The following is a 115,343-nucleotide window of genomic DNA, read 5'->3' as shown; positions in this document are numbered from 1 at the left end:
CGCTGCCCGCCTCTCGCATTGGGAACCGCGAAGCCCTGCGACAGTTGACTCCAGAGGGCTCGGGAACGCTCCGCCCGCTCGTGCGCGACCTCGCTCCGGCGCGCTTCGAGTTCTCGCAGCTCGGCCTTTCGTCCTCGAGGCTCCTGGGCGAGGCGTGCGCACTGCTCCGTCAGCTCCGCGTGCCTCCGTCCCAGTTCGGCCAGCTCCGCCTCACCCTCGGGCCAGAACGCGGCGCGCGCCATGGGGTCGAACACGGGCGGGACGAAGCCCTCCACGTCCCAGGAGCCGCCCAGCATCCCGGAGAACGCGCACAGGTACCCCAGCCGTCCTTCCGGCCCCGCGACGACCAGCACTCCGAACATCTTGCCGCCACCGGGCCGCCACAGCTCTTCCCACCGCGCATGCTCGCGCCGCAGTCGCTGTTGCAACGCCTCCGCGGCAAGACAGGCCAGTCGCACCGGAGGGCCTGACTCGAACGGACTGGGGAGGCGCGCCGGCACGTCGCCAGGCAGCGGCGGTGCGTCGAAGGACAGCAGGGTCTGGGAGAAACGCGCCTCGCTCACGGTGATACCCGCGTCGGCATCTATCAGGTCCAGGCACCCGCGTGCGGAAAGCGGGAAAACGTGTGGCGCGGCAGGAGGCCACGGACGCCAGTGGGAACTGGTGGACACACGACGTGCGGGGCGCACGCCGTGTTCGACAGCCCGCAGGACTGCGTCTATGTCCCTCCCACATGGTGCCCGCTCCGCGAGAGGTGCTGCTGTTCACCCTGGAAGGTCAGCGCTACGGCCTCCCCATGGAGGACGTGCGAGAGCTGATTCGCGCCGTGCGCCTGACGCCGCTGCCCCGCGCACCCGATGTCGTCGAAGGCCTGCTCAACCTGCATGGCCAGTTGCTCCCCGTGCTGGACCTGCGCCGGCGCTTCCGTCACCCGGCACGTCCCCTCTCGGCGCTCGACCACCTCATCATCGCCCAGGCGGGCCCGCGTCAGGTCGCGCTGCGCGTGGACCGCGCCGAGGGCCTGCGCGTGCTCGCTCCAGGCGAATGGGATGAGACGCCCCGCGAGCTGCCCGGCGTGGGCTACGTGGCCGGCGCCGCCAAGCTGGAAGACGGACTGGTCCTGGTCCATGACCTGCGCGGCTTTCTCTCCGAGGCCGAGGCGCTGGAGCTGGACACGGCGCTCGCCACCTCGACGGAGCGTCCGTGAGGCAAGGGCCGTGGAGCCACGAGGGCTACCCCGCCGTGCTCGCGCTCGTCGAGGAGCGCGCCGGCCTGGCCCCGCCGAGCTGCCCCGCCTCCGCCGAGGAAGGCATCTCTCGCGCCATGGCTCGCGCCGGCGTGAGTGACTTCGACGAGTATCGCGCGCGCATCACCTCCGACTCCGCCGCGATGGATGACCTCCTCACCGAGCTCACCATCGGCGAGACGTACTTCTTCCGCACCCCCGAGCACTTCGAGTTCCTGCGCCGCATGGTCCTGCCCGCGCTCCGGGAACGCCATGGCCCGGACTACACCGTGAAGATGTGGAGCGCGGCCTGCTCGTCCGGCGAGGAGCCCTATTCGATGGCGGCCCTGCTGATGAGCGAAGGCTGGGGCGAACACATGGCGGTGTATGCCACCGATGTGTCTCGCGCCTCGCTCGCGCGGGCTCGACGCGGGCACTATGGCGCGTGGTCCATGCGGGGCCCGTGGGCCGAACGGATGCGGGTCCACCTTCGCCCCGAGGGCCGGCAGTACGTCCTGTCGCCCGAGGTGAAGCAACGCGTGCGGTTCAGCTACCTGAACCTCGCGCTCGATACGTGGCCGTCGCCGGATTCGGGCATCTGGAAGCTGGACGTCGTCTTCTGTCGCAACGTCCTCATCTACTTCAACGGCTCCACCATCGAGGCCGTGGCCCGCCGACTCCACGCTTCACTGGGTGAAGGCGGTGTCCTCTTCACCGGACCTTCGGACCCGCCGCTCGGGGGGCTCGCTCCGCTGGAGCCCGTCCTCACCGAGTGGGGCGTGTTCTACCGACGGCTCCCACCTGGCACCACCGTGGCCGTCCCCGATGCGTCGCCGTTCGGGGACCGAGGGCGGATGACGGTGCCGCCTTCCGGCGGAGGGCACCCCGCGCATTCGGGTGAGGGCGGCGTGGGTACCGCACCCGGAGGAAGTGCGCGCACCGAGACAGGGGCTTCCGGCAGCACCACACGCTTCCCGGGCGGTGGAGCCGCGAGCCCCTCTGGAGGCCGCGCGGGCGCCTCTGGCTTCGCTCCCGGCTCGGGCCCTTCGGGTGCGACGACAGGCTTCGGCGGCCCTGGCTTCGCTCCCGGCTCGGGCGCGGCGACAGGCTTCGGCGGCCCGGGCTTCGCTCCCGGCTCGGGCGCGGCGACAGGCACCGGCGGCCCGGGCTTCGCTCCCGGCTCGGGCGCGACGACAGGCACCGGCGGCCCGGGCACGTCGGGCACGACTCCCGGACGAGGCACGGGCTCCACGAGCGCCGGCACGGCGGGCGCGGCTTACGGAAGCAACGTCGGTGTGTCTGGCTTTGCACCAGGCGCGGGCACACCGGGTGCGTCGCCTGGAAGCAGTGTCGGTACACCGGGCGCGGCAGCTCGCGGCACGGGCGCGCTTCAGGGAACTGGGAGTCCCTCGCCTCGCGCTCCGAGCCCCTCCGAACTCTCCGCTGCCCGCCGCGCGCTGGAGCGCGGGGACTGGCGCGAGGCCGCGCTTCGCATGGGCGCACTGGATTCAGACCCGGACACGGCCACCGCCGCCGTGCGCGCCATCGCCAACCTCGACGCCCAGGCCGCCGTCTATGCCAGCGCCGAGGCCGCCTCCCGCCATCCCCTCGTCCCCGACCTGCGCTACCTCGAAGCCCTGCTTCTCCTCGGCCAGGGACGTCTGCCCGACGCCGAGCGCTCCGTCCGTCAGGCCCTGTACCTGGAGCCCACCCTCGCCGTGGCGTGGCTCGTCCTCGGACGCGTGCTGCGCCGACTCGGTGACACCCCTGGCGCGCTCAAGGCCCTGCGCGAAGCAGAGGCCCTCTGTGAAGCCCTTCCTCCCGATGCCCCCCTGCCACTCGCGGAGGGAGAACACGCCCGGGACCTCGCACGCGCCGCGCGCGATGAACGCATCCGCTTGGAGAACCCCCTGACTGAAGGCAAGGCACCCTGATGGCTGGCCCTCACGGCATCGACTGGGATTCCGTCCGCGCCCGGCTCGCGAACCTCGTGGCCTCTCGCGAAGCGGAAGGCGCCCTCAGCCCCGAGGCGGAGGCCGCGCTCCTCGACGAGCGCGCTCGCGTCTTGAGCCGCCCTCCCACGCCCGAGGTCGCTCCCGGCACCCTGCGCGAGATGGTGCGCTTTCGCGCCGCCAGCCAGACCTACGCCCTGGAGTCACGCTTCGTGCTGGAGGTCGTCCGCGCCGCGGAGGTGGTGCCCCTGCCCGGCTCGCCTCCCACGCTGCGCGGGCTCACCCTGCTCCATGGCGAGGTCCTCCCCGTGGTGGAGCTCGCCCCTCTCTTCGGCCGCGCTCCGGCGGAGAGCTCGGGCCCCCTGCTGGTGTTGGGGACGAACCGGGCCGAGCTGGGCGTGCGCACCGAGGAAGTCCACGAAGTCACCCAGGTTTCGAGCCAGGACCTGTTGCCCGCCCCCGTCACCCTCGCGGATTCCGCCGGGGGACTGGTGTTCGCGGCCGACAGGGACGGAACACTCTTGCTAGAGGGCGAGGCACTGCTGGGTGACAGTCGCCTCGTGTTCGATTTGTCCGACGAAGGAGTCGTATGAACATCGGGAACCGCATCGCGCTCGGCTTCGGACTGTCCTTGATGGTGTTGCTCATCCTGGCGGTCGTCGCCTTCCAGGGCGCACGCCAGCTCACGGACACCACCGAGGGGCTGCTCAAGGCCCATGAGAACTTCCGTCTGGTCCGCGAGGTGCGCGCCCTGCTCATCGACGCGGAGACTGGCCAGCGCGGCTTCCTGCTCACGGGTGAGGACCCGTACCTGGAGCCCTACCAGTCGGCCCTCTCCTCGCTCCAGCAGGACATGAACATGCTGCGCGACGCGATGGCCCCGTTCCCCGACCAGCGCAACCGCATGGTGCGCCTGGAGCCGCTCGTGACGGGCCGCCTGGCCCTGCTCGAGGAGGGCATCCGCCAGCGCCGTGAAAAGGGTCTGGAGGCCTCGCTCCCCATCATCCGGGGCAACCGGGGCAAGCAGCTCATGGACCAGATTCGCTCCGTCATCAACGAGATGCTCGCGGAGGAGCAGGAGCGCTGGACCGAGCACTCAGATGCCGCCCGGGACACCGCGCGGCAAATCATGTGGGTGCTCGCCATCTGCACCGTGCTGGGAATCATCCTCGTCTCCGCGGGCAGCTATCTCGTCACGCGCAGCATCACCGTCCCGCTGCGCAGGCTCATGATTGGCACGGAGCAGCTCGGCCGCGGCGAGCTCACCCACCGCATCGACCTGAAGGGCCGAGACGAGATGGCGGAGCTGGCGCGCGCCTTCAACGAGATGGCCGAGCGGCGCCAGCAGTCGGAGGCACAAATCGCCAAGCAGTCCGAGCAGCGCGAGCACACGCTGCGGACCGTGGCGGAGTTCGTCAACCAGCTCGCGGGCGCCAGCTCCGAAATCCTCGCCAGCACCACGGAGCAGGTGGCCAGCGCGCAGGAGCAGGGCAGCGCGGTGACGGAGACGGTGAGCACCATCGAGGAAATCACCAAGACGTCCGAGGAGGCCGCTGGCCGCGCTCGCAACGTCAGCGACTCCGCGCGCCACGCCGAGGAAGTGGGACGCACCGGACGGCGCACCGTGGAAGAGGCCGTCGCCTCCATGGGCACCGTGCGCGAGCAGGTGGAGTCCATCGCCTCGCGCATCCTCGCCCTCGCCGAGCAGGCCCAGGCCATTGGCGACATCATCACCACCGTCAATGACATCTCCGAGCAGACGCACATGCTCGCGCTCAACGCCTCCATCGAGGCCAGCCGCGCCGGAGAGAATGGCCGGGGCTTCGCCGTGGTCGCCGCCGAGGTGAAGGCGCTGGCGGACCAGTCCAAGAAGGCCACCGGTCAGGTGCGCCAGATTCTGGGACAGATTCAGAAGGCCACCCACGGCGCGGTGATGACCACCGAGGAAGGCACCAAGAGCGTGGCGGCGACCACGCGCATCGTCGCCGAGGCGGGCTCCACCATCCAGTCGCTGTCGGACCTGCTGGCCCAGGCGTCGCTCACCGCCGCGCAAATCGCCGCGTCCGCCAACCAGCAGGCCACCGGAATCGCCCAGATTCGCCAGGCGATGCATGACGTCAACCAGGCCACGCAGCAGGGCCTGATGTCCTCCCGCCAGACGGAGCGGGCCATGCAGGACATCAACGGCATGGGCCAGAAGCTCAAGAACCTGCTCGAAGAGTACGGGCGCTGATGGACCGCGACAGGCTCGCCCAGGCACTGCTGGCCACGTTCCTCGAGGAGCTCGAGGGGCATGTGGCCTCGCTCAACCGGGACCTGCTCGCGCTGGAGCGGGAGCAGGGGACGCCGCGCGCGGCGGAGCGGGTGGCCGCGCTCCTGCGCACGCTGCACAGCGTGAAGGGCGCAGCGCGCGCGGCCAGTGCCCTGCTCGTGGAGACGGCGTGTCACCGGCTGGAGGAAGTGCTGGAGCCGCTGCGCGACGGGCGCACCGCGTCGCCAGAGTTGTATGAGCTGTGCTTCGCCGCCGTGGATGCGCTGGACGACGCGGGAAGGCGGCTCGCCTCGAAGCAGGAGCTGGCCGGCTCGCCGCTCGACACGTTGTTGCCGGACCTGGAGCGCGCGGCCAACGGCGACGTGTCGGCGCCCCACGCGACGGGCACGACGCCCCATGCACCGGGGGCGACACGACCTCCCGGCGCCACCGACGAGTCTTCCCGTGCACCGGGCGCATCCGCCGCGCGTTCCCGTGCGCCGGGCTCCGCCGCCGAGCCTTCGCGCGCGGCGGGCGCAGCCCCCGAGTCTTCCCGGATGCCCGGCGCCTCCGCCGAGTCTTCTCGGATGCCCGGCTCCTCCGCCGAGTCTTCTCGGATGCCCGGCTCCTCCGCCGAATCCTCCGCGCCCGAATCCCCGCCCACAAGCCCCGTGCTCGAAGCGACGTTGCCGGTGCGCGTATCGGCGCAGAAGCTGGACGCGCTGCTCTCTCGCAGCGGCGAGCTGCGGGTGGCTTCGCTGCGGCTGGAAGGACGAACGGAGACGCTGGAGGGCGTGCGCGAGGAGCTGGCGCGCATGCGCGAGGCGGTGCAGGGCACGGAGGCCGAGTCCTCGCTGCGCCGGGCCGAGAAGGAGCTGGCGCGCGTGACCCGCGAGCTGGCGGCGGACCAGCGGACCCTGAGCGGCGTGGCCACGGGCATGGACGACGAGGTCCGCCGCGCGCGCACCCTGCCCTTCCTGGAAGGCTGCGAGGGATTGGAGCGCGCCGCGCGCGACGTGGCCCGCTCCGAAGGCAAGAAGGCGCGACTGGAGGTCCACGGCGGCGCGCTCGAACTGGACCGCTCCCTGCTCCAATCCCTGCGCGAGCCCATGCTCCATCTGGTGCGCAACGCCGTGGCTCATGGCCTGGAGTCACCCGAGGAGCGCCGCCGCGCGCACAAGCCCGAGGAAGGCCGCGTCACCCTGTCCGCGCGCCTGCGCGGCAGCCGCGTGGAAGTGACGGTGGAGGACGACGGACGCGGACTGAATCTGGAAGCGCTGCGAGCACGCGCCGTGGCCCAGGGCATCGAGGCCCCCGAGGACGACGAGGACGCCGCGCGCCTCGCGTTCCACTCCGGACTGTCCACCTCCACGCGCGTGACGGAGGTCGCGGGCCGAGGCGTGGGACTGGACGTGGTGCGCACGCAGGTGGAGGCGATGCGCGGCACGGTGGAGGTGAGCACCCTGCCGGGCCAGGGCGCGCGCTTCGCGCTCGATGTGCCCCTCACGCTGAGCACCTTGCGCGTCCTGCTGGTGTCCGCGGGAGGACAGATTCTCGCGCTGGCCAGCGAGGGCGTCGCGCGGCTGGTGCGGCTGTCCCCCGACGAAGTGCGCGACGTGGAGGGCCGTCCGACGTGGGTGGCGGAAGACGCGCTGGTGCCCCTGGCCTCGCTGGCGGACGTGCTGGGACTGCCCCCGGGGCCGCCGCGTCAGCGCCGGGGAGCGGTGGTGCTGGCGGCCGGCACCGCGCGCGCCGCGCTGGTGGTGGATGAGGTCCTGGCCGAACAGGAGGCCCTCGTCCGGGCGCTCGGGCCGCGCGTGCGGCGCGCTCGCCACGTGTCCGCGGCGGCGGTGCTGCCAGACGGACGGCTGTCGCTCCTGCTCAACCCCGTGTCCCTCGTGCGGGCCGCGGGGGGCCGTCCTTCCACGGCGCTGTTCCCCGCCCCGGTGACCCAGCGGACGCGGCGGCGCATCGTCCTGGCGGACGACTCGCCCACCACCCGCGCGCTGGAGCAGAGCATCCTGGAGGGCGCTGGCTACGACGTGGTGCCCTGTGTCGACGGCGCCGAGGCCTGGGAGCGGCTCCAGGCGGGCGGCGCGGAGGCCCTGGTGCTGGACGTGGAGATGCCTCGGATGGACGGCATCGCCCTCACCGAGGCCGTGCGTGCCTCCCCGCGCTTCGCGAGGCTGCCGGTCATCCTCGTCACCGCCAGGGGACGGCCCGAGGACAAGGCCCGCGGGCTGCAAGCCGGGGCCAGTGCCTATCTTGTGAAAAGCGCCTTCGACCCGACGAGCCTGCTGGAGACCTTGAGACGACTTCTATGAGGACAGAACCGTTGCGCATCGTGGTGGCCGAGGACTCTCCCACCGCCCGTCGACTGCTCGTGGAAATCCTCCGCGCCGACCCGGGGCTGAGCGTGGTGGGCGAAGCCAAGGACGGCGTGGAGGCGATGGAACTCACCCAGCGTCTGCGGCCCAACCTGGTGACGATGGACATCCAGATGCCGCGCATGGATGGCCTGGAGGCCACCCGTCGCATCATGACGGAGGTGCCCACGCCCGTCGTCGTCGTCTCCACGCTGGTAGAGCGCGACATCCAGACGTCCATGGCCGCGTTGAGGGCCGGAGCGCTCGCGGTGCTCCAGAAGCCCCTGGGCCCCGAGTCCCCCGACTTCGACGCGGACAGCCGCCGCCTGCGCGACACCCTCAAGGCCATGGCCGAGGTGAAGGTCGTCCGCCGCTGGCCGGACCGGGGCACCGCGCAGACCGCACCCGCCCCCAGGCCCGCGCCTCGCGCGAAGTCGCTCCGGGCGTCGGTGGTCGCCCTGGCCGCGTCCACGGGTGGCCCCGCCGCCTTGTTCCGGCTCCTGTCGGAATTGCCCGCGGACTTCCCCGCGCCCCTGCTGGTGGTGCAGCACATCGCCATCGGCTTCGGCCAGGGTCTGGCGTCCTGGCTGGCCACGGCGGGCCCGCTGCCGGTGCGAGTGGCGGAAGAGGGAGAGCTGCTTCTGCCCGGGCACGTCTACCTGGCGCCGGACGACCGGCACCTGGGCGTCCAGGATGGCCGGGCCCAGGTGTCCAAGGCCGCTCCCGTCAACGGCTTCCGTCCCTCCGCGACGTGGCTGTTCCGCTCCGTCGCGCGCGCGCACGGCCCCGAGGCCCTGGCGGTCATCCTCACCGGCATGGGCCAGGATGGCCTGGAGGGGACCCGAGAGCTGCGCGAAGCCGGAGGCCGTGTGCTGGCCCAGGACGAGGAGTCCTCGGTCGTCTTCGGCATGCCCGGCGTCGTGGTGAGCGCGGGGCTGGCGGACGAGGTCGTCTCCCTGGCCGCCCTGCCTTCCCGCTTGTTGCTCGCTGTCCGGGCGGACACGCAGCCAGGGTGAGCCACAATATCCGCTACTGAATCCTTGCTGGGCGCCTGCCTGGCCCGGAATGGCCTCCGGGTCCTGGGGTGTCAATATCCCGTCAGCCCTTCCGCGTTCCGATGAGCCCTGCCCTGCCTTCCTTCGTCTCCGCCTTCACCGCGCTCCCCGACCCGGCCTACGTCCTCGATGCCACGGGTCGCATCCTGGCGTGCAGCGCCTCGGGAGCGCGGGCGTTCGGACGAGGGACCGATGGGCTGGAAGGCCGTCAGTGGACCGAGCTCGGCGTGCCCGTGGAGGACGCCGCGCGACTGGAGGTGGCGCGAGTCCAGGCGTCGACTCGCGGCGACGCCGTCACGGTGGAGCTGCCCTGGCCGGTGGACACGGGCCTGCGCCGCCACGCGCTGGTGCTCACGCCCCTTGCGTCCGAGGAGGGCACAAGCACCGTGCTGGTGACGGCGAGGCCGCTCACGGAAGCCGAGGCCGTGTACTCACGCGCCCTGGAGCTGGAGCAGGCGGCGCGCGCGGAGGTCGAGCAGGCCGAGCGACGCCGCTCGTTCCTCTACCAGGCGATGACGACACTGTTCACCCATCCGCCCGACCCCCACGGCATGTACACGCTGCTGGCGCACCTGGCGGTGCCGGACCTGGCGGACTGGTGTCTGGTGGATGCGCTGGAGCAGGGCCCGTGGGTGTCCCGCGTGGCGGCGGCCTGCCTGGACCCGACGCAGCAGGAGCGCGCGAGCACACTGCCCCAGCGCATTGAGAAGCGCGACGACGCCCCGGTGGGTCTCTTGCGCGTGCTGTACACCGGGGAGCCGGAGCTGGTGCCCGCGGTGACGGATTCGCTCCTGCGCGCGGCGGCGGCGGAGCCGGCGCACCCGGCCCTGCTGCGCACGCTCCAGGCGCGCTCGTACATGATCATCCCGCTGCGCGCGCGCGGGAACACGCTGGGCGCGGTGACCTTCATCTCCTCGGGTTCGGGGCGGCGGTACGGCCCGGATGACCTGGCGCTGGCGGAGGACCTGTGCCTGCGCGCCAGCCTCGCCATCGACAACGCGCGGCTGGTGGGTGAATCGCGCAGGGCCGCCCGGGCGCGCGAGGACCTGCTGGCCGTGGTGTCGCACGACTTGAAGAACCCGCTGGGCGTGGTGCAATTGGGCGCGGCGCTGCTCTTGCGCGGGCCGGGCGCGCGGCCGGGCGGAGAGAGCGTGACGAAGCAGGCCACGCGCATCCAGGACGCGACGGACCGGATGTCGCGCCTCATCTCCGACCTGCTGGACTGGGGCCGGCTGGAGGCGGGCGGGCTGCCGCTGGAGCTGGGAGAGCACTCGGTGGCGGGGCTCGTCGCGGAGGCGATGGAGTCCATCCGTCCCCTGGCGGAGGCCAAGGGACTGCACCTGCACCCCCGGCCTCCTCCCGAGGACGTGCGCACCCGGTGCGACAGGACGCGGGTGCTCCAGGTGATGGGCAACCTCCTGGGCAACGCGGTGAAGTTCACCCCGGCGGGCGGCGACCTGGAGGTGGGGGCGTCCGTGCGCAACGGCGAGGTGTGCTTCCACGTCCGCGACACGGGCGCGGGCATCGACGCGGAGGCGCTGCCCCACATCTTCGACCGGTACTGGCAGGCGCGCGACGCGGCCAGCCGGGGCACGGGGCTGGGGCTCGCCATCGCCAAGGGACTGGTCGAGGCCCACGGCGGGAGCATCCACGCGCGGAGCACTCCGGGCGAGGGCAGCACGTTCTCCTTCACGCTGCCATTGGCCCACGTGTCCACCGCGCCCCACTCCGTCCGCCCTCGCCCTCGCGCGGACGCCTGAGTTTCGCCGGGGACGGGTAGAGTCCTCCCCGGATGCTCACCACGGAGCCGCTTCCCACCGCCCTGCTGCTCGCCGTCTGCGGCGCCCTGCTCGCGCTCAGCGTGCTGTTCAGCCGCGCGTCCGGCCGCTTCGGCATCCCCGTGGCGCTGTTGTTCCTGGGCGTGGGCATGGCGGCCGGCTCCGACGGGCCCGGCGGCATCGACTTCGACAACTACGGCTTCGCCTTCCGCCTGGGGACGGTGGCGCTGGTCCTCATCCTCTTCGACGGTGGCCTCAACACTCCCTTGGCGGCCATCCACTCCGCGTTGCGCCCGGCGGCGGTGCTGGCGACGGTGGGCGTGGTGGCCACGGCCGCGTTGATGGGCGCGGCGGCGCACTTCCTCTTCGACTTCCCGTGGACGCAGGCGCTGCTGCTGGGCGCCATCGTCTCCTCCACGGACGCGGCGGCCGTCTTCTCCGTGCTGCGCGGCAGCGGGCTGCACCTGAAGCGGCGGGTGGGCACCACGCTGGAGCTGGAGTCGGGCCTCAACGACCCGATGGCCGTCATCCTCACCACCGGCCTGACGCACACCCTGGCGAGCGGGAAGCCTCCGGGGTGGGAGCTGGCGGTGGAGGCGGTGGTGCAGATGGTGGTGGGCGCCGGCCTGGGCCTGGCCATGGGCTGGGGCGCGCGGCTCCTGCTCAAGCGGCTGCGCCTGCGCGTGGCGGGGCTCTATCCGGTGATGACGCTGGCCCTGGCGCTGTTGTCCTTCGGCCTGCCCACGCTCCTGCACGGCAGCGGTTTCCTGGCCGTGTACATCGTGGGCATCGCGCTGGGCAACGAGACCATCCGCTACCGCACCGGCCTGTTGCGCGTGCATGACGCGCTGGCGTGGCTGTCCCAGGTGTTGATGTTCCTGGTGCTCGGGTTGCTGGTGTATCCGCGAAACCTCATCAGCGTGGCCGGGGTGGGCCTGGGCCTGGGCCTCATCCTCGCCTTCGTGGCGAGGCCGCTGGCGGCGCTGCTGTGCCTGTTGCCCTTCCGGTTTCCCCTGGGGGAAATCATCTACACGGGCTGGGTGGGGCTGCGCGGCGCGGTGCCCATCATCCTGGCCACCTTCCCGGTGCTGTCCGGCACGGAGGGCTCGCGAGACATCTTCAACATCGTGTTCTTCATCGTGGTGGTGAACGGGCTGGTGCCCGGCGCCACGGTGCCGTGGGTGACACGCAAGCTGGGGCTCGCGGCCAACGTGCCCGAGCCGCCCCAGGCCGTGCTCGAAATCGCTTCCACGCAGTTGCTCAAGGGCGAGGTCAGCTCGTTCTACATCCACCAGGCCTCCGCCGTGGCCGGCGAGCGACTGGCGGACCTGCCCTTTCCTCCGGGCTCCTCCGCGATGCTGCTGGTGCGAGGCCAGGAGCTCGTCGCCCCCAAGGGCGACACCGTGTTCCAGCAAGGGGACCACGTGTATGTCATCAGCCACACCGAGGACCTGGCCCTGCTGCGGCTGCTCTTCGGCCAGCAGGAGGACGAGTAGCCACGGCCGTCGTTTCCATTGCCCGGGTCTGGACCGGCCGCTAGCTTGGGCGGGCGATGCGGGTCTCGACAGTCCTTGAGCGTGAGTCGATTCAAGTCATGGACTTCCGGTGCGACGCCGGCCCCGACGACGCGCCCTTCGCAGAGGTGCACCGCGCCTTCTCCGTGGCCTACGTGCGCAAGGGCACCTTCTGCTACCGCACGCGCGGTGAGTCCTTCGAGCTGGTCGCGGGCTCGCTGCTGATAGGTCACCCCGGGGATGAGTACATGTGCTCGCACGAGCACCTCCGCGGCGATGAGTGCCTGTCCTTCAAGCTGGCCCCGGCGCTGCTGGAGTCGATGGGGCTTTCGCCCGATGGCTGGCGCAGCGGCGGGGTTCCGCCCCTGCCGGAGCTGATGGTGCTGGGGGAGCTGGCCCAGGCCACCGCCGAGGGGACGAGCGACGTGGGGATGGACGAGGTGGGCCTGGTGTTCGCGGCCCGCTTCGCCGAGGTCGTCACGGGGCGGACCGACAAGGCGCCCTCGGCGCGACCCGTGGACCGGCGGCGCGTGGTGGAGTCGGCGCTGTGGCTGGATGCGCACTCGGGCGAGGATATCGACCTGGAGGGCGCGGCGAAGGAGGCGGGGCTCAGCCCGTTCCACTTCCTGCGACTCTTCTCGAAAGTCGTCGGCGTGACGCCGCACCAGTACCTGCTGCGCTCCCGCCTGCGCCACGCGGCGCGGCTGCTCGCGGACGACTCGCGCTCCATCACCGACGTGGCCTTCGACGTCGGCTTCGGCGACCTCTCCAACTTCGTGCGCACCTTCCACCGCGCCGCCGGAGTGTCCCCCGGACGCTTCCGTCAGGCGGCCCGGGGCGAGCGCAATTTCCTCCAAGAGCGACTCGCCCCTCGCCCCGTACGGTGACGGCCTCTCTCACACAGAGGTCATCGTGTTCGACCACATCGGCTTGAAGGTGAAGGACCTGGACGCCAGCGTGCGCTTCTACACCGCCGCGCTCGCGCCCCTGGGATTTGGACTGTGCTCGCGAGACGACTCGGGCGCGGGCTTTGGCCCTCCGGGTGAGCCCGCGCTGTGGCTCTACCCCACCCAGGGCGCGACGGGGCCGGGCACCCACCTGGCGTTCCGCGCCTCGCAGCACGCCGCCGTGGACCGCTTCCACGCGAGCGGGCTGGAGGCCGGCGGTCAAGACCATGGGAAGCCCGGCGTGCGCGCCGACTACAGCCCCACGTACTACGCCGCGTTCCTGAAGGACCCCGACGGCAACAACGTCGAGGCCGTCTGTCTGAAGTGACTTCGGGCGAGGCGCTCCCGGCGTGTGGCCCACCGGGAGCGTTTCGGCGCGGTGCTACTGCCGCATCATCTCGTGCTGGAAGCGGGCCTCGGCCTTCTTCGTCGGGTCCGCGTGGTCCGGGTGGAAGTCCGGCTTGAGGTCGAAGTCCACGCGCAGGACGCGGCCGGTGAAGCGCGAGTTGGACGGGTACTCGGGGCTCACCGCCGTGCCCTTGTCCCAGCCCACGTCGAACGTCTCATCCATCGAGTAGCCCACCGGCACCGTCCTGGGAATCTGGGCTTCCGCCACCTTCTTCCCGTCGACGAAGAGCCGCCCCGTGCCACCCGCGCCGAAGGGCTCCGGTCCGGTCTTCTCGAACTCGTAGCGGAGCACGTGCTTGCCGGGCTTCAGCGCTTCCTTGCCACGCAGATACGTCAGCTCGGGCCCGGGGAAGTTGTAGCAGAACACCGGCACGCCCTCCTTGAGGTACAGCGAGAAGCCCGCGGAGCTTCCGCCGAGCGCGACGACGGGGCCTCGGGCGTCACCCGCGGGCACCTCCACCTGGGCCGTCATCTCCCAGGAGCGGTTCTTCGTGTCCGGCCCGGCGAACTCCTGGATGCGCACGGCGCCCTCGTAATACGTCAGGCGCTCGCGCTCCGCGTAGAGCCCCGCGCGGCCCAGCGCGCGCATCTGGAAGCGGTCATCCAGTGGCAACACCTGGTAGCGCCCCGCCTCCGCCCACCACAGGCCCACCAGCTCGATGAGCTTCTTCACCATCGGGTCGCTCAGGTTCGCGCGGTCCCTGCCCTTCATCAGGTCGTTCGACTCGGTGGGGTCCTCCACGACGTTGTAGAGTTCCCAGTGGTCCTCGTCGAAGCTCCACCGCGCCTTGTTCTCCCACGGCTTGCGCCCGTGGTACGTCACGACCTTCCAGCCGTCGTGGTACAGGCCCCGGTTGCCGAGCATCTCGAAGTACTGGGTGATGTGATTGGTCGGCGCCTTCGCGTCGCTGAACGAGTAGTTCATCGGGTAGCCCTCGACGGGCTCCTGCTGCACGGAGTTGATGAAGCGCGGGGCCTCCACGCCAATCGCTTCCAGAATCGTCGGGACGATGTCGATGCAGTGGTGGTACTGCGTGCGCAGCTCGCCCCTGGCTTCGATTCCGCGCGGCCAGTGGACGATGAGCGGGTTTCGCACCCCGCCGAAGTGCGTGTACTGCTTGCAGAGCTGGAAGGGCGTGTTGCCCGCCATGGCCCAGCCCACCGGGTAGTGGTTGTACGAGCCGGGCTGGCCGAACTGGTCGATGCGCGCCAGGTTCTGCGCCACGGTCTCCTCGGCGTTGTTCGCCACGGACTGCTCGTTGAACAGGCCCGTCAGCGTGCCCTCACCCGAGGAGCCGTTGTCTCCGATGAAGACGAACACCAGCGTGTTGTCGAGCTGCCCCGTGCGCTCCAGGAACTCCATCAGCCGACCGAGCTGCGCGTCGGCGTGTTCGATGAAACCCGCGTACAGCTCCGCCATGCGCGCGAAGAGGCGCTTCTCGTCGGCGGAGAGCGAGTCCCACTTCTGCACGCCCTCCAGCATGGGCGCGAGCTTCGCGTGCTCGGGGATGATGCCCAGCTTCTTCTGCTGGGCCAGCACCTTCTCGCGGTAGGCGTCCCAGCCCAGGTCGAACTGGCCCTTGTACTTGTCCGCCCACTCAGGCGCGACGTGGTGGGGCGCGTGCGCGCACCCCAGCGCGAGCCACGTCAGCCAGGGCTTCGCCGGGTCCGCCGAGTGGTGCTGCGAAATCCAGCTCATGGCCCGGTCCACCAGGTCCGCGGACAGGTGGTAGCCCTCTTCGGGCGTGGCCGGCGGGTCGACGGCCTCGCGGTCCAGGAAGAGCTTGGGCTCCCATTGGTCGCAGTCGCCTCCGAGGAAGCCATAGAAGCGGTCGAAGCCGAAGACGGAGCCCGTGGGCCAGCGGTCATAGGGCCCGGCGATGGTCGTCTCCTCCGAGGGCGTGTTGTGCCACTTACCAATGCAGTAGCTGGTGTAGCCGTGTTGATGGAGCATGGCGGGTACTCCCGCCTTGTCCTGCGGCTGACGGCCGTTGTAGCCGGGGAAGCCCGTGGCCAGTTCGGTGATGTTGGCCATGCCCACGGAGTGGTGGTTGCGGCCCGTCACGAGACAGGAGCGCGTGGGCGAGCACAGCGCGGTGGTGGTGAAGTGCGTGTAGCGCAGGCCCTGCTGTGCCAGCTTCATCAGCGTGGGCGTGCGAATCATGCCGCCGAAGGGTTCACACCAGCCGAAGCCAACGTCGTCCAGGATGACGTAGAGGATGTTGGGCGCGTCCTTCGGCGCCTTCGGTGGCATCGGGAAGGCCGGCTCTGATTCCTCGTACGTGCGACCAATCCGGCCAGGGAAGCGCTCTCCCTCCCGGTAGGTCTTCATCGTGTCCGCTTTCACACCCCCGCCACCGTTGCCACCCTGATTCTTGCGCTTGTCCTTGCTCATACGGGCCTCCCGGGCACCGCCTGAAGGTGAAGGGCCGCGTGAACGACGGCATCGGCCTGGCGGCTCGGGCGGACGAGGGACCGGGCGGAGGGTGTGTCAGGTCCCCGGAGGGTGACGCGGTGCTCCTGGAGCTAGCGGCTTGGAGTCCTCTTCCTTCGCGCGCCCGTCGTCGGGGCGGACGCGGCGGCGCGCAGGATGCGGCGGAAGGTGGGGCATTCCAGGTGGCTCGGCGCGGGGCAGACAGCGGCGTGCCGAAGACCGTCGCGCATGATGCCGAGCTCGCGAATCGTCCTGTCGAGTTCCTCCGCCTTGGCCACGAGCAGGGGTCGGTCGATGCGCAGCCGCCCGTCCGGCGCGAACATGTGCGCGATGTCATCGAGCGAGAAGCCGGCGGCGCGCCCCAGTGAAATCAGCGCCAGTCGCTCCAGGACATCGGGAGCGAACAGCCGGCGCAGGCCCCGCCTGCCGGTGGAGGCAAGCAGCCCCTTCCCTTCATAGAACCGCAGCGTCGAGGCGGGAACGCCGGACCGCCGCGCCACCTCCGTGATGTCCAGGTCTCTCACCTGCTTGACCTCAAGTCGACTTGAAGTGGCACAGTCGAGCTTACGCTGCCTGAAGGCAAGTCGGAGGAGACATCCATGACCGCGACGAACCCCCTTGGAGACGAGCAGACGAAACTCTGGAACGGCACCGCCGGGCACGCCTGGGTCGACATGCAGGAGCTGATCGACTCCATGTACAAGCCGCTCGAGGACATGCTCGTCGCCGCGGTGTCCCCGGACTCTGGAGGCCGGGTGCTCGACATCGGCTGTGGCACGGGCGGCACCACGCTCGCCGTCGCTCGGCGGTTGGGGGCACAAGGTCGCTGTCTCGGCATCGACATCTCGGACCCGATGCTCGCCACCGCGAGGGCGCGGGCGGAGCGGGAAGGCACGCCTGCGCGGTTCGTCCACGCCAACGCGCAGAGCCATGTGTTCGAGCCCGCGAGCTTCGACCAGCTCATCTCTCGCTTCGGCGTCATGTTCTTCGACGACCCGGTCCGGGCCTTCACGAACCTGAGAAGTGCCGCGAGGGACGGCGCGGAGCTCCGGTTCATCGCCTGGCGGAGTGCGGCGGAGAATCCGTTCATGACCACCTCCGAGCGCACGGCGGCACCGCTCCTGCCGAACCTCCCTGCCCGTCGGCCGGGTGGGCCGGGACAGTTCGCCTTCGCGGACCCGCGCCGGGTCCAATCCATCCTGGAGGAGAGCGGCTGGGCCGGGGTCGAACTCCGGCCCATCGACGTCGAGTGCGCCTTTCCCGAGAAGGAGCTGGTCCGTTACCTGTCCCGGCTCGGGCCCGTCGGAATGTTCCTCCAGGAGGCGGACGAGCGGACTCGCACCAAGGTTGTCGATGCGGTCCGCGTCGCCTTCGAGCCCTTCGTGCACGGCACGGAGGTCCGCTTCACCGCCGCCTGCTGGTGGATATGCGCTCGGGCGCCATCCGCGTCAGTCGGCTAGCAGCATCAACAATGCCGCCTGGGCTTTCGGTGGCAGGTCGACAGCGGCCCGCCCCTGGGAACACCTGGGCGAGCCGCTTCAATCAAACGCACATCATCATCCAGACACATCGAATCCCATTCCGGGCTGGAAGGATAGCCAGCATCACACGCATTCCCTGACAAACAAAAGGGCTCCCACCCCATGTCATTCCTGACTCGACTATTCCCAGACACAGAGGTCAGCCATAATCCCCTCCATCCCCTGGAGGCCCACAATGTCATACCCTGCAATGCCCCGCCGGAGCCTTGTCGCTGTCCTCGCAGCAAGCCTGTCGCTGACGGCCTGTGGCGGTATGCCCGAGGGCGAGCCGAGCGCGGGTGAGCCCATCCCCGAGGATGTGGGCACTGCAAGCAAGGCACTGGTCGTCCCTGTGGCGACATTGATCTGTACCCGTCCCGTGGGTGGGAGCCTGGGTTGTGTCGCTTCGGCATCGGGCGGCGTCGCGCCCTACACCTTCTACTGGGGACAACAGACGTACCGCTACGACACCAACAAGGTCTACACCTCGCTCTTCAACCCCGGAACCACGCTGCGCGGCTATGGCTGCTACGCTCCCACCGAGACATTCCCCGGGGACACCTCCATCAAACCCAAGGTGTATGTGGTCGACTCCACGGGAGCCCAGTCAAGCACCGTCGTTCACCCAGACTGGGTCCCCTGCAGTTGAGCTGCTCGCTGACCGCACCCGGTAGCAGCTCATCCAGGGCCTGGATGGCTGCGTGTATTTCGTGGATTCCTCGCATGGACTCCTCATACGCAACGAGCGACAAGCAGACCGTGAGCATCGGCGCAGGGGATTGTCCTAGAGTCATGTCGCCTTGAGCCCCCGAAGTGTGCGGGGGCTCTTCCTTGGGGAGGCATCGATGACTGGGATGAAGCAAGGTCTCCGCACCGCGGGACTGATGGGCCTCCTGGCCCTGGCCGGCTGTGACTCGGACCCGAAGGCGGAGCCGTGGGACGGGCTGTACACGCCGCTGAAGGAGCAGGGAGACATCATCGCGGACACCGGTCCGTTCGCGACCTGCACGGTGCGAAAGGACATCTCCGCCCCCTGCGGCTCACCCGAGGTCTTCGACCTCTCCTCGTGCAATCGAGCGTCCCTGGACACACTCGAGCGAGAGGGCGCCGTCTACCGTGGCGTGGTCCGCGTCGAATACATGCAGCCCCAAAGGGAGATGGCCACCGCGGCCGTGGGCCTCCGACTGAGCCCCGATGGGCGACAGGTGGAGTTCCTCAACGGGATAGCCTCCAGTTCATCCCAGCTCGGCGACGGGCAGTTCTCCGCGTCGATGGGCTACACCAACACGGCCTCTGGTGTGTACTTCGAACAGTTCGCATTGGGCTGCGAGGCGGTGTCTCCCCGGGAGTTCGTGGGCTGCTACAGCTATTGCGCGGATGGCTCCACCTATGTGCATGGAACCTTCCGCGCCGAGCGGATGAGCTGGGCTCGCGGCGAGGCGGAGTCCTCGGGCGGATTGAAGCTGCGCTCCGAGTCCTACGTGGAGCTGGGACAGTCCGTGGACGTCTTTGTCGCGAAGGACCATGCCTACGTGGTGTCCATCCAGCGCCGGGGAGAGCCGGGCGGGCTGACGGTCTTCGACGTGAAGGACCGGCGACGGCCCGTCTTCAAGACGTCCATCAGCCTGCCGGGCGACAACTATTGGAACGGCGTGTGGTCAAAGGGCGACGCGCTCTATGTCGCCAGCGCCAGCTCCGGCCTCATCGTCTTCGACATCTCGAATCCAGCCAGTCCCGTCTTCCTCCAGAGCTACCCGGGCGGAGGGCCCCTCGACATCCACACGGTGCTGGTCGATGGAGACCGGCTCTATGCGATGTCCACCGGACGGAACGCCGAGGTGCTGCTCTTTGATGTGACCACCCCCACCGAGCCACGACTCCTGCACCGCGAGAGCCTGGGCGGCATCGGGACCGGCATCTATGGCGTGCCACACGACGCCTTCGCGTACGGAGACCGCCTCTATGTGAGTCACATGAGCGGCGGCTACCAGATTCTCGACGTGCGCAACCCGGAGAACTTCGAGCACCTGGGCGAGTACACCTACTACGGCGCGGTGAGCCATCACAGCGCGGTGGGCACCCTGGGCGGACACACGGTGGCGTTCGAGGGCGGCGAGCGACAGGGCGCCCACCTGCGTGTGCTGAAGGTGGATGACCCGACGAACATCGAGCTCATCGGAGAGTTCAAGCTGCGCGACGTCGCCTCCATCCACAACATGCTGCTGGTGGGCACGCGCCTGTACATCGCCTGGTACCATGAGGGCCTGCGCGTGCTGGATGTCTCCAATCCCACGAAGCCCCGGCAGGTGGCTCACTTCAACACCTACAGGGAGTCAGACCCCAAGCGCGAGGACGGCCAGTACGAGGGCGCGCTCGGCATTCGCGTGCCAGGAGATGGGCACGTGTACGTGGTGGATGACGCACGAGGGTTGCTCATCTTCGACGAGCCCTGAGCGACGCACCCGCCCGGGGCCGCCGTTGAGGGCCCCGGTTCGAGGCGCGGAGGCCCGGTCGGTTCGACGGCGCGTTGGCGTACCAGCGCCAGGTGGATGGGGACACGACCTGAACAGGATTCGCCCGACACGGCTCACAGTGGCACGGTAGCGCCGAGCAGTTCGAGCACCGCGGCGCCTTCGGGCGTATCGGCGACGAGCGGCGCCGTCAACTGGCCAAGGTCGCGCGCCGCGCGAGCGAGCTCGACGACGTGCTCGTTCGTCTCGCCGGCAATCCACCATTCCGACGAATCCTCATCAGCGACAATCCAGAGCCAACCCCCTTCCGCCAGGCTGAAGTCGTGGAGCGTGGCTTTCGTCGCGTACACGCGTGAATAGGAAGAGAATCGCTCCTTGAGCGCCGCATGCGCTTCGGCGCTGAATGGCCCCTGCGACGCTCGCAACCAGCGACCATTCCTGAAGGGTTGCACCGGGCACGCCGCTTCGGAGCGCGCGAGGTCGGCGTTCTTTCCCCAGAACGAATACGGCACCATGTCCTGGTGGAGGTACCCGTCCAAGAACGCATCAAAGAGCCACGACGAGAAGGAACGCGGGGGTGACCAACCGCGGTCGCGGTGATGTTCGTGGACAGGCGGGTCGCGCGAACCATCCAGTTCGAAGAACACGCGCCACTGGCGCATGACATCGGTTTGGAAATAGACCAGCGGCCCGTGGAGAGCGCTCGGAGGCGTGGGGACATCGAGCTCGTCGCCTGTCGCGCGCTCGACGGCGGTCAGCACGGACGTCAGCGTCTCGAGCGTGCCATCGCGGTATTCGGCCCACAGGTCCGGAAGCGGCACCTCCCATTCCTCGTCGGTCACGCGTCCGACGATGACGGCTCCTGGCTCGGGGGCATTCCACACCCTGCGTTGGTATTCATTGGGCGCCATCGGAATGGTCGCAAGGCGGGTGAAGAACTCGCGCACGACGGCGGGAAGCGAGCGGCCGGACCGCGCCTCCCAAGCCTCGACTTCACGGAGTCGCTCGGGACAGGTCGACGGCTCCACCACGAGAAGCAGATAGAGAGGCTGGAGCGATGAAAGCATGAGCCCGACACTCTAACGAGAGGGCGCCGGGTCAGCGAGGGAGCAGGCGATGCTCGCCTGGCCCGAGGAGGGTCGCCCGGGGCCGCCGTGGACGGCCCCGGTTGGAGGCATGGAGGCCCCGGTCAGTTCGACGGCGCGTTGGCGTACCAGCGCACGTAGTCCACCTCGAGCACCTGGGGGAACACGGTGTTCGTCGGGTCTCCGCCCAAATCCCCCAGCGCCAGGTTGAGCAGCAGGTGGTTGGGCTGGTCGAACACCCACGTCCCCGTGGTGCCACGCGGGAAGGTGAAGCGCTTGATTCGGTCCGCGTACCACTCCACGCGGTTGGCATTCCAGAAGATGCCGAAGGTGCGCCACGCGTCACCCACGCGCGCGGGCGCGTAGTCCACCTGTCCCGGAGGTCCCCAACCGTAGGCGATGCCGGGCGCGTGAATGGTGCCGTGAGCCAGCGTGGGCAGCGGCCCCTCGCCCTCGAAGATGTCGAACTCTCCGTTGGCGGGCCACTCCCCCGTGGAGCCCATCATCCACGCCGCGGGCCAGGTGCCCAGCCCCGTGGGCGCCTTGAGCCGCACCTCGACGTAGCCATACTGGCGCTCCATGCGGCCCTTCGAGTGGATTCGCGCGGACGTGTAGTCGCGCGTCACGCCGTCCGCGCCGGTATACGTCTCTCGCCGCGCGATGATTTTCAGGTGGCCACTTCCGTCGTGCTGCACGTTCTGGGGACGCGCCGTGTACTGCTGAATCGTCCGACCGTTGTCCCACATGCCGCCCGTGACGGGCTCCCACACCTGCGGATTCGGCAGGGTGCCCGCGAGTCCGTCGAACTCGTCACTCCAGAGCAGCTGGCTCGGCTCCCCCGGCGTCGGCGGCGGGACGACCGCCAGCGTCAGCGCGTCCACCAGGAAGGCATTGCCCGCCGTGGCATTGGACTGAAGGACATACACATCCAGCGTGTTGCCCGTCTGCTGCACCGTCGTCTCCACCGTCAGTTGCTGGAAGGCCGTCGTCAGGCTGACCTCCGGAGACTCCGCGTACCCCACCGAGGTCCCCGCGCCATTGCGCTCCCGGACGGCCAGCACCACGGGCTTGCCCACAGTCCCGGCGTTGCTCGCCGCGATGAAGACCTGTGCCCGGTAGACGGTTCCCACCGTCGTGGAGGCCACCGCGTCCGGAGCGTCATCCAGCGAATAGGCGTCCCCCGCCGACCGCGTGACGCGCACCACGTACGCACCATCCGGTGCCGACGCGTGGCTCACCCGGGCCAGCGTCCCCTGCCACGTCGACCAGCCGGTGAGGTTCGTCTCAAATGAAGGGTTGGACAGGATGTTGCCCGCGGGCAGGGCAAGGTCCTCCGCGTTGGCCAGGCCCGCCGACGTGAAGAGGGCGGCGGTGCAGAACAAACTCATCCAGGTTCGACCCGTTGTCGTGACGCGCTGACGCATGAATACCTCGGGGTGGAGGGAAACAGGAGCCCCGTCGCATATCCCCGAAAGACAAACCTCGCAGATGTTCCTATGTCATTGCGGATTTTCCACTCGCGATTTGAATTCCATGCGCCACTGAGTTCCGGCGCGTGTCTGGATTCAAATAGGCAAGGCACCCACTGGCCACGTCGGGCTCCGCCCGGCCCTTGTTCCGGCCGGGCGGAGGACTTCGGTCAGATTTTCTGGTCCGCCAGCGCGTGGGAGCGCTCGCGCTCAATCGCACTGCCGATGCCGATGGTGACGAGCCCCACCGACAAGGCGACCGCGACTCCCGCGGGCCCGCCGAAGGCGCCCACCGCCGCCGCCGTGCCGAAGTAGCCCGCCACGGCGCCACCGGCCTGCACCGCGCCGAGCGCCACCTGGTACTTGTCGTCGTTGGCGATTCCCTCGGCCACCTGGATTCCGCCGCTCACGACACCCACCGCCGCGCTGAGCCGGCCCGACCACTCCGCCAGCTTGATGGGATTGACGCGTCCGCCCAGCTCTCCCGAGGGGGAGATGGTCGTGCCCGTGCCCTTGGCCGCGAAGCGCAGCAGCTCCGCGCCCTCCACCACTCCGCTCGCCCCGTCGATGATGCCCAGGCCGCTCTTGACGAGGTCGAGCTTGTTCTGTTCGTCCAGGGCCTTCTTGAAGTCCCCCACCCCGGACACGACGTCCTTCGCGCCGGAAATCACCTGGAAGCCACCCACGGCACCCACCCCGAGGCGCTGGTCCTTGTCGAGGTCCAGGGTGAGCTCCTGGTTGAACTCCTCCACGGGATTCAAGCTGAAGAACTTCGGGTTGTTCGCCGGGTCGGGCTTGCCCTGCTTCGTCGCCGCGGTGGTGTTGGCCTCCTGCGCCAGCCGCGCCAGCCCGTAGTCCACCGTGTCTCCCGCGACATCCCAGCCCGCGCTCTCCGGGGCCTCCGGCGCGTCCTCCAGCGTCTGGGCATGGAGCGCCGAGAGCTTGGAGAAGTCATTGAGCTGCTGCTGCAACCCGTTCACCGCATAGGCTCCCAGCGCGGCCTGCGCGGGCGGCAGGCTGGCCTTGAGCTGCTGGGGGTCGGCGATGGGCTTGCCATTGACGGTCAGCTTCTCGGGCGGGATGGACGCCTCCGCGGAGCCCTCCGGGCCGGTGAGCTTCGACTCCGCTCGCACCACCTGCGGGCCCTTGGGCGTCTGCGCCGTCGTCAGCGCCTGCTCGTAGGTGCGCTTGGGCTTGTCGCCGCCCTCCTCCAGGCCACTGGTGCGCTCGGTGACTTCCACCTCGCCCTTCGCGTTGCGCGACTCGGTGCGCTGGAAGTCCTTCACCCGGCGGACACCCGTGGGGTCCGTCTGGTCCGAGTGGCTGGCGGTGATGAGGCCCTTGTCGTTGTACGTCGTGGTGCTGGTGCCCTTGATGTCCACCAGCTCCTTTTCATCCTTGTCCGAGGGCTTGGGCACACGTCCCTCGGTCGTCTCGGTGACGGTGTTTCCCTCCAGTTTCTTGCGCGTGACGAGCGTGACGTTGGGCTGTCCCTCGAAGAAGGTCTGCGTGTTCAGCTCGCCGTCGCCGCTCTTCTCCAGCACGTAGCTGGTGGGCGCGGCGTCGTCGGCGCCTCGGGCATCCTTCTCCACCTTGGCCAATTCCTCCGCGCCGGCCGGGCGGTCGCCCTTCACCGGCGAGTCGACGGCCTTCGTCTCCGTCTTCGTCAGCCGCAGCTCGTTTCCCTGCGAGTACGACGTCCCCTCCACGACCATCGCCTTCACGGGCTTGCCCTTCTCGTCCTTGGCTCCCGGAGGAGGAATGACGGTGGTGGTGGTGTGGACCGTGTCGGTGGTGGAGAAGTTCTTGAACTCGTCGAACTTGCCGTTGACGTGGTCCGTCTTGTCCGAGCCCCCGTACTCCTTCTTCGTCTCCGTCAGCGTCCCGTCCGGAGTGCGCTGGGTGGTGGTCTGCTTCGCGTTGCTGCCGCCCTCGAACTTCGTGGCGGAGTAGGACGAGCCCTTCACCTTGCCCGCGGCCAGGTCCTCGAGCGACGGCGCGGGCGTGGAGGCGTCCTGCTTCCAGCGCGTATCGGTGGACGTGCTCGGCCCCTCCGGGCCCCCGCTTTCGAAGACGGTGCGGCGCGCGTCGCCCTTCTTGTCCACCTGGGTCGAGTCCACCTTGACGTTGTCGCCCTGGAACGACACCTCCAGGCGCTCGGTCACCTTGCCCGCCTTGTCCTTGCGCACGAGGACGGCGTGGTCCTTCGTCGCGCCGGGCTCGACGGTGAAGGGTTCCTTGGACTTGGGGTTCTTCGCGACGTCGTTCAGCGTCTGCCGAGCGGTGGTCCGCGTCTCCTGGTCCAGCGTCTTCTGGCGCGCGTTGAGGCCGTCGCGCTCCTCGGAGACGGAGTTGAGGTCCACCTCCGCCTGGAGCTTCTGGTCCAGCTTGCTCGGCATGGACTGGGCCTTGATGGCGGGGTCGACGTTGGAGAGGGCATCGGCGTCCTTGTAGCGCTTCGCCGCGCGCAGCTGGCTCACCATCTCTCCGCCCAGCTTCGCCACCGCCGGGTCCTTGGCGTTCTCCTTCAAGGAGCGGCCGGGCTCCCCCACGCCGTCCAGCGACGTGGACTTCGAGGCCGAGAGGAGCTGACCCGCCAGCTCCTTGCGCGCCTCCGGTCCCACCATGTCGGCGCCCTGGGCCAGCGACTTCATGAGCTCCGGCGTCTTCGAGTGGTGCACCGAGCGGTCATTCACCTGCGCGTCGACGAACGCGTCACGCTGCGGCTTGGACTCCTTCCAGAGCGCGGCGCGGTAGGCGGGGTCGGGGTTGAGCGCCAGTTGCTTGCGCAGCTCCTCCGCGCCCGCGACGGCCTCCTCGTTCTTGTGCGGGGAGTTCTTCACGACGTTGTCCACGTGCTTGACATCGGCGCGCGCCGCCTCTTCCGGCGTCACCGGCGCGGAGGTGCCGAACAGCTTCGCCTGGTCCTTCTTGCTGAGACTTCCGGCGTCGAAGGTGTCGATGACTTCGTTCGCCTTGGGGAAGGGCTCGGGCTGGCCGGCCTGCTTCGCGCTGACGTTGGCGGTCTTCTGCGCCTGGAGGGCCGTGTCCGAGGCGGTGACGGCGTGCTGCTTGGAGTCGCGCGCGGTGGTGTCGGCCTGGGTCAGCTTCTCCTCCGTGCCCTTGAAGGTCTTTGCTGCCTTGTCCACGCGGCCCTGGTCGGCGTCGACCTGCTTCTTCGCCTTCTTCACGGACTCGGCGTGGGCAGGGGTGCGGCCGGCGGGTGAGTCTCCGTGGTCCAGGAGGCGCTGGTAGTTGGTGTTGGAGGTGTCGAGCGCCTTCTGCGCTTCTCCCTTCTCCTTGGTGGACTTGTCATGGGCGGTCTTCGCCTGCTTCGCCTTCGCGGCGTCGGCCTGTGCCTTGACGGACTTGTTCTTCGCGTCGGTGCGCAGCGTCGTCGCGGTCTTCTTGTCGTTGGTGGCCTTCTCGACCTTGGGGTCCGGAGGCGGCTTGGGCGGCGGCGGCGGCGGAAGAGGGGGTGCTTCTCTGCGAGATATGCGCGGCGGGGGCATCGGCGGCTCCGGGGGTGTGGGGGACTGCGTGGCTGCCTGCTGCCACTGGATTACGCATCCGGCACACAGTCGGTTACATACGACCCACCTGCCCGGTGTCGGGGGTCCCCGCTGACTGGCGAGCCCAGGGGCTGTGATTGCCCGGCATGGGCGTCCGTGCGAGGAAGCGGGGCATGTCCTTCCTGCATCAGGCGCTGGTGTTCCTCGGCGCCGCGGTGGTGTCCGTTCCGCTGTTCAAGCGGCTCGGTCTGGGCTCGGTGCTCGGCTACCTGGTGGCCGGCGCCGTCATCGGCCCCTCCGGCGCGCAGCTCATCGGCGACGTGAAGAACGTGCTCCACTTCTCCGAGCTGGGCGTCGTGCTCCTCCTGTTCGTCATCGGCCTGGAGCTGCAGCCCTCACGCCTGTGGAACCTGCGCCACTCCGTGTTCGGCATGGGCGGCGCCCAGGTGCTCATCACCGGCTCCCTGCTCGCCGCCGCGTGCTTCCTCTTCGGACTGCCCCCCGCCGCCGCCATCATCGCCGGCTTCGGCCTCTCCCTCTCCTCCACCGCCTTCGCGCTCCAACTGCTCGCCGAACGCAACCAGCTCACCACCGGCTACGGGCGGCTCGCCTTCGGCATCCTCCTGTTCCAGGACCTGGCCGTCATTCCCCTCCTGGCCCTGCTGCCCCTGCTCGGCCACACCGACGCCACCTCCGCCGAGCCCGGCTGGCACACCGGCCTCAAGGTCGTCGCCGTCCTCGTCGGCGTCGTGCTCTCCGGCCGCTTCCTGCTGCGCCCCCTCTTCCGCGCCGTCGCGTCGTTCCACAGCCAGGAGCTCTTCACCGCCACCGCGCTGCTCGTCGTCGTCGGCACCGCCGCCCTCCTCAACGCCGTGGGCCTCTCCATGGCGCTGGGCGCCTTCCTCGCCGGCGTGCTCCTGTCCGAGTCCGAGTACCGCCACGAGCTCGAGGCCGACATCGAGCCCTTCAAGGGCCTGTTGCTCGGCCTGTTCTTCATCGCCGTGGGCATGAGCGTGAACCTGGGCCTCATCACCGAGCGCCCCGGCCTCATCACCGGTCTCGTCGTAGGCCTCGTCGCCATCAAGGGCGCCGTGCTCTACGGACTGGGACGCTTCAACCTCAAGGAGAACGAGCCGGCCCTCAGCCTGGGCGTGGTCATCTCCCAGGGCGGTGAGTTCGCCTTCGTCCTCTTCGCCCTCGCCGTGTCCTTCCACGTCATGTCCACGGAGCTGGCGGACCTGCTCGTCGTCGTCGTGGGCTTGTCCATGGCCACCACGCCGCTGCTCTACGCCGCCTACGAGCGCTGGGGCCGTCCCCGCTTCCAGAAGAAGACCCAGGCCCGCGAGTACGACGTGGCGCCCGAGGAGGACCACCCCGTCATCATCGCCGGCTTCGGCCGCGTGGGTCAGGTCGTCGGCCGCCTGCTGCGCGCCAAGCGCATCACCTTCACCGCCATTGACGCCAGCCCCGAGCACATCGACTTCATGAAGCGCTTCGGCAGCCAGGTCTTCTACGGCGATGCCTCCCGGCTGGACCTGCTGCGCGCCGCCCGCGCCGACAAGGCCCGCGTCTTCGTGCTCGCCATCGACGACGTCGAGGCCTCCATGCGCACCGCCAAGACAGTGAAGGAGCACTTCCCCCACCTCACCATCTTCGCCCGCGCCCGCAACCGCGTGCATGCGTACCGGCTGCTCGATTTGGGCATCGAGCACGTGATGCGCGAGACGTTCGCCGGCAGCGTGGAGATGGGCGGCGACATCCTCCAGACGATGGGCCTCACCTTCTCAGAGAGCCACCGCGTCATGGAGCGCCTGAGAGACCACGACGAGAAGCTCCTGCGCGAGACGGCCCTCTTCCACCGCGACGAGCAGAAGCTCGTGGAGGCCGCCGCGCGCGCTCGCAAGGAGCTGGAGAGCCTCTTCGAGCAGGACGACGCCGAGGCGAAGAAGTCCGCGTGAGCGCCAGACCCCGGGCAGGCCGACCTCCCGGGTCTTCAAGACTCAAGCTAAAACAGCACATCCCAGGTCGGCTCGATTTTCCAGGCTATCTGAACCCGCATTCACCCGGGGCGCATTCATCCGTTCGAGTTGCAGCGAAGCCGCACGAGACGCCCGTTCCGAGCCCCCTCCATGCCCTGGAAGGCGCCGAGCGAGGGGGGGACCCCCACCGGCTGCTCGCGGGAGACGGCGAGCGGAGTATGGTTCTCCCCGGATGCGCCCCCGCCTCACCGCAACCCTCATCCTCGCCCCCTTCCGTGCATCGGCCCACGCGGAAGCTCGAGGCGCCTTCGCGCCAGTGGCGCCCTTCGTCCCCATCCGGGCGAGAGGCGACGCGCCGCGACGGCTTCGTGTACCGGGCGTTCCCCCCTGGGCACCGGAGAACGCGCCGGACAGGCCCCCCACCGGCTGACGGCCCACCCCGCTCCGCTCATCCCCTGGACCCTGGCCCCCCCCCGCGAAACCCGACGACGCATGCCCCCCACCCCCGCCAAGAAGCGCCAGCGTCCCCCGGCCCCGCCCGCGAAATCCGAGGCGTCCGGCGTACCGCTCCATGCGCTCCTGGAGGGCCTGCCGGACGCCTTCTTCACGCTCGACGCGGCCTGGCGCTTCACCTACGTCAGCCCGCGCATGGCGGAGCTGCTGGACGGCGTCGCCGGGCCCGGAGACGACGTGCGCCGCGCGTGCCCCGGCCTCTTGAAGCTGCGCGACCACCTGCGCTTCGAGCAGCCCGCCACCCAGCAGGCCGCCACGCGCTTCGAGCACGAGTGGCCGGACCGGGAGCTGTGCTTCGACGTGCGCGCGCGCGCGGTGCCCGGGGGCCTGCTGGTGCACTGCCGCGACATCACCGGAGAGCACCGGGTGCGCGAGGAGCTGCGGCGCGCCAGCGAGGTGTTCCGCGCCATCCACGAGGGCACGACGGACGCCGTCTACACGAAGGATTTGGAGGGCCGCTACCAGCTCATCAACAACGCGGGCGCGCGCGCGGTGGGCTACGAAATCTCGCAGATGGTGGGCCGCACGGACCACGAGCTGTTCGCGCCCGAAGTGGCGCGCGTCAACGCCGCCAACGACAGGGAGGTGCTCGCCTTCGGCCGCACCGTCACCTACGAGGACGGGCAGCCGGGCGTCGAGGGCCCTCGCGTGTGGCTGTCCACCAAGGGCGTGCTGCGCGACGCGGACGGCAAGGTGGTGGGGCTGTTCGGCATCAGCCGCGACATCACCCAGCGCAAGTGGGCGGAAGAGGAGGCGCGCCGGCACTCCGAGTTCCAGGAGCAGCTGATGGGCATCGTCAGCCACGACATCCGCAGCCCGCTGGGCGCCATCATGAACTGGTCGCGCGTCATGGCGGAGTCCGGCACGGCCGAGGACGCCCGGCGCACCAGCCAGCGCATCGCCACCGCGGCGGTGCGCATTGAACGGCTCACCCGCCTGCTCCTGGACTTCACGCGCACGCGGCTGATGGGTGGCGTGGCGATTGAGCCCCGGCCGGTGGACCTCAAGGACCTGGTGGAGCGCGTGGCCCACGAGTTCCGCGTGGCCTATCCCGAGCGCGTCATCGAGGTGGAGCACAAGGGCAACACGCAGGGCATGTGGGACCCGGACCGGCTGGGCCAGGTGGCCTCGAATCTCCTGGAGAACGCGCTCAAGTTCGGCCCCGCGGACACCCCCGTGAAGCTGGTGGCGCGCGTGGCGCGGGCCAACAAGCTGGTGCTGGAGGTCCACAACGGCGGGCGCCCCATCCCCGCGCACCTGTTGCCCCACCTCTTCGAGCCCTTCCGCAGCGGCCCGCAGACGACGCGCACGCTGAAGATGAGCTACGGCCTGGGCCTCTACATCGTCCGGGAAATCGTCCAGGCGCACGGCGGCGGCATCGAGGTCAGCTCCACCGAGGAAGAGGGCACGACGTTCATGGTGACGCTGCCCCGCCGCTCGCTGCCCGCGCGGCCTCCCGGTCAAATCCCCCCGCGCGTGCCCCGCTCCGAGCCCAAGTAGCGATTCAAGAGCGCCGCCAGCTCCGAGCCCGCGAAGGGCTTGGTGAGGTAGTCGGTGCAGCCGCTCTCGAAGCCCGCCTGCACGCAGTCCGGCTCCATGCGCGTGCTGCACAGGATGATGGGCGTGTGGCGGGTGGGCTCGCGCCCGCGCAGCGCCCGGCACGTCTCCAGGCCGTCCAGGTTCGGCATCAGGATGTCGAGCACGACGAGGTCCGGCGCCTCGTCCCGCACGCGCTCCAGCGCCTCCAGCCCGTCGCGGGCGATGAGCGTTTCGAAGCCACGCTCCACCATCATCATCTGGTGCAGCATCAGCACCGTGTGCGAGTCATCGACGAGGAGGACCTTCTTGCGTCGCATGGCGAAGCGCCTCCCGGGCCCGCGCCTTCAGGGCGAGGCCGTGGCCTGACAGAGCTGGCGCAGGTGCATCAAGCGCGGCGGGCCCATGCCCATGAACCGCACACCCATGCCATGGGGACAACACAGCCCGTCGCGCGGCGCGAAGGGGTTGGCCCACGCCACCACGCCGTGGGATTCCAGCCGCTCGCCCGTGGTGGGCAGGTGGATGCGCAACGTCACCGCCGCCCCAGGCCGCGCCGGCACCAGCGTGCGCACGAAGAGGCCACCCGGGCTCAGCGCGAAGGACACGCCCGACGTCCAGGCCAGCCCCTGGGGCCCTCCCTCGCCGAACTCCACCGGGCAGCAGAAGGGCACCCGCTCCTCCACCCGCAGCGACGCGCCCTCGCGCCCCAGCATCGCGTGGATGCGCGGCAGCAGCGTCGCCGCGCGCCCGCTCTCCGCGGGCGTCACCGTCAGCGAGGGCACGCCCTCCAGCAACGCGCGAGCGGCCGTGCCCGAGCGCGCCCACACCCCGCCCCGAGCCCCATCACCGACGGCGATGAGCAGGTGGGGGGCGGAGCCGTGCTCCTCCACCCGCGCTGCGGCGCCCTCCACCGTGGCGCTGTACAGCAGGTGGTGGCCACTGACTTCCAGGAGCGAGCCCAGCCCCGCCCACGTGCGCGCGCCTCCCGCGCCTCCGGCGAGCAGCACCACGCGCGGGCTGTAGCGTTCGCTCGTGACAGGCAGGGGACGGGCGCCCAGAAGCGTGGCCAGCCGCGCGCGCACCGCCGCCTCGCCCACCGGCGCCAGCAGGCAGTCCTCCACGCCCTCCGCGTCCGCGGCCTCCAGCACCTCGGCGGGCGTCTCCGGCTCCGCCACCAGCACCACCGGCGCACCGGACGCACCCACGCGGGACTTGAGGCCGCCCAGTCCTCCGGGGCCGCGCTCGCTCACCTGGCGCCAGTGCACCAGCACCAACCGGGGCCGCGCTCGCGACAGCTCCAGGCTCACCGCGCCAGGCGCCGAGGCCTGCACCGGCTCACAGCCCAGTGCCCGGGCCGCGCGCGACAGTGCCAGCCACGCCTCCCCGGCCACGCCGACCCACAGCACCCTGGGCGAGGGCGGCGCCTCGAGGGTCGTTGGACGGACTGGGCCTGGGGCCATCCTCATGTGGTGCCTCCATGTCCGCATCCCCCCCAGCCCGCCCGTACCTCTGACCGCGAGATACGAGAATCAGCCACATGGCGAATACTCCCCCTGGTCAGATTCCAGGGAGAGATGGGAAATACAGGACAGAGACACCCACACGAGGCCCGCGTGTGCGGGTGCGTCAGACGCGAGCGACGTTGACGCCCGAGTCGACGGCCTGCAGCTCGTCGCCGAAGGACACGTCGACGGTGCCGCCCGCGGGCGGGTCATACGGGGCGCGGCCCACCTGCTTGGTGCCAAAGCGGGGGAAGATGGGCGCCAGCACGTAGGAGCGGAAGCACCAGCCGAAGAAGCTGACGGGCTTGAGCTCCGGGTCGATGTCCGCCGCGATTTTGGCGTGCGCCTCCGGCAGGAGGCTCCAGTGCAGGCCCGGCGTCTCGTGGTGGACGGCGTGCAGGCCGTTGTTGAAGAGGAAGAAGTTGATGAGGCGGCCGGTGAAGCTGCGGCTGTGGTCGTGCTCGCTCCAGGGGTCCGAGTGGACGTGCTGGATGTAGTTGAAGAACATGATGGTCCACAGCGAGAAGAAGGCCGGAATCAGGAACGCGAAGGCCCAGATGCGCAGGCCGCCCGCCACGCCGTGCATATAAATGGCCAGCGCGACGAGCGCCGCGTGCGTGCCGCCCCAGACGATGTACTGGAGGACGATTTGCCGGAACAGGGCGCGGTTGCGCGTGCGCGCCTTCTCGATGAAGGCCTTCGTCGGCTCCTGCTGCCAGTACGTGGAGACGAAGGGGAACAGGAAGGCGACGAGGAAGTTGTGCTTCTTCGAGTAGCGCCAGGTGATGGTGGCGTCGCCCGCCTTGTTCACGAACTTGTGGTGGTTGAGGTTGTGCGTCGGAATCCACACGAAGGTGGGGTAGCCGTAGAACAACGACAGCCACATGCCCATCGCCTCATTCATCTTCCGGTTGCGGAAGGTGGGGCTGTGGTTGTGGTTGTGGGCGATGACGCCCGCGGACAGCGCCAGGTAGCACGCGAGCGGGCACAGATAGGGGATGAGCGCGGGGGCCGCGTACATCGAGAGGGCCACCACGGGCATCGCCAGGCACCAGAGGAGGGTGCGGATGTCGGCGCTGTAACGGAGCATGGCCGGCAGTCTGCCTTACGCGTCCGTGCAGAACCAAAACTATCGCTCCACCTCCAGGGCAAGGCTGCCTGCTTCCTCACCATGTAGGGGTGCGGGCGACGGACACCCCACCCGTTTTTTCCCGAAGTCAGCGGAGCTGAGTGAGCAGCAACGCCACCATTCCCTCCAGGGGCGCACTGGCGGTGGCGAGGCCCGCTTCGTCCACGGCGCGAGGCATGCCGTAGACGACACAGGAGGACTCGGACTCGGTGAGGATGGAGCCGCCCGCCGCGCGGATGGCGCGCGCGCCCTCCCGTCCGTCGTCGCCCATGCCGGTGAGCACCAGCCCCACCGTGTCACGGCCCCACGTGCGGGCCGCGCTCTCGAAGAGGACATCCACGGAGGGGTGATGCGGCATCTGCACCGGGTGCCGGTCCACGCGGCCCACGGTGAGCGCGCCGTGCCGCTCGATTTTGAGGTGCTGGCCCGCACGCGCGAGCACGACGCGGCCGGGGCGCATCTCCATCCCGTCCTCCGCCTCGCGCACCTCCAGCGCGCACAGCGAGTCCAGCCGGCGGGCAACCGCCTCCGTGTAGCCCGGGGGGATGTGCAGCGCGAGCGCCATGGGCGCGGGGAAGTCCGCCGGCAGCGCCGACAAGAGCCGCGTGAGGGCCTGGGGACCGCCGGTGGACGTGCCCACCACCACCAGGTTGCGCGCCGGCCCGAACACCTCCGCCGGAGAAGTCGAAGTGGCCGCGGCTGGAGCCACCCCGCGCGGCGGGTGCGGCACCGCGCGAGCGGCGATGCGCACCTTCTCCACCAGCTCCGCTCCCAGCTCGTAGAGCCGGTCCGTGGCGAGCGCGGAGGGCTTGTGCACCAGCTCCACCGCGCCGGCCTGGAGGGCGGACACCGCCAGCTCGCTCTCCTCACCCGCGCTGCTGACCACGACGACGCGGGGAGCGGCCGGCATGGAGTCCAGGGCGCGCAGCACGCCGAGCCCGTCCAGCCCCGGCATGACCAGGTCCAGCGTGAGGACGTCGGGCTTGAGCTCCGCCACCTTCTCCAGCGCGTCCAGGCCGTCGCGCGCGGTGTCCACCACTTCGATGCCCTGCGCGTTGGAGAGCACCTGGCGCAGCACCTTGCGCGCGAAGGCCGAGTCGTCCACCACCAGGACGCGAACAGGAGTCACGGCCGTCATGCGCCCGCCTTGCCATAGAAGAATACGCCGCGCCGCTCCTCACAGGAGAGCGCGGTGCCGAAGCGCAGCAACGATTCGGAGGTGCCCACCACCAGCTGGCCTCCGGGCTTCAGCGCCTGGGTGAGCGACGCCACCACGCGGCGCGCCGTCTCATCCTGGAAGTAGATGAGGACATTGCGGCAGAGGATGGCGTCGAACTGGCCCAGCTTCGCCACCGCCCCCTCGTCCACCAGGTTGATGCGGCGCCACTCCACCGCGTCCACCAGCTCCTGCTTCGGCCGGGCCCGTCCGTCCACCTGCTCCAGCCAGCGCCCCTCCACCCCGGGCGGCAGCGCGCGCATGGAGCGCAGGTTGTGCTCGCCGGTGCGAGCGCGCTCCAGCGCCCGGGCGCTCAAGTCACTGGCCAGCAGCTCCACGCCGGAGAGCACACCCCGGTCCGCCAGCATCATCGCCAGCGTCAAGGGCTCCTCGCCGGTGGAGCAGGCCGCGCACCACACGCGGGGCTTCTGGCCGGCGCGCACCCTGGGCAGGAGCACGTCCTCCACCAGCACCGACAGCGGCTGCGCCTCCCGGAAGAAGTACGTCTCGTGCACGAGCAGCGAGTCCACGAGGGAATCCAGCGCGGCCGAGCCCGCCGGGTCGTACCGGAGGAAGTAGTAGTAGTCGAGCAGCGAGTCGAAGCCCGCTTCCTGCGCCCGGTCCGACACCTTGTCGGACAACAGCTCGCGGTCCTCCGCCGCATAGTGCAACCCCGCGCGCTGCTCGATGAGCGCGGTGAGGATGGCGAAGACCTGGGGGGACATCGGCAGGGAAGGCATGACGTCCTTGTCACTTCCCCAGGGCCACGAGGCAGGCCCGCCGGACTTCAGGGTCCTCGTCGCGCAGGGAGGCGCGCTCCAGCGCGTCGCGTGCCTCCAAGGTTCCCAGCGCGCCCACGGCGGGCACGACGGCGCGGCGGGCCGCGGCGCTGGAGGTCTCCAACGCCTGCACCAGCGCGGCGCGTGCGTCCGCCCGGCGCATGCGCGCCAGGGCCGCGACCAGCAGGGGCGCGGTCACCTCGTCCGCCACGTCCAGCGCCGCGAGCAGGCCGGGAAGCCGCCCCTCCATGGGCAGCGCCAGCGCGCTCACCACCCGCTCGCGCACCGTCAGGTCCCCCAGGAGCGACACCAGGGCCTGGGTGGCGGGAACACCCGGGCGCGTGGCGAGGAAGCCCACCGCCGCGCTGCGCACGCTGTCGTCCCTGTCACTGGCCGCGTGCAACAGCGCGGGCAGCGTCTCCGGGGCTTCGTACTCAGCCACGGCGGACAGCGCGACCAGGCGCGTGGCGGCATCCTCCGACGAGGAGGCCTCCAGCAGCACCGGCAGCGCGTCCTGACGCCGCGCCACGCCCAGCCCCAGCAGCGCCGCGCGCCGGACGTCCGCGTCGGTGCTGGCCGCGGCGCGGCGCAGCGCCGTCATCGCGCTCTCCGTGTGCATGTGCGCCAGCGCGTCCACCACCGCCACGCGCACCTGCCCCGCGTCGTCGTCCGCCAGCGCGACAATCGCATCCGCGGCGGCTTCCTCGTTCAGCTTCCCCAGGGACTGGCACGCGTAGTAGCGCACCCATGCGTCCCTGTCGTTGAGGCCGCCGAGCAGCGTGGAGGTGATGCGGGCCTCCTTCTCCGTCTGCCCCAGCGCGCGCATGGCCGCGGCGCGCGTGCGCTCCGATTCGTGGGTGGCCGCCGTCAGCAGCGCGTCCACCGCGCGCGGGTCCTCGATGAAGGGCAGACCGAAGATGGCCGCGTCGCGCAGCCGCTCGTCCGAGTCGCGCATCGCGGACAGCAGCACCTCCAGCCCTCGGGGATAGCCGAAGTAGGAGATGATGCGCAGCGCCGCGCGGCGCAGGCGGGGGTCCGCGGAGCGCGCCGCGTGGAGCGCCAGCGTCTCCGTCTGCTCGCTGCCCAGCGACTGGATGGCGCCCGTGGCGGCCTGCACCACGCGCGCGTCGTCATCCATCAGGCGCTGGAAGAGCACGGGCACCGCGGACGTGTCACCGATGCGCGACAGGGTGTCCGCCGCCAGCGCGCGCACGGACGCCTCCCGGTCCTCCAGACACGCCATCACCTCCGGCACCGCCGACGCGCGGCGGCCCACCAGGGGCAGCAGCACCCTGCGCCGGGCGCTGTCTCCGTCCTGGAGCGCCTGCAGAATCTGCTCGTCCGCGTCCGCCCCCAGCTCCGCCAGGGCGCTCGCCGCCGAGCGCGCCACCGACGGGTCCGGTCCATCCAACAGCCGCAGCAGTCCCGCCGCGGCGTCCTGCCCTCCCACCCAACCCAACAGGCGCGCCAGCGCGGCCCGCTCCGCGGAGTCCGCGCTGGTGATGGCCTGCGCCAGCCTGCGGCCCAGCATGGACAGGTCCGGACCGGGACCGGAGCGCAGCGCGGCCTGCACCGCGCGCGCGCCGCCAAAGCGCTGCACCTGCGCCTCGTGGATGTCCACCAGCGCCACCGCCGCCACGCGCACCAGCGCGTCGTTGCCCCGGCGCAGCAGGCTCACCAGCGCGGGCACCGCCGCGTCCTGGCCGGTGCGGCCCAGCGCGCGCGCCGACTCCAGCGCGTAGAAGGGGTCCGCCAGGAGCCCCAGGAGCGCGGGCACCACCGACGGGTCCCCACACCGGCCCAGCACGTCGATGGCGGGGAAGATGCGGAAGAAGTTGCCGCTGCCCAGCGCCGCCAGCAGCGCGTCCACCGCCGCGCCGCCGCCAATGCGGCCCAGCGCCTCGATGGCCGCCACCGCGACGTTGTCGTCCGGATGCACGGTGAGCCGCGCCAGGAGCGGCACCGAGCGCCGACTGCGCCGCCGCCCCAGCACCTGCGCGGCGTCACAGACGATGGGCGCGGACGGGCTGTCCGTCAGACCCTCCAGGGACTCCTCCACCGCGCCCGTGGACGCCACCAGCGCCTCCACCGCGGCCGCCAGGCGCGCCTCGTTGTCGCGGCGGTGGCGCAGCACGTCGCACAGCGGAGACACCGCCGGGGTGCCCAGCCGCGCGAGCGCCGCCACGACGGCGCGGCGCACCGCCCAGCTCGACGTGTCCAGTCCGGCCACCAGCCTCTCCAGGCTGCCGGCGCCCCCGCGGGCCAGCTGCTCCACCTCCTCCACCCGCGCCCTGTCCTCCGCGGACAGGAAGAGGGGGGAGCCCGTCACGGAAGTCGATTCCGTCATGTCTGTCGCTCCCTGGAGCGCGAGCCCCCCGCCTCGGGAGCCTGCGGGGTGCTACCACTCCCCAGCACGCTGCCCAGGCGCTCCAGGCTCTCCACCTGCTCGGCTTGGAGTCGCGACAGGTGCGTCAGTCGTCCCGCCACCTCACGCACTTCTCCCGCGGTGGCCGACGACGCGCGGACCTGCTGCGCGGTGGTGGTGGTGATTTCCCGCGCCCTCACCCGCATCTCCTCCACGCCCTTCACCAGGCCCTCCATCACCTGCGTGGCATCGCCGCTGGCGCGCGCCACCGCGGCGGTGCCCGTGGCCTGCCGCTGCGCGGAAGCAGCGAGCCCCGTCAGCACCTCCGACTGCTCGTCCAGCGCGCGCGCCGTGCCCTTCGCCACCCGCCGCACCTCGTCCGCGCCCTTCACCAGCGCGACGAGCGCCTGGGCCTGCTCGTCGGTGGCGCGCGTCACGGACGACGCCAGCTTCGCCACCTGGCGGCTGGCCGTCTCGCCCTGCTTGAGCGCGCGCGCCTGCTCCGCCATGCCGCGCGCGGACTGGGCCACTTCCTTGCGCGTATCCTCCATGGCGCGCGTCACCTCCGCCGCCGCCTTGGCCTGCTCGGCCAGCCCCGCCAGGGTGCGCTGGGTGGTGCTCGCCAGGTCCTGGGCCACCTGCGCCATCCCCGTCACCTCCTTGCTCTGCGTGCCCACGACGGCGCTGACGCCCTGCACCAGCTGGCGCATCTGCGCGGCGCCCTTGGACAGGTCCGCCGCCGCGGCCGCCTGCTCCTGCACCGCGCGGGACACCTTCTGGGCGACTTCCGCCAGCTGCCCGTTGGAGCGCACCACGTCGCGCAGCGCGCGGGCCTGGTCCGCGGTGGCCTGCGTCGTCTGCCGGGCCATGCGCCGCATCTCCGTGCCGCCCTGCGCCAGCGCCTGGGCCGCCTGGGCCTGCTCCGACGCGGACGCGGCGATGACGCGGCCCTGCTCGCTCATCTTCGTGGTGCCCTGCGCCAGCGACTGCACCGCCTGCACCTGCTCGGTCGTGGCGCGGCTCACCTCGCGCACGTTCTGCCCCACGTCATCCACGCCCTTCAGGATGGTGGACAGGGCTCGCTCCGCGTCCGACGCCAGCGCCGCGCCCTCGTCCGCCGCGCGCATGCCCTCCGCGCTCGCGCTCGTCGCCTCGCGCGCCGTCGTCTGGAGGCCGCGGACAATCTTCGCCACGTCCGAGCTGGCCGCCGCCGCGCGGTCCGCCAGGGCGCGAATCTCCTCCGCCACCACCGCGAAACCACGCCCGTGCTCACCGGCGCGCGCCGCCTCGATGCTGGCGTTGAGGGACAGGAGATTCGTCCGGTCGGCGATGAGGTTGATGGTCTGGACGATGTCGCCAATCTCCTCGGCGCGCTTGCCCATCTCCTTCATGACGCCCGAGGACTCGACGATGGACTGACGGATGCGGCTGAAGCCGGCGATGGAGCGCACCACGGTGGCGCCGCCCTCGCGGGCGATGGTGCCCACCCGGTCCGAGGTGGCGCGCGCCTCCTCGCTCATCTGCGCCACCCGCCGCGTGGACACCTCCAGCTGCGCGGACGCGCTGGCGCTCGAGGACGCCAGGCCGTTGATGGACTCGGAGGCCTTGGCCACCGACTGGGCGGAGCGCGCCAGCTGTTCAATCGTCGCCGCGTTGGCATCCACCACGGCGGAGTTCTTCTCCGCGGTGGCGGCCACCTCCTCCACGCTGGCGGCCACCTCCTCCACGGTGGAGGCGGTGGAGGCCGCGTGCGTCTCCAGCACGCGCGCGCTCTCCGCCACGCCGCGCACGCTGCGCGCCAGCTCCTCCGCGGTGGACGCCGTCTCCTCCACGCCGGAGGACATGGTGGTGGCGTCCCGGGACAAGTCACTCAGGGACTTGCCCAGCCCCACCACCGCGCCCGTCACCAGCGTCACCCGCTCGCCCACGCCCTGGGCGTCGGTGGCCAGCCGGGCGATGCCCTTGGCCATCTCCTCAATCGTCGCGCCCACCTCCTCCGTGGAGGCCGCGCCCGACTGGTTGCGCGTCACCAGGTCCGCGACGGTGGAGTTCATCTCCGTCATGGACGCCAGCAACTCCTCGCTGGAGGCGGCCAGGTCCTCCGCGTTGGAGTTGACCGTCTTCACCGAGCGCGTCACCTGCTCCAGCGTGGCGGCGGTGGTGTCCGCCTCCGCGGCCAGGTGGGCTGCGTCCTTGCGCACCCCCGCCACCGACGCGCTGACCTCCTGCACGGAGCCGGCGGTGGCCTCCGCTTCCTGCTGCAGCGCGCGGGCGGAGTCGCTCACCGTGCGCTGGGAGCGCGCCAGCGTCTGCGTCGCGACGCTCGTCGCCTCGACATGGGCGGCCACCGACTCGATGGAGGCGCGCACCTGCTCGGAGGCCGCGGCCTGCTCGTTGCCGCTGGCGGCCAGCCTCGATGCGAGCGCCTCCACGTCCTGCAGGAGGGCCACGCCCTCCCGGACTCCGCGCGACAAGCGCTCGGTGAGCCCGCGCGCGTCATCCTGCCCCTGGGGGCCGTTACCGTTTTCCGTCGCCATCTGGCGTCTCCTCCCCGATGACCCGGGGGAAATCGATGAGCATCACCAGCCTCGGCCCCACCTGGGCCACGGCCTTCACGAACCCTCGCGAGCCTTCCACCACCAGCGGAGGCGGCGGCTGGAACTTCGCGGGGTCCAGCTTCAGCACCTCGCGCGCGCTGTCCACCAGCAGCCCCACCGTCCGCGTCCCCAACTGCCCCACCACCACCCGCGTGTCGAGCGAGCGCTCCAGGGCCGGAAGCCCGAAGCGCATGCGCGCGTCCACCACGGGGATGACGCGCCCGCGCACCTGCACCAGCCCCGCGACATGCGCCGGCGCTCCGGGCACGGGCGTGGCCCCGGAGAAGGACTCCATCTGGAGGACGTCCGACGCCGGCAACACGTACTCGGCGCCATCCACCTTGAACACCACATGCAGCACGCTCATGTCGCGCGCTCCTCTCGTCCCCCGGACCCCGGGCGGCGCGCCGCTCCCAGCGCATTCAGGTCCAGCACCAACGTGGGCTGGCCATCTCCCAGGTCCGTGGCTCCCGCCACCCCGGGCACCCGCACCAGCGGGTCCTCTAGCGGGCGCAGCACGATTTCCTGCTGACCGAGCAGCCGGTCCACACCGAACGCCACCAGCTCTCCGCGCTGTCGCACCACCAGCCCCCGAGGGGGCGTGACATCCACGGCCTGGGTGGACACGGAGCCCAACAGCCGTGCCAGGGACACCAGCGTCACCGCCTGGCCCCGCCGCTCCACCAATGCCACGCCGTGGGCGCCCGCGGGCCGCACCACCCGCGCGGCCTCCACCTCGATGAGCTCCTCCACGGAGCCCACCGCCACCGCGTAGCGCAGCCCCGCGCACTCGAAGATGATGGCGTCCAGCAGCGTAATCGTCAGGGGCACGCGCAGGTGGAAGGTGGTGCCCTCCCCCACGCGCGTCTCCAGACGCAGCTCGCCACCAAGTTGGTCCACGACGATGCGGCGGACGATGTCCATGCCCATGCCGCGTCCGCTGGTGGAGGTGACCTCCTCGCGGGTGGAGAAGCCGGGCCGACACAAGAGTTCCAGCAGGTCATCCGGACCGCGGGGAACCGGGACGCCCGCGCGCCGGGCCACGCCTTCCGCGTCCACACCCCGCCCGTCGTCGGCCACGGTGATGTCCACCCAGCCGCTGGAGTTCGCATGGCAGCCCAGGCGCACGCGGCCCTCCGGGGGCTTCCCCGCGGCGCGGCGCTCCTCGGGAGACTCCAGCGCGTGGTCCACCGCGTTGCGCACCAGGTGCACGAGCGCGGGCAACATGCGGTCCGCCACCGCCTTGTCCAGCTCCGCGTCGCCCACCTCCAGCTCCAGCCGCACCGCCTTGCCCGTGGTGCGACGCAGGCCGCGCACCAGGAGCGGCAGCCGCTCCAGCACGTCCCCCACGCGCACCATGCGCAGGCGGAGGATGGCCGCGCGCATGTCTCGCAGCTGCCGTCCGTTCTCCTGGAGGATGGCGCGCAGCTCCCGCGTCGGAGCCCCGACGGCCGTCAGGTCCACCACCGCGCGCTGCAGCCGCGAGCGGTTGACGACGAGCGCCGCCAGTCGCTCCAGCGCCTCGTCCAGCCGCGACACCTCCACCCTCAAGGTACCGCTGGACCGGCGCCCCTCCTCGGGCTCCTCCTCCAGCTCCGGCTCCCGCTCCGGCACGGACGGCCCGTCCACGGCCGAGGGCGCGGGCGCGGTGGACAGCGCGCGCACCTGGGCGGGCTCTCCTCCCGCCGCCTCCTTCAGCACGGCGTCCGAGGCATCGGTGCTGAGCAGCAACACGAACGTGAGCGAGCCGCCGCCCGGCGCCGGCCCCGCCACGGGGACGACCTTGACGAGTTCCCCCAGCGCCGCCAGTCGCTCGCGCACGCTGTTGATGGTGATGCCCCGCGCGGCGCGCTCGGCACCGGGGATGAAGTCCACGCGGACCGGGCGCCGATGGCCCGCGCCCGAGGTGAGCTGCTCGCGCTCGGTGGGCGTCAGCCGGGGGGCGAGCGCCAGGGTCTCATCGAGCAGCAATGCCGAGGGCCGGGCGGTACTGGCCACCACGGGGGAGGAGACTCCCAGCGCCTCCAGTCGCTCCAGCAGGCCCGGAGGAACGGGCGAGGCGTCCTTGCCCGCGGCGAGCTGGCGCATGCGCTGCTCCACCGCGCGCAGGCCCTCCATGAGCGGCTCCACGCTGGACTCGGGGAGCCGCCCGCCCGCCTGGTCCGCCTGACGCAGGGAGGTCTCCATCCAGTGGGAGATGGAGACGATGGGCTCCACGTCCACCATGGCGGACAGGCCCTTGATGGTGTGCAGCGCGCGGAACAGCTCCCGCACGGACTTCGGATGGGCGGCGCCACGCCGCGCGCTGGCCTCCACCGCCATCAGCTGGCGGTGGGCCGAGTCGAGCAGCTCCTCCACCTCCGCCAGATAGGCCGGCAGGAAGTCCGCGAGGTCGACGGAGGCCGTCAAGCCGGCTTCTCTTCCAACAGCCCCCGCGCCTCCGCGAGGATGGCATCGGGAGTGAAGGGCTTGGTCATGAAGCGGTTGGCGCCCGCGGACAGGGCCCGGGCGCGCGACGCCTCGTCCCCACGCGTCGTCACGATGATGATGGGCAGCGTGCGCAGCCGATCCTGCCCCCGCACGAACTCCACCACCTCGATGCCGCCGATATCCGGCATGTTCAAATCCAACACCAGCAGGTCATACGGGCTCAGCGACAGGCGCTCGATGGCCTCCAGCCCGCTGGACGCGTGGGTGAAGTTCAGGCCCGGGTAGGGCCTGAGACAGGCCACCACCATGTCCCGCATCACCTTGCTGTCATCGACGACGAGCACCTCTGACATGAATTCCCCTGGCGACGAGCGCCGAACCTAGAGCGATTCCCCGGCCTGCGAAGAGAACGTCGAGCCCCCCTCCCCGCCACCTTCCACTGGAGGACAATCGTACGTTGGGACAGGGACCAGCAGTGGGAGGGCCCGGACGCTCCCCCGTGCTGACCGTGCGAGTGTCCCACACCTGCTCGCCCGCCCGGCCTCCGAATCCCAAGGCCCGGTCATCCCGCCAACCGTGTCCGCCAGGCTCCCTGAAGCGCTTCCCGGGCTTTCCCGCGCACGCTTCTCCCTCGGGGAATCCCGGGCGGCAACCGCCAAATTGAGCCCTCTGTCGCTTGCGCGCCTTGAGCCGCGAGCGATATGAGGCCGGGCACTTTTCTGACTCTGCAAATCAATCTCAACAACTCAGGAGTCCCCATGAAGTCCCGTGCCTGTGTCCTGGCGCTCGTGACCCTCTGGCTCGCCGCGTGCGGGTCCGACGTGGAGTCCACGCCCGGCGTCCCCGTCTCTCCGTTCATGCAGGTGATGTCTCACGCGTCGGGCGACACCCTGAGTGAGCCCGTGGTGCGGCTGACCGGCACGGTGAATGTGCCGGGCAAGCTGGCCGGCCTGACGGCTCGGGTGAACGACGGCGAGGCACGCGCCGTGGAATACACGGAGAAGACGTCCACGGCGGGCGTCTTCGCGGTGGAGCTCACGCTGCCCGAGGGCGACAACGAGGTGCGGCTGGAGGCGGTGGACCAGAGCGGCGGCACCAGCGCGCGGGTGCTGAGCCTGCGCTACGCCCAGGCGCCCCAGGTGCAGGTGTTGTCCCCCGAGGAGGGGCTGGCCATCACCGTGCGCCGCGTGCGCGTGGACGCGGTCGCCACGGACAACGTGGCCGTGACGGCGCTCTCGTACACGCTCAACGACGGCGAGGAGCAGACGCTGGCGCTGCCCACCACGGCCGAGGGCGCGGTCTCCTTCGAGGTGACGCCCCGCCCGGGTGCCAACCAGGTGGTGGTGCGCGCGCGCGACGCGAAGGGCAACACGGGTGAGAAGACGGTGACCTTCCGCTTCGGCGGGTTGTCCACCGCGGGCGGCCTGCACAGCGGCACGCTGCGCAACGGGCGCGTCTACGTCTGGGGCCGCAACAACCGAGGCCAGCTGGGCCTGGGCGTGGACGTGACGGCGAACCAGACGCAGCCCCAGGCGGTGCCGGGCATCGAGAACGCGGCCTCCGTGGCCTTCAACCAGAACTTCTCCATGGCGCTCGACTCGGCCGGCGCGGTGTGGACCTGGGGTGAGAACGCGGACGGCCAGCTGGGCCTGGGCCAGCCGGGCACGCCCGACGTCGCGCCTCGCTACACGGCGACGAAGGTGCCCGGCCTGACGGGCGCGGTGGCGGTGGCCCCTGGCTTCCGTCACGCGCTGGTGCTGATGGAGGACGGCACGGTGCGCGCCTTCGGCAACAACGCGGACGGCCAGTTGGGCGACGGCACGACGACGGCGCGGGACTACCCGGTGACGGTGCTGGGCCTGACGGACGTGGTGAAGCTGGTGGCCGGCTCCATGCACTCGGTGGCGCTCAAGCGCGACGGCACCGTGTGGACCTGGGGTCGCAACACCTACGGCAACCTGGGCACGGGCACGGCCGGCACGCAGGGCCGTCCCACGGCGGAAGTCGTGCCGGGCCTGGCGGACGTGGTGGACCTGGCCAACGGGCGCGACCACATCCTCGCGGTGCACGCGGATGGCACCGTGTCCTCGTGGGGCCTGGGCGTCAGCGGGCAGCTGGGCAACGGGACGTCCGGAGCGAACACGCAGAGCGCCACGCCGGGCAAGGTGCCGGGCGCGACGGACGTGAGTGCCGTCTTCGCCAACGGCAACTACAGCTTCGCGCGGCGCGCGGACGGCTCGCTGCTCGCGTGGGGCCAGAATGGCAACGGCCAGCTCGGGGTGGGCGACGATGAGGACCGCGCCGTGCCCACCGAGTCGTCTCCCGAGGTGAAGCCCCTGTCCGCCATGGGCATGGGCGCCACCCACGTCATCGCCGTGCGCGGCGACGGCTCCGTCTACGCGTGGGGCTGGAACTTCAACGGCTCGCTCGGCCCCGACGCCGTCATCGACCGCTGGTCCTACACCGACCCCGTTCCGGTGACGCTGCCGTGAAACACGCCGCGGGCCTGGGCCTCCTGTTGACGCTCCTCGGCCTCGTCGCCTGCGACGGGTCCGGGGAGGCGCGCCCCGTCAGTCCGACTCCCGAGGAGCCGAATCCCGAGGAGCCGAATCCAGAGGAACCGAATCCCGAGGAGCCCCTTCCGCGCTTCGACGTGGTGGAGGTGGGCGAGGACCGGCCCGGCGGCGAGACGAGCGTGGCGGTGGCGGGCGCCGCCGCCTTCACGAAGCCCGCGGCGAACCTGGTGCTGGCGCGCCGCTCCGAGTTCTTCGTGGGCGAGTCCGTCTTCGAGGCGAACTGGGTGGGCGCGCCCGGCTCGCAGCCCGAGCGCGACGGCCTGGGCCCGCTCTTCCACTCCGTCTCCTGCATCGCCTGCCACCTGGGCAACGGGCGCGGCCGTCCTCCCGAGGGGAACGAAGTCGCCGACACGCTGCTGGTGCGCCTGTCGGTGCCCGGCGTCGGCGCGCACGGAGGCCCGCTGCCCGAGCCCACCTATGGCGACCAGCTCCAACCCCGGAGCGTCGGCGCGGTGCCCGCCGAGGGGCAGGTGCGCGTGAAGTGGACGGACGTCCCTGGCACCTTCGCGGACGCGGAGCCCTACACGCTCCAGGCACCGGCGCTGGAGCTGACGGAGCTGGCGTACGGGCCGCTGGCGCCCGACACGCGCACGTCCGCGCGGGTGGCGCAGCCCATGGTGGGCCTGGGCCTGCTCGCGGCGGTGAGCGACGAGACGCTGCTTGCGTGGGCGGACCCGGACGACGCGAATGGCGACGGCATCTCCGGGCGGCCCAACCGCGTGTGGAGCGAGCGCCAGGGCCGCGAGGTGGTGGGCCGCTTCGGATGGAAGGCGAACCAGCCGGACATCGAGCACCAGAACGCGGCGGCGCTGCTGGGCGACCTGGGCCTCACCACCACCCTCTTCACCGAGGAGAGCTGCACGGCGGCGCAGGCCGTGTGTCGGGCGGCGCCCCACGGCGGCGTGCCCGAGGTGAGCGAGCGGCAGCTGGAAGCGCTCGACTTCTATTCGCACACCGTGGCGGTGCCGACGCGCACGGGCGTGGACTTAGCCGACGTGCTGCGCGGCAAGGCCGTCTTCCACCGCGTGGGCTGCGCGAAGTGCCACCGGCCGTCCGTCACCACCGGCACGCTCGCGGGCTACCCGGAGCTGTCCGGCCAGCTCATCTGGCCATACTCGGACCTGCTGCTGCATGACCTGGGGGACGCGCTGGCCGACGGGCGCGAGGACTTCCTCGCCTCGGGCCGCGAGTGGCGCACCGCGCCCCTGTGGGGCCTGGGCCGCGCGCGGGAGGTGAGCGGACACTCGCGGCTGCTGCATGACGGACGCGCGCGCACGCCCCTGGAGGCCATCCTCTGGCACGGCGGCGAGGCCGCGTCCGCGCGCGAGGCCGTGCGCGCGCTGTCGAAGGGGGAGCGCGACGCGCTCGTGGCCTTCCTCGACTCGCTCTGAGTCAGGCGCGGGCGGTGGGGGGGCCGTCCAGGGGCAGGCGGACGCGGAACGTGGAGCCCTCGCCGGGCGTGCTGTCCACGGACACCTCGCCGCCATGCGCCTCGACGATGCGGCGCAGCCGGTACAGCCCCAGCCCCAGGCCGCCGTAGTGGCGCACCGGCACCGCGCGCTCGAAGCGGCGGAACAGGCCCTCCACCCGCTCCGGGGCGATGCCGATGCCGTGGTCCTTCACCCACAGCGTCGCGGTGGAGTCCTCGTGCGCGAGCGCCACCTCCACCGGCTTGCCAGGGCCGAACTTCATCGCGTTGGACAACAGGTGCGCCACCACCTGTCTCAGCCGCGTGCCGTCCCAGCGGCCCCGCGTGGGTGACATGGGCCCGAGCACCAGCTCACAGCCCGCGCGCGCCGCGGCCGACTCCGAGCGCGCCACCACGTCACGCACCAGCGAGGACAGGTCCACGACGTCCAGGTGGAGGTGGGGCGGGCCGCCCTGGAACTGGGACACGTCCAGGAGCGACTCCACCAGGTCCGACATCCGCTGCACCTGCCGGTCCGCGGCCTCCAGCGCCCGCTCCAGCCGGGGCACGGCCTGGGCCACGCCCAGCACCCGCAGCGCCCCTTGCGCGCCCTGCACCCGCAGGCGCAGCGCGGCCAGCGGGGTGCGCAGCTCATGCGCCGCCACGCTGAGGAAGTCGTCGCGCGCGCGCACCGCCTCGCGCGCCTCGCGGTACAGCCGCAGCTGCTCCGTCACGTCGCCGATGATGCCCGACATCCGCACCGGCTGCCCCTGGCCGTCGAGCGACGCGCGCCCCCGACTCACGCAGGAGCGATAGCCCCCTGTCGCATGCCGCAGCCGGAAGGCCACGTCGTAGGGCACGCCCCGCTCCAGGTGCTCGGTCAGCGCGGCCAGCACGGCCGCCCGGTCCTCCGGGTGCAGGAGCTCCACGAAGGCCTCATACGTGCCGGCGAACGACTCCGGCGTCAGCCCCAGCATCTCCAACAGGCGCGGGCTCCAGTAGAGCGAGCCACGGCGCAGGTCCCAGTCCCAGATGCCGTCATAGGAGCCGTTCACCACCCGCCGGAAGCGCTCCTCGCTCTCGCGCGCGCCCCGCTCCGCATGCTCCAGCAGCCCCACCCGCCGCTCCAATTGCCGCACCACCCGGTACAGGTGGTCCTCGGTGGACAGCTCCCCGGTGGGCACCAGCGGCGCGGGGCCTCCCGCCTCCAGCGCGCGCAGCAGCGTCCCCACCAGCTCGTCCCCATCCTGCGCGCGCCGCACGAAGCCGTTGGCCCCCACGTTTTGCGCCATGCGCAAATCCAGCTCGTCCGGCGCCAGCGCGTGCGTGAGGATGACCGGCACGCGCCCAAGCCTCGGGTCCTGCCGTAGCGCCAGGCACAGCTTGTAGCCATCCATGCGCGGCATCAGCGCGTCCGCGAGCACCACGTCCGGCCGCCGCCGCCGCGCCACGTCCAGCGCCTGCGGGCCGTCCGACGCGGACACCACCTGGAAGCGCAGGGGCACCAGGAACAGCTGGAGCAGCTTGCGCGACACCGGGTCGTCATCCGCCACCAGCACCAGCGGCCGGGGCGCCTGTGCCTCCAGCCCCGGCAAGGCCTGCCGCACGCCCTCCACCAGCCCCGACAGGCTCAGCGGGCGCCACAAGAAGCCCGTCAGCGGCAGCGAGTGACGGCGCACCACCTCCTCTTCCGCGGGGAAGGCCAGCACGTACAGCCCCACCGCCGTCGTCTCCAGCGCCCGGCGCAACGCCGCCAGTCCCTCCTGTCCGGCCGCCAACAGCCCCGCGGCGGCCACCACCAGCAACACCGGCTGGGCCTGGAGCAGCGAGGCGGCGGCCCCCACGTCCGCCAGGGCAACGACCTGCCACCCCTGGCTCTCCAGCGCGAGCACCTGGAGCTCCCGGGCGACGCTGGCTTCTTCGATGAGCAGCAGGCTGGGCTTCGTCACGGCGAGGGGGACCCGGAGACACGAGCTACAGGGCCTTCCAGAGCACCCTGCGGAGCGAAAGGCGCAAGTGTGGGCACTCATCGCAGTGAGTCAAGGTACCCGTGCCGGAGTGTTGGACAGGACAACACCCGCCTCTGCCCCCCAGGCAACCCGAGGCACCCTCCCTTCCCCGGCACCGCGCGGGAACTCCGCGACAAAAACATCGCAGGTGCTTTTACAACTCAGATACGAAAACCAGCCTGGAGCCCGTCCACCCGTATGCCCGCCCCACACGCCGGGCGAGCCCCCCACCGTGAGCCCGGGCAGGGCCACACGCGGCGCGAACCGGCTTCTTTCCGGCACCGCGTCACCGGTGACTCATGAGTTGCACCTGCACCCAGGACTCACTCGACTTCCTGTTTCTGATACCACCCCCTGGAGCCCTCCATGACGCGACGGGGCGACTGTCATGTCCACGACATCCGGAGCCCGCTCCCTCCGAGCGCGGTGGCCAGTTTGAACCTCACGGGGTCCACGAGCGTCCGAATCAGGAGCTCAGGAAGCCGGAAGGCGCGAACTCTCGTTCCGCACAAGGATTGCACCAGTATCCTGGACTCCTGGTGTTTGTTCTCATATCAGAGAGTCTGGGGGGACCCGGCGGGCGAGCCACTCCAGTCCTCGACATCGGACGTTGCGGTACGGGCGAGGTGAAAGTGTCCCGCAGATCGGTTATGCGAAAAGATATCATGGGAGCCAAACGAATCGCCGTGCAGCCGAAGCTCGCTGATTTCCAGGAGAGGATCCGCGCGTCGGGTCTTCGCAGCACCGCGCCCCGCGTGGCGGTGCTTCGCGAACTGGAGACCGCCACCGCGCCAATGAGCCACGCCGACCTGGTGGATGCACTGGGTGACGAGGGCTATGACCGGGTGACCATCTACCGCAACCTGACGGACCTCACCGAGGCCGGCCTGGTGGTGCGCGCGGACCTGGGAGACCACGTGTGGCGCTTCGAGCTGCGACGCTCGGGCGACGAGCACAGCGGCAACCACCCGCACTTCACCTGCACCGACTGCGGCACGGTGGCGTGTCTGCCGGAGGAGTCCATCCGCATCGCGTCCTCCAAGGGCGTGCCTCGCGCGGTGGCCCAGAAGAGCGTGGACGTGCAGCTGCGCGGCGTCTGCGACCGCTGCGCCTGAAGTCCGGCGCTTCCCAAGCGCCCGCTGACCCCAGGTGACGACCGCCCGGGCCCCTTTCGACGGGGCCCAGGCGGCTTGTGCGTGGCCGGACGCGGGCGTTCATGCGCCCGGCGCACGCGGGGTGCGACTACTGGATGACGTAGGCCACGGTGCCGCTGCAGCTGTTGCTGGAGTAGCAGCCGGCGCGCATCGTGTACGTGCCCGCCGTCGGGGCCGTATACGAGACGAAGGACAGCAGGCTGCACGAGTCGTCGTTGTTCGCCACGGACGTGCCCGCCGAGTTGACCAGGCGCAGGTAGGTGTCACCCGTGCCGGAGGCGCCCGTCAGCGTGCAGGTGCCGAACTGCAGCGTCTGGCCCGCGGCCAGCGTCACCGTCTTGTCCGTGGTGTTCTGCGTCGCGTTGTTGGTGTTGGTGGCGGTGAACGCGAACGTCGTGGTGGGCGGGGGGTTGGTGGTGCCACACAGCCGCAGGCTGCCGGCCACCAGACAGTACGCGCTCACCGCGGGGCGCACGTAGGTGATGTCCTCGCCACGGCAGCCCGTCTCCGTGCAGGTGTTGACGATGTCGCAGCTGCCGTTGGCGACGTAGTCCGTCTCGCCGCGCACGAGGATGCCCGCCACGGTGTAGCCGGTGTTCTCGTACACGCCGGAGCCGGAGTTGCCGCCGAACGTGTCCGTGGAGGCGACGAAGAAGTCCAGCGTGCTGGCGCGCGCGTTGCGCACGGAGCCGCCGTCGTCAATCTTGAAGGGGATGCCGCTGCCGGAGCCGATGACCGTCACCTTCGAGCCCACCGCCAGCGGGGCGTTGCCGGCGCGGATGGGCGCGGGGACGAAGCGCGGCGTGGCGGCGCGGTCCAGCTTGATGATGGCGTAGTCCAGGTTGAGCGGGCTCGACTCCTGCTTGCGCACCACGATGGACTGGCAGGAGAAGATGTCCGCCGACGTCACGGCCTTCATCCCCGTGGCCGACGTCCGGTAGAAGTTGAAGACGACGCGCGTGCTGCTGCACGCGGACGCGCTGGTGATGCAGTGGCCCGCCGTCAGCACCAGGTCATCGTCGATGAGCGTGCCCGAGCAGAACGCCGGCGTCAGGTCGTTCAGGAAGCGCTGGTCGGAGCACAGGCCATACGCCGACCCCAGCGTGGGCGCGTTGAACGTCACGTTGCCCGCGCTGTTCACGGTGAAGTCGGACGGGCTCATCAGCGCCACGGTGGACTGCTCGGCGCGCGCGCGCAGCGTCGCGTTCGTGTGCGCGTAGACATCCGTGCGGTTGTCGGTGCCGTAGACCACCGGCTGCCCCGTGGTCCCCGTCGCGGGAGGAGCCTCCTCCGGCTTCGTCGGCTCGGGCGCGGGCCCACACGCCGCGACGGACAGCGTGCACAGCAGCGAGGCCATCAACTTCCTGCCTGCTCCACTTCGACACATGGTTCGCATGCGGTCTGCTCCCTGGAATGGGCGCCCGCCGAGGGGACGGGCAGCCGGGCGCATCTTCAGTCCAACCCGCAAGACGAGCAAACCAACACAGCATCAACTTCCGTGTAATCCGAATTAACGCAACTCCATTGCAATGTTGGACCCGGAGCGTGGTCCCAGGGCGAGCGGGCGTCGGGTGGTGAGCACTCCCTAACCCGGTTCGCCGGCGAAGCGCTTCCGCCTGGACGGCGGCAACCCCATCGTTACGGTGGTGTGGGAGCGAGTCCGCCCCGGACCAGGGTCGGAGGACCGGTGCAACCGCTTCAGACACTGCTCGTCGTGGACGACGATTTGGATATCCGCGACGCGCTCCAGGACGCGTTCGAGCTGGAGGGCTACTCCGTGTTGCTCGCGGCGGACGGCCTGGAGGCGCTGGCGCAGCTGCGCCAGGAGGGCTCGCGTCCGCACCTCATCTTGCTCGACTTGATGATGCCCCGGATGGACGGCTTCGCCTTCCGCGAGGCGCTGCGCCATGACACGGCGCTGTCGGACATCCCCGTCGTCGTGGCGAGCGCGGACCTCCACCTGGAGGCCGCCGCGAAACAGCTCGATGTGGCGGGCTGCCTGCGCAAGCCGTTGGACCTGCACGAGCTGCTGTCCACGGTGAAGCGCCTGAGCCAGGCCGTCTGAGCGACGCCTTGCTTCGCCTGCTCGCTCCACGGGCGAAGCGACGTGGGGGTTTCCCGGACAGGTTGGCGAAGGGAGGCAGCCTCCCCACCCTTGCTCCCAGAAGTCATTCAACCGACCAAGGGAGAGGGAACCCCATGAAGAAGCTCATCACCACGTTCGCGCTGTGCCTGGGCTCCGCCGCGTTCGCGCAGAGCGAGCCCGCCGAGCAACCGTCGCAGAACCAGATTCCGAGCTCCGGCGCGCGCGTCCAGACGGGCGTGGACGCCTCCGACGTGGGGCGCGGCATCAACGGCGCCACGAAGGAGGCCTCGAAGGTGCCCGGCGTGGACAACACCTTCAAGAAGGCACACTCGCTGAACATCAAGGGCACGGTGAAGGAGTCGGACGACGACAGCGTGAAGCTGTCGCGCAAGGACCTGCCGGACGCCGAGCTGGATGTGAAGCCCCAGACGGTGGTGAAGCTGGACGGCAAGACGGTGCGGGCCGACCAGCTCCCCGAGGGCGCGGACGTCCACGCCCGCTTCCAGCTCTCCGGTGACAACGCCGTCGCCGTGGAGCTGCGCGCCACCAGCCCCAAGGGCGCCAAGGGCACGGGCGGCTCCGGCACCACCGACGCCGCGAAGAAGGCCGGCGACCAGGTGGAGCAGACGGGCGATGAGCTGAAGCAGGACGTGGACGACGCCGCCCACTGAAGCCCTGCTCGAAGTCACCCGGCCGACAGGCCTCCCAAGCCCGCTTCCCTCACGGGGGGCGGGCCTGGTCATTTCTGGCGACACGTCACGCCCGCGCCTTGCCCACGGTGGGCAGCGCACTTCCCTCTTTCCCATGTGGGCACGCGCGCAACACCCCGGTACGCCGCTTGCTCCACACCGGGGACGGGAGGAATCGGTGATTCGACGACTGTTGGGCGCGTGTGTCGGTGTGGCGATGGTGTTGGCGGCGGGAGCCTGCGACAGCTCGAAGGGGACGGGGTCGAAGGACGGCGGTGATGACATCCAGTCGCCCTCGGATGACGGGGGTGACGTCGGGACGGAGGACGCGGGTGACGGCGACGCGGGCACGGACGCCGGCGGCGACGACGCGGGCCCCGGTGACGCAGGCCCTGGCCCTGGCGACGGAGGCACGGACCCGGTTCCAGACGGCGGCACGCAGCCCACGACGCCCGAGGGCCCCTGGCCCACGGACGCGCTGACGAACTTCTCCGCGAAGTACGACATCCCCAAGGTCCGCTCGGTGGGCGTGGATGGTGCGCACAACGTCTGGCTGCTCAACGGCAACCAGATTGGCGTGCTGCGCGCGGGCACGGACCGGCCGCTGTGGACCAGCCAGCCCATTGGACAGGCGAGCCTCGGCCTGGGGTGGGAGGCGGACAAGCTCGCCATCGACTCCACCGTCATCTGCGGCGGCAAGGCCGGCGAGGCCTACGTCGGCTACCGGACGCACGACGAAATCGTGGGCGGCCAGAGAATCATCGGACGGGGTGAGGAGGGCTTCTCGGAGGAGCGCTACGTCGAGTTCCAGAAGGGCGATGTGGACGTCGTGCAGCTCAACGGCGAGGGCTCGGACATCGTGCTGCGCGAGCACCTCTATCGCTCCGCGGGCACCAGCCGCCCCAGCCGCAACGAGCCCCTCGGCATCCGCAACAGCAACGACTTCCATTACGACGAGGACCGCTCCGTCTACTCGTGCGTCCGGGTGATGAGCGGCACGTACGAAGGCGAGGTCTACCTCGGCACCAACCACGGCGTGACGCGCGTCCGCGGCTACGACTACAGCAGCCACCGGCACCCCGCGTGGTGGCAGACCATCCCGAATGAGGACCCCAGCAAACCTCCCAAGCAGTCCCAGCGCGCCGGCTACACCTACGGGCTTGGACTCTCGTCGGAGGGCCACCTGCTCATCGCCAACGACTGGAAGATTGGCATCCTCCCGCCCAACGCGGACCTCAAGTGGTGGGACCGGGAGAACCGTGACGGCGTGCCCGCCGACGCGGAGATTTCCGAGTACCTGCTCAACACCTTCGTGGACCCCGTCAATCCGGGCAACGACCAGTACCGCGACCAGGCGGCGCCCCAGAACAAGTGGCGCGCCATCCAGAAGACGAAGGACGGCCTGTACTACGTGGCGGGCCTGGGCAGCGGCCTGTGGCAGTTCCAGGCGAATCCCCAGCGACACGACCCGAAGAAGTACGCCGACACGGACTACGTCCGCATCGAGGGCGCGAACACCAACGACTACACGGCGCTGGCGGCCACCGCCGACGGCTCGCTCTTCGTCGGCACGGCGCACAACGGATTGTGGCGCCTGACGCCCGGCAAGCAGATGGAGAAGGTGGCGGGCGTCAGTGGAGGTGAGGTGCGGCAGCTCATCTATGACCCTCGCGTGACGCCAGCCGCGCTGTACGCCCTCGTGGACGGGCGGCTGTACGTGCTGCGCGGGTACTGACACGCAAGAGCCTCGCGGGCTCGAGCCGACACACGGCGGGCGCCTCCTTCCTGACCATCGGAGGGGGCGCCCGTCCTCGTTACTTCGCCCTGCCGCCCACCACCACGGCCTGGATGCCGACGGACGGCGCGCGCGGCTGCGTGGGCAGGCGGAGGATGAAGGTGGAGCCCTGGCCCTGGGCGGAGCGCACGGTGATGCTGCCTCCCATGGCCTCCACAATCTGCCGGGTGATGTAGAGGCCCAGGCCCAGGCCGCCGTAGTGGCGCTCGGAGACGGCGCGCTCGAACTTGCCGAACAGGCGGGCCATGCCGTCCTCGGAGATGCCGATGCCGTGGTCCTTCACGGCCAGCACCGCCACGGTGCCCTCTCCCACCAGCGAGATTTCCACCGGCCGCCCCGCGCCGTACTTGGCCGCGTTGGACAGGAGGTTCACCAGCACCTGCTCCACGCGCAGCGGGTCCCACTGGCCCGGCAGCGTCCCGGACACGTGCACCGCCAGCTCGCAGCCCGCGCGCGCGAACTCCTCGGAGAACGCGTCCACCATCTGCCGGACGACCTGGACCAGGTCCAGCTCGCGCGGCTCCAGGCTCAGCTTGCCCGCCGCCAGCCGCGACACGTCCAAGAGCGTGTTCACCAGGCTGCCCAGCCGCGACAGTTGTCGCTCCAGCACCTGACCGCGCGGCGCCAGCTCCTGCCCCAGCGCGGGCTGCGCGCCCGTCACCTGTCGCAAGAGCAACTGCAGGTGCAGCCGCATGCTGGTGAGCGGCGTGCGCAGCTCGTGCGCGGCCACGCTGAGGAACTCGTCGCGGGCGCGCACGGCCTCCTGCGTCTCGCGCAGGGCCTGCTCGCGCACCGCGCGCTCCCGGGCCGCGCCCGCGTCACGCTGGGCCTCCACACGGCGGCGCTCCGTCAGGTCCTCCACGTAGATGCACGCGGCGATGACCTCGCCGTCGCGGCGCACCGGGTGGTAGCTGGCGCGGAAGACGCGCGTGCGCTCCACGCCCATGCCGGGCTCGCGGTGGATGATTTCCACCCCGTCCAGGGGCTCGCCTGTCTCCAGCACACGGCGCACCCGGCGGGCGGTGTCCCCCAGGGACGAGTGGGGGTTCATCACCTCGTCCATGAGGCGACCGAGGTGGGCCTCGCGCGGCAGGCCGTTGAGGGAGGCGAGCGCCTCGCTCACCTCCACGAAGCGCAGCTCCCGGTCCACCACCGCCATGCCCAGGGGCATGGTGCTCATCAGCTCGGAGAGGGCGACGGGGCGTAAGCCTTCGGAAGAAGCCTCCCGCCGTTCAGGGGCGGATTCACCGGCTGGCATCATCACTTCCGGGCCCATGTCGGGGGCCGTCCCAAGCCGGGGGCTCATCGTCTCAGCGTGTGTACCAACCTCGTAGGACGCCGTCACCGCATGCCCCCCGACAGTGTGTCCAATGGTGGAAGAAAGGCCCGAGGCCCTCCCGGAATCTTCCCAGAATCATGAGGGTTTTCCCCTCACCCCGCTGCTGGTCGCAAGGAGGGCAGGCGTGCGCGGGACACCTGCTTCAACCCACCTCCCCCGGCTTCATAGAATGGGGCGCTCGCCGCCCACGGCCCGGAAAAGGAACCGCACCGCATGCGCTTGAGACGTCTGGCCCGTCGCCGCCCCTCGTCGTCCTCGTCCAGTGGATCTCACCTGGAGCCCCTGCAGGGGGGCCGCAACGAGGTGGTGGCCTGGAGCGGAGCGGATCCGCTGCGCCCGGAGCGACGCCTTCGGTGGAGGGACCACTTCACCCTCACGGAGAATCTGCTCCACCTGCCGCACCTGCCGGCGTGTCATGACGGCCTGCGCGTGGCGCAGCTCTCCGACGTCCACGTGGGACAGGCCACCTCCGAGGTGCGCATCCGCCGCGCGGTGGAGGCCGTCAACGCGGAGTCACCCGACCTGGTCTTCCTCACCGGCGACTACGTCACCCACAGCCCCAAGCCGCTGCCGCGCGTGCGCGACGTGCTCTCCGGGCTGAAGGGCCGCGTCTTCGTGGTGCTGGGCAACCATGACCACTGGGTGGACGCGCCCTACCTGCGCCAGTGCTTCGAGCACCTGGGCTACACGGTGCTCCAGAACGAGCACCGCGTCGTCCACCTGCGCGGCGCTCCGGTGACGGTGCTGGGCGTGGATGACGGGCGCACCGGACGCGACGACGTGGAGGCGACGTTCCGCGGCGCGCCGGAGTCCGGCACGCGGCTGGTGCTGGCGCACACTCCGCCCACGGTGGACAAGCTGCCCGCCCAGGGCAACCTGGTGCAGTTCTCCGGGCACACGCACGGCGGCCAGTTCATCGTCCAGGGCCTCACCGAGCGCCTGTTCCGCCGCGCGGGCCAGCCCTACATCCGCGGGCACTACCAGGTGAACGGCAACCAGCTCTACGTGAATCGGGGGTTGGGCTTCGGCTTCGGCGGCCCGTACCTGCGCCGGGGCAGCGAGCCGGAAGTGGCCTTCTTCACCCTGCGCGCCGCCGCGACGGCCATCGCCGCGGCGGGCTGAGCACCTTCGTGCCTCAGGGCCTCAGCGGCGTGCCAATCCGCCCGCCGCCGAGGAGCCCTTCCTTGCGGCCCCCACGACGCAGGCTGAAGGGGCCGGAGCCGAAGTACACGATGAAGAGCGCGCCTCCGGCCATGGAGAGGTTCTTCATGAAGTGGATGAGCTGGTCCTGCGCCTGCACCGGGTCCGCGATGAGCCAGAAGCGGTGGACCATGAAGGCCGCGCACACCAAGAAGATGGCGATGGCCGCGGCCCCCAGGCGAGCGAACACGCCCAGCAGCACCGACAGCCCTCCGAGCACCAGCGCGACGCCCGACAGCAACACGGCCTGGCGCGGCTCGGGGATGCCGGAGCTCTGCGCGTGCGCCGTGAGCGCATCGAGCTGGATGAAGTGATTCAAGCCGCTGGTGATGAAGATGGCGGAAAAGAGCAGCCGACCAAGCGGCGCGAGCACTCCCATGTAAGGCCTCCTGTTTCCCACCAACGCCGGGGCGTGGAAGTCATTCTCAACCTGCCCATGACTTCCCGCGAGGCAGCCATCGCCCGCTCCCCCGTTCGCTCCACGGGTGGCGCCGCGTGCCACCGGTCGCCCCGATGGACTGCGACAACACGCCACACGCGGCGGTGGCGGCCCCGGGCGTATCGTCCTCTCCGTCGTGAAAGCCTCCCTCGCCCTCCTCCTTTTCTGCGGCGCCGTGCTGGTGCCCGTGTCCTCCGCCTGGGCCTGCGCCACGTGTGCGTGTGGCGACCCGACGCTCACGTCGATGGGCACCGAGCAGCCGTTCTCCGGACGGCTCCGGCTGTCCACCACCCTGCGGGCCTGGGGCCATACGGTGGGACAGGACCGCGTGGACGCGCTGCGCCTGCGCGAGGCGCGCATGGACGTGGCGGTGGCCTACGCGCCGCTGCCCTGGCTGTTCCTGTCGGCCACGCTGCCCCTGCAGGCGCGCGAGGTGCGCTCGGTGAGCCTGGCGCGCGAGCGCGGCTGGGGCGTGGGCGACGTGGAGGTGAGCGCGAAGGCGTTCCTGTACCAGGACCGCGAGTTCTCCGCGGACCATCTCTTCAGCGTGCTCGCCGGGGTGAAGCTGCCCACCGCGCCCCGGCTGCGCGCGGCGGACGGCACGCTGCTGGATTTGGACACGCAGTTGGGGAGCGGCTCGGTGGACCCGCTGGCGGGCGTGGCCTACCAGCACTTCCGGGGCGACTGGTCCTTCCTCGTCAGCGCCACGGGCTTCCTGCCCACGCGCGGCATGTTGGGCTTCCGCGCGGGGCCTTCCCTTCGCACGACGCTGGCCGCGCAGTACCAGCCCGCGCCCCGGTGGGCGGTGCGGCTGGGGCTCGACAGCCGGGTGGAAGCGGCGGCGGAAATCGACGGCGAGAAGGAGGAGAACGGCGGTGGCGTCATCAGCTACGCGTCGCCCGATGTCCTCTTCAGTCCCAGCACGGATATCGTCGTGGCCGCGGGCGTGCGGGTTCCCTTCTTCAACCGGCTCCACGGACGCGTGGCGCCCACTCCCATCGCGATGATGTCCGTCGCGTATGACCTCTGAGCCATGCCTGTCGCCGTGAAGCGCTTCGCCCTGCCCTCCCTGTTGCTGTGTCTCGCCGGCTGTGGTGGCGGTGAGCGAATCGAGGGGATGGAGCTGACCCTGGGGCTCACCACCGCTCGGGCGCGAGGCGTCCCGGAGGCGGCGGGGGCTCGCACGCTCGTCACGGATGAGGGCGCGCGGGCCACGCTCTTCGGGGCGCTCGTCACGCTGGGCAGCGTGGAGTTGATTCCTTGCGAGGCGACGGGCTGGCGGCGGCTGTTGAACGAGCTGTCCCCGGTGGGGACGGCCTGGGCTCACTCGGTGTCGAACGCGCTGCGGCTGGGCACGCCGCACGTGGTGGCGCTGGGGGCGACGGATGGAGAGGTGGTGTCGCTCGGAGTGATGCGTCCGCCGCCGGGGCGCTACTGCCGGGCGAGGCTCACCTTCGAGCCGGCGGACTCGGACGCGGAGGGATTGTCGTCCGCGTCACAGGGCGCGGTGCCGGTGGACATGCTGGGGTTGAGCCTGCACGTCCGGGGCACGCTGGCGGATGGGGAGCGTGACTTCGAGGTGGAGACGCGGGGCCGCTCGTCGGTGGACGTGGTGCTGGACGGGCTGGAGTTGACGGAAGACGCGCCGAAGGCGGCGCGGGTCTTCACACTGGCGTGGGATTCGTGGCTGGATGGCGTGGGTCCGGGCGAGTCGCCTCGCAACGTGGACCTGCTGGGCAATGTGGCCCGCTCCGCCTCGCTCCAGTCCGCAGTCGTGCCATGACGCCTCCTGTCTCCACCGAGCTCGCTTCTCGCGCCCGCATCAACCTGGAGTGGCTGCTGCGGCTGCGCTGGGGGCTCTTGCTGGGGCAGGCGCTGGTCATCGCGCTGGCGGCGTATGGGCTGGAGCTGGCGCTGCCGGTGCCGGTGCTGGCGGGGCTCCTGGGGTTGGAGGCCGCCACGAACCTCGCGGTGCGAGCGTGGCTGGGCCGGGCCCGGGTGACGGAGGGCACCATCGGCAAGTTGATGCTGTGGGACACACTGGTGCTCACGGGGCTGCTGGCGCTGAGTGGTGGCACGCACAATCCCTTCACCACGCTGTACCTGGTGAACGTGGCGCTGGGGACGGTGCTGTTGCCCGCGCGGTGGATGTGGAGCCTGTTGGGCTTCACGCTGATGGCATTCGGTTCGCTGTTCCTGCTGCAGGACGTGGTGTTGGTGCCTGGGTTGTCGCGGCCGGACCACGCGGCGCTGATGCGGCTGCACATCAATGGAATGTGGGTGGCGTTCGCGGTGGCCGCGGGCTTCATCGTGTACTTCGTGCAGCGGGTGACGCGGGCGCTGGAGGAGCGCGAGCAGGAGCTGGCGCAGGCGCGCGCGCAGCATGCGAGGCGGGAGAAGGTGGCCTCGCTGGCGACGCTGGCGGCGGGCGCGGCGCATGAGTTGTCCACGCCGCTGTCGACCATCGCGGTGGTGTCGAAGGAAGTGGAGCGGGCGCTGACGGTGGCGGGCACGTCCGAGGCGGTGCGCGAGGATTTGCGGCTCATCCGGCAGCAGGTGGACCGCTGCCGCGACGTGCTGGTGCAGATGTCGGCGGACGCGGGGCAGACGACGGGAGAAGCCTTCCATCCGATGCCGCTGGGGCGGCTGGTGGAGGACTCGCTGTCGGAGCTGTCGGGCGTGGAGCGGGTGCGGGTGGAGCTGCCCGAGGAATTGAGCGCATGGCGGGTGCAGGGGCCTCCGCGAGCGCTGGCGCGGGTGGTGCGGGGGTTGGTGAAGAACGCGCTCCAGGCGTCGCCGCCTTCGAGGTCGGTGGAGCTGCGGGTGTTGGCGGGGCGAGGAGGCGCGCGGCTGGAGGTGCGCGATGGCGGGGCGGGGATGCCAGCGGAAATCCTGGCGCGGGCGGGCGAGCCTTTCTTCACGACGAAGGCGCCGGGTGAGGGCATGGGGTTGGGACTGTTTCTCGCGCGCACGCTGGCGGAGCAGCTCGGTGGTTCGCTGGAGCTGCGGTCCACGCCGGGACAGGGGACGGTGGCGAGCCTGGCGCTGCCTGTCGGCGCACCGCCCGCAACGGAGGTCGCGTCGTGAGCACGGTGGGCGGTGATGGGCATCATCCGAGCCTGTTGCTCGTGGATGACGACGCGACGCTGCGGGAGCGGCTGGCGCGGGCGTTTCGTGAGCGCGGGTGGGAAGTCACCACGGCGGGCGACTACGACCAGGCGCTGGCGGCGGCGCGGCGGGAGTCACCGGAGTACGCGGTGGTGGACCTGCGCATGCCGGGACGCAGTGGCTTGGAAGTGGTGAAGGACCTGCTGGCGGTGGATGCGTCCACGAAGGCCATCGTCCTCACGGGTTATGGGAGCATCTCGACGACGGTGGATGCGATTCGATTGGGGGCGGTGAACTACCTGCCCAAGCCGGCGGATGTGGATGACATCCTCGCGGCCTTCGCGCGAGCTTCGGGTGAGCCATCGCTGGCGGCGCCGGAGACATTTGAAGCGCCCTCGCTGGCGCGCGCGGAGTGGGAGCACATCCATCGCGTGCTCGCGGACTGCGCGGGAAATATCTCCGAGGCCTCGCGCAAGCTCGGCATCCACCGCCGCTCGCTCCAGCGAAAGCTCCAGAAGTACCCGCCGGCGCGGTAGTGACGCCTTTGCACACCGGCGCGGGCGGCTCCTCTTTCATGCCCGCTCGTCGGCAGAAGGCCGTTCGCTCGGCCTCCTGCATCGCACCTAGCCCCTCGTCGCCTTCCTCGCCTCTCAACGGACACCGTGATGAGGGGAGGCCCGAGTGGCCCGGGGATGCCTCACTCCACCTCGGCATCTAGCTTGGGTTGGCTGACCACCTCGTGGCCTTCCCTGGGGAGAAGCAGCTCAGGCCCTTCGCCCAAGGCCTTGGAAAGGATTTGGCATGTCGACCAGGCTTGTCTGGGGAATGCTCGGCGGAGTGGTGTTGGGGATTGCGTTCGGCAACTCGGGAATCGGCATTGCCATCTGCATCGCAGCAGGCGCCCTGGCCGCCGGAATCTGGCAGTACCTGGAGACACGCGGCAAGCGGGCCTGACCCGTGGATGACGCTGGTCGTGCCTCTACGAGAACTTGCCGACGACCTCTGGCGCCCAGAAAAGCACCGTCATTTGTTTTCCGGGTGAGGTTGCATAGGAGCCGGCGGAATCACCTCCGGGACGGCGAGTGATGATGGCATCGAAGGAGCAGTCGATGCCTCAGGGTGAGGAGAAGGAAGCGAGGCAGGTGGAGCAACCTCTTTGTCCGGAGTGGGCTCGGGAGGAGGCACAGACTTCTCAGGTGGCAACGAATCAGCGGGGGCATCGCCAGTCGGAGTCGGGGCCTTCTCGACCACAACGCCCTGTGACGTCACCGCATAGACTTCCCACCAATCGAGGACACGTCCGCTCGGACCGCCGCAACGGTGAAAGCGTTGGTCCACGACCACGAAGTACAAGCCCGGCGTCGTGCCCGCGAAGACGGAAACATCCAGGCCCTGCTCCGGGCTCGAGCATCCCGCGAACAGGTTGGGGAACGGGTTGGTTCTCACCACCTCGCGGATGGCGCCCGCCGCGGCGAGCGCGGCACCTGCCTCCATTGGCTCGACCACGGTTCTGGACGAGCTTTCGTCCGGCCACAGCACCTCGCCCTTCCAGGGCGCAGCCCGTGTGGCACATCCCTGCAGTACCGCGACACACCCCGCCAGCATCAAGGCCTTGATCATTTCCCCCACCTAGTCACGGAGTAGCTGCAAGTTCCCATCACGGCATTGAGGCGCCACGCTCCGGAAAGGAGGGCGCGCACTGCGCGGAGCGCAGATGCCCAGCGTGACCCATCGAGCACTGGTTTCGCTCCACTGCTGAACCTCACCCGTTGGGAAATAGCGCAGGTAGAAGCGCGTCCCATCCTGACGCTCCGCCACCAGCGCCGACGTCATCTCAATGGCTGTGTTCTTGAAGACCGCTGGAGCGGGGTTGCCGGGTATCAGCCGCACTTCCGCCATGGCCACGAAGGGCCTGAGCGCATCTGTCGGCCAGACGCTGAGGTCCTGCGACGAGGGCGCCGCGGCGCATGCATGGTTGTGGACGTAACCGACAACCCACACCTGCGGAGATGGGAAGTCGTCATCCTTCACCGCGAAGAATGGATTGCAGGCGTCGTGACTTCCTTGGACGGGCTCAGTCACCCGCCAAGACAGGGAGTCGCGACCGCCCGCTACATAGAGCGTCGCGCAGTACCCCGTGGACAAGCCCACGATGGGGCGCCGCGTTCCCGGGTCGCACGCTTTCGCGCCAGGGAGCTTCAACATCGCCTCCGCCACATCCTGCAAGAGGCTTATTGGGATGGAAGCGTCTCCTGTGGGCATCTCCACGGCGGGCACTTCCGACCATGGCCCTCGCGCAAGCTCCGCGTCCGGAGCGATGATGGCGGAGGGAGTGGAAGCAGCGCATCCGCTGAGAAGCAAGGAGAGCAGCCCAAGAGGCATGAAGGCATCAAAGGAGGCCATCGGCGCGCACTATAGCGGCGCTCCCACGGACGCACCGAGAATGCGCCAACACCTGTGCGATGGCGCTCATCCGCGCCGTCGCGCGCGAATGGGCCCTACGTACTCACTGCGCCCTCCCCGCCCGGACGACATGCCGGACGGGGAGCTGTCACCCGACCTCAGCGACCGTCGAAGTAGCAGAAGCCGTAGCCCCGGTCTCCACCGCCACCCGACAGCGGGTAGTAGATGTAGCCCAGCTCCTCGCCCGCTCCGCACTCGGAGCGCGCTCGCGCGTAGCGGTGGCACGTCGCCACCGCCGGGCCCGCCGCGCCATCCGCGTCGAAGCAGGTGCCACGCGCACCCTCCACACCACAGAACTCCGTGAAGGAAGAGGACGTGCACGCCTCGCCAATCAGCGCCGTATCGAACGCGAAGCCAATCGGCTCCAGCACCGACTGCTCGATGCACAGGCCATACACGCCACACACCGTGCCCGTGGGGCACCCCGGGGTCGGCGCCATGAAGTCACACGTCTTCAGGCACTGCGCGTTGTCGCTGAGCAGGTCCGTACACGCGAAGCCCTGCTCGCAGTCCGTCGTCGTCAACGCGTACTCGCTCTCCGCGGACGTCGCCGTGCAGGCCTCGCCCTGCGTCTTCGTCCCCAGCGCGCGCTGCAGCGTACCGTCCGTCGCCGCGTAGTCGTCCGCGACACACGCCGTGTCCGGCAGGTTCGACGTCAGCGAACCCTCGCGCGGATCACACCCGCCCGGACGCACCGTGTTCCACGTCGCGAAGCGAATCCACCGACACTCGCCACCCGACACCACGGACGAACCCGTGTACGGGCCCGAGGTGGGCGTCGCGAGCACCGACTCGCGCAGCACCACGTTCGACAGCGCCCCCACCGTCTGCTGCGGCGACACCTGCAGCGCGAGCAGCAGCGCCCCCGAATCGGCGACGAACAGCTTCTGCGCCGTCGTGCCCATGTCCTGGTAGCCGAAGACGCACTGCTCACACGTGAAGGTGTTCGCCCCGCCCTGCGACAAATCGTACAGCCCCGGCTGCGTGTTCATGTCCAGGCGGATGCGCACCTCGTCCCGCTGCGCGCCTCCGATGCTCGACAGGTCTCCACGGAACGTCGGCTGCCGCTCGTACTGCACCGGCGTCAGCTCGATGCCGTTGAACAGCTCACCCACGGTGACTTCCGTACAGCCCGCCGGCGGCGTCAGGAAGCGCGCCTCCTGCTCGGCGGCACGAATCTCCGCCTGCTCCGGCGCGGGCTCGTGCGCCTCCTGCCCACAGCCGATGAGCCCCGAGACAAGCACCGCACCCCACCATCCATTGATGGACTTCATTCCGTCGTTCTCCCGTTGCAGACGACCGCGCCAGGGCGGTCGACCAGGCGTGTCCCTGGTTCACGCTGAGTAGATGCAGCCGATTGACAGGTGGAATCCGATGTCACTCAAGCCGCACACTCGATGAACGAAAATCCCGGGGGAAAGTCGCGAGCGCACCCCTGTCATTTTCGCGTGTCAGGGGTGCGTGGAATGGTGGGCAGGAGCCGCTCACGCCGGAAGCGTGCCTTCGCCCGTGGAGAGGGTGTTCATGAAGTCCTTCACCTTCGTCACGTAGGTCGCGTCGCCGGTGCCCGCGGGAATCGCGTTCGCGTTGTTGCGGTCCACGCCGTTCGGCCCGGAGTTGTAGGCGCGCAGGGCCAGGTCCCAGCCCCCGAACTGCTCCTTCATATCCTTCATGTAGCAGGCGCCCGCGAGGATGTTGGTCTCCGGGTCGGAGAGGTTCTTCCCCTGCAGCTCGGGGTGCTTCGCCTGCAGCTCCTTGAAGGTGTTGGGGTTCACCTGCATCAGGCCGGTGTCCGTCAGGCCATTGCCGCCGTTGGTGGAAATGGCATCCAGGTTGCCACGCGACTCCTGCCAGATTTGCGCGGCCAGCATCTCGGCGGGCACGCCCGTCTTGGCCGCCGCGGACTCGATGGTGCTCCGCAGCTTCTCCAGGCCCGGAGGCAGGTTGCCACCCAGCTTCTTGCCGCCCTCGATGCTCGGCGCGGCACCGGGGCTCGCCGCCGCGCTGCAGCTCGCCGCCGCGCTGGGAGCCACCGGGCTGGGATTCAGGTCCAGGGGAGGCCGCCCCGAGGACGCCTGCGGAGAGAAGCCACTGTCACCGAAGCACGAACCCTGGGACGTGCCCTTGGAACCTTGGGGCGCCTGCACGCCGCCCTTCTCGGCGATCTGCGACATCACCTGCACGAGCGTGTTCATCACCGACAGGGTGCTCTCCAGCAGCTTGCCCAGATGCGCCTTTCCCCCATTGCCCAGGTCGAAGCCGTCCTGCTGGAGCGCGGCCAGGCCGGGAGCCAGCTTCACGCCCGAGCCCACCAACGGACTGAAGGAGGAGGACTCCACGCCGCCGCTGCGAAGAGGAGAGGCGCTGGGACGGGAGACAGGCGTGGCGGCGTTGTGCAGGGGAGCGATGCTCATGACGAGACCCTCGGGGGATGGGAGGCGGATTGATGCGACCCAGGACCCCATAGCAGCGCGTGTGCCAGCCCTCGCGACGAGGCGAGCGACAGACAACCCATGGATTTTCCAAAGAGGCGCGGGCCCGAGGATGACGCCAGCGCAGCGCCTCCTGATGACGGCTGTCATCAGCCGATGGTCCGCGTCATCAGGGACGAGCTCAGCCCATCACTCCGCCGCGACTCGAGCTCCGGTCGAGGGCGGCACGAGGATGTCCATCCACTCGCCATAGGCCTCCGCGGGCGCGCCGCTCCCCTGGAACTCGCGCACGGAGCTCAAGAACTTCCGCCAGTGGTCCCCCACGACGGCGTCCAGCCAGTTCTCCTGGCTGTAGGCCAGCAGGCTCCCGGCGGCCTGGATGGCCGGGGCGTCCGGCCTGACGGCGAGGATGACAGCGAGCGAGTGGCTCTCCGCGCCAGGCACGCGGCTCGGTGCGGACGCGTCCAGCCGCCAGCATGCCGCCGTGTCTCCGAGCGCCTCCGCCTTCACACACGTGCGGACCGCGTCGTGGAGAGAGGGCCGCGGGCCCGGCTTCCCATAGAACTCCACCGCGACCTCCGCCGCCCGCCGCGCCTTGGGCATCGGCAGCACGAGCCGCGCCTGGCGCAACGATTCGAGCTGGAGCGAACCCCGCTGCTCCGCGCACGCCTTCACCTGTGCGCCGGCCTCCGGCAACACCTTGAGCACGCGAAAGGCATCGGGACACGTCTCGTACAGGCTGAACTCCACGACGCACTCGAAGCGCGCGAAGCCCTGCTCCCGCTTCGGGAAGAGCGACAGGCCAAACTCCACCCGCCACGGCGAGTACCCCTCCGGGCACACGACGTCCGTCCCTCCATACGGCGTCACCATCAGCTCGTCGTGGAACGCCACCAGGTCCGCGCAGGCCCGCTGGCGCAGGGCGAGGAACGTCTCCTTCAGCCATGCCTTCTCGGCGGGGGTGTCGAGCCGGCCGCTCAGCAGGAACGCGTCATGCACGGTCTCATCCCACTGCCCCAGACAGTCCAGCGGCGGGCGCTTCTCCAGGAACCTGTCGAGGGGCCTGCTCTGGAACTCACGGGGGTCGGACATGCGGCTCCTCGCTCGGGCAGCGGGCTGGAGCCATCATGCAATGCATCACCCACCGCGCGCAGCAGGAGGCCTCAGGGGTACGTCACGCTGAAGGTCGCCGGCCCCTTCAGGAACGTCAGGCCTTCATCGGAGCGACAGCCATTGTCGATGTCCGTGCTCAGGAACGTGGTGGTCCGCACCGCCGTGGCGCCCTGGAACTTCCCGGACAGCACCTTCCCCGTCTGCGTGACGAGCGTCGTCGCGTCCTGCACGGAGACGTGCGACTGGCTCATCAGCACCGTGGACGTCTCCGTCGTGTTCCACGTCACCACCTGCCGTCCTGCTCCGGCTCTCGCCAGGTCCGCGCAGGAGATGCCTCGCACCAGGCTCGGTGCCTCCGAGCCCAGCGTCGCCGACGTCACCGCCGAGCCGAGCACCGTCACGCAGTTGCTCACCGTCGCCTGGAACGACACCGCGCTGTCCCGAGGCGACACCTTCACCCCCGTGCCGTACTTCGCCTCGCCGTGTCCGATGGGACAGGTGATGAGCACCTTCTCCGGAGGCCGCTCAATCGTCATGCCTCCGGACTCCTGTCCCTCCAGCGTCCCACGGCCCTGGCGTCCTCCTCCGTCCCCACAGGCCAGCGGCCCACAGAGCCCGACGAGCACGAGCCCCCTCACACCCCATGACGTCGCACGCATGAGCACCCTCCTGATTCGTCCAACGACTCACGTCATCGTGCGGATGAGCTCGAGCGTGGACGGCCCGCTCAGCCAGATGAGCCCGCCCGGCGACGCACAGCCCTTCTCGATGTCCGAGTTGAGATACGTCACCGTCCAGATGGCCGTGGCCTCCGCGAAGGCGCCCGACTCCACGGTGCCCGTCAGCGTGAAGACCGTCAGCGGCCCCTGCGCCAGCTCCCGCGACTGACTGAACACCAGCGTGGACGTCTCACCCGTGTTCCACGTCACCACCTGGCGCACCGTGCGCGGCGTCAGCAGGTCCGCGCACGAGTAGCCCGCGAGCAGGCTCGAGTCGAGCGGCAGGCGCGCGGACACCACCGAGGACGCGGGGATGGTCACACAGTTGCTCAACGTCGTGGCCCCCGCCACCGTCACGTCCTTCGTCACCTCGCTGAGCCCCGGCAGGTACGACGCCTGGGTGATGCCGACAGGACAGGTGACGACGACGGGCCCCGGGCTGTCGGAGCGCGGCGGGGCCACAGCCGCCCCCGGCTCCCGGGGCTCGTGCCCCTCCTCGCCATTCTCCGCCGACACATCAAAGGTCGAGGTGAGGGCGAGTGCGGAAAGAAGGACCACCACCGCCGCCGACAGACTTCTGCGCATTGCCGCTCCCGATAACGCTTCCGTTGCCGAGATAGGGAGCCGCCGCGCACACGCCCATCCGCAAAATACGACAAGGGACGCTGGGAGACGCTCACACCTCCCCGCGAGCACGGGGCGGTGTGCCGCACCTCGCACGGGAAATGTCGGACACCAACGTCCACGCCCGGCCTGTCGGAACGAACACAGCCGCGCGAGAGTGAGGCGTCGTGAGGCCATGAGCGCGCCACCACGACACCGACTCACGCGCCCAGCGGCTTCAGAGCAGCTTCGTCAGGGTGAGCGTCGTGAGGCCGGAGAGCGAGGTGAGCCCTTCGGGGGACGCGCAGCCATCCTCCAAGTCCAAGGTGACATAGCTGATGGTCCGGACCGCGGTCGCGTCGATGAACTTCCCGGAGAGCACGGTGCCCGTCAGCGTGAAGACGGACAGCGTGCCCTGCACGCCCACGCGAAGCTGGGTGAAGACCATCGTCGAGGACTCCCCCGTGTTCCATGTCACCGTCTGGGTGACCGTCCTGGGCAGCAGCAGGTCCCCGCACGAAAAACCCTGCACCACGCCCGACGTCAGGCTGCTGGTGCCCGATGTCACCGGGTCACCCAGCACCGTCACGCAGTTGCTGAAGGTCGCCTGACCCGACACCGTGACATTCTGGGGCGTGTTCTTCAGCCCCGGCGAGTAGAAGGCCTGACTCGTTCCCACCGGACAGGTGACGAGGACGAGGCCCAAATCCAGCGCCGCCTCCGAAGTCTCCGCCGAGGAGCCCTCATCTGGTGCCGCGAGCACGCGCTCTTCCACGCCACCACACCCGAGCATCAACAGGACACACGCCTTCAACAGACACGCCGCTCGTCGCATGAACGCCTCCGTGAATGAGGCGTCCAGCGTACCCAGCGAGTCCATGCGAGCCGGCCCCCTGCCCCTCGGGAACATGCGACCTTCCGCTACGCGACAGGCCGAGCGTTGGCCACGCGATGCTCCTCACCCCGCAATCACTCCCACGGGTTCGCGAACCGCGCGTCGCGCGTGAACTCCACATCCGTGAGGCTCTTGAGGAAGCGTCGCTCCACCCGCTACTCCTCGGCATCCGACGTAACGAGCGTCCGCAGCTCCGTCCCCTTCGTGACGAGTTCCCGAGCAATCCGGGCGAGTTCGCGCGTCAACGCGCCCCGACACCCGGCGATATCTCGGCAACCTCGCGTCGCGTCGTCCAGCAGTTCGAAGACCCGCGCATGGTAGGCCTCCGGGTGGGACCCTCGATGTCCCTTGATTCGAATCAGGTTCGCTGGGTCCTCCGGGCGCATCCCCCCCTTGCCGAAGAGTTCCTGGCAGCGCTGTGCCCACGGGCCGCCATCCGATTCAGCGGCCGTGCCCTTGCCGGCGCAGATGGGGTGCACCGCCCCTTCCGCGTCCCCCTGGATGCCACCCACCGTCCCCATGGGAGCCGCCCCAGGTCCCATCGCGACCGCGGCGACCGCCGTTGGCGCGAGCATCACTTTCAGCTCTCCTCCGGACGTGAGTGCAATCGACCGGACGTCTCCGGACAGGGCTCCCGCGAGCTGAAAGCCCGCTTCCGTCTGGGCGCGTATCGCGGCTTGAGCAAAACCCGGCATCTTCGGTCCCCGCGTCGTCATGGCATTCCTCCCGCCGAGCACTGACAGAGAGACCACCACCAGGACTCGGGCTCCGTTGTCGCCCAGCACATTGCCGAAGCGATGTCCGACGCGCTCCAGCTCCTCGAAGCTCGCCGCGTCCCGGGACTCTTCCACCAGCCGCGAGAAGCCCTGCCCGAGCTTCCAGACGGGTTCCGTCCCGAGATACGCAATCAACGAGGCTGCCCAGGCGAGCGAGATGGGCTTCGTCATGGGCTCGGGAGCCACCAACGTCTTCAGTGCCGTCCCGGACATCGTCGTCACCAGGCCCCGCAGGGCCGCGACATTCACCGTGTCGCGGAGGTCCTCCTCAATGTCATCCCAGGCGCCATCGAACGCGAAGTAGAGCGCGAGCATCCTGCGCTCCATCGGCCCCAGCGTGAGCCCACCGGTCATCATGCCCAGGCAGCCCATCGGGTCCTCCTGCCGATGACAGATGCGCTCATGGGCCGACGAGACGGCCCGCCCCAGTGCTCCGTCGCCGCCGCTCCCGTGGGACACGCTCGAGGAGCGACGATCCTCCTGGTCGACCTCCTTGAACACGGCGTCCAGGCGCAGGTCGGGCACGAGCCGCGCGACGGCACCCTTGAACTCCTCCTCGTCCATCTCGACAGGCTCTGTCTCGATGGGCGTGTATACGATTGATTTGCCTCCTCCCGTATCCAGACGGACGACACGGGTCGACGCGCAGCCGCTCGCCAGCAGCAGCGCAAGAACTCCCAATGCTCTCATGGATGGCTCCTGAAGACAGCCGCCAGCGCATCGACGAGCGATGCGCCTCATCTCCGCGGATGACACCCGAAGGCACCGGGGATGGACATCCCCCTCAGGAGGTATTGCGTCGAGGCACGGGCGTCATGACGCGCCGCCGCGCCTTCACGCCTCGCCGGGGTCCTCCCCCACGACAACCCCCACCATCTCTTCTTCACCGAGAACTTCGTTCTTGAGCGGGAAGCGGAGCATGGCCTCCATCTGCTGGAAGAGCGCTTCGCCCATCAGTTGTTCCTTGCGCCAGCGGGCGGCGGCCAGACGCAGGCTTGGCTTGTACTGACCGGCAAGGATCCACTGACGCATGGCCTCCAGGGTCGCAAGCCGTGCTTCATCGCTCCCCTTGCGCAGGGCGTCGACCGAGGAGAGGGCCCACTCCTCATTGATATTCAGCGCCGGCTTCTGCCTCTGTGCTCGAACATTCTCCGCCAGACTGGAGAAGAGCCGCCGCCCTTCTTCCGCCAACAGGCTCGCGCGCTGCCGACACCTGACAACCCGCTCTCCTTCCTGCACATCCGTTTTCTGGGAATGATTGAAGAGCAGGTCCAGTCCAGCGACATCGGCGATGCGCTCCATGCCCCCTTCATCCTGTTCGCGCCAGAAGGCCCAGTACCAACCCAACCGTGTGGCAACGACTCCCGGGAGGCGGGATTGCGTCGCCGCCCGGCGTCCAGGACGCAGGGCGCGGATTCGCGCATAGCGGGCGGGCTCCGTCTGCTGGATGGTCAGGATTCGTTCGGCATGGCGGCCGAGCGCATCCATCTCGTCCTGTGCTTCAGCCTTCTCCAGGGCCATTCCGGCATAGATGTCCAGGACACCGTCCACATCGGGCCGCTCCTCCAGTGGAAGGATGTGGCTGTCTTCACCAAAGACCTTCAAGAACTCCTGGATGCGCCGCCGGAGCACCTGCTCGAGCCCCAGGTTGGATTCGAGGGCCCGCTCCGGCAGGAAGCTGGAGATGTGAATCTCCTCGTTCAGGCTTCCCAGGCGGTCGATACGTCCCGCGCGCTGGATGAGCCGCACGGGATTCCAATGAAGGTCGTAGTTGATGAGAGTGTCGGCATCCTGGAGGTTGATGCCCTCACTGAGCACGTCCGTGGAGATGAGCAGGTCGATCTGCTCCCCCTTCGGCACCGCGGAGCCATCCCGCACGGGATTGGCCCGGGGCGCGAAACGCTGAGCAATCCGCCGGACGTTTCCGCTGCTCCCCGTCACCATCTCGACGACACCATGCCCCTGCTCGAGGTGCGCGTGGAGGAACTCCGCCGTGTCGGTGAACTGAGTGAAGATGAGCGTGCGGTGCTCGCCGGGAGGACGTGCCGCCAGATAGGCCCGAAGGCGCGCGAGCTTCGCATCCGCCGCAGAGGTCTGCTGATGCATGGCCCCCAGGAGTTCGTCCACCCGGTCCAGGTCCGCCGTCAGGGCGTTGCGCAGCCGGTCCACATGGAACATCCCCGAGGGCATCTGGTCGCCTCCCGGGGTCGACTCGCCTTCGTCCTCCACTTCCGCGACGACCAGCACGAAGCCCTCCTGGAGATTCGAGAGGGAACGCCGGAGCCGGGTCCGGAGTCGCTCCAGCGAGGCACGGAACGCGGCTTCACTGGACTCCAACCGCTTGAGCAACAGCACCTTGAACAAGCCTCGAAGGCTCTGTCCCGCCTGCCGGAAGCCGACCATGCGGGAATCGTCGCGGTGCATCTCCAGCACGTAGGCGGCCAGCCCGTAGAGCGGGTATTCCATGCTGCCCAGCACCTGGATGATTCGCTCGTACAGACCGGTGCCGTACGTGTCCTCGATGCGGTAGCGCAGACACTGCTCTGGTCCCGAGACTCGCTTCGGGAAACGGATGGGAACCCAGTCATATCCCCCAGCAGGCCGTTTCACCGGGAGCTTCGCGTCGCGGTAGTGGTTCTGGATGAAGCGGCGGGTGCGGCGCACCACGACGTGCTGGAGGACGTTGGTGAGGGACTCCTTTCCGGCCTCCACCGCCTTGAAGTAGTCCTCCAGGGATTCTCCTGGGAAGGGCAGCCGAGTGAAGTTCTCCGGAAAGAGCTTCAACTGCTGCATCACGTCCCGGGGGCTGTTGTTCTGGGGCGTCGCGGAGAGCAGCAACACCTGCCGTCGCGAAGGCACGTTGTTGGGATGCAGCCACTCCCAGATTCGCTCATAGCGGCGCGTCGCGGGGTTGCGGAAGTTGTGGGACTCGTCCACCACGAGCACCTGGCGCTGGCTGTACTTGGGAAGATCCTCCAGCTTTCCATGGGACAGCGTGCGGAGGTTCACTCCGAAATCGTCGGCGAGGGCCTGCCAGGTCGGACACACGGTGGGCGGTGCAATCACCAGCGCGTGGCGGTCCATCGTGTCCTGGAGATACCGCAACAGGGCCATGGCGATGTATGTCTTTCCCAGACCCACGACGTCCGCCAGGAAGACGCCTCCGAAGCGCCTCAGGATGCCCTTGGCCTGCTGATAGGCCGCCCGCTGGAACGTCGTCATCACGTCCAGCAGGGGATTGCTGTCGGTCAGGTCGGCGCCCTGGAGCATCTCCAGGAAGAACTCCGAGAGGACCTTGAGATACAGGTCCTCCGCCCCAATCATCCCTCCAGCCCAGGAGTTCTCCAGCAGCGCCTGGACATCCTTCGAGATGTCTTCCGACTCCGCCGCGCGCAACCGGAACCATTCCCGGGCCCGCTCATGCATCGCGCCCGTGAGCGTCAGCTCCAGCTCCGCGCCCGGAGGCCGAAGCAAGGTGCCCCGCGTGATGGGTCCCATGGGGACGAGGCTGCTCGTCGGACGGCTGATGAGCCGGCTGAAGAGGGGACCTGGTTGATGGTGGAGAACGCGAGCCTCGGCGGCGGAGAGCTTGCGAACCCACTCCCCGATTCTCGACTCCCATTCCGTCGTCTGGGGAAGTCCATCCAACTGTCCACCGAACGCCTCCAGGAGCGCCTGACGATGCGCATGCGTCGCCTTGGCGGGGAGGGCCGCATGCGGCTCCTTCGCGAGGGCCGCGTGTCCATGCGAAGGCTGTGCCAGCAGACCCGGCGCCGACAACAGGAGCTCCATGCGCGCCTCGGCCTGGAAGATCTCCAGGACGTCCGTGCGCAACTCCCCCGCCGAGACCAACGTCGCTCCGTCCATCGACCCCGTGCTCATGAGACCCGCCCTCGCTTCAGCCAGACATCCATTGATGTGGAGAGGAGCGACACCTCGGGGAGAAGCCCCGTGTTGTCGCCCAGCCAGGCCGCCATGGTGACCTCCAGAAGGGAAACCTCGTCCACGTCACCCACTGGCGGGATGGGAGGCGGCACGAACAACGGGGTCTCCACCAGGATCTCCTCGGGATGCGGCGACACCACTGGAGCAGCCCCTGGCGGAGGCACTGGGACCACCAGGGTCGGCTGCGTCTGGGGAAGCTCCGTCCCCATGGGGACCGCCCCGGCCTCCAGCCCCAGGGTCCTCAGAAGGACCGGACTCCAGACACCCTCCACGGGAAGTCCTGCATGCGCCACGAGGAAGCGGACGGGTGTCGTGGCCGCCTCCATGCCTGGCCATCGAGCCCAGGCGACGGACGCGAGCGGGGGCACGAAGCGGCGGCCTCCAGCGGCCCCCTTCTGGTCCGGCGGCGCCCAGGACCATCCCGAGGGGGCGCCCTCGCGAGGACGAGACTTCCACCAGCCCGCCAACGCACGCGCCAACAAGCGATGCGCGGTCCGCAGCCATGCACCCTCTCCCGGGAAGGCACGCCGCACCCGCTCCTCGACCCACACGCTGGCCCGTGCCCCATCCTCGACGAGCGGGGTGGGCCGCCTGGCTTCGAGGAGGCGGCAGAGGTCCAGGGGCCGTGACTCCCGCAGGACCAACGCCCCCATGAGCTCCCTCAGCGCCACGGTCCCCACGCTTCCAGGAGGCATCCTCTGCGCATCAGGCGATTCCCGCCCCGCGTCCACCTGTTCGGCGTCCGACGTGGAGAACGCCCCCACGAGGCCCATCAAGCGAGGCAGATGAAGCCGGAGCAGGCGCTCTCGCGCGGCGCGCTCCTCCCAGAACTCCGCCGAGAGAGGCTCGCACGCGGGCGATGGCAACGGTGGAAGGAAGAGGGCCTGCTCCGACGAGAAGATGCCGATGGTGCTCACCCCTGGCGAGGTCGGAGCCATCCGTAGCCCCACCACCTCGATGCCATCACGAGGTGACTCGTCCCACTCCTCGTCGTCGCTGTCGGGGTCTTCCTCAACCCGCGTCTCGGTACGAACCTCGGCGGGTGAAGCTCGTGACAGGAGCTCATGGACGTGGGGAAGCCGCTCGACCCCCCGTTCGATGAAGGCGCCGTCGAAGCCGGCCGCTACCGGGCTGCCCTCCATGCGAAAGAGCCCTGGGACCACGGAGCGCAGCCCCGGCGCTCTCGTCAGGGGCCAGAGGCGCGTGATGAGGCCCGCGAGGCTCGTGGGTTCGTCCCGATGCATTCCCTGGTCCATCGGGCCAAACAGGGCCGCGACGGCCTCGTGGAAGGAAGCCCGCGCCGTTTCAATCACGAGCCGGGCGCCTGAAGCGCGCAGGGCCACGAGCCTGTTCGATGCGAAACGCACCCGGTGGTACGCCTCCGTCAACGGAGACTTCACGAGCCCCGGTGCCCCAGGCGGCAGCCCCGTGGGATGAAAGGTATTGGGCAGGACCGCCAGGCTGGAGAGAAAGAACCGACCCACGAGGTCCGCGCTCCCCGTGGCCACGTCGTGCTCCAGGGTCTCCAGACCTCGCAGCAGGGCTTCGCGCTCGGCGGCGGACAGCCGCCCTTCCAGACGCTTTCGTCCGGCGGCACCTGGAGCCCCGTTTCGCAAGGCCTGACGCATGAGGATTCCCAGCACCACGGCGCCCACCCGGACCTGCTGCGCCTTCAACTCGGGAAGAGTCAGTCCCAGCAGACAGGCCGCGCTCTCCATCCTCCAAGGATGGAGTACCGGCTCACAGAGTCCCAAGGCCGGCAGGGCCCGCCGCTCCTGCGTCGGAGGGCGCAACACGACGGGCGTGCCACAGCCCCAGGAGCCGGGTTCGCACGGCTCGAAGGCGCGCCTGCGCCCGTGCGTCCGGCCACACCAGCAGGACCACCTGACGGGCGCGTCGTCTTCCTTGGCATAGCCCGTGGTCCATTGCCGCACGCGGGACATGGTCAAGGACTCCAGCTTCGCGGCCCGCCCCTTTCCCGGTTGGCGCGTCGACTTCGTCTTCATCCAGTCAGGCGGCGCGATGTCGGCGGCCTCCAGGACTTCCGCGAGGCGGGGAAGAAAAGGAGGGACATCACCCGCCCAGGCCCGTTCGACCTCCGCCAGCTTCGCCGAGTCCTCGGGACGAGCCGCCGTCCACCACAGACGCTCCATGGCGGACAACGCTGGCGCTTCAGCGCTCGCGGGAATGCCCTCTCCATCGCGGGCGCGAAACCGGAGCTGGAGGTCGGGTCCGACGAGCACGTCGCGCGTCGCGGGGAGCACGAAACAGGTGCCCACGTGGGCGGTGGCCCGCTCCAGCAGTTCGCCCGTCACCCCATCGAACCACACGTCCGAGGGAGAAATGGCCGCGAGGGTCGGGTCCTCGATGACCAGCTGCGCGGGCGCACCATCTTCCTGATACGGAGCATCCTCCCGCCTCAAGCCTTCCTGGAAGGGAAGCACCCGCCCATCTGGCAGGACCAGATGGCTCCAGGGAAAGGAAGGAGCCTCGGTGCCCACGACGAGCGTGATTCGCCACGCGAGCCCTTCGCCCGACTTGTCCCGCTCCAACTCCTCATGGATGTCGAGGACTTGTCCGTGGACACCGGGCGGAACGAACCAGCGCTCCACGGCCTTGGGAAGCTTCAGCGAGGGGAGCGGGAGGATGGTTTCCTCCTCCGCCTCATCCTTCGTGGGCTTCTTCGGCGTGAACGTGAAGACATTGGCGGCGAGGCTCCACATGTTCATTTCGTGGAGGCTCGTCGTCCTCGGTCGGGTACCCGCGAGCTGGGCCCAGAGCGACCGCTCCGCCTCCAGCCATGCATCTCCGGCCTTCACGCAGGCCCCCCGCGACAGCAGCACGCGGTGCGCGACGACACCTTCGCTTTGCATCAACCCGGGAATCCTGACGCTGAATTCGCGAGCGCGGACCACCTTGCTCTCGGGTGGCGGCGGAGCCTCCATCGTCCACCGGGCGCACAACCGGGGGCCGTGGACGGAGACCACGCGAAGTCCCTCGGAGAGTGGGCGTGCTTGAAGCGCGACCTGCGCGGCCGACCGCAGCCGGCCCGCTGGCAGAGAGGCGAAGTGGGAAAGTCCCCGCGCAATCCAGCCCCGCGTCCCCAGGCCTCCAGTGCCCCCAGCTCGCGGATTCACCTGAGGCAGCGACTCCATCGAGACTCCCAGCCGAACCACCCCCGTCGCGTTCCGGAGAGGCACCGAGAGGTCTCCCCCCGGAGTGAGACGAGCCACTTCGACCGGGACCCACGCCCCCGGACGCAGGTCCGCTGACACGTCGGGACAGGCCCACGCGGGTGCGGTGCCGGCGTCCGTCGCGACGGCGTGCCGCAGGATGGGGAGCAGTTCCTCCGGTGTCGTCATCCCCGGCGCGGGCTCCAGGACCGCCTTGAGGAAGACCTTGCTGACCAGGAGCAGTCGGTCGTCACGCCCGACGACACCGCGCAGGAGGGCCGGCAGGCTCCGAGGAAGCTCATGGGCGTCATCTTCATAGGATGCCAGCCGCATGCTGATGCCCATCAGCTTCCGGTACGTCGCGCTTTCGAGGAACGCACAGAGACTTCCGCCCGCCAGCGACCCGATGGCCACGGGGTCCCGGGAGGCCCTGAGTACGGAAGGCGCAAGCCCCTCTTCCTTCAGCAACTCCAGGGGTGACTCCAGTTCAGGTTCGGGCCCCTCCTCTTCCGGGGCCGCGCCCTGCTCCGGGATTGGCGACTCCTCCTCGACCTCTTCCTCGAACCCCTCGTCGAAGGACGGCTCCTGGACTCTCGCATCTCCAGCGCTCAGCAGTCCCTTGCCAAACACCCTGGGGACCCACCGATACCAGAGGCCATCCAGGAGCATCCGTCCCCGGTCATCCACCTCCGGCACTCCGACGGGAAGGGAAAGGGGCAGGGCCCTCCCGTCGTCAAAGACAAGCTCCAGCTTCAGGGTGAGCCGCCGAAACCAGCTCTTCCCACTCCGGCTCGCGACCTCCGGCGAAGTGGGGGCCTCGAGGTCATAGCCTCGGTAGCACAGCCTCGCCTGCTTGTGGGCCAGGGTGAAGGGAAGGGCCATGCGCAGCACCCGCTCCAATCCCCACCAGAGCCGGGGTTGCTGACCTGGCGCACCACGGTCTTCTTGCAGGAACGCGCGCCGCTCATGGTCCAGGAGCCGGTCCCAGGTAACACCTGGAGGCGTCGACAGCGAGGGCGCGAGGGCCACCGGGTTCCATTGGCGTGACACCTCCACGGGGTCCGGCCCCAACGCGGACTCCACGCGCCGCACCAGTTCCACCACCTCTTCCCCGCCTGTCAGCCGGAGCAAGCTCATGCGGCGCAGCCATATCAACAGGGTGTCACGCAGCTCGCCGCCCCTCGCATAGCCCACCATCTGACGCGTTCTGGGAACGAGGGTCCCTCCATCCTTCTCCTCCCGATAGGCGAACTGGCAGGCATTCCATCCGGGCGCGATGGCCACCACGAGTCCATAGGGATGTCTGCGAAAGATGGGCTGGAAGTTGGAGCCATGGGGGTAGGGAAAGACGAGCTCCGCCAGGGACACCATGAAGTCGCCATGGCGAGCGATGGTGCGGAGTCGACGGATGACCGCCGTGGAGTCCAGCCGCTGCGTCTCATCCACCACGTGGGCTTCGTATCGGAGATGCCCCACGAACAAGCGGCTCAACAGGGTGAGCGCCGCATCTGCCTCGTCACACCGGGCGAGTTCATCCAGCAGGGACAGGCACTCCCTCCCTCGTGGAATGGTGTCAATCCATGCCGAGCCGTTCTCCCAGGGGCTCCACCCCACCTCCTCGGGTTGTGCCGACGCATCCTGAGCAAGCGCAACAGCGGCGGGCAACGGCGCCACGGGAGTGACCACCGCGGCGGGAGGAAACGTTTGCAGCCGCCCCACCAGGGCCGCCACCAGCGCGATGTCCGGAGCACCAAGCCCCGCCCAACCTCGTTGGTCGAACTGTTGCCGTAAGGAGCGTGCTTCCTCGCGGAGAGACGACTGCTCCAGTGTCGAGAGCAGTTGCCGCACGACGGATGACGCGGACATGTCTTGTTCGTTCGACAATGAGCCCCCTTGAAGCCCCCGAGAACCGCTCCCTTCGCCTGGATTCGAGGTAGGCCCTTCAGGGTGCTCGCGTCTGGGCTTCGAACCGTCCCGCCAGCAAATCCGCCAGGCTCGCTCCGCAGTGACGTCGCGTCTCGGTGAGGAACCGCTGGATGGAGCGCTTGGAGACGGACCGGGGCCCACGCTCCAACGCGGCGGCGAGCGCCTCCACAGTCAGGTGCACCGGCCCCAGGCTCTGCTCCAGACTCGGCGCCTTGCCCAGCGCGCAGCCCAGATAGGACTCGGTGACCGCGGCCTCCAGGTCCGAGCCCGAGAAGAAGCGCTGGTCCACCAGGTTCCGCGCGAACAGTGGAGACAAGATGGCCTTCAGCTCCACGGCGCTGGGGACACGGTCCGCAGCCGCGGTCTCCGCTCGCGCCAGCCGACTCAGGTAGTGAGTGACAATCTCCACCGCCTCGTCCAGGTCCGGAGGAGGCACGGGGACGAAGCGTCCGAAACGGCCGCTCCGGATGACTGCTTCATCCAGAGCACCCAGGAAGTTCGTCGTGCCCACGATGATGCGTCGCAACCTGCCCGCCCGGTCCAACTGCACCAGCAGCTCGTTGACGTCCGCCTTCTCGTCACTGTGCATATCGCCCGAGCGACGGGAGCGCGCGACCGCGTCCAGCTCATCGAGCACGAGCATCCGCTTCTCCTGCTCCACCACCCAGTCGAACTGCTCGCGAATCATGCGCTGCCCCCAACCGACGTAGGGGCCACGCAGATCCGAAGGCGAGAGCAGCCGCACCTCCTGCTCCAGCTCACCCGCTATCGCACGAGCGAGCAGCGACTTGCCGCAGCCAGGGGGCCCGAAGAAGAGAATCCCCGAGGCCCGGGAGACATTTCGCAGCAGCGCCCCGCGCTGCTCCGGCCATACGATATCGCGGCGGATCCGCTCCTTGACGGAGGCATAGCCAGCCACGTCGTCCAGCAGCGGCAACGCGTCGTCGCGGCGCTCCGACTTCTCGACCGAAGATTCGCGCCGGGCCGCCTCCTCCGGGTCCTTTACCTCCGAGGCATTCTCCACCAGCGCACGCGCCTCGAGCGAGGCGAAGGCGGCTCCCGCGACGGGCACCAGCACCGAGCCTCCCTCGCCCAGGTGGTGGGCGATATCCGCCAGAAAGGGGCCAGCCCACAGCAGCGCCTCGCCAGGGACCACCAGGGAGAAAGGCTCGTCCGGCTTGCGACGGGAGAAGATCTTCCGGTGGTAGAAGGTCTCCATCGGGCCGCTGCCCACCAGCGTCTCTACCTCGAACGTCCCCTGCCCCTCCACATGCAGGTCCGTGCGAATCACCTCCTGCTCGTCACCTTCATCGTCCAGGACCTCGGTCCGGTGCTGCTCGAACTGGAGCGAGGCCTCGGGATTCCTCACCAGGAGCCACTGCGCCAGCCGGGCCTTGAGGGAGAGTGACGTGCTGCTTTCGTTGCTGCCCTTGAACCGGGAGAGCGGTGTCCGCGTGAGGAGGTCTCCCCACGAGTTCATCGCCTGGGCCGCCCCCTGAGCGCTGGCCTCGCGACTCCACAACACCAGCTTCAATGGAGACAGCTCCGACACGACCGCCTCTGTCGCCAGCGCGGGTTTGCCTCCCACCATCAACAACAACTGGGACACGGGCACCCCACCCCCAGCAATCGCCGTGGCATCGAACTCGAAGATGGGTCCCGGCCACGCGGCCAGCAGGCGCGACAAATCGACGGGGGCCTCCCTGTCTCGCTGGAGCGCGATGAGGTTGAGGGCATGGGGCGCGTCGCGCAGCCGGGGCCCATCCGAGTCCAGCAGCGAGGGCTTGAGATACTCATGCAGTAAGTGGGACGAACCTCGGACAACCGCGGGGGCCCCGTTCTCCCCACGCCCCGTCCAGACGAAGCGCTGCGCGGAGCGGTAGGCCCAGCCCATCACCCCTTCCCAGGTGGCCTGAAGCCAGTCCGCTGTCTCCCGACGCTCTGGAAGGTAGAGCAGCGCGAGGAGCGGCTCGGCACCGGTGAGCGCTCGCAGGAACGCCACCTCGCGGTCCTGCGACAAACCCAATGCACTGGGCCAGAAGGGCTGCGGCAGCGCGAAGCCTTGGGAGGGCTCCGAATCCGGGGTGTCGTCCTCTTCCGGCGAGGGGTCGATGAGGGCCTTCTTCAATGACAGAACGAAGGGCGCGTGGCGGTCCCAGCTTCCCGTGGTGGGATTGACATCCAGCCCTGCCCGCTCAAGCTGCCGCACCACGCTCCCCAACGAGGTGCGCTGCATCTTGACGTCTGTTGAATAGCCAAACACCCCGACCAGCTCGGACAAAGAGGACTGGCCCACCAGGCTCAGGGTGTTGCTGAACTTCGTCTGCCGCCGTCGAGCATCCGCCAGCCACAGGGCCAGCGGCTCCACGTCCGCGCGGGAGACCCGTTCCAGGGTATTACCCTTGAGGGGCAGCCGCACCGTGAGCATGGTGCCGCTGCGCCGCGTCACGATGCCAATGGGATTCCCCGTTTGCTGCGTGATGACCACGGTATCGCCAACCATGACCTTCATGACGCCCCTCCCAGGGTCGAGAGCATGGCACGAGGTGGACACTCTCGTCGCACACCCGCGCGAATGACACCCGAAGGCACCGGGGCCGGCCATCCCCCTCAGGAGGTATTGCGTCAAGGCACGGGCGCCAGGGGCGCACCGCCGCGCCTTCGCTTCATGTGCTCCTCCGGCCTCGCCGTACAGTGCGGCGTCGGGCTGGTAGGCTTTGGCACCGCACGGACCAGGGGAGCACATACGCCAGTGAGGACTACCAGCACGTTCTGGCGAGACACGGCATCGTCCGCGGCATCAGCCGATGCGGCAACTGCTACGACAACGCCGCCCTGGAGAGCGGGTTCAGCACGCTCAAGCCAGGGGTGGACAATGCGCGTTAACGCCTTGCTGGCCATGGCGCTGTTGGCCACGGGGTGCGCCTCGGTGACTCATGCTCCCGGGCGCGACAGAACGCTGAACCACGCGCCACATGCAGCCTCGTCCCCCGCGTGGGAAGGGGAGCCGAGCGACGACCGCACGCATGCCATCGCGGGACCCGAAGCAGGACAACGGCTGTGGCGGCATCGGGGACCACGCAGCGACGCAACCCGGGCTGGGCCTGGCACCGTGGCTGGAGCGACTGGAGGCGGAGCGCGGAGCGCCACACTGACTCGACAAGCAATCCTCGAGTCCATCGACGAGATGAAGGGCTCGCTGGGGAGGGTCGAGTCCGCGTTGTCCAGGATTTCGACACGTCGGCCCGGCTTCGATGGCCGGGGCATCAACGGCGAGGTGTTCATGCGCTTTCTCCGCCTTGGCTCCAAGCAGGTGACGTGGATTCACGGCACGCTCGGAAGCGCGACGGTGATGGCTGGGGCCGCGTCGGAACTGGAGAACCCGGAGATGGAGCTGGGCGTCCTGCGCATGACGGGGCCACGGCTCCAGGCCGCGATGTTCGGAACACTGCTGCTCGCCACCTGGGTTGATTTCCTCCAGCTCACCGACGCATTGCTCCGGGAGTGCTTCATCTGCAGCTTCGAGAAGCAGTTCGTGGACCTCAACCGCGTCCGGGGCCTGGTGGAGACCCCGTTGTCGGACCTCGCTTCCCAGGACCCGAACCGTGTCGAAGCCGCGGCACTCGCGATGCCCGAGCTGATGGGGGCATTGACCCGGGAGTTCAACGCGATTCATTCGGACGGACGGGCGGCCATGGAGGAAGGAGGCAAGGTTCTGGTGGCCGTGCGGGTGTTGGAGATGGTCACCCTGATTTCCTCGCTGAAGATGTCGCTGCCTCGACTGCCCCCGGCCGCGCCCGCGACGCTCGGCGTGGGCCTCGCGATGAGTTCAGGGGGCGTCATGGCGGGCTCACGCATCGTTGTCTCCGCCGAGTGGGTGGAGCTGATGCGAAGGCTCGTGCAGGCAGGCGTCATCTCCCTCCCCGCCGTCAGCGCGGCCGTCCGCATCCACGGGGGTCAGGTGATGATGGCTCAGGCCCATCAAGACCTGCCCGAGGGCGTTCGTGACGCGCTGGGAGCCAGTCCCGAGGTGAGGGGCATGCGGGTGACGGGCAAGGCAGGAGCGGGCATGTCCGACGCCCCGAAGCACCACGTCCTACCGAAAGAGCACCGGGAGTGGTTCGAGCAGCGCGGCTTCAAGGGCGACATGGACATCGACCAGTTCTGCGTCCGGCTGGAGCAGGCCCACCACGAGGCCATTCACGGCGGAGGCAACTGGACGCTGGGTCGCGTGTGGCCCGGTGAGTGGAACCGGATGATCATGAAGACGCTGCGCGACGCCGAGGCTAGAGCAGGCCGGATGTTGACGCGGAATCAGGTCCTGGACATCGTCGCGGAGCGTATGCAGTTCTACAAAGTCCCGATCGTGTTCACGAAGGGGAGGAGCCGATGACGGACGAACTTTCATGGCGGGGGAATTGGAAGGCCCGCTTGTATGAGCGCGTTCGTGAGCGCGGCTACGATTCACTCACGGCCTTTGCCGAGGCCCGTCCCACCGCATCGTGGGTGGCATTGGCCGAGGAGCTGGGTCCGGACGACGTTGCCGGAGTTCAGGTGTACGACGGATTGGTGGCCGAAGCGGTGCGAAGCAAGCAAGTGACCCGCCTGGTTCGTGGGCATCTCGTGCGCGAGCTATGGGGGAGCCTCCCTGATGGTTGGCCGGCAATGCTGGATGACGACAACCGCTTCAGGGTCGCCAAGGCACTCGGGCTCTGGTCCGGCATCGTCCCAGAGACGCATGAAGACCGCGTGCGATTGGCAGGTGATGCACTGCTCGCCAATCCACCTCCTGCTGGGTGGCGTCCACTCGGACCTGACGACGAGCTTCTCCGGAGGCTTCTCCCCGACGACGAAGCCTGACCGCTGGGCCGCTGGGCCGGAGCTTCCTATGGCTCCTCCCACGGGTTCGCGAACCGCGCGTCGCGCGTGAACTCCACATCCGTGAGGCTCTTGAGGAACGCCACCAGGTCCGCGCGCTCCGACTCCGTCAGCTCGAACGGCCGCACCAGCGGGTCCTTGTTCGGGTTCGCCCGTCCATCTCCCACGAACGGCCCCTCCGTCACGTTGCGCCCACCGGCCACATAGTGGTCGATGACCGCCTCCAGCGTGGCGATGCTGCCGTCATGCATGTACGGCGCCGTCAGCTCCACGTTGCGCAGCTGCGGCACGCGAAAGCGCCCCTGGTCCTCCGCCCGCTGGGTGAACTCGAACAGGCCCGGGTTGTCCAACGGGTACGCGCCCTTCCCGTCCACGTCGTACAACCCGTTGTTGAAGAACTGCATGTTCGGCAGCACCGAGTCCTTCGAGCGGAACGAGTTCGAGAGGTGCCTCCCGCTGTGACAGTGGTAGCACTCCGCGCGCTCGCCAAAGAACAGCTCCATGCCCCGCCGGGCCTCCGGCGTCAGCGCCTCCCGCTCCCCTTGCAGATAGCGGTCATACGGCGAGCCGCCCGACAAGAGCGTGCGCTGGAACGACGCCAGCGCCTTGACGATGGTCTCCCGGTCCACCGGCTCCGCCGCGTCGGGGAACGCCGCGCGGAACAGCTCCGGATACTTCACGTCGTCCCGCAGCCGCTGGAAGACCTCCTCCAGCCGGGGCGTCACGCCCAGCTCCGTGGGGAACTCGTTGAACAGCGGCACCAGCGCCTGGGTCTCCAGCGTCTCCAGCAGCGGGTTCGCCCAGGTGTACGTGGCCAGATAGGCCACGTTCGCCAGCCCCGGCGAGTTGCGCGCGACGTGGTCCCCCGTGGAGCCCCGGGGCGTCGGCTTCCCATCCGAGAACGCCCGCGCCTGCTCGTGGCAGCTCACGCACGCCATGGTGCCGTTGCCCGACAGCCGCTTGTCGTGGAACAGGTGGCGCCCCAGCTCCACCTTCGCGTCCGACATGGGGTTGTCCGCCGGAACGAAGGGCTCCGGGAAGCCCGCGGGCAGCTTCCACGCATAGGGCGTGGGAGGCGGCGCGCCTTCATCGCCCCCGCAGCCGACCAGCAACAACGCGCCCAGCGCGGCGCTCACCTTCCATGCGCGGAACATCTGGCACTCCTCGTTCACTCGCCGCGGGACAGGGCTTCAGCGGACCCGGAAGAACGTCGTCGGCAGCGCCTTGGGGCGGCCATCCGCGGTCAGGCCGAACTGCGAGAGGAACCCCGGGCACTCCGGGTCCGTCGCCCCCGACATGCACCCCGGCATCATGTCCGTCGTTCCATCCGGGACACGATTCACGTCCAGCTCCGAGTACAGCCCCGCCAGGTCCAGGACGACCTGATTGGCCTCCGGGTCGAAGCCCGCCAGGGTGATGGTCGCCTGGTTGTCCGCCGCACAGGTGAAGCCGTCCGGCACCGAGCCCCGACACCCCGAGGCCCCCATGTGGAAGTAGAAGCTCTCGTTCGCGCGGGAGCGGACGTCCAGGGCCACGAACTTGTAGCCCCCCTGCCAGCTCCACCACATGGGCGCCACGTTGAGCGGCGCGCGCTCGGCCTCCGCATCCAGGTGGTTCTTCTCCGGCGGCAGGCCCACCTTGAACTCCAGGCCCGTGTAGTCGTCATGCTCCGGCGCGGTGCCCACCACTTCGCGGCGCACCTCGGGGCTGCCCGTGGCGCACGTCCCGGTGCCATCCTCGAAGTCCAGGAGGGCAATCGCATCGCGCTGCCACGTCCCGTCCTGCGCGAGCTTCAGCGCGTGGCGCTCGCCATTGGCGCGCACCAACGTGACGTCCCGCAGGTACATCTTGAAGTCGAGCAGCTCGATGACGCCCCGCGACGTGCCGATATCCGGGTAGCTGCCGCCGCACGTCAGCGCCTCCTGTCGCACCTGGGGGCTGAAACGCACGGTGTAGGTCTTGTCGCTCTTCTCGTCATCACCGCAGCCCTGCAGGAGCAGGAGGGCGGGCACGAGGGCCCAGGACGCGAGCTTCCGGACGACGTTCATCGAATCGACCTCCACGGGGCGGATGCGAGGAGCGCACCGCGACGGACTGCAGGGGTACCAGCCCCGGGGAGCAAACGCCGTGTGGCATGTTGTCGCGGCGGGAATGCACACGCGCCCCAGGGTCCTTCGGGGCGGGAACGCCAACGACTCCCGAACATATCGCCGCCTGTCAACCGGTCGGCCCTGGTGACACCTCGCGGCGCGGGGAGCCGCGGGTCCAGGTCAGCCTGCTCGCACTACGGGCAGGCGCCGCAATCCGACGCGCAGTTGTTCGCGGCGGTCCCCGTGCCGCACTGCTCGGAAATCTGGCACACGCCGTCGCCGCACCGGTAGATGTCCTGGGGACGGATGCGCGTACTGATGGGGCGGTACGGCTTCCCGTTGTACGTGCAGCTCTTGTAGAACCCGCCGCGCAACGGGTCCGCCTGGCAGTGGTCCAGGCAGTTGCCCACGTGCGCAATCGCGGGCGCACACGCGGCGTCACCACTCCAGGACGACAGGCCGCAGGTGCGCACCGTGCTCTCGTCGTAGGACAGGTAGCTGGTGTCGTTCGCCGCGAAGAGGCCCTCATTGGCGAAGAGGTTGCCGAAGAAGCACGCCTCCGGCTTGCTGAACAACTGCAGCTCCTCCGGGGTGGAGGGAATCGCCACGTTCGATGCGCCCTTGCCCAGCACGGAGATGTTCACGTGCACGCCGAACTTGTTCGCATGCGCCGCCAGGCACGCGGACACCACCTGCTGCTCCGTCACCGACGCGGGCTGCGGCTGCGAGCCCGCCACGCTCCCCGTCCACGACGGCGCCAGCCCCAACGAGCCCGGCCACGAGTACGTCGTTCCGCCATGGGTGTACGACAGTGTTTGCGTGGGCGACAATGCACAGCGGGCGACATACTTCATCAGCATTTCCGCCTGGGCTGGATTGGCGCTGAACCATGTATTGAACACGCCATTGGTGCTCAGCCCGTTCGTGCTCAACCCGTTCGTCGACAAGCCATTGGTGCTCAACCCGTTCGTCGACAAGCCATTGGTGCTCAGCCCGTTCGTCGACAAGCCATTCGTCGAGACCAGCCCCTCTTCGTGGGTGCCTGTCGACTCGTTCGGCTCGCCATCACCCATCCCCGCGGGGCCACATCCGATAGTGACGCTCAAGAGCGCGGGCAACCCCCACGCCGTCAGTTCTCGAAGGAAGGAAGGACGGGACTCGAAACGGCTGAAGCACTGGCGCATGGGACTGTCTCCGCGTTGGGGGTGACCGCGCGGTTTCTCGCGGCCAAGACAACGGGTAGTGCTTCTCGCCAGGAGCGACAGGTGTACCCACGTGCAATTCTTCCGCTGGGGTCGTGCGTCAGACAGGGACATCGTGAAACGGCTGACGCTTCAGCCGTGTATCGACTCACGGTTGACGATGATTCACTGGCCGTGACACACCGCGAGACGTTCTTGAAACATCACCGCGCCGCGCGGCGGGCGTCGCGCGGCAGCGTCACGGTGAACGTCGTGCCGTCCAGCTCCGAGGAACGCACGTCCACGCTGCCACCATGCGCGTGGACAATCTCCCGGACGATGAACAGGCCGAGTCCCAGCCCACCCCGTCGTCGGCCCTTCTCGCGCGCGGCGCCGGCCTGACGGAACGGGTCGAACAGCGTGGCCAGCTGCGGCGCGGGAATGGGCGCGCCGGGGTTGTGGACCTCCACCACCTGGCGCGTCTCATAATCCAGACACCGCAGCAGCACGGGTGCGTCCTGGGCGCCGTGCTCCAGCGCATTACCCACCAGGTTGCTGAGCACCTGCGCCAGCCGGTCCGCGTCCCACAGCCCGTCACAGCGGCCGTCCACGTCGAAGGCGATGTAGCGGTCCGGATGGACCGCGGACAGCTCCTCCACCACCTGCTGACACACGGTGGAGAGATTCGCCGGCGCCACTTGCAGGGGGATGCCGCCGGACAGCCTCGCCCGCGTGAGGTCGAGGATGTCCGAAATCATGGTGCCCATCCGCTCCGCGGACGCCTCGATGCGCTGGGCCATCTGCTGCTGGGTGGAGCTGATGGGGGCGCGGCGCCGCAGGGCCCGGGCGGACAGGGTTATGGCGTTGAGGGGGTTGCGCAAATCGTGGCCCAGAATCCCGATGAAGCGCTCGCGGAACTCCGCCTCCTCCGCCAGCCGCTCCAACGCGTGCTTGCGCTCGGTGATGTCCATCATCGAGCCAATCATCCGCACCGGCCGGCCCGCCGCGTCACGCGACAGCACGCCCCGGTCCAACACATGGGCCCAGCTTCCGTCATGGCGCAGGAAGCGGTACTCCGCCTGCCACGCGGCCCGGGTGGACGCCACGAAGTCGCGCAGCCCGTCCGCCACCGCGTCGCGCTCGTCCGGGTGCAGCCGCTGCGTCCACCAGCCCAGCTCATGGTCCGCGGCGTCGCGTCCGTAGCCGAACAGCTCCTCCTGTCCGGCATCCCAGCGCACGCGCCCCGTCGCCAGGTCGCAGTCCCACAACACGTCATGCGTGGCGCGAGCGGCCAGCCGGTAGCGCTCCTCCGCCTCCCGCAGCGCGGCCTCCGCCTGCTCGCGCTCGGTGCAGTCCGCCACCACGCCCACCATGCGGTGCGGCCGCTCCGCCTCGTGGAAGCTCTGTCCCACCGCCTCGTACCAGTGCGTGGTGCCGTCCGCGTGCCGACAGCGGAACTTCAGCGTGTAGGCCCCATCCACCGCCAGCGCCTGTTCGATTCCCCGCGCGACGCGGTGCCGGTCCTCCACCACCACGCAGGACAGGAAGCTCGGCAGCGAGGTGCCCAGCGTTGCTGGCGCCTGGCCAAAAAACGCGTCCGCGTCCTGGGACCAGGTCACCACGCGCCGCGCCTCCGTCCACTCCCACGCCACCATGCGCGCCTTGGACAGGGCCAGCCGCAAGAGTTCCTCGCGGGCCTGCACGTCCCGGGTGTTCTCCAGCGCCCCCTCCGCGCGCCGCCGGGCCTCCCGCTCGCGCTCCAGCGCGTCGCGCAGCCCCGCCGCGTCCTCCGGTGACGGCTCCAACAGCCACAGCGCCAGGCCGTCCGCCTCCTTGACGCCCACCACCTGGAAGCACGCGTCCAGCCCGTCGCGAGACAGGCGCAACGTCGAGGACAGGGGCACGCCGGTGGCCCAGACCCGCACGCACGCCTCCAGCTCCACGCCGCGCAGGCCCTGCTGCACCCAGCGCGAGACACAGGAGGGCACGCCCCAGTCATGCACGAAGTGCTCGGCCGCCGCGTTGAGCGACGACCACTGGAAGTCGAGCACCTCGCCCGCCGGTCCCCGCAGCGCTTCCAAGCGCATGCACGGTGCGGGACTTCCGGCATGGAGCGACCGTGCCAGGGCATTCCCTGGCAACGACGACAGGCTCACCATCGACTTCCCCCCGGCGCCCAGCACCCCTCCAGTCCACGTGCGGAGACTGGGGCGCGGAACGCGCGTTGGTAGAGAGTGCCATGTCCGAGGTGTCGCGAACTTGTCCTCGGGTACAGCGATTGCCGCAGTGCTCACCCGTAAGCACTGTGCGGCGCGAGCCACGTCCTCTCGCGCCCCCGACGCCCCGACCGGCTCGCCCCCGCCCCTCCCGCATCCGGGAGCAAAGTGCACCGTGGGCGACACCCGCCACTGCCCCACGGGGCAGGAAGGCATCACACCCACCTCCTCAGTCCTGGAGCCGGGGCAGGCGCACGGTGAAGGTGGTGCCGTCCTCCTGCGAGGACACCACGTCCACGCTGCCACCGTGGCCGCGGATGATGTCCCGGACGATGTAGAGGCCCAGGCCGATGCTGCGGCTGGACTGGCCTTCCTTGAGCATGCCTCGCGTCATCGGCTCGAACAGGCGCGACATGAGCTCGGGCGGGATGGGGTCCCCACCGTTGTAGACACTCACCATCGCCTGGCCGGCCTCCGCGAACGTGCGCACCCGCACCGGCGCCTCCGGCGGGCTGTAGGCCAGCGCGTTGGAGAGCAGGTTGGTCAGCACCTGGGCGATGCGGTCCGGGTCCCATTCCCCCCGCACGTCCGGCGCCACGTCCACCTGCACGGGCCGGCCGGGGTGGGCGCCCTGCACCTCGTCCAGCACCTGCGTCACCACCTCCCGGAGGTCCGTGGGTGTTCGGTGCAGGGCGATGCCGCCGCCCAGCCGCGCCTTGGTGAAGTCCAACAGGTCGCGAATCATCCGCGCCGCGCGCTCGCTGGCCTGACCGATGCGCTGCACCGTGCGCCGCTGCATGTCGGACAGCTCGCCCTTCTTCTCCAGGAGACCCACCGACATGGAGATGGCCGCCAGGGGGTTGCGCAAGTCGTGCGACACGATTCCCACCAGCTGCTGCTCGAACTCCGAGCGCCGCCGCAGCTCCTCGTGCACGCGGCGCTCCTCGGTGATGAGGCGCACCTGCTCCAGCGCCTGCGCGCACGCGTGCGCCAGCGCGGAGAAGAAGGCCCGGTCCATCTCCGTGAACAGCCGCGCCCGCGCGAAGGACAGGCCAATGGCCCCCAGCGCCCGCCCCTTCACGAGCAGCGGCAGGGCGATGGCGGACTCGTGGATGCCGTACGCATTCAGGTGCGGATAGCGCCCCTGCCAGTCCTCCAATGAGCCCAGCCAGATGGGCCGCTGCTCGCGCACCGCCTCCGTGAGCGGCACCGGGTTGGACAGGGGGATGCGGCGCCACTTGGCCAGCACCTGCTCGGGGTAGCCCACCGCGTCCACGATTTCGAGCGCGTCCCCTTCGTCATTCAGGAGGTTCACCGCGCCCGCCTTCGCGCCCGCGGCCACCAACCCCTGCTCGAAGAGCGCGCGGCACACCTCCGCCACCGTGCTGGCCTCCGACAGCCGCGCGGTGAAGTCGCGCAGCCGGTCGATGTGGCCCGCCGCGCGGTGCGCCAGCTCGCGCGCCTCCGCTTCCTTCTGTCGCAACAGCTCCGCCTGCGCGCGCACCTGGTGCTGCGCGCGGAACAGCTCCACGAAGACGGTGACCTTCGAGCGAAGCACTTCCGGCGGGAAGGGCTTCTGCAGGAAGTCCACTGCGCCGGTGGAGTAGCCGGTGACGAGCTCCGAGTCATCGCGCCCGTACGCGGTGAGGAAGATGATGGGGACGTTGCGGGTGCGCTCCCGCTGCTTGATGAGGGAGGCCGTCTCGAAGCCGTTCATCCCCGCCATCCGCACGTCCAGCAGGATGACGGCGTAGTCCTCGCGCAGGAGGAAGCGCAGCGCCTGCTCTCCGGAGGACGCCTTCGCGAGCCGCACGCCCAGCGGCTCCAGGATGGCCTCCAGCGACACCAGGTTGGCGGGGTTGTCGTCGACCAGCAGCACGCCCGGAGCTTCAACGCCCACGAGGCCGGTGCTTTCGGGGGACGCGTCCGGCGACTGCGAGGCGCTCGAGCCCCCCTGAGCGCCCGCCGCGCCATGTGGGGGCGTTCCCCGCCACCGCAACCATTCCGCCATCGTCGCTATCCCTTCGTGGAACATGGAGTCTTCACCTGGATGTCGGGGCGGTCCACCGTCGAAGCCTGGGAGTGTCCATCCGACCCGAGGGCAGGCCGGCTCCCATCAACACTCCTCGGCCCGGAATCAAACCGTGCCAGCAGTCTGCTTGTCGGGGTCGCTCACGGGGAGAGACGGCAAGCGTGCGTTATCCATCACTCGCCAGGTTCAGTATCGCCCCTTCGCGCCCAGGATGGGCAGGACGATGGGCAGCCCCACGGCCTCCTTGGAGAGCGGTCGGCCGCCTCCTCCGTCGTACTCAAAGCTCACCGTCTCTTGACTGATGGTGACATTGAGCATGTCCAGGTAGGCCTCCAGGCTGAAGGTCTCGTACACCCACGACTTGGACAGGCGCACGTCGAAGCGGAAGAAGGGCGGCAGCCGGTCCACGGAGTCCCGGTCCACCTTCACCCACGACGGCCTGCCGGAGCTGTCCTGTCCCGCGCGGTGGGTCTGCGTGCCCAGCGTTCCGTACTCCGGACGGCCGGTGTTGAAGTGCAGCACGCCGCCCAGGGTGACGCTGTTGGAGAACTTGTAGCTGAGCACCAGGTTGAGCACGTGGGACTGGTCGAAGGCGAAGGGCAGGTCCGCGGACGCCTCGCCCAGCACGTTGCCCTCCACGTCGTACCGGTAGAAACGCGTGCGCCGGACACTGCGCTGCAGCGTGTACGAGAGCCAGCCGAACCAGTTGTCGCCCAGCGGATGGCGGACGAGCAGCTCCAGGCCATACGCGAGGCCGTGGCTCTTGAAGTCGGGGAAGTTGATGTCGTCGCGGTTCGGGATGCCCGGGTCCTGGTCCGGCGCGGGCAGCGGGTCCGGGTCATCCACCAGGCCCTCGTCGGAGAAGGGCGTCAGCTCGATGGTCCGCACCAGCGGGTTGACGTAGACGTCCATGCCCAGCTCCAGCCCCTGGAGCGCCTTCCACTCCGCGCCGAACGAGAACTGCGCGCCCTCCTGGAGCCCCAACAGCAGGCTGCCCACGTCCACCACGGGCAGGCTGATGAGTGAAGTGGGCGGCTGGTGGAACAGGCCCGCGGAGCCCTTGAGGACGAGCGAGTCGGTGAGCTGGTGGCGCAAGGTGAGGCGCGGCTCCAGCGCGGTGCGGTCGATGCCCGGGGACAGGTGGTAGTTGTCCACGCGCAGTCCCGGCACCACGGACCACTTGGGAGTGGGCTGCCACACCAGCTCCGCCCACGCGCCCAGGAAGGTGGCCAGCGCCACCGGGGCGAACTCGGCCGTCTCCTCGTCCGGGTTCAGCTCGTAGAAGTCGACGATGGCGCGCTTGTGGTCCACGTCGCCGCCCAGCCGCAGGGTGACTTTGGGGTCCAGCGGCGCGGTGTAGCCCAGGCGCGCGGACCAGGTGCCCTGGTCGATGAAGACGGACGTCGCGTCGCTCGGCGGGGTGCTGCTGGTGACGGCGAAGCGGTCCAGGCCCCACGTCGCGCCGATTTCGAACTCGCCGCCGGCCAGCGGGTGGCGGTGCCGCAGGTCCACGCGGTGGAAGATGATGGACTGCAGCGCGGTGTCTCCGAACTCGTCCTGCGACTCGGAGCCGAACGTGTCCGACGAGCCGAACGCGAACAGCCTCAGCTTGCCCTGCCCCACGTCCTGCTCCACGCGCAGCTGGTAGTCCCAGAAGTCGAGGATGACCTTCGGGTTGAGGCGGCCCGACTGGGGCGGGTCCTGGAGCTTGTTGGCCGCGAGCGCGATGAGCCACGGCGTATAGGAGTAGCGGCCCGCGAGGCTGACGTTGGTGCCGGTGGAGACGAACGGCGTCTCCAGGAAGAAGCCCGCGTTGATGAGGTCCGCGTAGGCGCTGCCGTGGACGCGGTCATCGCGCGGCCTGCTGAGCCGGCCTTCAATCGCCCCGCCCAGCAGCCGCCCGTAGCGGGGCGGTGGTGAGCCCGGGAAGAAGTCGATGGCGTCGATGAAGTCCGGGTGGATGACCGCGGGGCCGAGGAAGAGATGGAAGAGGATGGGGACGCGGATGCCATCCAGGAAGTAGCCGGTGGCCGCGGGCTGGCTGCCGCGCACCACGGGGTAGGCCACGCCGGACAACATGCTGCTCACGCCCGGCAGCAACATGATGACGCGGAACGGGTCGCCCATGGTGCCGGGCACTTCGCGCAGCTCCGCGTCGTGCAACGTGACGCGGCTGACCTCGGTGCGCTCGCGGTCTCCTCGCACCACCGTCTCGTAGGGATTGATGACGAGCGGCGCAAGCCCGTACACCACCTCCAGCGCCTCCTGCGTCCCGAGCTCCTCGCGGAAGAGGCCGGGCTTGTGGCCGGGCGCGGACACGCGGACGCGATGTCCTCCCGGGGGCCAGCGCGCCTCGAAGCGGCCCTGCGTGTCCGTCTGCACCGGCGCGTCCGGCACGCTGTCCGACACCAGCGTGGCGCCGACGACGGGGCGCCGGTTGCCCTTGGTGCGCACCAGTCCACGCAAGGTGACGGGGCCTTCGGGGCGCGCGTCCTCGGCGACGACGGGCGCCTCGAAGCGGTACTCGAAGGACAGGCGCACCGGTACCGGCTGTCCATCCACGGTGGCGGGCGAGAAGCGCAGGGACGGCGCGGCGTGCAGCGCGGCTTTGTCCAACAGCGGATGGACGCCCCGCACCAGCGTGGCGGATTCGACCTCCCCCGCGTCGTCGACCAGCAGCTCCAGTTGGACCACGCCCGAGACGCGCTCCGACGCGAGCTCGGGCGGATAGGGCGCGGGGGCGTCTAGCGTCAGCGCGGGGGGAATGAAGACGGGCTCGGCCACGCCTCCATCCGGCGTGACGACCTCCACCGCCCAGCCCGCGTCCGTGCGCGCGAGGCCGACTTCCGCCGCGGACACGCCCGCATCCGCGCTGCCTCCATCCGGCGGTGACGGAGCCTGGGCATGCGCGGGGAGCACCGGCACGAGCAGCGCCAGCAGCCACACCGCGATGAGCGCGCGCGAGCCGAGTCCTCCGCGTCGCCTTCCCCGAATCGTTTCCGTCACGTCTGTTCCCGAGGGCCCCTGGGCGCATGAGGCCAGGGACGGAGCAGGGTGACAAGCACCCCTCCCGCGAAGCCGTCACCCGCAGAGCAGAAGCAACTGCGAAACCTCCAAGTCCGTCGCGGGTTCGACGAAGCGCACCCGCCACGTCACGCACCCGACACGCGCCTTGTCTCCGAGGGAGGGAGGACATGGGCACGGGGGCTCACCAAGTTCCCCGCACTCCGGAGCCCCGCGTCATGAGTCTTTGTCTGTCCCTGTCCTGGTGCCGGCTGGCGTCCACCGCCCTGCCGCTGTCCGCGTTTCCGCCTCGCGACGCCCGCCTGCTCTCCCTGGCTCCGCCGGCCCGCTCGGTGGGGGACGCGGCGGCTGCGTGGACGTGGGCTGTCGTCGGGGGGCGTGCGGAATGATCGCCCCACCGTCCATCCATGTCGTGCGCGCGCGCCTGCTCCAACTGCTCTTCGGGTTGCTGCTGGTGTTGGTGGCGCTGAGCTTGATTCCCTCGACCCCGGCCACGCTCACCGCCGAGCAGACGGCGGGGCCCCACGAGGACGCGGCCGTGCTCCGGGAGCCCGCCCGGCTCGGGACGATGGGCCCCGAGCGGTGCCCACCCGACACCCTCTGTCTTCCAAGCCGCTGAAGCACGCGTGACGGACCGCCACGCGCTGTCCGCGCCGATGGTGCGATCTCCCCACCGCCCCCGCGCTCAGCGCTGGGGCAGGATGGCGGCGGCGACCTGGTTCACCAGCTTGAGCTGACCGCGCGACATGCGGCGCAGCGTGCGCAGGAGGCGGCGCATCTCCGGCAGGTGGTCCTTGTCCCGCGAGTCCTCCTCCCACAGCGCCGCGCCCACCGAGGCCGCCGTGACGAGCCCCAGGCCCACGTCCGCCGACAGGCGCAGCGCCAGACACAGGCGGAACAGCGTCGGCACGCTGGGCATCATCTTCCCGCGCTCCATCCGCCCATAGACCTCCGCGGCGATGCCGATGCGCTCGGCCACATCCGCCTGCGTCAGCCCCGCGCGCATCCGCGCCGACCGCGCCTCCTCGCCAACGCTCACCGCCAGGCGCCGCTCCAGCTGTTGACGCGATTGTCGGGCGCGGTCGCTCGGCCGCCCCTGGCGTGCCCGGGGTGACTTGCGGGTGGAGGCGGAACCTTCAGGGTGGGTCTTCACCGCATCAACCTTATGAGTACGGGCCGAGGCCCCGGCCTGCACAGGCACAGGCCGCCCTCGGACGCGTGTCCGACAGGGCTTATAACCCAGCAAGTCATCAGGCGAAATACCGATATGCCGGGTAGTCTCCCGGTCCTCCCCGATATCGCGTCCTACCCTCCGACACACCCCCTTCCCCATCCACCGCCGCCCCCCGAATCCCGCCGGGCCCCCTATGACAGGGCTCCCGCGTGAAACCCAGGAGGTCCAGGGCATGACATGGGACCTTCCACGCGCGGTGGGCCCCTCCTCCCAGGTCGTCCGCGCCCCGACTTCGCGGCTTGACACCTCCCATTCGTAAAGCTGAAAATCAAGACATAGCCTCAAAACTGTTCAGGAGCGGAAGCCTCGCGCGAGGCGGTGCAGGCGAGGCTCGACGTGGCCCGCAAGTTCCTCCAGAACAGCAGTGCTTGCTCGAAGACCGAGGACCCACCATGGCCGGGCACCCCACCGCCGATGAGCTGATGAAGCGTCTGTTGGCCACCCGCGAGGCTGGCGACGCCACCCCCGCGAGCCCCGAGCAGCTGCGCCTGCTGCGCGAGCTGACGCGGGATGCGCCCACCTTCGCGCCCGCGCTGCTGGAGCTGGCGCGACTGCTCCAGTTGGCGGAGGAGCCGGGCGTGGACCCCGAGGTCACCTTCACCGAGGTGCAGCGGCTCCTGGAGCAGTCCGTCTCCGTGTCGCGCCGCAACCCGGCCGCGCTGGTGGAGCTGGGCTACTTCCTGGACGTCATCCGGGGCCGCGAGGACGACGCGATGACGCTGTGGGAAGAGGGCTCGTCCCACGCCCTGAAGACGTTGGAGCAGGCGTGGGCGGGCATGCTGCGCGGCCTGGGCGACACGCGCACGAAGGAGTCCCTGGAGAAGGGGCTGCGGCTGGCGGAGCGCGCGGAGAAGGTCTTCCCTGACTCGCCGCGGCTGCTGGACGAGGTGGAGCTGGTGCGCGAGTACGCGCGCCAGGACGGGCTCATGAAGCCGGCCTCGGAGCCATGAAGCGGCGGATGGAAGACACACTACCCAGGAGGTGACTTCCCGCCGGAGGACGACCATACTCTCCGAGTGAGCCCGCGGGCCCATCGGGTCCGTTCGTCCGAGGAGAGTCGCCATGTCGCCCCCGTCGTCCGACGCCTCCGCCCAGCCGCACGTGCTGCTGCGCTCCGGTCGCGCCTCCTATGAGCTCGTCAAGTCGCTGGGCGCCGCGCACCACGGGGAGTTGCTCCTCGCGCGCCGCCGCTACGAGTCGGACTTCGGTGGCTACGCGGTCATCAAGCGCCCGCTGCGCGCCGAGGCCGCGCACCGGCTCTGGGAGGAAGGCCGGCTCACCGCGCTGCTGCACCATCCCAACGTCGTCAGCGTGCACGACCTCAAGGGCCCGGACGAGGCGCCCGTGCTCGTCTTCGAGCACACCCCCGGCCACCGGCTGGACTCGCTCATGGAGGCCTCCGGCCGCGCCCACCTGCCCTTCACGGAGGGCTTCTCCCTCTATGTCGCCGCCGAGGTCGCGGAGGCGCTGCACCACGCCCACACCCTCACCGACGAGCACGGCCGGGCGCTGCGCGTCGTCCACCGCGACGTCGGTCCCCACAACATCCTCATCACCGAGCACGGCGCGGTGAAGCTGCTCGACTTCGGCGCCGCGTCGTCCGTGCTCTCCGGCACTCCCGAGGGACAGGAGCATCCCACCAGCCTCGCCTACGCCGCCCCCGAGCACGTCGCGCGCCAGGCGTTGGATGGACGCGCGGACCTGTTCAGCCTGGGGCTGGTGCTGCTCCAACTGCTCACCGGACGACACCTCTTCGAGGGCGCGGACCGGTTCGAGGCGGAGCGCCGCCGTCGTCGCGAGCAGGCGCTGTCGTCGGACACGCCGACGCAGGAGCACGCGCTCGACTCGGCCATGCAGGAAGCCGTCAGCGTGGCCGCCGCGCGGGAGCTGCGCCGCCGCATCCGCGCCTACACGCGCGAGGACCTGGAGGACGCGCTGCGCGCGGTGCCCGTGGCCTTCCAGCCGCTCTTGCGAGGCACGCTGGCGCCCGAGCGCGAGGAGCGCTTCGGCACCGGCGCGGAGCTGGCGCGCACCCTGCGGCTGTACGCCCGCCGCGCCGGCCAGGTGTTCGGTCGCGCGGACGCGCTCGCGGAGGTGACGGGCCTGCGCTACGCCGCGCTGCGCGTGCAGGCCGGTGAGTCCCCCGAAGAGGTGCTGGAGGACAGGCTGCTGCCGGAGGAGGACCCCGCAAGCTGAACGCCGCCCACGTCCCATTCCGGAAGCGTGTGCTAGCGAACATCCCCGCAGTCGTGACGTGGACGTATCGACGCGGTGCGGCTGGCGACCCTGGCCCTTCGGTACGAGTCTGAGTCTCCATGTGCACGCCAAGCCTCGTCCTCCTGGTCGAAGACCACGCCGATAGCCGGGAGCTGCTGGAGGAGTTCCTGACGATGGAAGGCTTCGCCGTGGAGACGGCGGGCAACGGCCAGACGGCATGGGAGCGCCTGAGGCGACTCCCCCGCCCGGACGCGGTGCTGCTGGACTTGATGATGCCGGTGATGAGCGGGTGGGAGCTGATGCGCCATGTCCGTGAGGACGCCAGGCTGAGCGCCCTGCCCGTCGTCGTCGTGTCCGGCGCGGGCAACAGCCAGCCGCTCCCCGAGGGCGTCCAGGCCGCGGTGCCCAAGCCGGTGGACCTCTGGGAGCTGCGCGCGACGCTCGCCCGCGTGGTGAACGCGGGCTGACGGCGCCGGCACGTCAGGCCGGGAGCGGCACGCGCGGGAGCGTCACCTTGAAGACGGTGCCGTCCGCCTCGGTGGAAGCCACCTGGATGTGGCCGCCGTGGCCCTTCACCACCTGCTCGACGATGTAGAGGCCCAGGCCCAGGCCCCCGCTGATGCTGCTGCCGGGGTGACTGCTCGTGGCGCGACGGAACGGGTCGAACAGGTGGGGCAGCGCTTCGGCGGAGATAGGCTCGCCGGGGTTGTGGACCTCCAGCACCACCGTGTCGCCCAGGTCCGACAGCGTGAGGGTGATGGGCGCGTCCGGCGCGCTGTACTGGAGCGCGTTGCCACCCAGGTTGCTCACCACCTGGAGCAGCCGGTCGGCGTCCCACTGACCGTCATACCGGCCGGAGCCCCCCGCCACCCGCAGGGTGCGCTCCGGCCACGCGGCCTCCAGTTCCTCCACGCCCTGCCGCACCACCGCGCGCAAGTCTCCCGGCGTGCGCTGGATGGGGATGCCTCCGCCCAGCCGCCCGCGCGTGAAGTCGAGCAGCTCTGAAATCATCCGCGTCATCCGCGCGCTGGAGCGGGCGATGCGCGTGACGAAGCGGCGCTCGCGTTCCGCGAGCACCTCGCTGTGGAGCAGCTGCGTGGTGGACAGATGGATGGCGTTGAGGGGGTTGCGCAGGTCATGGCTGACGATGGCGATGAGGCGCTCGCCGAAGCGGGCCGCCTGGAGCTCGGCCTCCTGCGCGCGGCGGCGCTCGGTGACGTCCGCCAGCGTGGCGACCCCGGCGATGAGCTCTCCGTCCCTGTCGCGGATGGGCGCGCTGGAGACGAGCACGGTGAGCGTGTGGCCATCCTCGTGCTTCAGCATCGCCTCCTCGCCCTGCACCACCTCGCCGGTGCTCAGCGTGCGCGCCAGCGGCCACGCGTCCGGGGCATAGGGTGTCCCGTCCGGATGACAGGCGCCGTAGAGGGTGGCGAACGTGTCCACGTTGGACATGGGCTGGAAGGGGCGCCCGGTGAGCATGGCGACCTGCCGGTTGGCGAGCACCAGCCGGCCGCTGGCGGCGTCCGCGATGAAGACGCCCGCGGGCAATTGCTCCAGCACGGCGGCCAGCCGCGCGCGCTCCGATTCGATGGTGGACAGCAATCGCTGCCGGTCCGTCTCCACCGCGCGGCGTTGGGTGATGTCCAGCACGGTGGCCACGCGCCGCGACACCTTCCCCGTCTCGTCGCGAAAGGCCGTGACGTGGGAGAAGGCGGGGAAGCGGCTGCCGTCCTTGCGCACGTGGAGCGACTCGTACTCGTGCGAGGGCTTGGAGTTCGCGGCGGCGGCGTGGCGCGGGAGCATGCCCCGGGCCTCGGGAGCAATCGTCGCCTCCAGCGGCTGGCCGATGAGCTCCTCCGGCGAGGCTCCGTGCATGCGCGCGAAGGCGGGATTCACGTCGAGCAGGGTGTCGTCCTCGGCGGACACCACGACGACGCCGACCCCCAGGCGGAAGAAGACCTCCTCCCAACGCCGCAGGCCGGCCTCGCTCTCGCGCAGGCGCTTCAGGGAGGCCTCCGCCTCCGCGCGGGCCTCGCGCTCGCGGTCCCGGGCCTGGCCCTGGGCGAGCAGTCCGGTGGCGCGCGACGCCATGGCGCGAAACAGCAGCAGGTCCTCCTCGGACAACTCGGTGCTGACGCGGCTGCCCATGAGGGCCACGCCGATGAGCACGTCGTTCAAGACGAGCGGGACGCCGTACAGCGCGCGCACGTCGGAGGTGCGCACCACGGCGGAGTGGGCCCGCTCGTCGCAGCTTGCGTCGTGTACCAGCAAGGGCTCGCGCGTCGCGGCGATGGTGCCGACGAAGCCCTGCCCCATGGGCACGAGCCCCCCGATGTCCACGCCTTCGCCCACGCCGCTCTCCACGCGCAGGAAGTCCTCGCCGTCGCGCAGCAGGACGACGGCCACGTCCACGGCGGCCACCGTCTCGCACAGCACCTGGAGCAGCCGGGGCAGGAAGCCCGCCACGTCGGGGCTGCCCAGCGCCGCCGCGCTGATGCGGTCCAGGGCCTGGATGGTGCGCTCGCGGGCGCGCGTGTAGCGACTGACGGCGGCGGCGACGGCCTCGTCCATCGCCTCATGGAAGATGCGCTCCTCGTCGGGGCGGAGCGTGGCGTGGCCTCGCGCGGACCACAGGCGCAGCACGCAGCCGCGCAGGAGCCGGTACTCGGTGACGACCTGTCGCAGGTCGAAGCCCTCGCCCAGGCGCTCCAGGGCGTGGTGGTCGCTGATGGCGCTCAGCCCCGAGGCCAGCTCCGCCTGGGGCTTTCGCATCATCCTCGCGATGCCCTCCAGCAACCCGGGCAGGCCGTCGCGGAGCGCGGGGCGCGTCAGGGCCTGGGCCGCGGGGATGGAGCGCACCTCCACCTCCCAGGCCTCCAGGATGGTGTCGCGGTTTTGAATCAGGAAGTCAGCCAGGGGAATGGGCAAGGGCGTGTCGAAGAGGGTGTTCCGGGCCGGGCACGACGTGCCGTGGGTCTAGCCACTCCCCCGCCCTTCGACAACCGCTCGGAAGCGATGCGCCATCCAGGCCACACTTCCGCCCGGGTTCGCGGCGTCCTTCAGTGCGACGTCGGCGCCATCACGTCCGTGAGCCGCAGCAGGCGGTGCTCCTGCTCCAGCAGATAGTGGACGCGGAAGCCGGAGCCCAACACCACCAACCCCACCTCTTCGGGCAACAACGGCCCCTCGAGCGGGAGTCCCGCGGCCAGTTCGGCCAGCTCGCCTTGAAGCTTCTGTCTCACCGGGGCAGGACACCGGTCGAGCGTTCGCAACGCAGGAGGAGAGAGCTGGAGACGCAGAGCCATGGTCCTACTCAGGGTGACCACCCCGGGCGCGCGTATCAAGATGTGCCATGGGTCCATGACACTGGTTCGCTTCCAACTTCAGCGAATCTGGATTTCCGGCGCTGCGTCGCGCGTCACGCCTGGGTTGTCCTCCACCGAACGCGAAGCCTGGGGTCTGGCGGACAGGACAGGAGGGCCCGAGGTATCTGAAACAAGTCGCTCCTCCGACATCCTGTCTCAACCCCGACGTCAGGGGCCGATGCGGCTCACGCGGCGCCGACGTTGCGCACCGTGCCGTGCTCCAGGTCCAGCCACAGCATCCGGCCCCGTGTGTCGAACATGAGCAGCGCGGTGTTGGTGAGGCGGACCTGGGGAGTCGGTGACTCCTCGAAGGTGAAGTTGAGCCGCGCGCGCATGACTTCACTGACGTCGAGCAGGCGGACCTGCCAGGCCCCGTCGAAGAGCGTCAGCTCCGCGCGCCACGACTCGGAGAGGAAGCACTTCACGCGCTCCAGGGACTCACCGACCACGGACATCGGCGCGGCGAAGCGCGGTCCTTGAGGCTTCACCCACAGCCAGTCCGCCTCTCCAGGGCGAGGGTACTCGCGGTCGCTGAAGTGGACGGAGGCGCGCACCTCGCCATCGGCGGTGATGGCGCAGGAGCGCAGCACGGCGGAGACACCCTTGCCGAGGGCCACGAACGGCTCACGCGAGCGCAGGGTGGGGCCGTCTTGCAGCGCATAGACCCAGCACTCCGCGTCGGTGGTCACGAAGCACAGGTGTGTCTCGTCCGCGGCCAGCATGGCGACGGGGCCAGGCACCTTCGACACCCGCCACAGGGCACGCGGCTCGGCGGCCTGCGCGTCCAGCATCATCACCGTGAGCTCCGAGGCGACGAACCATGTCTCACCGTCATACGTCGGCGCCCACGCGTGCATGGCCACGTCGCACCACGCGGTGGCCCGCCGCCGCACCACGTCCACGCGGGACACATGGTGCAGCTCGCCCCGACGCGCGATGGCCAGCACGCGGTCCCCATGGATGGAGGCGACCAGGGAGAAGGCCGGCACATCGAAGTGCGCCAGCCTGCGGCCCTCCGCGCTCAGCAACACCGCGCCCGCCTCGCCCAACGCGAGCAACAGCCGGTCCGAGGGGAGCACCACCGCGTCATGGATGGCGAACGGCCCCGCGTCCCCGAGCGAGGCGGTCGCCTGCACCACGAAGCGGGTCCACGGGGACGGGACCTTGGGGGCCAGCGCGGGCAGGTCCGCGCGCAGCGCGCCGTCCGGCAGGTCCCTGAGCAAATGGGTGATGAAATCGGTGGGCAAGTGGGCCTGACCCAGGGCCCTGTCTCTCATGAGGGCGCGCACGGTGGGCACGAGCAAGGCCGAGCGGACTCCGGAGGGAGGCTCGCTCGCCAGCGTCCGGGCGAAGGCCAGCCGCTCCGCCGCGCCATTCAGGGAGTCGTCGTCCAGCAGCGCGAGCACGCGGGCACGCGCCGCGTCGAGTCCTCCCGGAAGCGAGCCCGCCCACAGCGCCAGGAGTCGCGCGCCGCCCACGCCGCCCACGTCCACGCCACGCTCCATCCACTCGCGCGCTTGCTCCCGAGCCGCCTGCACCGGCCAGATGGCCTCGACGGCCTGGACCCAGCTTCCCGCCTCGGCGCGAGACTGGCCCCACAGCAGACGCAGCTCATGTGCCTCCGCGAAATGCGTGCTCTCCAGGCGCAGCACCGCGTCCTCGAAGCAGCCGCTGCGCCGGGCGATGGCCTTCGCGCGCTGTGGGTCCTTCGCGAGAAACCACTGACGCACCACCAGACCGGGTGCCAGGGCACGCCCCTCGGCCAGCTCCGCCGCGAGCTTGAAGCAACGGTGCCGCTCCAGGAAGGCGACGGCTTCCTCGTGCGCGCCCAGCAACTCGGAGAGGATGAACGCGGCTTCCTCGATACGACCTTCGCGCTCGAAGCGCTGCAAGGCCGCGCGGTAACGCTGCCGGAGCGCCTCGTAGAGTTCTTCACCTCCGGCGAAAGTGGCGGCGGGGCCGCGCGGGCCTAGCTGGAGCTTGAGGTCCTCTCTCGGCCCCGGCAGACCGAGCGCCTCGCGGGTGTTTTCGTTCAGCTTCTGATTCAGCGGAATGGCATGGCGCAGCGCTTCGTGCAGGTCTCCGCCCTCGAACATCTCGAACAGGCGACGCAGATACTCCGCCTTGCGCCGGCCGAGCAGCTCGCCCAGCGGCGTATGTCGCAGCAGCCACTGGGACAGGCGCGCCAGGGAACCCGGGCCTGGAGGAGGCCCCGCGTTCCGAGGTGACGTCTGGCCACCACGAGCGCCACGTCCACCGCCCGCCGCCTTCTCCGTCGAGCGAGGCCGGAGCGCCGCCCACAGTCGGCCCAACAGGGAGGGCGTCCTCGGAGCCAGGGCCTCGCGCCGCGAGCCTGACGAGGAGGAGCCCTTGCCTTCACCCGAGGGCAGCGCGCCCGCCGTGGAGGGAGTGTTCCTCAGCCACGCCGCGAGGCGGCCGAGCCACCTGCTTCCTCCTCCACCCTCGCCCTCCGCTGTCTCCGCCTTCGATGCGGCCCCCCACAGGGAGCGCAGTCGCGACAGCACTCCAGCGCTTGCGACGGCGCCGTCACCGCTCGATCCCGATGACGCGGCACTCCGCCCCGTCCATGCGGAGCGCAGTCGCGACAGCAGTCCAGGACGCTCGGCCACGACGGCATCGGAAGGGGGCGCACGTCCCTCCATGCGCGCGAGCACCACCCGTGCTTCATCGGACGGCTCGGGAATGGAGCCACCGAAGGAGGCGCGTGTGACAGGCGCCACGGGCTCCACCGCGGCTGCCACGGGTGGAGGTGGCGCGCCCAGGCTCCGCGTGGGCAGCACCGTCCACGCGGACACGTCGAACCACGAGGACAGGTCCACGACCCGCGCGCTCGACAGCGGATGGACCCGGGCGACGCCCGCTCGCACGAGCACGAGCGAGTCACGCGGCGCACCCAACCGCGCCCACTCCGAGGCAGCCAGCGGCGCGGAGGTGAGCACACCGCCTTCGAGCGTGAGGGGCAGACCCGGGCTCGACGCCGTCGAGACCCGCGTCACCCGAGGAAGCCGCAGCAGATAACCCTCCGCCACGAACAGCACGGACGCGCCCGGCGCCCACATCGCCATCACCCGCCGCCGAGCCTCCTGCTCGCCGAGCAGCTCCGGGTCGAACCAGAACGCCGAGGCACTCACCGTGCCCCGGTGCACATGCTGACGCGGCGCCGTCCTCGCGTGGGCGAAGCGCCTCATATGCCCTCCGCCGTCGCGCGATAGCGCACGTGTCCGTCACGAAGGTCCAGCAACACCAGCTCCCCGGTCCGCGTGAGCCAGCCGAGCAGCGACGTGGTGTGGCTGAGCTCCGCGTGCACCACCGGAGCCGAGGCCTGAGCAAGCACGTGGTGGCCGGTCGCGCCGAACCACGACAAGGTGCGCTCATCCGGCCCCAGCACCACCAGCCCGGCCTGCCCTGGAGAGCCATGGCAGCATCCCACGCCGACCACGTGGAAGCCTTGAGGCACCGGGAGGTCCTGGACAGAACCCTCGAGAAACAGTCGCCACACTCTCGGCCCGTGACTCATCGCGAGCAACCCCGAGTCCCCAGGCACCTTGACTCCGACGGCGTGACCGAAGAAGGACTCACCCCCCCGGGCCTCCAGCACCGTGCTCGTCGACGCGTCCGGCCCCACGACATGGAGCGTCGTCCGCGAAGGCAAGGGCTGCCCCTCCGATGGCGCGATGTAGACAGGCTTGCAGACATTGGGCGGATACGGAGACACGGGATAGAGGCTGTGCAACCCCGTGCCCACGCGAACGCTGGGGCCACTGCGGACGTAGACGAGCTTGCCGTGGACCCGGGCCATCGCCGTCACCGAATTGTCCAGCGCCATCAACTCGACGCGATGCTCGGCCTTGACCAGGTAGACGAGGAAGAGCTCTCCGCTCCGCGTCAGCAGCAGGACCGACTCCCCATCGCGGTCCCTCCACGAGAACAGCCGGCCGGGGCCTCCGTGCGCGACGGGAAGCTCCGACGCGTGGCCCGGCGTCCACCGCTCGGACACCGGGCGCCGCTCACCCGCGTCGGCCCGGGGAGGCTGGGGCTTGAGCGTGCCATGGAGGACATAGCGGTCCGGCCGTTCCATCAACGCGAGCAGTCCGCCATTCGAGCGCCACCCTGCGGCGAGCATCAGATGACCGGGCTGAAGCCTCATGCGCCGAGGTCGGGGCGCGGTGGAGCTGGACGAGTCGGGAATCGCCATCGCGGACACGCCGCCGTCGGAGTGGAACATCACCAGCCGGAAGCCGTCCGCCGAGAAGTGGAACGAGCGGGCCTTCTGGCCTCCGGCCATCGACACGGGCTTCGCGACGCGACTCTGGAACGGGTCTCTCAGCAGACGAATGCTGTCGTCGGGAGGCGGCAGGTCCAGCACGACTGAACGCACCGGACGGGAAGCGGGACGCACGTCCACGGTGAGCTTGCGCACCTCGGGGGCCAGCACCTCCGTCACCTCGATGCGGGACATCGACTCCGCACCGGGCAGCCGTGCGAGGCGAGCACTCCCCACCAGCCACGTCTCTTCCGGCGCATCGCCCAGGGACAGGGCCTCATGCCATGCGGCGAGTCGCTCGGCGGCGGGTGGATCCACGTCGCGTGCGGAGAGCCAGGAGAGCAGCACGCTGGGAGTCACCTCGGAATAGGTGCCCCGCTCGGGCGGAGCCTGGAGCACGCCCCACGCGAAGGAGGCCCCGGCGGCCTGGGCACGGCGGGCCATGACGATGAGCAGCGCGAGGTGTGCGATGCGAGGGTTGCCAAGCTGGTCGGGCCCCGCGTCCAGCAACACGACGGTGCGGCGAGCGCCCTGCGGCTGACGGAAGGCGGGCTTGAGAAAGGACAGCTCCCCGAAGGCGGCGCGGCGCACCAGCTCGTCCGGAGCCTCCAGGGCCCACAGCCACTCACTGACGAGCAGCCGGTCGAACGAGCCCCGGCGGGTGATTCCGTCATAGCCCTGGGGCTCGCCACCGGCGGTCTCTCCGCGCGGGCGCAACGCCCCCATGGCCGCGGACAGCCGGGCCACGAACGGCCCCAGGTGCGTGGCCATTTCCTCGGGGAACAGCGCGAGCGACTCCGCCCACGGGCGCAGCACGGGAGGCAGTGAGCTCATGACGCCCCTTCCCTTCCCGCGCCGGCTTCCTCGCTCGCGAGCCAAGCGACGAGCGTGGGGCGATGCACCGGCCGAGCCGAGGCCACCGAGACGAGCTGAAACGAGCCAGGAAGCACGGCGAGCTGCGTGGCGGTGTCCCCCGCCAGCGCCAGCAACGCACGCTCCAGCAGCGAGGCCACCACGTCCGGCGCGAGCGCACAGGGCAACAGCAGTGACGGCGCGGCGCTGTCGCGGCCCAGGTACAGGGCGCCATCCACCCACGGCAGGGACTCCGCCGCGCCCAGCAGCACGAGGACGCCCTGCCCCGCGACACCGCGCCACGCCCCCAGCTTCGCGTCGTCCTCCCGAAGGGCCCGTCGCGCGAGCACGCGCGCCACCTCTCCCACGCCGATGACGGCGAGCGGCTCCAGCGCCTCCGCGCGCGGTCCCCAGCGCACCGGCAGGGCCCCCTGACTTTCACTGCTCATGACTCCACTCCACCGCCCTCTCGCACGTCTTGAAGACCCGTCCCCCGCGTCGTCGACGCGGACCGCGCCGCCAGTCGTCACATCTCCGGTCAGGAGAGCCCGGCGCCACGAGCCTCCAGCGACACCGGAGACACGAGCGCGAGCGCCTCCGTGAGCCCGGCGCGCAGGACCTTCAGGTCCTCGGTGAGGAACTCGGGAGCGAAGCTCGCGTCCATCTCCCTCGCCACGCCCTCCAGCTTGAGGTGCCACGCGGCGAAGGCCTCGGCGTCGGTGTCGCTGGGGCGCTCGGCGAGCAGCACCTGCCCCGCCTGGACGATTCGCTGAGCCCGAGCCCACGGCCCCGCGCTGGCCTCCAGCGCCGCCGCCGAGAGGGCAGGGTTCTCCGTCGCCGCGAGAAACTCCCTCAACACCTCCCGAGCGAGCGCCTGTCCTTCCTTCGTCGGCACCGCGTACACGAGCGGCCACAAGTCCGCGGTGCTCGGCACGGAGCGCCCCGCGAGCACGGCCGCCGCGGCCACCAGTCGCTGCACCTTCACCGCGCGCCGGTCCGACAGCGACAGCCCCGCCGCGCGCAGGGAGCGCAGCGCGTGGGCCAGATGCGGACGCACGGGGGCCAGGTCCGCCTCGCGCGCCGCCTGCGCGAGTACATCCAGCGCGGCCAGGGAGGCGCGGCGTCCCGTACCCTCGCCCCACAACGAGGCCCCGCCCGCGAGCAGGTCCTCCAGGCGCGGGTCCGGCACGGGCTCGACGAAGATGCGCGCCAGGAAGCGGTCCGCGAACGCGGCGAGCGACTCATCCTCGGGCAGCGCGTTGGCGGCGCCCACGCAGACGCGCAGGGGGCAGCGCATGCGCGTGTGGCCCCGGCGGAACGTGCGCTCGTTGAGCAGGCCCAGCAGCGTGTTCAGGATGGCGGTGGAGCCGAGGAAGACCTCGTCGAGGAAGGCGACATCCGCCTCCGGCAACATGCCCGTGGTCTCCGTCTCCACCAGACCCTCGCGCAGCTTGCGCAGGTCCACGGGGCCGAACAGTTCGGAGGGCTCGGTGAAGCGGCCCAGCAGGTACTCGAAGTAGGAGCCCCCCAGCGCGCGGGCGGTGCGGCGCACGGCCTCGCTCTTCGCGGTACCGGGGGGACCGATGACCAGCAGGTGCTCACCGGCGACGGCGGACAGCGCGATGAGCTCCACCATGGCCTCGCGCTCGACGAGCCCCTGTCCCGCGTCGGAGAGGGCGTCGCGGACGGCGGTGGCCGCGGCTTCAAAGGTGACGGACATGAACGAAAGCCTAACCGCCGGACTCCGCCGGCGCGAAGAGCACCCACCCCCTTGAAGGAATACCAGCGGACGTCCACCGGCCTCGCGGTACCGGGACGCCTGCTCGTCGACGGTGAAGGCCGGGGTGGGCGCGGGAGCGGGGCGTCCCTCCCGTGACGGAGGGCGGTTGGCTTCATGACACGGAGTCCCACTTCATGCTCCGGGCGCGAGTCGGACATAGACTGGCCTCCATGAAAAAGGTGTCGAAGTGGGTGGCGCTGGTGGGCGTGCTGGGCGTGGGCACCCAGGCGGTGGCGGACGGTTGGAATGGTCATGCCTCGCTGGGCGCGGGAATCTCCCTGGACCATTTGAGTGACTTCAGCGCGAAGGGACCCGCGCTGCATGCCTACCTGGGCGTGGAGTCCCCGCCGGGGCTGTCCCTGGGGCTGCTGGCCGAAGTCTCTGAGACGTGGGGCACGGAGCTGCGCGACGCGGCGAGGGACAACCGGCTGGAGCGCACGCAACTGGATTACAAGGCGGTGGGAATCGAGGCGCGGCTGCGCTTCTTCCGGGACAAGCCCATCACCCCCTGGGTGGGCGCGAGGCTGTCGAAGAGCTGGGGCAGCACCTTCACCCCGGACGCGATGGGCAACTTCCTGCGAGAGAACGTGGACACCACGAGCATGGCCTTCCGCCTGGGCGTGGATGGCTGGTTCAGCGAGCACTGGGGCATCTCCGCCGCCACGGCCTTCCAGTTCTGTGACGTGAAGCTCTCGCGGGACTCGGTGGACGAGTGCGCCAAGCTGATTCAGTCGGTGATTGTGGGCCCGGTGCTGCGCTTCTGAGGCACCGCCGGGCGAACTGTCCTGGTGCGCGGCCCGACTCGGCCGGTGTAGAAAACCAGGCGTGAGCGAGAGCTGGGAGCAGCGGGCAAGACGCGAGGCGCGGGAGATGGAAGCCGCCATCCGGAGCGCCCTCGCGCGAAGACAGTCGGACCTGGAGCTTCGCGCGGAGCTGGAGTCGCTGGCCCGGCGGCCCCGCTTCCAGAGCTTCCCCTGGCTGTGGGGACCGGCGCTGCATGTGAGGGACCGCGTCCTCTTCCGTCCGCTCATCCTCTCCTGGCTGGTGCCGGTCAACGTCACGGCGAGCGGGAAGTTGTTCGACCCGTGGAAGAGTGAGTACGCCGCCGCGCTGGAGACGTGGCTGTCGGACGCGGACCGCGCCGACGACGTGGCCGTGTTCCGCAAGCTGTACGGCTGGAAGCTTCAGGGCCTGGGAAAGTTGCAGGAGGCGGTGTGGCGCGAGGACGTCACGCGACGCTTCCGGGGCGCGAAGACGCGCGGCGCGCGGCACCTCGAGTTGAGCAAGGTGGAGCAACCTCTCCTCCGGCTGGATGAAGCGACGGCGCTCGAATTGGACGCGGTGGACCCGGAGGCGGCGCGGCCCTTCATCCGTCAACACCTGCCCTTCACGCAGAACACCTGGTCCCTGTCGAAGAAGCCGCTTCCGATGTGGGGTACCTATCGGGAGCGCCTCTTCGCCAGGGGCGACACGGAGCAGGCCTGGACGGTGTATCGCCGGCTGGTGTCCGAGGAGACGTGGCGTCGGGACGTCATGGCACTCACGGAGTCGGTGAAGGCGCCGGACGCGCTGGTGCGAGAGCTGGGCGAGCACCATCCGGAGTTCGCGCCCACCATGGCGGCCCACGTCTTCGTGGAGCTGGTGGAGAAGCGCGGGCGCGACGTGGTGCCCTATGTCCTGGAGAACCTGCGCTCGGTGTTCCCGAGGTGGGCCGGCAGGACGAGCATCCATGGGGTGAAGAACGCGAAGGCCCTGCCGGAGTTGCTCGAGCTGTGTCGGGTGCGCGGCTGGGAGGACGTGTGGGCGGCGGCGCTGCGCACCTCCTCGACGGAGGAGACGTTCGACACCGAGGTGCGCAAGCTGGTGAAGGACGCGGACCGGGACGAGCCCGTGGCGCGGCGGCGGCTCCTCCAGGTGGCGGGGGCAGGCGCCGAATGGAACCTGCCCGGCCTGGGCTTCGCGAGGGTGTTGCCGCTGAAGGACGCGACGGCGGTGGCGATGTACGAGCGCTTCCCGGAGCTGATGCGCGGCCCCTTCCGGATGCACGTCGCCTCCGGCTGGCATGCGGCATACCCGGAGCTGGTGGCGCGCGCGTTGGAGCAGCGCGATGAGGAGCTGCTGGACTTCATCGCGAGCCGCGCCGCCACGCAGTTCGTGCCCGAACATGGCGCGGACAAGCGCCAGAAGGAGTGGACGCGGGTGCTGGACGCGCTGGCCGAGCACTACGAGAAGTTGCCGAAGGAAGGCGGCGTGTTCGCGCGTCGAGCCGCCAACGCCCTGGGCGCCGTGCCCGCGTTCTCCATCTGGGACTTCGACCGGCTGCTGATGCGGAACCGGCTCACGAGGCTGTTCTTCCAGCGCTCGGATGACTTCTACCTGGCGGACCCGCTGGCGGTGAGGGACCTGCTGGAGGCGCCGCAGATTCACGTGCAGGCGCTCGCGTTCCGGCTCCTGGGGCGGGACTCGCCGCGCGCGAGGGCACTGGCGATGCTCAACCTGGACCTGCTCCAGGCCACGCTGCTGAGGCCCCTGCACCGGCGCACGCGGCACGCGGCCTTCGACGCGCTGGCCAACGCGGCGTTGCATGACGTGGAGGCCGCGAGGATGTTGCTGCCCCGGATGCGAGACACCTTCGCGCTGCCGGACAAGCGCTATCCGAAGGAGGCCCTGGTGGAGCTGCTGGCGAAGGTGCTCACGCGCTGGCCGGAGCTGCGAGGCCCGTCGGAGACTCCGCGAGTCTTCTCCGCGTCCACGAAGGAGGCCCTGTCATGACGGTGGTCGACCTCCTCTACGCGACGCCGTCGGTCTTCGAGTCCACGCGGGAGCGCGCGCTGCTGGGCTTGTCGGTAGACCAGCATCGGCCGGTGCGCTTCCACGCGAAGGTGGCGAAGGACGTGCTGCCGATACGGCTGGCGCTCCAGGCGCTCGGGCAGCTCATCTGGCAATCGGACGAGTGGAGCTCGGAGTGGATGGGGGGATTGATGGACCCCATCATCACCGTGCACCCGGACCGCGTCTTCTTCGAGGCGTTCAGCCAGGACCAGAGTTCGTACGGAATGGTCATCGTGGACCGGAGCTGCTTCGCGCCCGAGGGCGAGGTGCGCTGCGGCACCACCAACGTGGACTTCACCGCGTGGCTGTGGGCGGCGCTGGCGGAGATGCGCTCCAGCCGGGAGACACACCTGCGCGTGGGTGCGGAGGGCTTCGAGGTCCGCACGCAGGGCGCGGGAGGACGCTTCGAACAGAAGGTGGAGGTGCCAGACGCGTGGGTGCGAGGCTTCCTCCAGCTCCAGGGCGGCATGGCGATGCCGGGCACGAAGCTGACGGTGAGGCCGGTGGACCTGCTATCGGCGGTGCGCTACCTCACCTTCACCAAGGCGAAGATGTCTCCCCGGGCGCTGCGCTACGTGCTCACTCCGGGTCAGGACGCGAAGCTGGTGCTGGAGCCGTGGGAGCACGAAGTGCCGTTGCGTGGCGCGACGCATGGCTCCACGGAGCCGCGCACGGTGCGCACGTGGGGTCGGCGGAGGCTGCGGCTGCTGGAGCCATTGCTGCCGTACGCGGACAAGGTGGACATCTACCTGAAGGGCCGGGCACTGCCGCACTTCTACGGGGTGCACCTGGGGCCGGGGGTTCGCTTCGTGCTCGGGCTGTCGGGGTGGACGGAGAACCGGTGGACGGGCACGGCGGGGATGGACCTGCTGCTGGAGCCGGGGCAGGACAGCGAGCTGACGGAGCGGGTGCTCGGGTTGTTGCGTGAGCGCGTGCACGCCTCCACGGACGAGGTCGCGCGGGCGCTGGGCGTGAGCAAGGCGCAAGCGGCGGAGGCGTTGGCGACACAGTGCGCGGCGGGGCGGGCGGTGTTCGACGTGGAGGCGCGGCACTGGCGGCACCGCGAGCTGTTCGCCACGCCCGTGAACCTGGGCCGGCTGTATCCACCGGATGTGCGGCGCGAGGAAGCCGAGCGCCTGGAGGCGGCGGACGCGGTGAAGGTGACGTCGGAGACGACGCGCGAGACACGCAAGGTGCGCAAGCTGCCGACGCCCGAGGGCGCGGTGGTGCGCGAGGTGGTCCACCGCGACTGGGTGGTGCACGGGCACGCGGGCCCGCAGCAGGACGTGGAGCTGGTGTTGAACGACGAGGACCGGCTCCTCTTCGGCAAGTGCGGCTGTGAGTACTTCCGCGAGCACCTGATGAATCAGGGGCCGTGCGCGCACCTGCTGGCGTTGCTGCGGCTGGCGAAGGCGCGGCGCAAGGAGCTGGCGAGCTCGGTGCCGTCCTCGGCCGAGGCGCTCGCGGTGAGCGCGGCGGGAGCGGCGGCGCGGCGACCCAGGAACGAGGACGCCGACACGGACGAGGCGGACGACACCGAGGCGCTTGACGAGGACGGCGGCGATGACGATAACCGGTGATGCTCTCGGGAAGGGCCCGGGCTCGCGGATGAGCCGTCGGTGCCGTGGTGTTTCGCTGCGGCGGTGTTCTGTCTCCTTCTCTTCTCCAGGGTCCCAGCGTACGGAACGCAGGGAACCCCGGGTCCAGCGCCTCGCAGGTCGTCCCCTGGCCCCTCCCGGAGCACCATGAGCTGGCTCGATTGGTTCAAGGGGCTGTTCTCCCCCAAGCCGGTGACACGCGACGTCGCGCGGCTGGATGCGTCCGAGCGAGATGCGCGAGGCCGTCCGGCGGACGTGGTACGCGAGACGGTGGCCACGTCGGGGCCGCTGAAGCCCGGGCACCTGCGACAGATTCTGCGGGACGCGCGGCTGTTGCCCAAGGGCAAGCGCGTCTACACGCGGAAGCGCAAGCGGCTCTTCGCGGCGACAGAGGCGCGGCGCTTCTTCTCCACGGCGTTCCGGACGCGGAACCGGAACGTGCGCGATTTGCTGCCGGACGAGGCGCAGCTCGCGCGGTACGGGTTGCCGGTGTGGCGCACGGAGGAGGACGTGGCCACGGCGCTGCGTATCTCCGTGGGGCAGTTGCGGCACTACTCGACACACCGGGCGCGGGAGCGCGTGTCGCACTACGTGACGTTCTCGGTGCCGAAGCGTTCGGGGGGCGTGCGGCTGTTGCATGCGCCGAAGCGGAGGCTCAAGGCGCTGCAGCGAAGGTTGCTGGCGGTGCTGGTGTCGAAGCTGCCGGTGAGTGCTCAGGCGCACGGCTTCGTGACGGGGCGCTCCATCAAGACGGGAGCGGCGCCACACGTGGGCAAGCGGGTGGTGTTGAAGCTGGACCTGAAGGACTTCTTTCCGTCGGTGACGGTGAACCGGGTGCGAGGGTTGTTGTTGGCCTTCGGGTATGGCTATCCGGTGGCGGCGACGCTGGCGGTGTTGATGACGGAGGCGGAGCGTCAACCGGTGGAGGTGGAAGGGACGGTGTTCCACGTGCCGGTGGGGCCGCGAGTCTGCGTGCAGGGTGCGCCGACAAGTCCGGGGCTGTGCAACGCGGTGCTGACGCGGTTGGACCGGAGGCTGGCGGGCCTGTCGCGCAGGTATGGGTACACATACACGCGTTATGCGGATGACCTGACGTTCTCGGGGGATGACCTGGGGGCGCTGGAGAAGGTGCGGGCGCTGGCCGCGAGGTACGTGACGGAAGAGGGCTTCGAGGTGAACCGCGAGAAGACGCGCGTGATGCGTCGGGGCGGGCGTCAGCGAGTCACGGGCGTCACGGTGAACGAGGGGCTCGGTCTGTCGCGGGAGGAGCGGCGCAAGCTGCGCGCGATGATTCACCAGGAGGACCGGGACGGTGGGGACGCGAAGCGCCGTGCGCGCATCGATGGGATGTTGGCGTATGTGGGGATGTTGAATCCCGAGCAGGCGGCTCGCCTCGCGAGGCGACGCAAGCCGCGGGGTGGGTGAGTCGCTGGACGGATTGAGGTGTGTGGTTTCGCAACCCCGCACCTGGAACTGAGGGGTTTTCCACTGCGGGGCGCGCGGGCGGTTTGTGGGTTGAGGAGGTGACCCTTTACATCGGGCGCCCCACCCTCACAGGAGTTGCGCCATGGCGACTGCCACCCGCTTCGCATTCACGCAGCCGAGCTCACCTGGGACCGAGTTCATCATCGAGCTGACGGACGACCAGACGATCAACCATGCACGGAAGATTCTCTCCGGCGAGGAGCAGAACGAAGTCCACGTGCATGGGCGAATCATCAAGAGGACGCAGCCGTACAATCCGAAGTTCTCGTTCCATCTGGACCCGACGACCATCCGGTTCTTCGCGATGGCCATCGAGGTCTGCGACGCGAACATGGTGTACGTGGAGGACCACCTGGACGAAGCGGGAGGTGCCTTCCTGCCGGGCAGCCACTGGTGCCCGTGGGACTCCAGGCTCACGCGCGAAGTGAAGTAGCGAGCGGCCTCGACGGGCCTCATGCCTCGGTTGAGCGCGGCTAACGCGATCCGAGGGTGAGGCCCCGAGAGGAGGCGGGCCTGACGGTACAGTGGGTGGTCATGAGTGACCTTCCGTCTGTCCCGGGGCTGGTGGCGCCGCGCTGGCTGTATCTGCATGGGTTCGCGTCGGGGCCTGACTCGACCAAGGGAGTGGCCGTGGCGAGGCACTTCGAGGCGCGAGGCCACCACGTCGCGAGGCTGAACCTGCGAGTGCCCTCGATGGAGCAGCTCCGGTTGAGCGCGATGTTGGAGACGGTGCGAGCGGCGCTGGGGGAGAAGGAGGACCGGGCGGTGCTGTTCGGCTCCAGCCTGGGAGGCCTGACGGCGGCGAGAATCGCCGCGGAGGATGCGCGGGTGTGTGGGCTGGTGTTGCTGGCGCCGGCGTTCCATGTGGTTCCGCAGTTGCGGAAGCGGATGGGTGAGGCGGCGTGGGGACACTGGAAGACGTCGGGTTGGATTGAGACGGACGACTTCGCGGAGAAGCGCAAGGTGCGCATCCACTCGGGGTTCATCGAGGATGCGGAGGCGGTGGACGCGCGCACGGGAGGTTGGCCGGACGTGCGGGTGCCAACGCTGTTGATTCACGGGAAGGCGGACGACACCTGTGACATCCGTTACTCGCGCCAGTGGGCGGAGGGACGGAGGCATGTGCGGATGGTGGAGGTGGAGGACGGCCACGAACTGACCGCGTCCCTGCCCCGCATCCTCGCGGAGTCGGAGGAGTTCCTGCGGCCGTGGGGGGCGTGACGCAGTGACTGGCTTTGGGTAGGCTTGGCGCAGGATTGAAGCGCGGCTGCCCAGGCCACACATGTGGGACTGAGTACCCTACGATGACTGTCTGACAAATCTGGCCTTTCGAGTGTCAGCGTGCGAGCCCGCGCAGTCTACTGCGCCCTTACCATGCACAGACCTCTATTCGTGGCGATTGCGGCTTCCCTGGCTTCGTGTGGCGGTGAGCAGTCAACGCTGAAGGAGAATGACAGAGGAAGCGAGAGCGACATCTATCGCGACGGGGATGACTGGGCAGACGATGCAGGCGCCCACCCGCAGGTCCTCCGAATCACTGGGGCAGGAGGGCGCTGCACGGCGTGGTTGTCATCCAGCAATACGCTGACGACGAGTGCGCATTGTCTCGCGAACGCCAAAGATTTCATCGGGTGGACCTACGACACATCGCAACGAAACTCCTCAGATCCCCAGTTCAACGCTCTGAAGAACCTGGGCCGCTCCACCGGGGGTTTCATTCATCCAGAGGGCGACGCCTGTCCCACCAATGAAGATGATTGCTGCTGGGGCGCGGATATCGTCGTGCTGGTCTTCGACCCGGCCAACGCGGTTCCTCGCAACGTCATGAGGCCGCTCGCCATCAAGGCCGCGACAGCGGATGAGCCAGAATGTGATGGAGCGGATCGATGTGTGATGATGGTCGGAACTGGCCTCACCGGCGAGGACGAGTGTCATGACGAGGACGCGACCCCTGCGACTCTCGACAGAGGAGCCACACAGCTATTCCTGGAGTCGGGTCTCGGTAATGGTCACTGCCCCGCCAATGGCGGCATGCTCTACGGAGAGTATGACTACGACGACTCGTCGAGCTGCCAAGGAGACTCAGGGTCACCCATTTTCTGGGGTGGAACCAATGAGGTCTTCGCCACGAACCGGGGTTCGGGAGGAGACGGTAGCGACGATGTCGTGGGGCCCGTGCTCTGGGTCGGCGGCGAAAATACCGCACGCGACTTCTTCATGCTCAGAGCAGGTGACCAGGATCAGGATGGCATTCAAGCGGCTCACGACAACTGTGACCGCACGCCGAATCCCGGTCAGGAGGACTGGAATGGCAATCAGGTTGGTGACGCGTGCGAAGACAGTGATGGCGATGGTCTCCTCGACAGCGAAGAGATCCTGAGAGGAACCGC

General features: G+C 69.8%; 86 protein-coding genes (2 of these 86 cut by a window edge). 41 read left to right on the top strand and 45 right to left on the bottom strand.

All coding sequences use genetic code 11. The features are described from left to right. Positions 1–563, bottom strand: the beginning of a protein-coding gene (locus tag HUA76_RS10210; RefSeq protein ID WP_174460728.1) for an RluA family pseudouridine synthase. Its footprint begins 898 nt before the window's first position; 563 of the gene's 1,461 nt are visible here — the first part of the coding sequence; it begins with the start codon at positions 561–563; the stop codon falls past the left edge of the window. A 170-nt stretch (positions 564–733) separates the two neighbouring features. On the opposite strand from HUA76_RS10210, the gene HUA76_RS10205 reads away from it, so the two are divergent. From HUA76_RS10205 to HUA76_RS10160, 10 genes are all read left to right on the top strand, one after another. Further along, positions 734–1,207 (top strand): chemotaxis protein CheW, encoded by a 474-nt coding sequence (locus HUA76_RS10205; protein ID WP_141644479.1) that lies wholly within the window; start codon positions 734–736, stop codon positions 1,205–1,207. Further along, the gene (locus HUA76_RS46260; RefSeq protein ID WP_174460727.1) at positions 1,204–3,159 is read left to right on the top strand and encodes a CheR family methyltransferase; all 1,956 of its coding nucleotides are present in this window, start codon (positions 1,204–1,206) and stop codon (positions 3,157–3,159) included. The genes HUA76_RS10205 and HUA76_RS46260 overlap by 4 nt, the downstream gene beginning before the upstream one ends. After that, on the top strand, positions 3,159–3,770 hold the full coding sequence (locus HUA76_RS10195) for a chemotaxis protein CheW (RefSeq protein WP_141644481.1): 612 nt from the start codon (positions 3,159–3,161) through the stop codon (positions 3,768–3,770). The genes HUA76_RS46260 and HUA76_RS10195 overlap by 1 nt, the downstream gene beginning before the upstream one ends. Continuing rightward, the gene (locus tag HUA76_RS10190) at positions 3,767–5,410 is read left to right on the top strand and encodes a methyl-accepting chemotaxis protein (protein WP_174453922.1); all 1,644 of its coding nucleotides are present in this window, start codon (positions 3,767–3,769) and stop codon (positions 5,408–5,410) included. Before HUA76_RS10195 ends, HUA76_RS10190 begins: the two co-directional genes overlap by 4 nt. After that, the gene (locus tag HUA76_RS10185) at positions 5,410–7,752 is read left to right on the top strand and encodes a hybrid sensor histidine kinase/response regulator (protein ID WP_174453921.1); all 2,343 of its coding nucleotides are present in this window, start codon (positions 5,410–5,412) and stop codon (positions 7,750–7,752) included. Before HUA76_RS10190 ends, HUA76_RS10185 begins: the two co-directional genes overlap by 1 nt. Further along, positions 7,749–8,810, top strand: coding sequence for a chemotaxis-specific protein-glutamate methyltransferase CheB (gene cheB, locus HUA76_RS10180; RefSeq protein ID WP_141644484.1), 1,062 nt, complete (start codon positions 7,749–7,751; stop codon positions 8,808–8,810). Before HUA76_RS10185 ends, cheB (HUA76_RS10180) begins: the two co-directional genes overlap by 4 nt. A 101-nt stretch (positions 8,811–8,911) precedes the next feature. After that, entirely contained in the window at positions 8,912–10,609 is a 1,698-nt protein-coding gene (locus HUA76_RS10175; RefSeq protein ID WP_174453920.1) for an ATP-binding protein, read from the top strand. Positions 10,610–10,641: 32 nt separating this feature from the next. Further along, the gene (locus tag HUA76_RS10170) at positions 10,642–12,123 is read left to right on the top strand and encodes a potassium/proton antiporter (RefSeq protein ID WP_174453919.1); all 1,482 of its coding nucleotides are present in this window, start codon (positions 10,642–10,644) and stop codon (positions 12,121–12,123) included. A gap of 56 nt (positions 12,124–12,179) precedes the next feature. Further along, positions 12,180–13,028 carry a helix-turn-helix transcriptional regulator gene (locus tag HUA76_RS10165; protein ID WP_174453918.1) on the top strand — a complete coding sequence of 283 codons (849 nt, stop codon included), beginning with the start codon at positions 12,180–12,182 and terminating at the stop codon, positions 13,026–13,028. 25 nt (positions 13,029–13,053) lie between these two features. Then, positions 13,054–13,416 carry a VOC family protein gene (locus tag HUA76_RS10160; protein WP_174453917.1) on the top strand — a complete coding sequence of 121 codons (363 nt, stop codon included), beginning with the start codon at positions 13,054–13,056 and terminating at the stop codon, positions 13,414–13,416. Positions 13,417–13,470: 54 nt separating this feature from the next. On the opposite strand, the gene HUA76_RS10155 is transcribed toward HUA76_RS10160, so the two are convergent. Together HUA76_RS10155 and HUA76_RS10150 are read right to left on the bottom strand one after the other, a co-directional pair. Then, positions 13,471–15,891 carry an arylsulfatase gene (locus HUA76_RS10155; protein WP_254614125.1) on the bottom strand — a complete coding sequence of 807 codons (2,421 nt, stop codon included), beginning with the start codon at positions 15,889–15,891 and terminating at the stop codon, positions 13,471–13,473. A 131-nt stretch (positions 15,892–16,022) separates the two neighbouring features. Continuing rightward, entirely contained in the window at positions 16,023–16,454 is a 432-nt protein-coding gene (locus tag HUA76_RS10150; RefSeq protein ID WP_174460726.1) for a helix-turn-helix domain-containing protein, read from the bottom strand. 75 nt (positions 16,455–16,529) lie between these two features. Between HUA76_RS10150 and HUA76_RS10145 the strand changes: the two genes are divergently transcribed. The 3 genes from HUA76_RS10145 (at position 16,530) to HUA76_RS10135 (ending at position 19,903) form a co-directional block, all read left to right on the top strand. Then, on the top strand, positions 16,530–17,390 hold the full coding sequence (locus HUA76_RS10145; RefSeq protein ID WP_174460725.1) for a class I SAM-dependent methyltransferase: 861 nt from the start codon (positions 16,530–16,532) through the stop codon (positions 17,388–17,390). Positions 17,391–17,646: 256 nt separating this feature from the next. Further along, entirely contained in the window at positions 17,647–18,099 is a 453-nt protein-coding gene (locus HUA76_RS10140) for a hypothetical protein (protein WP_141644491.1), read from the top strand. A 205-nt stretch (positions 18,100–18,304) separates the two neighbouring features. Further along, a complete protein-coding gene (locus HUA76_RS10135; protein ID WP_254614124.1) occupies positions 18,305–19,903 on the top strand; it encodes an LVIVD repeat-containing protein in 1,599 nt (532 codons plus the stop codon). A gap of 134 nt (positions 19,904–20,037) precedes the next feature. Here HUA76_RS10135 and HUA76_RS10130 read toward each other — a convergent pair whose 3' ends face one another. The 3 genes from HUA76_RS10130 to HUA76_RS10120 all read right to left on the bottom strand — a co-directional run bounded on the left by HUA76_RS10130 (position 20,038) and on the right by HUA76_RS10120 (position 25,987). Beyond that, on the bottom strand, positions 20,038–20,988 hold the full coding sequence (locus HUA76_RS10130) for a hypothetical protein (protein ID WP_174460724.1): 951 nt from the start codon (positions 20,986–20,988) through the stop codon (positions 20,038–20,040). Positions 20,989–21,110: 122 nt separating this feature from the next. Beyond that, the gene (locus HUA76_RS10125; RefSeq protein ID WP_174460723.1) at positions 21,111–22,394 is read right to left on the bottom strand and encodes a family 16 glycosylhydrolase; all 1,284 of its coding nucleotides are present in this window, start codon (positions 22,392–22,394) and stop codon (positions 21,111–21,113) included. Positions 22,395–22,645: 251 nt separating this feature from the next. Further along, complete coding sequence (locus tag HUA76_RS10120) at positions 22,646–25,987, bottom strand: hypothetical protein (RefSeq protein ID WP_174460722.1); 3,342 nt, start codon at positions 25,985–25,987, stop codon at positions 22,646–22,648. Between the two features lie 173 nt (positions 25,988–26,160). Between HUA76_RS10120 and HUA76_RS10115 the strand changes: the two genes are divergently transcribed. Together HUA76_RS10115 and HUA76_RS10110 are read left to right on the top strand one after the other, a co-directional pair. Then, a complete protein-coding gene (locus HUA76_RS10115) occupies positions 26,161–27,945 on the top strand; it encodes a monovalent cation:proton antiporter-2 (CPA2) family protein (RefSeq protein ID WP_174460721.1) in 1,785 nt (594 codons plus the stop codon). 513 nt (positions 27,946–28,458) lie between these two features. After that, the gene (locus HUA76_RS10110; RefSeq protein WP_174460720.1) at positions 28,459–29,979 is read left to right on the top strand and encodes an ATP-binding protein; all 1,521 of its coding nucleotides are present in this window, start codon (positions 28,459–28,461) and stop codon (positions 29,977–29,979) included. Here HUA76_RS10110 and HUA76_RS10105 read toward each other — a convergent pair. The 10 genes from HUA76_RS10105 to HUA76_RS10060 form a co-directional block, all read right to left on the bottom strand. Then, positions 29,940–30,335: a response regulator gene (locus HUA76_RS10105; RefSeq protein WP_174453911.1), complete on the bottom strand. Its 396-nt coding sequence runs from the start codon at positions 30,333–30,335 to the stop codon at positions 29,940–29,942. The two genes, HUA76_RS10110 and HUA76_RS10105, sit on opposite strands and share 40 nt — an antisense overlap. A gap of 27 nt (positions 30,336–30,362) precedes the next feature. Further along, a complete protein-coding gene (locus HUA76_RS10100) occupies positions 30,363–31,484 on the bottom strand; it encodes a PilZ domain-containing protein (protein ID WP_174460719.1) in 1,122 nt (373 codons plus the stop codon). A 160-nt stretch (positions 31,485–31,644) separates the two neighbouring features. Then, a complete protein-coding gene (locus HUA76_RS10095) occupies positions 31,645–32,610 on the bottom strand; it encodes a fatty acid desaturase (RefSeq protein ID WP_174460718.1) in 966 nt (321 codons plus the stop codon). Positions 32,611–32,737: 127 nt separating this feature from the next. Next, positions 32,738–33,787: a chemotaxis-specific protein-glutamate methyltransferase CheB gene (gene cheB, locus HUA76_RS10090; protein ID WP_141649345.1), complete on the bottom strand. Its 1,050-nt coding sequence runs from the start codon at positions 33,785–33,787 to the stop codon at positions 32,738–32,740. Further along, complete coding sequence (locus HUA76_RS10085) at positions 33,784–34,605, bottom strand: protein-glutamate O-methyltransferase CheR (protein WP_174453908.1); 822 nt, start codon at positions 34,603–34,605, stop codon at positions 33,784–33,786. Before HUA76_RS10085 ends, cheB (HUA76_RS10090) begins: the two co-directional genes overlap by 4 nt. 10 nt (positions 34,606–34,615) lie before the next feature. Beyond that, positions 34,616–36,991 carry a HEAT repeat domain-containing protein gene (locus HUA76_RS10080; protein ID WP_174460717.1) on the bottom strand — a complete coding sequence of 792 codons (2,376 nt, stop codon included), beginning with the start codon at positions 36,989–36,991 and terminating at the stop codon, positions 34,616–34,618. Next, positions 36,988–39,546 carry a methyl-accepting chemotaxis protein gene (locus tag HUA76_RS10075; RefSeq protein WP_174460716.1) on the bottom strand — a complete coding sequence of 853 codons (2,559 nt, stop codon included), beginning with the start codon at positions 39,544–39,546 and terminating at the stop codon, positions 36,988–36,990. Before HUA76_RS10075 ends, HUA76_RS10080 begins: the two co-directional genes overlap by 4 nt. Beyond that, positions 39,527–39,973, bottom strand: coding sequence for a chemotaxis protein CheW (locus HUA76_RS10070; protein WP_174460715.1), 447 nt, complete (start codon positions 39,971–39,973; stop codon positions 39,527–39,529). The genes HUA76_RS10075 and HUA76_RS10070 overlap by 20 nt, the downstream gene beginning before the upstream one ends. Continuing rightward, positions 39,970–42,015 carry a chemotaxis protein CheA gene (locus HUA76_RS10065; RefSeq protein WP_174453904.1) on the bottom strand — a complete coding sequence of 682 codons (2,046 nt, stop codon included), beginning with the start codon at positions 42,013–42,015 and terminating at the stop codon, positions 39,970–39,972. The genes HUA76_RS10070 and HUA76_RS10065 overlap by 4 nt, the downstream gene beginning before the upstream one ends. Further along, positions 42,012–42,389 carry a response regulator gene (locus tag HUA76_RS10060; RefSeq protein ID WP_141643167.1) on the bottom strand — a complete coding sequence of 126 codons (378 nt, stop codon included), beginning with the start codon at positions 42,387–42,389 and terminating at the stop codon, positions 42,012–42,014. The genes HUA76_RS10065 and HUA76_RS10060 overlap by 4 nt, the downstream gene beginning before the upstream one ends. 405 nt (positions 42,390–42,794) lie before the next feature. Between HUA76_RS10060 and HUA76_RS10055 the strand changes: the two genes are divergently transcribed. After that, positions 42,795–44,528 carry a chromosome condensation regulator RCC1 gene (locus tag HUA76_RS10055; RefSeq protein WP_174453903.1) on the top strand — a complete coding sequence of 578 codons (1,734 nt, stop codon included), beginning with the start codon at positions 42,795–42,797 and terminating at the stop codon, positions 44,526–44,528. After that, a complete protein-coding gene (locus HUA76_RS10050; protein WP_174460714.1) occupies positions 44,525–46,003 on the top strand; it encodes a di-heme oxidoredictase family protein in 1,479 nt (492 codons plus the stop codon). Before HUA76_RS10055 ends, HUA76_RS10050 begins: the two co-directional genes overlap by 4 nt. A 1-nt stretch (position 46,004) precedes the next feature. On the opposite strand, the gene HUA76_RS10045 is transcribed toward HUA76_RS10050, so the two are convergent. Continuing rightward, positions 46,005–47,969 carry an ATP-binding protein gene (locus HUA76_RS10045; RefSeq protein ID WP_174460713.1) on the bottom strand — a complete coding sequence of 655 codons (1,965 nt, stop codon included), beginning with the start codon at positions 47,967–47,969 and terminating at the stop codon, positions 46,005–46,007. A gap of 725 nt (positions 47,970–48,694) precedes the next feature. Between HUA76_RS10045 and HUA76_RS10040 the strand changes: the two genes are divergently transcribed. Further along, positions 48,695–49,144, top strand: a complete 450-nt coding sequence (locus HUA76_RS10040; protein ID WP_141643171.1) for a Fur family transcriptional regulator — start codon at positions 48,695–48,697, stop codon at positions 49,142–49,144. Positions 49,145–49,271: 127 nt separating this feature from the next. Here HUA76_RS10040 and HUA76_RS10035 read toward each other — a convergent pair whose 3' ends face one another. Further along, positions 49,272–50,579 (bottom strand): serine protease, encoded by a 1,308-nt coding sequence (locus HUA76_RS10035; protein ID WP_174460712.1) that lies wholly within the window; start codon positions 50,577–50,579, stop codon positions 49,272–49,274. Positions 50,580–50,870: 291 nt separating this feature from the next. On the opposite strand from HUA76_RS10035, the gene HUA76_RS10030 reads away from it, so the two are divergent. The 3 genes from HUA76_RS10030 to HUA76_RS10020 all read left to right on the top strand — a co-directional run bounded on the left by HUA76_RS10030 (position 50,871) and on the right by HUA76_RS10020 (position 53,693). Beyond that, the gene (locus HUA76_RS10030; RefSeq protein WP_141643173.1) at positions 50,871–51,248 is read left to right on the top strand and encodes a response regulator; all 378 of its coding nucleotides are present in this window, start codon (positions 50,871–50,873) and stop codon (positions 51,246–51,248) included. A 134-nt stretch (positions 51,249–51,382) separates the two neighbouring features. Further along, positions 51,383–51,940: a hypothetical protein gene (locus HUA76_RS10025; RefSeq protein WP_174453899.1), complete on the top strand. Its 558-nt coding sequence runs from the start codon at positions 51,383–51,385 to the stop codon at positions 51,938–51,940. A 196-nt stretch (positions 51,941–52,136) separates the two neighbouring features. Continuing rightward, entirely contained in the window at positions 52,137–53,693 is a 1,557-nt protein-coding gene (locus HUA76_RS10020) for a hypothetical protein (protein ID WP_174460711.1), read from the top strand. A gap of 79 nt (positions 53,694–53,772) precedes the next feature. Here HUA76_RS10020 and HUA76_RS10015 read toward each other — a convergent pair whose 3' ends face one another. Next, positions 53,773–54,933, bottom strand: coding sequence for a HAMP domain-containing sensor histidine kinase (locus tag HUA76_RS10015; protein ID WP_254614123.1), 1,161 nt, complete (start codon positions 54,931–54,933; stop codon positions 53,773–53,775). A 372-nt stretch (positions 54,934–55,305) separates the two neighbouring features. Between HUA76_RS10015 and HUA76_RS10010 the strand changes: the two genes are divergently transcribed. Further along, positions 55,306–56,214 (top strand): metallophosphoesterase, encoded by a 909-nt coding sequence (locus tag HUA76_RS10010; protein ID WP_141643175.1) that lies wholly within the window; start codon positions 55,306–55,308, stop codon positions 56,212–56,214. A 13-nt stretch (positions 56,215–56,227) separates the two neighbouring features. Here the strand turns inward: HUA76_RS10010 and HUA76_RS10005 are convergent, their stop codons facing one another. After that, a complete protein-coding gene (locus tag HUA76_RS10005; RefSeq protein ID WP_174453896.1) occupies positions 56,228–56,671 on the bottom strand; it encodes a DoxX family protein in 444 nt (147 codons plus the stop codon). A gap of 196 nt (positions 56,672–56,867) precedes the next feature. Between HUA76_RS10005 and HUA76_RS10000 the strand changes: the two genes are divergently transcribed. The 5 genes from HUA76_RS10000 to HUA76_RS09980 all read left to right on the top strand — a co-directional run bounded on the left by HUA76_RS10000 (position 56,868) and on the right by HUA76_RS09980 (position 60,793). After that, positions 56,868–57,761, top strand: a complete 894-nt coding sequence (locus tag HUA76_RS10000; RefSeq protein WP_371823458.1) for a transporter — start codon at positions 56,868–56,870, stop codon at positions 57,759–57,761. A gap of 3 nt (positions 57,762–57,764) precedes the next feature. After that, the gene (locus HUA76_RS09995) at positions 57,765–58,514 is read left to right on the top strand and encodes a hypothetical protein (RefSeq protein ID WP_174460710.1); all 750 of its coding nucleotides are present in this window, start codon (positions 57,765–57,767) and stop codon (positions 58,512–58,514) included. Next, a complete protein-coding gene (locus tag HUA76_RS09990) occupies positions 58,511–59,818 on the top strand; it encodes an ATP-binding protein (RefSeq protein ID WP_174453894.1) in 1,308 nt (435 codons plus the stop codon). Before HUA76_RS09995 ends, HUA76_RS09990 begins: the two co-directional genes overlap by 4 nt. After that, on the top strand, positions 59,815–60,375 hold the full coding sequence (locus HUA76_RS09985) for a response regulator transcription factor (RefSeq protein ID WP_141643180.1): 561 nt from the start codon (positions 59,815–59,817) through the stop codon (positions 60,373–60,375). Before HUA76_RS09990 ends, HUA76_RS09985 begins: the two co-directional genes overlap by 4 nt. Before the next feature lie 265 nt (positions 60,376–60,640). Further along, positions 60,641–60,793: a hypothetical protein gene (locus HUA76_RS09980; RefSeq protein WP_174460709.1), complete on the top strand. Its 153-nt coding sequence runs from the start codon at positions 60,641–60,643 to the stop codon at positions 60,791–60,793. A 69-nt stretch (positions 60,794–60,862) separates the two neighbouring features. Here the strand turns inward: HUA76_RS09980 and HUA76_RS09975 are convergent, their stop codons facing one another. The 12 genes from HUA76_RS09975 to HUA76_RS09920 all read right to left on the bottom strand — a co-directional run bounded on the left by HUA76_RS09975 (position 60,863) and on the right by HUA76_RS09920 (position 80,396). Continuing rightward, positions 60,863–61,459: a hypothetical protein gene (locus tag HUA76_RS09975; RefSeq protein WP_174460708.1), complete on the bottom strand. Its 597-nt coding sequence runs from the start codon at positions 61,457–61,459 to the stop codon at positions 60,863–60,865. Positions 61,460–61,468: 9 nt separating this feature from the next. Next, positions 61,469–62,242 (bottom strand): hypothetical protein, encoded by a 774-nt coding sequence (locus HUA76_RS09970; RefSeq protein WP_254614122.1) that lies wholly within the window; start codon positions 62,240–62,242, stop codon positions 61,469–61,471. A gap of 158 nt (positions 62,243–62,400) precedes the next feature. Beyond that, positions 62,401–63,576 carry a hypothetical protein gene (locus tag HUA76_RS09965; protein WP_174460707.1) on the bottom strand — a complete coding sequence of 392 codons (1,176 nt, stop codon included), beginning with the start codon at positions 63,574–63,576 and terminating at the stop codon, positions 62,401–62,403. Positions 63,577–63,786: 210 nt separating this feature from the next. Next, on the bottom strand, positions 63,787–64,716 hold the full coding sequence (locus HUA76_RS09960) for a lytic transglycosylase domain-containing protein (protein ID WP_174460706.1): 930 nt from the start codon (positions 64,714–64,716) through the stop codon (positions 63,787–63,789). A 207-nt stretch (positions 64,717–64,923) separates the two neighbouring features. Next, the gene (locus HUA76_RS09955; protein WP_174460705.1) at positions 64,924–65,826 is read right to left on the bottom strand and encodes a hypothetical protein; all 903 of its coding nucleotides are present in this window, start codon (positions 65,824–65,826) and stop codon (positions 64,924–64,926) included. Positions 65,827–65,897: 71 nt separating this feature from the next. Then, on the bottom strand, positions 65,898–66,506 hold the full coding sequence (locus HUA76_RS09950) for a hypothetical protein (protein ID WP_141643184.1): 609 nt from the start codon (positions 66,504–66,506) through the stop codon (positions 65,898–65,900). Positions 66,507–66,533: 27 nt separating this feature from the next. Next, a complete protein-coding gene (locus HUA76_RS09945; protein ID WP_174460704.1) occupies positions 66,534–67,151 on the bottom strand; it encodes a hypothetical protein in 618 nt (205 codons plus the stop codon). A 256-nt stretch (positions 67,152–67,407) separates the two neighbouring features. Then, on the bottom strand, positions 67,408–68,049 hold the full coding sequence (locus HUA76_RS09940) for a hypothetical protein (protein WP_174460703.1): 642 nt from the start codon (positions 68,047–68,049) through the stop codon (positions 67,408–67,410). 170 nt (positions 68,050–68,219) lie between these two features. Further along, a complete protein-coding gene (locus HUA76_RS09935) occupies positions 68,220–69,530 on the bottom strand; it encodes an AHH domain-containing protein (protein ID WP_174460702.1) in 1,311 nt (436 codons plus the stop codon). Between the two features lie 144 nt (positions 69,531–69,674). Then, positions 69,675–72,722 (bottom strand): helicase-related protein, encoded by a 3,048-nt coding sequence (locus HUA76_RS09930; RefSeq protein ID WP_174460701.1) that lies wholly within the window; start codon positions 72,720–72,722, stop codon positions 69,675–69,677. Next, positions 72,719–77,824 carry a hypothetical protein gene (locus HUA76_RS09925; RefSeq protein ID WP_174460700.1) on the bottom strand — a complete coding sequence of 1,702 codons (5,106 nt, stop codon included), beginning with the start codon at positions 77,822–77,824 and terminating at the stop codon, positions 72,719–72,721. Before HUA76_RS09925 ends, HUA76_RS09930 begins: the two co-directional genes overlap by 4 nt. 76 nt (positions 77,825–77,900) lie before the next feature. Beyond that, positions 77,901–80,396 carry an ATP-binding protein gene (locus HUA76_RS09920; protein ID WP_174460699.1) on the bottom strand — a complete coding sequence of 832 codons (2,496 nt, stop codon included), beginning with the start codon at positions 80,394–80,396 and terminating at the stop codon, positions 77,901–77,903. A gap of 675 nt (positions 80,397–81,071) precedes the next feature. On the opposite strand from HUA76_RS09920, the gene HUA76_RS09910 reads away from it, so the two are divergent. Then, positions 81,072–82,277 (top strand): DUF2380 domain-containing protein, encoded by a 1,206-nt coding sequence (locus HUA76_RS09910; protein WP_371823457.1) that lies wholly within the window; start codon positions 81,072–81,074, stop codon positions 82,275–82,277. After that, on the top strand, positions 82,274–82,744 hold the full coding sequence (locus HUA76_RS09905; protein WP_141643193.1) for an NUDIX hydrolase: 471 nt from the start codon (positions 82,274–82,276) through the stop codon (positions 82,742–82,744). Before HUA76_RS09910 ends, HUA76_RS09905 begins: the two co-directional genes overlap by 4 nt. Before the next feature lie 26 nt (positions 82,745–82,770). Here the strand turns inward: HUA76_RS09905 and HUA76_RS09900 are convergent, their stop codons facing one another. The 6 genes from HUA76_RS09900 to HUA76_RS09875 all read right to left on the bottom strand — a co-directional run bounded on the left by HUA76_RS09900 (position 82,771) and on the right by HUA76_RS09875 (position 93,206). Next, positions 82,771–83,916: a methanobactin export MATE transporter MbnM gene (locus HUA76_RS09900; protein WP_174460696.1), complete on the bottom strand. Its 1,146-nt coding sequence runs from the start codon at positions 83,914–83,916 to the stop codon at positions 82,771–82,773. A gap of 36 nt (positions 83,917–83,952) precedes the next feature. Beyond that, the gene (locus tag HUA76_RS09895) at positions 83,953–84,810 is read right to left on the bottom strand and encodes an MbnP family copper-binding protein (RefSeq protein WP_174460695.1); all 858 of its coding nucleotides are present in this window, start codon (positions 84,808–84,810) and stop codon (positions 83,953–83,955) included. 236 nt (positions 84,811–85,046) lie between these two features. Next, complete coding sequence (locus tag HUA76_RS09890) at positions 85,047–86,036, bottom strand: hypothetical protein (RefSeq protein WP_141643196.1); 990 nt, start codon at positions 86,034–86,036, stop codon at positions 85,047–85,049. A gap of 221 nt (positions 86,037–86,257) precedes the next feature. Further along, entirely contained in the window at positions 86,258–88,120 is a 1,863-nt protein-coding gene (locus HUA76_RS45230) for a sensor histidine kinase (RefSeq protein ID WP_181790656.1), read from the bottom strand. A gap of 358 nt (positions 88,121–88,478) precedes the next feature. Then, a complete protein-coding gene (locus tag HUA76_RS09880) occupies positions 88,479–90,149 on the bottom strand; it encodes a response regulator (RefSeq protein ID WP_371823456.1) in 1,671 nt (556 codons plus the stop codon). A gap of 318 nt (positions 90,150–90,467) precedes the next feature. Beyond that, entirely contained in the window at positions 90,468–93,206 is a 2,739-nt protein-coding gene (locus HUA76_RS09875) for a TonB family protein (protein WP_371823474.1), read from the bottom strand. 317 nt (positions 93,207–93,523) lie between these two features. Between HUA76_RS09875 and HUA76_RS09870 the strand changes: the two genes are divergently transcribed. Both HUA76_RS09870 and HUA76_RS09865 read left to right on the top strand, forming a co-directional pair. Continuing rightward, positions 93,524–93,694: a hypothetical protein gene (locus HUA76_RS09870; RefSeq protein ID WP_174460693.1), complete on the top strand. Its 171-nt coding sequence runs from the start codon at positions 93,524–93,526 to the stop codon at positions 93,692–93,694. Continuing rightward, the gene (locus HUA76_RS09865) at positions 93,691–93,924 is read left to right on the top strand and encodes a hypothetical protein (RefSeq protein ID WP_141640473.1); all 234 of its coding nucleotides are present in this window, start codon (positions 93,691–93,693) and stop codon (positions 93,922–93,924) included. The genes HUA76_RS09870 and HUA76_RS09865 overlap by 4 nt, the downstream gene beginning before the upstream one ends. Positions 93,925–93,990: 66 nt before the next feature. Here HUA76_RS09865 and HUA76_RS09860 read toward each other — a convergent pair whose 3' ends face one another. Then, the gene (locus HUA76_RS09860; protein ID WP_046716786.1) at positions 93,991–94,362 is read right to left on the bottom strand and encodes a helix-turn-helix domain-containing protein; all 372 of its coding nucleotides are present in this window, start codon (positions 94,360–94,362) and stop codon (positions 93,991–93,993) included. Positions 94,363–94,931: 569 nt separating this feature from the next. Here HUA76_RS09860 and HUA76_RS09855 point away from each other — a divergent pair. The 3 genes from HUA76_RS09855 (at position 94,932) to HUA76_RS09845 (ending at position 97,223) form a co-directional block, all read left to right on the top strand. Continuing rightward, positions 94,932–95,489 (top strand): hypothetical protein, encoded by a 558-nt coding sequence (locus HUA76_RS09855; RefSeq protein ID WP_141640472.1) that lies wholly within the window; start codon positions 94,932–94,934, stop codon positions 95,487–95,489. Positions 95,490–95,601: 112 nt separating this feature from the next. Then, the gene (locus HUA76_RS09850; RefSeq protein ID WP_174453882.1) at positions 95,602–96,735 is read left to right on the top strand and encodes a protein kinase; all 1,134 of its coding nucleotides are present in this window, start codon (positions 95,602–95,604) and stop codon (positions 96,733–96,735) included. A 119-nt stretch (positions 96,736–96,854) separates the two neighbouring features. After that, positions 96,855–97,223, top strand: coding sequence for a response regulator (locus tag HUA76_RS09845; RefSeq protein ID WP_174453881.1), 369 nt, complete (start codon positions 96,855–96,857; stop codon positions 97,221–97,223). A 13-nt stretch (positions 97,224–97,236) separates the two neighbouring features. Here the strand turns inward: HUA76_RS09845 and HUA76_RS09840 are convergent, their stop codons facing one another. The 6 genes from HUA76_RS09840 to HUA76_RS09815 form a co-directional block, all read right to left on the bottom strand. Beyond that, entirely contained in the window at positions 97,237–99,684 is a 2,448-nt protein-coding gene (locus HUA76_RS09840; RefSeq protein WP_174460692.1) for a PAS domain S-box protein, read from the bottom strand. A 131-nt stretch (positions 99,685–99,815) separates the two neighbouring features. After that, positions 99,816–99,998, bottom strand: coding sequence for a hypothetical protein (locus HUA76_RS09835; RefSeq protein WP_217439515.1), 183 nt, complete (start codon positions 99,996–99,998; stop codon positions 99,816–99,818). A 308-nt stretch (positions 99,999–100,306) separates the two neighbouring features. Continuing rightward, positions 100,307–103,330, bottom strand: a complete 3,024-nt coding sequence (locus HUA76_RS09830) for a bpX6 domain-containing protein (protein ID WP_174460691.1) — start codon at positions 103,328–103,330, stop codon at positions 100,307–100,309. After that, positions 103,327–105,240, bottom strand: a complete 1,914-nt coding sequence (locus tag HUA76_RS09825; RefSeq protein ID WP_174460690.1) for a hypothetical protein — start codon at positions 105,238–105,240, stop codon at positions 103,327–103,329. Before HUA76_RS09825 ends, HUA76_RS09830 begins: the two co-directional genes overlap by 4 nt. Further along, positions 105,237–105,707 carry a hypothetical protein gene (locus HUA76_RS09820; protein ID WP_174453877.1) on the bottom strand — a complete coding sequence of 157 codons (471 nt, stop codon included), beginning with the start codon at positions 105,705–105,707 and terminating at the stop codon, positions 105,237–105,239. Before HUA76_RS09820 ends, HUA76_RS09825 begins: the two co-directional genes overlap by 4 nt. 89 nt (positions 105,708–105,796) lie before the next feature. Further along, entirely contained in the window at positions 105,797–106,978 is a 1,182-nt protein-coding gene (locus HUA76_RS09815; protein ID WP_174453876.1) for an AAA family ATPase, read from the bottom strand. 230 nt (positions 106,979–107,208) lie between these two features. Here HUA76_RS09815 and HUA76_RS09810 point away from each other — a divergent pair, with 230 nt between their 5' ends. The 7 genes from HUA76_RS09810 to HUA76_RS09780 all read left to right on the top strand — a co-directional run. Further along, the gene (locus HUA76_RS09810) at positions 107,209–107,802 is read left to right on the top strand and encodes a porin family protein (protein ID WP_141640460.1); all 594 of its coding nucleotides are present in this window, start codon (positions 107,209–107,211) and stop codon (positions 107,800–107,802) included. A gap of 61 nt (positions 107,803–107,863) precedes the next feature. Continuing rightward, positions 107,864–109,810, top strand: coding sequence for a gliding motility protein (locus HUA76_RS09805; RefSeq protein WP_174460689.1), 1,947 nt, complete (start codon positions 107,864–107,866; stop codon positions 109,808–109,810). Beyond that, positions 109,807–111,450: an SWIM zinc finger family protein gene (locus HUA76_RS09800; RefSeq protein ID WP_174460688.1), complete on the top strand. Its 1,644-nt coding sequence runs from the start codon at positions 109,807–109,809 to the stop codon at positions 111,448–111,450. Before HUA76_RS09805 ends, HUA76_RS09800 begins: the two co-directional genes overlap by 4 nt. A gap of 165 nt (positions 111,451–111,615) precedes the next feature. Next, positions 111,616–112,893 carry a reverse transcriptase family protein gene (locus tag HUA76_RS09795; RefSeq protein ID WP_174460687.1) on the top strand — a complete coding sequence of 426 codons (1,278 nt, stop codon included), beginning with the start codon at positions 111,616–111,618 and terminating at the stop codon, positions 112,891–112,893. 142 nt (positions 112,894–113,035) lie between these two features. Further along, positions 113,036–113,386 (top strand): calmodulin, encoded by a 351-nt coding sequence (locus HUA76_RS09790; RefSeq protein ID WP_174453871.1) that lies wholly within the window; start codon positions 113,036–113,038, stop codon positions 113,384–113,386. Positions 113,387–113,487: 101 nt separating this feature from the next. After that, complete coding sequence (locus HUA76_RS09785; protein ID WP_174460686.1) at positions 113,488–114,174, top strand: YqiA/YcfP family alpha/beta fold hydrolase; 687 nt, start codon at positions 113,488–113,490, stop codon at positions 114,172–114,174. 171 nt (positions 114,175–114,345) lie between these two features. After that, positions 114,346–115,343, top strand: partial view of a trypsin-like serine protease gene (locus HUA76_RS09780; protein ID WP_174460685.1) — the 5' portion only. The gene runs 796 nt beyond the window's last position; the window shows 998 of its 1,794 coding nt (coding positions 1–998); it begins with the start codon at positions 114,346–114,348; the stop codon falls past the right edge of the window.

This window comes from Myxococcus sp. CA056 (assembly GCF_013336715.1).
In the GTDB taxonomy this organism is placed as follows: Bacteria; Myxococcota; Myxococcia; order Myxococcales; family Myxococcaceae; genus Myxococcus; species Myxococcus llanfairpwllgwyngyllgogerychwyrndrobwllllantysiliogogogochensis.
The sequence above is the reverse complement of the archived record's forward strand: the minus strand, read 5'-3'. Positions and strand labels throughout refer to the sequence as shown.

Bases quoted from the DNA above. Each gene is read 5' to 3' on its own strand.
- HUA76_RS09950 (WP_141643184.1), bottom strand. From the start codon at position 66,506: ATGCGTGCGACGTCATGGGGTGTGAGGGGGCTCGTGCTCGTCGGGCTC.
- HUA76_RS09815 (WP_174453876.1), bottom strand. From the start codon at position 106,978: ATGTCCGTCACCTTTGAAGCCGCGGCCACCGCCGTCCGCGACGCCCTC.
- cheB (WP_141649345.1), bottom strand. From the start codon at position 33,787: ATGACGGCCGTGACTCCTGTTCGCGTCCTGGTGGTGGACGACTCGGCC.
- HUA76_RS10025 (WP_174453899.1), top strand. From the start codon at position 51,383: ATGAAGAAGCTCATCACCACGTTCGCGCTGTGCCTGGGCTCCGCCGCG.
- HUA76_RS09980 (WP_174460709.1), top strand. From the start codon at position 60,641: ATGTCGACCAGGCTTGTCTGGGGAATGCTCGGCGGAGTGGTGTTGGGG.
- HUA76_RS10070 (WP_174460715.1), bottom strand. From the start codon at position 39,973: ATGAGCGTGCTGCATGTGGTGTTCAAGGTGGATGGCGCCGAGTACGTG.
- HUA76_RS10095 (WP_174460718.1), bottom strand. From the start codon at position 32,610: ATGCTCCGTTACAGCGCCGACATCCGCACCCTCCTCTGGTGCCTGGCG.
- HUA76_RS09910 (WP_371823457.1), top strand. From the start codon at position 81,072: ATGAAGGGCTCGCTGGGGAGGGTCGAGTCCGCGTTGTCCAGGATTTCG.
- HUA76_RS09965 (WP_174460707.1), bottom strand. From the start codon at position 63,576: ATGAAGTCCATCAATGGATGGTGGGGTGCGGTGCTTGTCTCGGGGCTC.
- HUA76_RS10195 (WP_141644481.1), top strand. From the start codon at position 3,159: ATGGCTGGCCCTCACGGCATCGACTGGGATTCCGTCCGCGCCCGGCTC.
- HUA76_RS10125 (WP_174460723.1), bottom strand. From the start codon at position 22,394: ATGAGTTTGTTCTGCACCGCCGCCCTCTTCACGTCGGCGGGCCTGGCC.
- HUA76_RS10085 (WP_174453908.1), bottom strand. From the start codon at position 34,605: ATGCCTTCCCTGCCGATGTCCCCCCAGGTCTTCGCCATCCTCACCGCG.
- HUA76_RS10175 (WP_174453920.1), top strand. From the start codon at position 8,912: ATGAGCCCTGCCCTGCCTTCCTTCGTCTCCGCCTTCACCGCGCTCCCC.
- HUA76_RS09925 (WP_174460700.1), bottom strand. From the start codon at position 77,824: ATGTCCGCGTCATCCGTCGTGCGGCAACTGCTCTCGACACTGGAGCAG.
- HUA76_RS09800 (WP_174460688.1), top strand. From the start codon at position 109,807: ATGACGGTGGTCGACCTCCTCTACGCGACGCCGTCGGTCTTCGAGTCC.
- HUA76_RS10145 (WP_174460725.1), top strand. From the start codon at position 16,530: ATGACCGCGACGAACCCCCTTGGAGACGAGCAGACGAAACTCTGGAAC.
- HUA76_RS10135 (WP_254614124.1), top strand. From the start codon at position 18,305: ATGAAGCAAGGTCTCCGCACCGCGGGACTGATGGGCCTCCTGGCCCTG.
- HUA76_RS09825 (WP_174460690.1), bottom strand. From the start codon at position 105,240: ATGAGCTCACTGCCTCCCGTGCTGCGCCCGTGGGCGGAGTCGCTCGCG.
- HUA76_RS09975 (WP_174460708.1), bottom strand. From the start codon at position 61,459: ATGATCAAGGCCTTGATGCTGGCGGGGTGTGTCGCGGTACTGCAGGGA.
- HUA76_RS10080 (WP_174460717.1), bottom strand. From the start codon at position 36,991: ATGACGGAATCGACTTCCGTGACGGGCTCCCCCCTCTTCCTGTCCGCG.
- HUA76_RS10190 (WP_174453922.1), top strand. From the start codon at position 3,767: ATGAACATCGGGAACCGCATCGCGCTCGGCTTCGGACTGTCCTTGATG.
- HUA76_RS10205 (WP_141644479.1), top strand. From the start codon at position 734: ATGGTGCCCGCTCCGCGAGAGGTGCTGCTGTTCACCCTGGAAGGTCAG.
- HUA76_RS10035 (WP_174460712.1), bottom strand. From the start codon at position 50,579: ATGCGAACCATGTGTCGAAGTGGAGCAGGCAGGAAGTTGATGGCCTCG.
- HUA76_RS10100 (WP_174460719.1), bottom strand. From the start codon at position 31,484: ATGAGGATGGCCCCAGGCCCAGTCCGTCCAACGACCCTCGAGGCGCCG.
- cheB (WP_141644484.1), top strand. From the start codon at position 7,749: ATGAGGACAGAACCGTTGCGCATCGTGGTGGCCGAGGACTCTCCCACC.
- HUA76_RS09830 (WP_174460691.1), bottom strand. From the start codon at position 103,330: ATGAGGCGCTTCGCCCACGCGAGGACGGCGCCGCGTCAGCATGTGCAC.
- HUA76_RS09845 (WP_174453881.1), top strand. From the start codon at position 96,855: ATGTGCACGCCAAGCCTCGTCCTCCTGGTCGAAGACCACGCCGATAGC.
- HUA76_RS10140 (WP_141644491.1), top strand. From the start codon at position 17,647: ATGTCATACCCTGCAATGCCCCGCCGGAGCCTTGTCGCTGTCCTCGCA.
- HUA76_RS09970 (WP_254614122.1), bottom strand. From the start codon at position 62,242: ATGGCCTCCTTTGATGCCTTCATGCCTCTTGGGCTGCTCTCCTTGCTT.
- HUA76_RS10075 (WP_174460716.1), bottom strand. From the start codon at position 39,546: ATGGCGACGGAAAACGGTAACGGCCCCCAGGGGCAGGATGACGCGCGC.
- HUA76_RS10165 (WP_174453918.1), top strand. From the start codon at position 12,180: ATGCGGGTCTCGACAGTCCTTGAGCGTGAGTCGATTCAAGTCATGGAC.
- HUA76_RS10105 (WP_174453911.1), bottom strand. From the start codon at position 30,335: ATGCGACGCAAGAAGGTCCTCCTCGTCGATGACTCGCACACGGTGCTG.
- HUA76_RS09995 (WP_174460710.1), top strand. From the start codon at position 57,765: ATGCCTGTCGCCGTGAAGCGCTTCGCCCTGCCCTCCCTGTTGCTGTGT.
- HUA76_RS10120 (WP_174460722.1), bottom strand. From the start codon at position 25,987: ATGCCCCCGCCGCGCATATCTCGCAGAGAAGCACCCCCTCTTCCGCCG.
- HUA76_RS09855 (WP_141640472.1), top strand. From the start codon at position 94,932: ATGGCCGGGCACCCCACCGCCGATGAGCTGATGAAGCGTCTGTTGGCC.
- HUA76_RS10060 (WP_141643167.1), bottom strand. From the start codon at position 42,389: ATGTCAGAGGTGCTCGTCGTCGATGACAGCAAGGTGATGCGGGACATG.
- HUA76_RS09865 (WP_141640473.1), top strand. From the start codon at position 93,691: ATGATCGCCCCACCGTCCATCCATGTCGTGCGCGCGCGCCTGCTCCAA.
- HUA76_RS09790 (WP_174453871.1), top strand. From the start codon at position 113,036: ATGGCGACTGCCACCCGCTTCGCATTCACGCAGCCGAGCTCACCTGGG.
- HUA76_RS45230 (WP_181790656.1), bottom strand. From the start codon at position 88,120: ATGCGCTTGGAAGCGCTGCGGGGACCGGCGGGCGAGGTGCTCGACTTC.
- HUA76_RS10015 (WP_254614123.1), bottom strand. From the start codon at position 54,933: ATGAGCACCATGCCCCTGGGCATGGCGGTGGTGGACCGGGAGCTGCGC.
- HUA76_RS09920 (WP_174460699.1), bottom strand. From the start codon at position 80,396: ATGAAGGTCATGGTTGGCGATACCGTGGTCATCACGCAGCAAACGGGG.
- HUA76_RS09850 (WP_174453882.1), top strand. From the start codon at position 95,602: ATGTCGCCCCCGTCGTCCGACGCCTCCGCCCAGCCGCACGTGCTGCTG.
- HUA76_RS09940 (WP_174460703.1), bottom strand. From the start codon at position 68,049: ATGGACTCGCTGGGTACGCTGGACGCCTCATTCACGGAGGCGTTCATG.
- HUA76_RS09930 (WP_174460701.1), bottom strand. From the start codon at position 72,722: ATGAGCACGGGGTCGATGGACGGAGCGACGTTGGTCTCGGCGGGGGAG.
- HUA76_RS09870 (WP_174460693.1), top strand. From the start codon at position 93,524: ATGAGTCTTTGTCTGTCCCTGTCCTGGTGCCGGCTGGCGTCCACCGCC.
- HUA76_RS09935 (WP_174460702.1), bottom strand. From the start codon at position 69,530: ATGAGAGCATTGGGAGTTCTTGCGCTGCTGCTGGCGAGCGGCTGCGCG.
- HUA76_RS09960 (WP_174460706.1), bottom strand. From the start codon at position 64,716: ATGAGCATCGCTCCCCTGCACAACGCCGCCACGCCTGTCTCCCGTCCC.
- HUA76_RS10010 (WP_141643175.1), top strand. From the start codon at position 55,306: ATGCGCTTGAGACGTCTGGCCCGTCGCCGCCCCTCGTCGTCCTCGTCC.
- HUA76_RS09785 (WP_174460686.1), top strand. From the start codon at position 113,488: ATGAGTGACCTTCCGTCTGTCCCGGGGCTGGTGGCGCCGCGCTGGCTG.
- HUA76_RS10040 (WP_141643171.1), top strand. From the start codon at position 48,695: ATGGGAGCCAAACGAATCGCCGTGCAGCCGAAGCTCGCTGATTTCCAG.
- HUA76_RS10115 (WP_174460721.1), top strand. From the start codon at position 26,161: ATGTCCTTCCTGCATCAGGCGCTGGTGTTCCTCGGCGCCGCGGTGGTG.
- HUA76_RS10005 (WP_174453896.1), bottom strand. From the start codon at position 56,671: ATGGGAGTGCTCGCGCCGCTTGGTCGGCTGCTCTTTTCCGCCATCTTC.
- HUA76_RS09905 (WP_141643193.1), top strand. From the start codon at position 82,274: ATGACGGACGAACTTTCATGGCGGGGGAATTGGAAGGCCCGCTTGTAT.
- HUA76_RS09945 (WP_174460704.1), bottom strand. From the start codon at position 67,151: ATGCGCAGAAGTCTGTCGGCGGCGGTGGTGGTCCTTCTTTCCGCACTC.
- HUA76_RS10155 (WP_254614125.1), bottom strand. From the start codon at position 15,891: ATGAGCAAGGACAAGCGCAAGAATCAGGGTGGCAACGGTGGCGGGGGT.
- HUA76_RS09900 (WP_174460696.1), bottom strand. From the start codon at position 83,916: ATGTTCCGCGCATGGAAGGTGAGCGCCGCGCTGGGCGCGTTGTTGCTG.
- HUA76_RS10185 (WP_174453921.1), top strand. From the start codon at position 5,410: ATGGACCGCGACAGGCTCGCCCAGGCACTGCTGGCCACGTTCCTCGAG.
- HUA76_RS09990 (WP_174453894.1), top strand. From the start codon at position 58,511: ATGACGCCTCCTGTCTCCACCGAGCTCGCTTCTCGCGCCCGCATCAAC.
- HUA76_RS09890 (WP_141643196.1), bottom strand. From the start codon at position 86,036: ATGCGCCAGTGCTTCAGCCGTTTCGAGTCCCGTCCTTCCTTCCTTCGA.
- HUA76_RS09955 (WP_174460705.1), bottom strand. From the start codon at position 65,826: ATGTCCGACCCCCGTGAGTTCCAGAGCAGGCCCCTCGACAGGTTCCTG.
- HUA76_RS10110 (WP_174460720.1), top strand. From the start codon at position 28,459: ATGCCCCCCACCCCCGCCAAGAAGCGCCAGCGTCCCCCGGCCCCGCCC.
- HUA76_RS09895 (WP_174460695.1), bottom strand. From the start codon at position 84,810: ATGAACGTCGTCCGGAAGCTCGCGTCCTGGGCCCTCGTGCCCGCCCTC.
- HUA76_RS09795 (WP_174460687.1), top strand. From the start codon at position 111,616: ATGAGCTGGCTCGATTGGTTCAAGGGGCTGTTCTCCCCCAAGCCGGTG.
- HUA76_RS09820 (WP_174453877.1), bottom strand. From the start codon at position 105,707: ATGAGCAGTGAAAGTCAGGGGGCCCTGCCGGTGCGCTGGGGACCGCGC.
- HUA76_RS10130 (WP_174460724.1), bottom strand. From the start codon at position 20,988: ATGCTTTCATCGCTCCAGCCTCTCTATCTGCTTCTCGTGGTGGAGCCG.
- HUA76_RS09810 (WP_141640460.1), top strand. From the start codon at position 107,209: ATGAAAAAGGTGTCGAAGTGGGTGGCGCTGGTGGGCGTGCTGGGCGTG.
- HUA76_RS10055 (WP_174453903.1), top strand. From the start codon at position 42,795: ATGAAGTCCCGTGCCTGTGTCCTGGCGCTCGTGACCCTCTGGCTCGCC.
- HUA76_RS10170 (WP_174453919.1), top strand. From the start codon at position 10,642: ATGCTCACCACGGAGCCGCTTCCCACCGCCCTGCTGCTCGCCGTCTGC.